This window comes from Deltaproteobacteria bacterium (assembly GCA_016178705.1).
In the GTDB taxonomy this organism is placed as follows: Bacteria; Desulfobacterota; Binatia; order HRBIN30; family JACQVA1; genus JACOST01.
In genome coordinates this window covers 1-113,879 of the sequence record JACOST010000014.1, presented here as the reverse complement: position 1 = coordinate 113,879, position 113,879 = coordinate 1, and the positions used below count along the sequence as shown (strand labels likewise).

112 protein-coding genes (1 of these 112 running past the window's edge) are annotated in these 113,879 nt (G+C 64.3%); 53 read left to right on the top strand and 59 right to left on the bottom strand.

Translation table 11 applies throughout. The features are described from left to right. Positions 1–1,140 carry the 5' portion of a pyrrolo-quinoline quinone gene (locus HYR72_08685; protein MBI1815039.1) on the bottom strand. The gene continues 405 nt to the left of window position 1, outside the view, so only the first 1,140 of its 1,545 coding nucleotides appear in the window; it begins with the start codon at positions 1,138–1,140; its stop codon lies beyond the left edge, outside the window. Positions 1,141–1,358: 218 nt separating this feature from the next. Between HYR72_08685 and HYR72_08680 the strand changes: the two genes are divergently transcribed. Further along, positions 1,359–2,003 (top strand): enoyl-CoA hydratase/isomerase family protein, encoded by a 645-nt coding sequence (locus HYR72_08680; GenBank protein ID MBI1815038.1) that lies wholly within the window; start codon positions 1,359–1,361, stop codon positions 2,001–2,003. A 9-nt stretch (positions 2,004–2,012) separates the two neighbouring features. On the opposite strand, the gene HYR72_08675 is transcribed toward HYR72_08680, so the two are convergent. Continuing rightward, positions 2,013–5,579: a patatin-like phospholipase family protein gene (locus tag HYR72_08675; GenBank protein ID MBI1815037.1), complete on the bottom strand. Its 3,567-nt coding sequence runs from the start codon at positions 5,577–5,579 to the stop codon at positions 2,013–2,015. A gap of 234 nt (positions 5,580–5,813) precedes the next feature. Here HYR72_08675 and HYR72_08670 point away from each other — a divergent pair, with 234 nt between their 5' ends. Further along, entirely contained in the window at positions 5,814–6,329 is a 516-nt protein-coding gene (locus tag HYR72_08670; GenBank protein ID MBI1815036.1) for a dual specificity protein phosphatase family protein, read from the top strand. Between the two features lie 45 nt (positions 6,330–6,374). Here HYR72_08670 and HYR72_08665 read toward each other — a convergent pair whose 3' ends face one another. After that, positions 6,375–7,829, bottom strand: a complete 1,455-nt coding sequence (locus tag HYR72_08665) for a transglutaminase domain-containing protein (protein MBI1815035.1) — start codon at positions 7,827–7,829, stop codon at positions 6,375–6,377. A gap of 86 nt (positions 7,830–7,915) precedes the next feature. Here HYR72_08665 and HYR72_08660 point away from each other — a divergent pair, with 86 nt between their 5' ends. Next, positions 7,916–8,419 (top strand): Mut7-C RNAse domain-containing protein, encoded by a 504-nt coding sequence (locus HYR72_08660; protein MBI1815034.1) that lies wholly within the window; start codon positions 7,916–7,918, stop codon positions 8,417–8,419. A gap of 68 nt (positions 8,420–8,487) precedes the next feature. Here the strand turns inward: HYR72_08660 and HYR72_08655 are convergent, their stop codons facing one another. Genes HYR72_08655 through HYR72_08640 form a run of 4 tightly spaced genes read right to left on the bottom strand, consistent with a single transcriptional unit; the run spans position 8,488 to position 10,090 of the window. After that, a complete protein-coding gene (locus HYR72_08655; protein ID MBI1815033.1) occupies positions 8,488–8,952 on the bottom strand; it encodes a tRNA (cytidine(34)-2'-O)-methyltransferase in 465 nt (154 codons plus the stop codon). Between the two features lie 19 nt (positions 8,953–8,971). Beyond that, positions 8,972–9,433, bottom strand: coding sequence for a DUF1285 domain-containing protein (locus HYR72_08650; protein MBI1815032.1), 462 nt, complete (start codon positions 9,431–9,433; stop codon positions 8,972–8,974). 8 nt (positions 9,434–9,441) lie between these two features. Further along, a complete protein-coding gene (locus HYR72_08645) occupies positions 9,442–9,912 on the bottom strand; it encodes a D-tyrosyl-tRNA(Tyr) deacylase (GenBank protein ID MBI1815031.1) in 471 nt (156 codons plus the stop codon). A 16-nt stretch (positions 9,913–9,928) separates the two neighbouring features. Further along, entirely contained in the window at positions 9,929–10,090 is a 162-nt protein-coding gene (locus HYR72_08640; protein ID MBI1815030.1) for a hypothetical protein, read from the bottom strand. 213 nt (positions 10,091–10,303) lie between these two features. On the opposite strand from HYR72_08640, the gene HYR72_08635 reads away from it, so the two are divergent. The 6 genes from HYR72_08635 to HYR72_08610 all read left to right on the top strand — a co-directional run bounded on the left by HYR72_08635 (position 10,304) and on the right by HYR72_08610 (position 18,086). Continuing rightward, on the top strand, positions 10,304–13,720 hold the full coding sequence (locus tag HYR72_08635) for an AAA family ATPase (protein MBI1815029.1): 3,417 nt from the start codon (positions 10,304–10,306) through the stop codon (positions 13,718–13,720). A 143-nt stretch (positions 13,721–13,863) separates the two neighbouring features. Next, positions 13,864–14,499, top strand: a complete 636-nt coding sequence (locus HYR72_08630; GenBank protein ID MBI1815028.1) for a TetR/AcrR family transcriptional regulator — start codon at positions 13,864–13,866, stop codon at positions 14,497–14,499. 17 nt (positions 14,500–14,516) lie between these two features. Next, on the top strand, positions 14,517–15,518 hold the full coding sequence (locus HYR72_08625) for a hypothetical protein (GenBank protein ID MBI1815027.1): 1,002 nt from the start codon (positions 14,517–14,519) through the stop codon (positions 15,516–15,518). Between the two features lie 16 nt (positions 15,519–15,534). Continuing rightward, complete coding sequence (locus HYR72_08620) at positions 15,535–17,037, top strand: hypothetical protein (protein ID MBI1815026.1); 1,503 nt, start codon at positions 15,535–15,537, stop codon at positions 17,035–17,037. A 1-nt stretch (position 17,038) separates the two neighbouring features. Further along, a complete protein-coding gene (locus HYR72_08615; GenBank protein ID MBI1815025.1) occupies positions 17,039–17,710 on the top strand; it encodes an alpha/beta fold hydrolase in 672 nt (223 codons plus the stop codon). 31 nt (positions 17,711–17,741) lie between these two features. Next, entirely contained in the window at positions 17,742–18,086 is a 345-nt protein-coding gene (locus HYR72_08610; protein ID MBI1815024.1) for a DUF309 domain-containing protein, read from the top strand. Positions 18,087–18,158: 72 nt separating this feature from the next. Here the strand turns inward: HYR72_08610 and HYR72_08605 are convergent, their stop codons facing one another. From HYR72_08605 to HYR72_08585, 5 genes are all read right to left on the bottom strand, one after another. After that, positions 18,159–19,814, bottom strand: a complete 1,656-nt coding sequence (locus HYR72_08605) for a hypothetical protein (GenBank protein ID MBI1815023.1) — start codon at positions 19,812–19,814, stop codon at positions 18,159–18,161. A 204-nt stretch (positions 19,815–20,018) separates the two neighbouring features. After that, on the bottom strand, positions 20,019–21,071 hold the full coding sequence (ychF, locus tag HYR72_08600; protein ID MBI1815022.1) for a redox-regulated ATPase YchF: 1,053 nt from the start codon (positions 21,069–21,071) through the stop codon (positions 20,019–20,021). 30 nt (positions 21,072–21,101) lie between these two features. Then, a complete protein-coding gene (locus HYR72_08595) occupies positions 21,102–21,623 on the bottom strand; it encodes an NUDIX hydrolase (protein ID MBI1815021.1) in 522 nt (173 codons plus the stop codon). 78 nt (positions 21,624–21,701) lie between these two features. Continuing rightward, positions 21,702–22,109: a hypothetical protein gene (locus HYR72_08590; protein ID MBI1815020.1), complete on the bottom strand. Its 408-nt coding sequence runs from the start codon at positions 22,107–22,109 to the stop codon at positions 21,702–21,704. Between the two features lie 11 nt (positions 22,110–22,120). Then, positions 22,121–23,485 (bottom strand): OmpA family protein, encoded by a 1,365-nt coding sequence (locus tag HYR72_08585; protein ID MBI1815019.1) that lies wholly within the window; start codon positions 23,483–23,485, stop codon positions 22,121–22,123. A gap of 155 nt (positions 23,486–23,640) precedes the next feature. On the opposite strand from HYR72_08585, the gene metF reads away from it, so the two are divergent. Continuing rightward, entirely contained in the window at positions 23,641–24,507 is an 867-nt protein-coding gene (gene metF, locus HYR72_08580) for a methylenetetrahydrofolate reductase [NAD(P)H] (protein ID MBI1815018.1), read from the top strand. 6 nt (positions 24,508–24,513) lie between these two features. Beyond that, complete coding sequence (locus HYR72_08575) at positions 24,514–24,759, top strand: hypothetical protein (GenBank protein ID MBI1815017.1); 246 nt, start codon at positions 24,514–24,516, stop codon at positions 24,757–24,759. A 95-nt stretch (positions 24,760–24,854) separates the two neighbouring features. Here the strand turns inward: HYR72_08575 and HYR72_08570 are convergent, their stop codons facing one another. The 6 genes from HYR72_08570 to HYR72_08545 all read right to left on the bottom strand — a co-directional run bounded on the left by HYR72_08570 (position 24,855) and on the right by HYR72_08545 (position 30,739). After that, positions 24,855–25,754: a phosphoadenylyl-sulfate reductase gene (locus tag HYR72_08570; protein MBI1815016.1), complete on the bottom strand. Its 900-nt coding sequence runs from the start codon at positions 25,752–25,754 to the stop codon at positions 24,855–24,857. A gap of 16 nt (positions 25,755–25,770) precedes the next feature. Next, positions 25,771–26,229, bottom strand: a complete 459-nt coding sequence (locus tag HYR72_08565) for a CBS domain-containing protein (protein MBI1815015.1) — start codon at positions 26,227–26,229, stop codon at positions 25,771–25,773. Positions 26,230–26,384: 155 nt separating this feature from the next. Next, positions 26,385–27,560 (bottom strand): methyltransferase, encoded by a 1,176-nt coding sequence (locus HYR72_08560; GenBank protein MBI1815014.1) that lies wholly within the window; start codon positions 27,558–27,560, stop codon positions 26,385–26,387. 9 nt (positions 27,561–27,569) lie between these two features. Beyond that, positions 27,570–28,664 (bottom strand): acyl-CoA/acyl-ACP dehydrogenase, encoded by a 1,095-nt coding sequence (locus HYR72_08555; GenBank protein MBI1815013.1) that lies wholly within the window; start codon positions 28,662–28,664, stop codon positions 27,570–27,572. A 6-nt stretch (positions 28,665–28,670) separates the two neighbouring features. Next, the gene (locus HYR72_08550; GenBank protein ID MBI1815012.1) at positions 28,671–29,549 is read right to left on the bottom strand and encodes a phosphoribosylaminoimidazolesuccinocarboxamide synthase; all 879 of its coding nucleotides are present in this window, start codon (positions 29,547–29,549) and stop codon (positions 28,671–28,673) included. 17 nt (positions 29,550–29,566) lie between these two features. Next, positions 29,567–30,739, bottom strand: coding sequence for an acyl-CoA dehydrogenase family protein (locus HYR72_08545; GenBank protein ID MBI1815011.1), 1,173 nt, complete (start codon positions 30,737–30,739; stop codon positions 29,567–29,569). A gap of 343 nt (positions 30,740–31,082) precedes the next feature. Between HYR72_08545 and HYR72_08540 the strand changes: the two genes are divergently transcribed. The 5 genes from HYR72_08540 (at position 31,083) to HYR72_08520 (ending at position 36,310) form a co-directional block, all read left to right on the top strand. After that, complete coding sequence (locus HYR72_08540) at positions 31,083–32,204, top strand: acyltransferase (GenBank protein MBI1815010.1); 1,122 nt, start codon at positions 31,083–31,085, stop codon at positions 32,202–32,204. Between the two features lie 4 nt (positions 32,205–32,208). Further along, the gene (locus HYR72_08535) at positions 32,209–32,988 is read left to right on the top strand and encodes a histidinol phosphate phosphatase (protein ID MBI1815009.1); all 780 of its coding nucleotides are present in this window, start codon (positions 32,209–32,211) and stop codon (positions 32,986–32,988) included. Further along, positions 32,985–33,872: an LLM class F420-dependent oxidoreductase gene (locus HYR72_08530; GenBank protein MBI1815008.1), complete on the top strand. Its 888-nt coding sequence runs from the start codon at positions 32,985–32,987 to the stop codon at positions 33,870–33,872. The genes HYR72_08535 and HYR72_08530 overlap by 4 nt, the downstream gene beginning before the upstream one ends. Before the next feature lie 731 nt (positions 33,873–34,603). After that, entirely contained in the window at positions 34,604–35,461 is an 858-nt protein-coding gene (locus tag HYR72_08525) for a DUF4215 domain-containing protein (protein MBI1815007.1), read from the top strand. A 192-nt stretch (positions 35,462–35,653) separates the two neighbouring features. Further along, positions 35,654–36,310 (top strand): cytidylate kinase-like family protein, encoded by a 657-nt coding sequence (locus tag HYR72_08520; protein MBI1815006.1) that lies wholly within the window; start codon positions 35,654–35,656, stop codon positions 36,308–36,310. Here the strand turns inward: HYR72_08520 and HYR72_08515 are convergent. The 8 genes from HYR72_08515 to HYR72_08480 all read right to left on the bottom strand — a co-directional run bounded on the left by HYR72_08515 (position 36,291) and on the right by HYR72_08480 (position 42,737). Continuing rightward, a complete protein-coding gene (locus tag HYR72_08515) occupies positions 36,291–37,067 on the bottom strand; it encodes an alpha/beta fold hydrolase (protein MBI1815005.1) in 777 nt (258 codons plus the stop codon). The two genes, HYR72_08520 and HYR72_08515, sit on opposite strands and share 20 nt — an antisense overlap. 177 nt (positions 37,068–37,244) lie before the next feature. Next, positions 37,245–38,120, bottom strand: coding sequence for an aldo/keto reductase (locus HYR72_08510; GenBank protein ID MBI1815004.1), 876 nt, complete (start codon positions 38,118–38,120; stop codon positions 37,245–37,247). Between the two features lie 35 nt (positions 38,121–38,155). Continuing rightward, on the bottom strand, positions 38,156–39,136 hold the full coding sequence (locus tag HYR72_08505) for an LLM class flavin-dependent oxidoreductase (GenBank protein ID MBI1815003.1): 981 nt from the start codon (positions 39,134–39,136) through the stop codon (positions 38,156–38,158). A 57-nt stretch (positions 39,137–39,193) separates the two neighbouring features. Further along, the gene (locus HYR72_08500) at positions 39,194–40,096 is read right to left on the bottom strand and encodes an alpha/beta hydrolase (GenBank protein MBI1815002.1); all 903 of its coding nucleotides are present in this window, start codon (positions 40,094–40,096) and stop codon (positions 39,194–39,196) included. Positions 40,097–40,312: 216 nt separating this feature from the next. Further along, entirely contained in the window at positions 40,313–40,690 is a 378-nt protein-coding gene (locus HYR72_08495) for an XRE family transcriptional regulator (protein MBI1815001.1), read from the bottom strand. After that, entirely contained in the window at positions 40,687–40,977 is a 291-nt protein-coding gene (locus HYR72_08490) for a BrnT family toxin (GenBank protein ID MBI1815000.1), read from the bottom strand. Before HYR72_08490 ends, HYR72_08495 begins: the two co-directional genes overlap by 4 nt. A 529-nt stretch (positions 40,978–41,506) precedes the next feature. Beyond that, the gene (locus HYR72_08485; GenBank protein MBI1814999.1) at positions 41,507–42,007 is read right to left on the bottom strand and encodes a nitroreductase family deazaflavin-dependent oxidoreductase; all 501 of its coding nucleotides are present in this window, start codon (positions 42,005–42,007) and stop codon (positions 41,507–41,509) included. A 160-nt stretch (positions 42,008–42,167) separates the two neighbouring features. Next, positions 42,168–42,737: a hypothetical protein gene (locus HYR72_08480; GenBank protein ID MBI1814998.1), complete on the bottom strand. Its 570-nt coding sequence runs from the start codon at positions 42,735–42,737 to the stop codon at positions 42,168–42,170. A gap of 608 nt (positions 42,738–43,345) precedes the next feature. Between HYR72_08480 and HYR72_08475 the strand changes: the two genes are divergently transcribed. The 4 genes from HYR72_08475 to HYR72_08460 all read left to right on the top strand — a co-directional run bounded on the left by HYR72_08475 (position 43,346) and on the right by HYR72_08460 (position 46,727). After that, a complete protein-coding gene (locus HYR72_08475) occupies positions 43,346–44,527 on the top strand; it encodes an acyl-CoA/acyl-ACP dehydrogenase (protein MBI1814997.1) in 1,182 nt (393 codons plus the stop codon). Between the two features lie 41 nt (positions 44,528–44,568). Next, on the top strand, positions 44,569–44,985 hold the full coding sequence (locus HYR72_08470) for an ester cyclase (GenBank protein MBI1814996.1): 417 nt from the start codon (positions 44,569–44,571) through the stop codon (positions 44,983–44,985). Between the two features lie 177 nt (positions 44,986–45,162). Beyond that, positions 45,163–46,485, top strand: coding sequence for a xylose isomerase (xylA, locus tag HYR72_08465; GenBank protein MBI1814995.1), 1,323 nt, complete (start codon positions 45,163–45,165; stop codon positions 46,483–46,485). 2 nt (positions 46,486–46,487) lie between these two features. After that, on the top strand, positions 46,488–46,727 hold the full coding sequence (locus tag HYR72_08460) for a hypothetical protein (GenBank protein ID MBI1814994.1): 240 nt from the start codon (positions 46,488–46,490) through the stop codon (positions 46,725–46,727). 33 nt (positions 46,728–46,760) lie between these two features. Here HYR72_08460 and HYR72_08455 read toward each other — a convergent pair whose 3' ends face one another. From HYR72_08455 to HYR72_08435, 5 genes are all read right to left on the bottom strand, one after another. Next, entirely contained in the window at positions 46,761–47,168 is a 408-nt protein-coding gene (locus HYR72_08455) for a hypothetical protein (protein MBI1814993.1), read from the bottom strand. A gap of 26 nt (positions 47,169–47,194) precedes the next feature. Further along, positions 47,195–47,776, bottom strand: a complete 582-nt coding sequence (locus tag HYR72_08450; protein MBI1814992.1) for a hypothetical protein — start codon at positions 47,774–47,776, stop codon at positions 47,195–47,197. Continuing rightward, on the bottom strand, positions 47,773–48,006 hold the full coding sequence (locus tag HYR72_08445) for a hypothetical protein (protein MBI1814991.1): 234 nt from the start codon (positions 48,004–48,006) through the stop codon (positions 47,773–47,775). The genes HYR72_08450 and HYR72_08445 overlap by 4 nt, the downstream gene beginning before the upstream one ends. A 78-nt stretch (positions 48,007–48,084) precedes the next feature. Then, on the bottom strand, positions 48,085–51,609 hold the full coding sequence (metH, locus tag HYR72_08440; protein ID MBI1814990.1) for a methionine synthase: 3,525 nt from the start codon (positions 51,607–51,609) through the stop codon (positions 48,085–48,087). Between the two features lie 296 nt (positions 51,610–51,905). Further along, complete coding sequence (locus tag HYR72_08435; GenBank protein MBI1814989.1) at positions 51,906–53,084, bottom strand: cytochrome P450; 1,179 nt, start codon at positions 53,082–53,084, stop codon at positions 51,906–51,908. A 149-nt stretch (positions 53,085–53,233) separates the two neighbouring features. On the opposite strand from HYR72_08435, the gene HYR72_08430 reads away from it, so the two are divergent. Further along, entirely contained in the window at positions 53,234–54,097 is an 864-nt protein-coding gene (locus tag HYR72_08430) for a phytanoyl-CoA dioxygenase family protein (GenBank protein MBI1814988.1), read from the top strand. A gap of 6 nt (positions 54,098–54,103) precedes the next feature. Here the strand turns inward: HYR72_08430 and HYR72_08425 are convergent, their stop codons facing one another. Continuing rightward, entirely contained in the window at positions 54,104–55,519 is a 1,416-nt protein-coding gene (locus tag HYR72_08425) for a 3-oxoacid CoA-transferase subunit A (GenBank protein MBI1814987.1), read from the bottom strand. A gap of 260 nt (positions 55,520–55,779) precedes the next feature. Between HYR72_08425 and HYR72_08420 the strand changes: the two genes are divergently transcribed. From HYR72_08420 to HYR72_08410, 3 genes are all read left to right on the top strand, one after another. Continuing rightward, complete coding sequence (locus HYR72_08420; GenBank protein ID MBI1814986.1) at positions 55,780–56,463, top strand: glutathione S-transferase N-terminal domain-containing protein; 684 nt, start codon at positions 55,780–55,782, stop codon at positions 56,461–56,463. A gap of 248 nt (positions 56,464–56,711) precedes the next feature. Beyond that, a complete protein-coding gene (locus tag HYR72_08415) occupies positions 56,712–59,033 on the top strand; it encodes a DNA topoisomerase IV subunit A (GenBank protein MBI1814985.1) in 2,322 nt (773 codons plus the stop codon). 173 nt (positions 59,034–59,206) lie between these two features. Then, positions 59,207–59,419 carry a hypothetical protein gene (locus HYR72_08410; protein MBI1814984.1) on the top strand — a complete coding sequence of 71 codons (213 nt, stop codon included), beginning with the start codon at positions 59,207–59,209 and terminating at the stop codon, positions 59,417–59,419. A gap of 59 nt (positions 59,420–59,478) precedes the next feature. On the opposite strand, the gene HYR72_08405 is transcribed toward HYR72_08410, so the two are convergent. Then, positions 59,479–59,919, bottom strand: a complete 441-nt coding sequence (locus tag HYR72_08405; protein ID MBI1814983.1) for a hypothetical protein — start codon at positions 59,917–59,919, stop codon at positions 59,479–59,481. Between the two features lie 152 nt (positions 59,920–60,071). Between HYR72_08405 and HYR72_08400 the strand changes: the two genes are divergently transcribed. Beyond that, entirely contained in the window at positions 60,072–60,746 is a 675-nt protein-coding gene (locus HYR72_08400; GenBank protein MBI1814982.1) for a hypothetical protein, read from the top strand. Positions 60,747–60,779: 33 nt separating this feature from the next. Here HYR72_08400 and HYR72_08395 read toward each other — a convergent pair whose 3' ends face one another. Continuing rightward, entirely contained in the window at positions 60,780–61,220 is a 441-nt protein-coding gene (locus tag HYR72_08395; protein MBI1814981.1) for a hypothetical protein, read from the bottom strand. Between the two features lie 103 nt (positions 61,221–61,323). Here HYR72_08395 and HYR72_08390 point away from each other — a divergent pair, with 103 nt between their 5' ends. Then, positions 61,324–63,405, top strand: coding sequence for a hypothetical protein (locus tag HYR72_08390; protein ID MBI1814980.1), 2,082 nt, complete (start codon positions 61,324–61,326; stop codon positions 63,403–63,405). 494 nt (positions 63,406–63,899) lie between these two features. Further along, positions 63,900–65,024, top strand: a complete 1,125-nt coding sequence (locus HYR72_08385; protein ID MBI1814979.1) for a hypothetical protein — start codon at positions 63,900–63,902, stop codon at positions 65,022–65,024. 241 nt (positions 65,025–65,265) lie between these two features. Here HYR72_08385 and HYR72_08380 read toward each other — a convergent pair whose 3' ends face one another. Genes HYR72_08380 through nuoB form a run of 3 tightly spaced genes read right to left on the bottom strand, consistent with a single transcriptional unit; the run spans position 65,266 to position 68,707 of the window. Further along, positions 65,266–66,843: a (2Fe-2S)-binding protein gene (locus HYR72_08380; GenBank protein ID MBI1814978.1), complete on the bottom strand. Its 1,578-nt coding sequence runs from the start codon at positions 66,841–66,843 to the stop codon at positions 65,266–65,268. Further along, positions 66,830–68,155 (bottom strand): NADH-quinone oxidoreductase subunit NuoF, encoded by a 1,326-nt coding sequence (nuoF, locus tag HYR72_08375; protein ID MBI1814977.1) that lies wholly within the window; start codon positions 68,153–68,155, stop codon positions 66,830–66,832. The genes HYR72_08380 and nuoF overlap by 14 nt, the downstream gene beginning before the upstream one ends. 27 nt (positions 68,156–68,182) lie before the next feature. Next, positions 68,183–68,707 (bottom strand): NADH-quinone oxidoreductase subunit NuoB, encoded by a 525-nt coding sequence (gene nuoB, locus HYR72_08370; protein ID MBI1814976.1) that lies wholly within the window; start codon positions 68,705–68,707, stop codon positions 68,183–68,185. 155 nt (positions 68,708–68,862) lie between these two features. Between nuoB and HYR72_08365 the strand changes: the two genes are divergently transcribed. From HYR72_08365 to efp, 4 genes are all read left to right on the top strand, one after another. After that, positions 68,863–69,408 (top strand): hypothetical protein, encoded by a 546-nt coding sequence (locus HYR72_08365; protein ID MBI1814975.1) that lies wholly within the window; start codon positions 68,863–68,865, stop codon positions 69,406–69,408. A 70-nt stretch (positions 69,409–69,478) separates the two neighbouring features. Further along, complete coding sequence (locus HYR72_08360) at positions 69,479–69,802, top strand: cupin domain-containing protein (protein ID MBI1814974.1); 324 nt, start codon at positions 69,479–69,481, stop codon at positions 69,800–69,802. Next, complete coding sequence (locus HYR72_08355; protein MBI1814973.1) at positions 69,799–70,215, top strand: nuclear transport factor 2 family protein; 417 nt, start codon at positions 69,799–69,801, stop codon at positions 70,213–70,215. Before HYR72_08360 ends, HYR72_08355 begins: the two co-directional genes overlap by 4 nt. 112 nt (positions 70,216–70,327) lie before the next feature. Next, positions 70,328–70,891 carry an elongation factor P gene (gene efp, locus HYR72_08350; protein MBI1814972.1) on the top strand — a complete coding sequence of 188 codons (564 nt, stop codon included), beginning with the start codon at positions 70,328–70,330 and terminating at the stop codon, positions 70,889–70,891. 1 nt (position 70,892) lies between these two features. On the opposite strand, the gene lhgO is transcribed toward efp, so the two are convergent. Next, positions 70,893–72,098, bottom strand: coding sequence for an L-2-hydroxyglutarate oxidase (gene lhgO / locus HYR72_08345; GenBank protein ID MBI1814971.1), 1,206 nt, complete (start codon positions 72,096–72,098; stop codon positions 70,893–70,895). Between the two features lie 63 nt (positions 72,099–72,161). Between lhgO and rfbC the strand changes: the two genes are divergently transcribed. Together rfbC and HYR72_08335 are read left to right on the top strand one after the other, a co-directional pair. Continuing rightward, the gene (gene rfbC / locus HYR72_08340; GenBank protein MBI1814970.1) at positions 72,162–72,734 is read left to right on the top strand and encodes a dTDP-4-dehydrorhamnose 3,5-epimerase; all 573 of its coding nucleotides are present in this window, start codon (positions 72,162–72,164) and stop codon (positions 72,732–72,734) included. An 89-nt stretch (positions 72,735–72,823) separates the two neighbouring features. Continuing rightward, on the top strand, positions 72,824–73,924 hold the full coding sequence (locus HYR72_08335) for an SDR family oxidoreductase (protein MBI1814969.1): 1,101 nt from the start codon (positions 72,824–72,826) through the stop codon (positions 73,922–73,924). Here the strand turns inward: HYR72_08335 and HYR72_08330 are convergent, their stop codons facing one another. Beyond that, on the bottom strand, positions 73,925–74,842 hold the full coding sequence (locus HYR72_08330; GenBank protein ID MBI1814968.1) for a formyltetrahydrofolate deformylase: 918 nt from the start codon (positions 74,840–74,842) through the stop codon (positions 73,925–73,927). A gap of 61 nt (positions 74,843–74,903) precedes the next feature. Here HYR72_08330 and HYR72_08325 point away from each other — a divergent pair, with 61 nt between their 5' ends. Then, positions 74,904–76,361 carry a hypothetical protein gene (locus tag HYR72_08325; protein MBI1814967.1) on the top strand — a complete coding sequence of 486 codons (1,458 nt, stop codon included), beginning with the start codon at positions 74,904–74,906 and terminating at the stop codon, positions 76,359–76,361. Positions 76,362–76,445: 84 nt separating this feature from the next. After that, on the top strand, positions 76,446–77,234 hold the full coding sequence (locus tag HYR72_08320; protein ID MBI1814966.1) for a TraR/DksA C4-type zinc finger protein: 789 nt from the start codon (positions 76,446–76,448) through the stop codon (positions 77,232–77,234). Positions 77,235–77,241: 7 nt separating this feature from the next. On the opposite strand, the gene HYR72_08315 is transcribed toward HYR72_08320, so the two are convergent. From HYR72_08315 to HYR72_08305, 3 genes are read right to left on the bottom strand one after another with little or no spacing between them, the layout of a single operon-like run. Next, on the bottom strand, positions 77,242–78,084 hold the full coding sequence (locus HYR72_08315; GenBank protein MBI1814965.1) for a crotonase/enoyl-CoA hydratase family protein: 843 nt from the start codon (positions 78,082–78,084) through the stop codon (positions 77,242–77,244). A 28-nt stretch (positions 78,085–78,112) separates the two neighbouring features. Beyond that, positions 78,113–79,465, bottom strand: coding sequence for a M24 family metallopeptidase (locus HYR72_08310; protein ID MBI1814964.1), 1,353 nt, complete (start codon positions 79,463–79,465; stop codon positions 78,113–78,115). A 17-nt stretch (positions 79,466–79,482) separates the two neighbouring features. After that, entirely contained in the window at positions 79,483–80,220 is a 738-nt protein-coding gene (locus HYR72_08305; protein MBI1814963.1) for a histidine phosphatase family protein, read from the bottom strand. A 183-nt stretch (positions 80,221–80,403) separates the two neighbouring features. Here HYR72_08305 and lysA point away from each other — a divergent pair, with 183 nt between their 5' ends. Then, positions 80,404–81,687, top strand: a complete 1,284-nt coding sequence (lysA, locus tag HYR72_08300; GenBank protein ID MBI1814962.1) for a diaminopimelate decarboxylase — start codon at positions 80,404–80,406, stop codon at positions 81,685–81,687. Positions 81,688–81,692: 5 nt separating this feature from the next. Further along, entirely contained in the window at positions 81,693–82,673 is a 981-nt protein-coding gene (locus HYR72_08295; GenBank protein MBI1814961.1) for an SDR family NAD(P)-dependent oxidoreductase, read from the top strand. Between the two features lie 15 nt (positions 82,674–82,688). Here the strand turns inward: HYR72_08295 and HYR72_08290 are convergent, their stop codons facing one another. Continuing rightward, complete coding sequence (locus tag HYR72_08290; GenBank protein ID MBI1814960.1) at positions 82,689–84,368, bottom strand: glycosyltransferase family 39 protein; 1,680 nt, start codon at positions 84,366–84,368, stop codon at positions 82,689–82,691. A 390-nt stretch (positions 84,369–84,758) separates the two neighbouring features. Between HYR72_08290 and HYR72_08285 the strand changes: the two genes are divergently transcribed. Further along, a complete protein-coding gene (locus tag HYR72_08285; protein MBI1814959.1) occupies positions 84,759–86,657 on the top strand; it encodes a type IIA DNA topoisomerase subunit B in 1,899 nt (632 codons plus the stop codon). A 59-nt stretch (positions 86,658–86,716) separates the two neighbouring features. After that, positions 86,717–88,897: a hypothetical protein gene (locus HYR72_08280; GenBank protein ID MBI1814958.1), complete on the top strand. Its 2,181-nt coding sequence runs from the start codon at positions 86,717–86,719 to the stop codon at positions 88,895–88,897. Here HYR72_08280 and HYR72_08275 read toward each other — a convergent pair. The 4 genes from HYR72_08275 to HYR72_08260 form a co-directional block, all read right to left on the bottom strand. After that, a complete protein-coding gene (locus tag HYR72_08275) occupies positions 88,860–90,248 on the bottom strand; it encodes a M20/M25/M40 family metallo-hydrolase (protein MBI1814957.1) in 1,389 nt (462 codons plus the stop codon). The genes HYR72_08280 and HYR72_08275 overlap by 38 nt on opposite strands. Before the next feature lie 71 nt (positions 90,249–90,319). Next, on the bottom strand, positions 90,320–91,075 hold the full coding sequence (locus HYR72_08270) for a slipin family protein (GenBank protein ID MBI1814956.1): 756 nt from the start codon (positions 91,073–91,075) through the stop codon (positions 90,320–90,322). After that, on the bottom strand, positions 91,072–92,403 hold the full coding sequence (locus tag HYR72_08265) for a nodulation protein NfeD (GenBank protein ID MBI1814955.1): 1,332 nt from the start codon (positions 92,401–92,403) through the stop codon (positions 91,072–91,074). Before HYR72_08265 ends, HYR72_08270 begins: the two co-directional genes overlap by 4 nt. Further along, positions 92,400–93,125, bottom strand: a complete 726-nt coding sequence (locus HYR72_08260) for a uracil-DNA glycosylase (protein MBI1814954.1) — start codon at positions 93,123–93,125, stop codon at positions 92,400–92,402. The genes HYR72_08265 and HYR72_08260 overlap by 4 nt, the downstream gene beginning before the upstream one ends. Before the next feature lie 16 nt (positions 93,126–93,141). Here HYR72_08260 and HYR72_08255 point away from each other — a divergent pair, with 16 nt between their 5' ends. After that, the gene (locus tag HYR72_08255) at positions 93,142–94,086 is read left to right on the top strand and encodes a zinc dependent phospholipase C family protein (GenBank protein MBI1814953.1); all 945 of its coding nucleotides are present in this window, start codon (positions 93,142–93,144) and stop codon (positions 94,084–94,086) included. Positions 94,087–94,092: 6 nt separating this feature from the next. On the opposite strand, the gene coaBC is transcribed toward HYR72_08255, so the two are convergent. Genes coaBC through HYR72_08230 form a run of 5 tightly spaced genes read right to left on the bottom strand, consistent with a single transcriptional unit; the run spans position 94,093 to position 97,597 of the window. Next, complete coding sequence (gene coaBC, locus HYR72_08250; GenBank protein ID MBI1814952.1) at positions 94,093–95,307, bottom strand: bifunctional phosphopantothenoylcysteine decarboxylase/phosphopantothenate--cysteine ligase CoaBC; 1,215 nt, start codon at positions 95,305–95,307, stop codon at positions 94,093–94,095. Continuing rightward, entirely contained in the window at positions 95,294–96,292 is a 999-nt protein-coding gene (locus tag HYR72_08245; GenBank protein MBI1814951.1) for a flippase-like domain-containing protein, read from the bottom strand. Before HYR72_08245 ends, coaBC begins: the two co-directional genes overlap by 14 nt. Further along, on the bottom strand, positions 96,289–96,453 hold the full coding sequence (locus tag HYR72_08240; GenBank protein ID MBI1814950.1) for a hypothetical protein: 165 nt from the start codon (positions 96,451–96,453) through the stop codon (positions 96,289–96,291). The genes HYR72_08245 and HYR72_08240 overlap by 4 nt, the downstream gene beginning before the upstream one ends. Beyond that, positions 96,450–97,214 carry a CDP-alcohol phosphatidyltransferase family protein gene (locus tag HYR72_08235; protein MBI1814949.1) on the bottom strand — a complete coding sequence of 255 codons (765 nt, stop codon included), beginning with the start codon at positions 97,212–97,214 and terminating at the stop codon, positions 96,450–96,452. Before HYR72_08235 ends, HYR72_08240 begins: the two co-directional genes overlap by 4 nt. A gap of 47 nt (positions 97,215–97,261) precedes the next feature. After that, positions 97,262–97,597 carry a YfhL family 4Fe-4S dicluster ferredoxin gene (locus HYR72_08230; GenBank protein MBI1814948.1) on the bottom strand — a complete coding sequence of 112 codons (336 nt, stop codon included), beginning with the start codon at positions 97,595–97,597 and terminating at the stop codon, positions 97,262–97,264. A 112-nt stretch (positions 97,598–97,709) separates the two neighbouring features. Between HYR72_08230 and HYR72_08225 the strand changes: the two genes are divergently transcribed. Next, positions 97,710–98,516: a methyltransferase domain-containing protein gene (locus HYR72_08225; protein MBI1814947.1), complete on the top strand. Its 807-nt coding sequence runs from the start codon at positions 97,710–97,712 to the stop codon at positions 98,514–98,516. Positions 98,517–98,532: 16 nt separating this feature from the next. Here the strand turns inward: HYR72_08225 and HYR72_08220 are convergent, their stop codons facing one another. From HYR72_08220 to HYR72_08195, 6 genes are all read right to left on the bottom strand, one after another. Then, positions 98,533–98,793: a type II toxin-antitoxin system HicB family antitoxin gene (locus tag HYR72_08220; protein MBI1814946.1), complete on the bottom strand. Its 261-nt coding sequence runs from the start codon at positions 98,791–98,793 to the stop codon at positions 98,533–98,535. Next, positions 98,790–98,966 (bottom strand): type II toxin-antitoxin system HicA family toxin, encoded by a 177-nt coding sequence (locus HYR72_08215; GenBank protein MBI1814945.1) that lies wholly within the window; start codon positions 98,964–98,966, stop codon positions 98,790–98,792. The genes HYR72_08220 and HYR72_08215 overlap by 4 nt, the downstream gene beginning before the upstream one ends. A 111-nt stretch (positions 98,967–99,077) precedes the next feature. Next, the gene (locus tag HYR72_08210; protein ID MBI1814944.1) at positions 99,078–99,329 is read right to left on the bottom strand and encodes a hypothetical protein; all 252 of its coding nucleotides are present in this window, start codon (positions 99,327–99,329) and stop codon (positions 99,078–99,080) included. A 62-nt stretch (positions 99,330–99,391) separates the two neighbouring features. Beyond that, the gene (locus HYR72_08205; GenBank protein ID MBI1814943.1) at positions 99,392–99,604 is read right to left on the bottom strand and encodes a hypothetical protein; all 213 of its coding nucleotides are present in this window, start codon (positions 99,602–99,604) and stop codon (positions 99,392–99,394) included. A gap of 54 nt (positions 99,605–99,658) precedes the next feature. After that, positions 99,659–100,732, bottom strand: a complete 1,074-nt coding sequence (locus HYR72_08200; protein MBI1814942.1) for an Mrp/NBP35 family ATP-binding protein — start codon at positions 100,730–100,732, stop codon at positions 99,659–99,661. Continuing rightward, the gene (locus HYR72_08195; GenBank protein ID MBI1814941.1) at positions 100,729–101,079 is read right to left on the bottom strand and encodes a DUF971 domain-containing protein; all 351 of its coding nucleotides are present in this window, start codon (positions 101,077–101,079) and stop codon (positions 100,729–100,731) included. The genes HYR72_08200 and HYR72_08195 overlap by 4 nt, the downstream gene beginning before the upstream one ends. A gap of 404 nt (positions 101,080–101,483) precedes the next feature. Here HYR72_08195 and HYR72_08190 point away from each other — a divergent pair, with 404 nt between their 5' ends. The 4 genes from HYR72_08190 (at position 101,484) to HYR72_08175 (ending at position 104,383) form a co-directional block, all read left to right on the top strand. Continuing rightward, on the top strand, positions 101,484–102,113 hold the full coding sequence (locus tag HYR72_08190) for a DUF47 domain-containing protein (protein ID MBI1814940.1): 630 nt from the start codon (positions 101,484–101,486) through the stop codon (positions 102,111–102,113). Between the two features lie 48 nt (positions 102,114–102,161). Beyond that, positions 102,162–103,151, top strand: a complete 990-nt coding sequence (locus tag HYR72_08185; protein MBI1814939.1) for an inorganic phosphate transporter — start codon at positions 102,162–102,164, stop codon at positions 103,149–103,151. 41 nt (positions 103,152–103,192) lie between these two features. Continuing rightward, positions 103,193–103,963, top strand: a complete 771-nt coding sequence (locus HYR72_08180) for an SDR family oxidoreductase (GenBank protein ID MBI1814938.1) — start codon at positions 103,193–103,195, stop codon at positions 103,961–103,963. Between the two features lie 84 nt (positions 103,964–104,047). Then, a complete protein-coding gene (locus HYR72_08175) occupies positions 104,048–104,383 on the top strand; it encodes an L-rhamnose mutarotase (GenBank protein ID MBI1814937.1) in 336 nt (111 codons plus the stop codon). A 34-nt stretch (positions 104,384–104,417) separates the two neighbouring features. Here HYR72_08175 and HYR72_08170 read toward each other — a convergent pair whose 3' ends face one another. Beyond that, entirely contained in the window at positions 104,418–105,716 is a 1,299-nt protein-coding gene (locus HYR72_08170; protein MBI1814936.1) for an L-fuconate dehydratase, read from the bottom strand. A 72-nt stretch (positions 105,717–105,788) separates the two neighbouring features. Between HYR72_08170 and HYR72_08165 the strand changes: the two genes are divergently transcribed. From HYR72_08165 to HYR72_08130, 8 genes are all read left to right on the top strand, one after another. Continuing rightward, on the top strand, positions 105,789–106,868 hold the full coding sequence (locus HYR72_08165; GenBank protein MBI1814935.1) for a Gfo/Idh/MocA family oxidoreductase: 1,080 nt from the start codon (positions 105,789–105,791) through the stop codon (positions 106,866–106,868). Between the two features lie 6 nt (positions 106,869–106,874). Further along, positions 106,875–107,705 (top strand): amidohydrolase family protein, encoded by an 831-nt coding sequence (locus HYR72_08160; protein MBI1814934.1) that lies wholly within the window; start codon positions 106,875–106,877, stop codon positions 107,703–107,705. 10 nt (positions 107,706–107,715) lie between these two features. After that, positions 107,716–108,171, top strand: a complete 456-nt coding sequence (locus HYR72_08155; GenBank protein ID MBI1814933.1) for a GFA family protein — start codon at positions 107,716–107,718, stop codon at positions 108,169–108,171. Positions 108,172–108,176: 5 nt separating this feature from the next. Next, a complete protein-coding gene (locus HYR72_08150) occupies positions 108,177–109,559 on the top strand; it encodes a sulfatase-like hydrolase/transferase (protein MBI1814932.1) in 1,383 nt (460 codons plus the stop codon). 194 nt (positions 109,560–109,753) lie between these two features. After that, positions 109,754–111,292, top strand: coding sequence for a Ppx/GppA family phosphatase (locus HYR72_08145; GenBank protein MBI1814931.1), 1,539 nt, complete (start codon positions 109,754–109,756; stop codon positions 111,290–111,292). A gap of 18 nt (positions 111,293–111,310) precedes the next feature. After that, the gene (locus tag HYR72_08140; GenBank protein MBI1814930.1) at positions 111,311–112,066 is read left to right on the top strand and encodes a thymidylate kinase; all 756 of its coding nucleotides are present in this window, start codon (positions 111,311–111,313) and stop codon (positions 112,064–112,066) included. Beyond that, positions 112,056–112,808, top strand: a complete 753-nt coding sequence (tmk, locus tag HYR72_08135; protein MBI1814929.1) for a dTMP kinase — start codon at positions 112,056–112,058, stop codon at positions 112,806–112,808. The genes HYR72_08140 and tmk overlap by 11 nt, the downstream gene beginning before the upstream one ends. Before the next feature lie 79 nt (positions 112,809–112,887). After that, positions 112,888–113,879, top strand: a 992-nt coding sequence (locus HYR72_08130) for a CHAD domain-containing protein (protein MBI1814928.1), incomplete at its 3' end; no start/stop codon positions are given.

Genomic DNA, 113,879 nt, shown 5'->3' with positions numbered 1-113,879 from the left:
ACCAACGGCACTCTCCAATGACTGCACGATCTGGCTGTTGTCGAAGGCGTGGAAGTGCCCCATGGTGTCGCGGTCGACCAGGTAGATAGTGCCTTCCTTTCCGCACGCCACCACCAAGTGCGGATGCAACCCAGGTTGATCCGGCAACAGCATCGCACCGCCGGAACCGAAGTCGGCATCGGCGGCGTTGAGGACGTCCTGGTTGTACGGCGTGAAGTAGTCGGCGACCGAAAGGCCACCGCTCGAATTGAGTTTCACCAGGCTGTCGCCGAAGTTGGTGCCGCTGAGCTGGGCGTCGAAAGTGCCGTTGCCGGTCTCAAAATAGATGTTGCCGGCGCTGTCGGCGGCCGGCCCGGCGCCGCTCTGCCAGATGCCGCCGAGACCGCCGTTCGGCGTCGCGTTGTAGACGGCCACTTGCGCGAGCGAGGTGGCATCGTAGCCGATCACCCAACCGTGGTACGGGCCGTTGTCACCGTGCGACGCCCAGGCAAGGTACACGACACCGTTGAGCAACAAGAGCCCGGGGCGCTGATTTTCCCGCAACGCATTGAACGGCACGTCGGTGCCGTCGCTGCCGTCACCGGTGCCCGGCACCGATGCGGTGATCTCAACCGGGCCGCCGAACTTCTCCGCTCCGGTCGTGATGTCGAGGGCGTGCAGCCGCTGCACGTAAGTCAAACGCTCGCGCGTTTTCGCGACGACGTAGAGCGTACCGGTGCCGATGTCGATGACCGGTGTGCCGGTGATGCCGATTTCGGGGATGATGTCGTCGGTGCCCGTGGTGCGATAGGGCACGATCGTGACGCCGCGGCCGAGGAAGCTGACTTTCCACAGCGGCGTCCGATTCGGGCCGCTGGCATCGTCGGCGTCCCATGCGTAGACGCTGTTGTGCTCCGTGGCGACGTACACGGCATTGTGAACGCCCTTTCCCGGAATGGTGACGTTCGAGACGTAGAGCGGCTGCGCATAGACATAGCCGTCAACGGTGTGCAGAAATTTCCTGCCGAACTGCGTCGGGTTGACGTTAGCGGGAGTGAGCGTTGTTTCTTGGTCATTGAGACCCGTGCGCCCGTTGTCGTTGTGGTGAGTGAGGACGTTGACTTGGGCACCGACGCGGCCGGCGCCGAGTGCGACGAGCACCAGCGTCGAAAACGCGAGATGCCTGCGATGAGTTCGCTCAGACCATGCACTCATGCAAACCTCCGACTTACTAGGGCATCGAATACACCACGCCTGATCGACAGAGAAGGGGAAAAAGTGGCCGCACCGGTTGCGTGCCGGATGAATCTACGGGATGACGGTTCTCTGCGACGAAGGAGCAGTGCATGGGGTTGATCGATTTGCGACGGGAAGATTCGGTGTGGGTGCTCACGATGGCTGCGGGCGAGAACCGATTCAATCGTTCGTTTCTTGATGCGTTCAACGCCGCGCTTGACGTGATCGAGCCTTCGAGCGGTCCCGCCGCGCTGGTGACCACTGGCGGTCAGGAAAAGTTCTATTCGAACGGACTCGATCTGGCGTGGTTGTCGGGTGACGGGGCCAGTGAGGGCGGGGCGTTCATCAGCGCGGTGCTCAAGTTCCTCGGCCGGGTGATGGCGTTCCCGCTGCCGACCGTGGCGGCGATCAATGGGCATGCGTTCGCGGCGGGCGGGATGCTGGCGTTCGCGCACGACTTCCGCGTCATGCGCGCCGATCGCGGCTTCATTTGCTTCAACGAGATCGACATCAAATTTCCGCTCGCACCCGGGATGACGGCGCTGATCAAGAGTCGGACGAACATGGCCACCTGCCGCGACATGATTTTCACCGGCGCCCGCATCGGTGGCGCCGATGCGCAGCAGCGCGGCATCGTCGACGACGCGGTGGCGGCGGCCGATGTCCTCCCGCGCGCCATCGCCCGCGCCGCTGCGCTCGCCGACAAGGACCGCGCCACCTACGGCGCGCTCAAACGCGGCATGTACAGAGACGTGTTGGCGTTGCTCGAAGGCGGCGCGCTGGAGTAGCACCCTTCCTTACTTCTCGCGCTTCGCTGACTCGAATAGACGCTTGAAGTGCCGCAAGTCTTCGTCGCGTGGAACCTCAGACGCGTCCGTCGGCATGGTGACCGGCTCGACGCCGTCGAGGGTGAGGCCCTTCGTCGTCAGGAGCTTGCCCAACGCCAAGCGGGCCAGGCCCATCTTGCGCAAGTGATCCTGTACGCGGAAGTAGACGATCTTGCCGGGTTGAGATCGCTGCGCGCTGTCAACGACGGTGAAGCCGAAGGTCAGGCGCAGGGAAGGGCCGGCGGCGCTGTTTGTCGGCGGCCTGCTGGTGTCGCGCGTGGGATCGTCCGGCGGCGCCTGCACCGCCATCTGGAGGAGAAAGATCCGGCGCACCGGCGCTTCGTTCGTTGGTGGTGGGAGATACCGGATCAACTCGATCTCCACCGAGTTCAGCTCAGGAACAACGGCACCCGTGGCCTCTGTGATGACTACCTCTCCGATACCGAGGTCGAGGCGCCGATCGCAGAAGGTCTGGAAGCGCGCGCCATAGGTACTGGCGCACATCGCCCAGGTCGTCCGCAGCATGCCCGACCACGCCCAGTGCTTGAACAGATTCATCCACCCGCGGTTGTCCGGATGCGCGTACTCGCTATCCAGGCAGAGTTCGAGATACGCGTCTTCCATCAGTTGGATCAGCTCGCAGCAGAAGTAGAAGCCGTTGCGCAGTTCGTCGTACGTCGTGGGTAGCCAGAGCTGAATTGGCCGCGCATCGGCACGCGTGAGCACGTCCCACTGCGGGTAGATCTGCGCATCGAGAAATTGCAGCGTGGGATCCTGGCGCAGCCGCTCGATGAGCACATCAAATTTCGCGGTGTGTTTGGTGAACAGCGCGGTGCCAGGCGAACTCGGCGGATACCAATTCTGGTGCAGCGTGACGAAGAGCGCTTCATTGCTCGTCTCCGCCTGGGCGGGCTCGAAGACGGTCGTCGCGATGTGGCACCCGAGCGCGCGATAGCTTTCGAACTGCGACTCGTCGAACCATTGATCGCCGGTGGGCTGATGGGGGAATTCGGGATTGACGCTGGCGTAGTTGAGCACGTCGGTGGGTTCATCGCCGGTCAACGATGCCTTCAGATAGACGAGGGTCCCGCTCGGCTCATCGGGGTAGTGAATTCTGCCGACGGCGCAGTGCCACGAGCTGCGCACCGAATCAGCCTGCTTGCGGAGCGGGGTGACATCGATGCGGATATCGGTGGCGAGATCGGTGCGGCACTTGCGAATCGCATTGCCGAGATCTTCGAACGTGAGATCGCCATCCTGGCCGCCATCGCAGGCGATGATGAAGCGGCAGCGGCGGCGCACTAATTCGTAGATGCCGAGATTTTCGAAATGACCGCCGTCGGACAGGTTGACGAACGCCGACGCTTCATCCGTCAACCCCAGCAGTTCGTCGACCAGGTAGCGCAGGCCGAACCGAGGACCAGCCAACTGCCAGGCGTGCTGATGCGCGGGATTGCCGGCCCACCAGCCGAGCCGCACGTTGAACACCGTCATCAGGAAGGCGAGCGGCGGCGACGAGTGATAGCCCATGTTCGGATTGGCGGCCGCGCCCGAGATCGCGACCGCGGTGCCTAGGGTGAGGTTGCCGCCGGCGTACTTGCCGGTGGCGCGGTAGCCGACATCCTCTGCACCACAGTGCAGCGGCGTGAGCACAAATGACGACGCCTTGCGCTGCTGCCACGCCAGCTGATCGCCAGAGACCAAGTTGAGCGCCGCGTTGATGATCGGATACGGGCCGGGATGCGCGGCCAGCTCGCGCAGCTCGACGTCGTCGTCGCGATCGAATCCCGTGAAGGGCTGCGGGTGGCGGTGCGGGTTCGACGCGCCCAGATAGGCGCGAACGAGGCGGTTGCGATACAGCATGTGGAGCGAAAAATGATTGATGTCGACACGCGCCGATAGGCTCATGGCTGCCCCCGCCAGCACGAACGCAGTGAAGAGGAACCACCAGTTCGTCGTCAGCCACATGAGATCCCAATGGTTCTCCGCGAGCCGAGCCAGGGTAATCGCGTCGGTGACGCTCCAGCGCACCAGCATCACGTGGATGCCCAGCGAGAGTCCGCTGAGCAGGCCAACGATGAACACATAGGGCGCCACCGCGGCGAGCCGTTCGAGCCACGGGTTGTCGTTGCGTGCGCCGGTCTGCGCGCTGTGGCCCGCCAACAGTCCGCCGACAGTCGAGGCCACCCACGCGACGGTGAGACCGGACGTGAGACGCGCCCAATGCACTGCCAACCACGCCAACGCGTACGGGGCGTAGAAGGTCATCGAGCACAGGGCGATCCAGACCAGGGTGTAGATCAGCAGCCAGCCGCCCAGTCGACTCCACCACTCGCGGGCGAGTTCGGCCTGACTCAACCCCATCAGCCCGATGTGCACGATGACGGCGAGGGTAATGGCGCCAACCACAGCGGGTGCGCCCCAGATGAGCGTGCCGAAGTAGCCGAGGTTTGACAGTGGCACCGTCGCGGTGAAGGCGAGCTTGCCGAAGCTGAGGAGGATGACGCCACCGATTGCCCCCGCCAGCGGAGCCGAACCGACGGTCCACCGCCACATTGATCGACGGCCGTCGTCGGCTCGTTTGGTTGTGGGCGTGGCAGCGCGTGCCTGCTGGTCGGCTGCATCGGGGGCTGGTGCCGCGATGCTGCGACTCCCGACGAAGGCCAGAAACGAAAAGAAGGAATACACGCACGCGCCGCCGAGGAGGGCAAAACGCCACGAGCGCGGATAGGCGGCGCCCAACTGCATCCAGGCCAGCGACACGGGCAGGGGCGCGCCGCTGCCGAACCACAGCCCCGCGCAACTAGCTACATACGCCGCGAGCAGAATCGGTAGCACGATCGAGAGCTGAATCGCCGTTTGCGACGCATCGCGCGGGTAGGCGCCGCTCGAACGCGCCACGCCGGCCAAATTTCTGCCGATGAAGAAGCTGGCGATGGCGAGCAAGAGAATCGCGATCAGAGCGGCCGACATGGGGCTTTCGAAGTAGAACCACAGCAGTCCACGCATGGCGGCGCGCGGGAGCAGTAGTGGCACCGCGGTGGCGCCGATCAGGATTGTCAGGTTCAAGAGGAGATTGCGCATGTACGTGGACACCGCCGTCCACGTATCCGCGCCGAACGCCCCGGTGCGCGGGGTGAGATAGTTGCTGTACGCGCGTAGAAACGTCACCTCGCGCGCGCCGTCGGGCTCGGCGACGCTCGCCGCCTTCGGCTCCAACCGACGGTAGACGTTTCGCACGCCGTGTTGATGGTAGATCCAGGCGGTCAACCAACTGCCGATGTATCCACCACCGGACACGGTCGAGAGGTAGTCGATGCGTGGCAACACGGCGAGCTCCGCGAGGCCTTGCAGCACGCCGAGGTTGAATGTGGCGCTGCGAATGCCGCCGCCCGAGAAGGCGAGGCCGACGGGATCTTTCGCGTCGGGCAGCAGTGGCGTTCCGCTGTCCTGCGCGCGCCGCTGGCGCGCGGCCGCAATTGCTTCGCGTTCCTTGTCCCAGACTGTCTTGAAGCTGACCGCAGCGTTGTCGCTCATGGCGCCCTCCGGTGGTGTCGCCTCGGAATGCCGCAGTCGGCCGTGCGAGCAGGTTGCCGTGCCCCTCGATCGGTCAGCCGCGGCCGTGAATCAGATTGTGTGAGGCTCGTACTAGAGGCGAATGGCCGCTGTCAAGAACAATCTAGTCTCGTGGCGCTACGAAGTCCTAAGACCGTCTTGCTCGCGTCGCCGCCACGGCGTTGCGCGCGGGCTGCCGACGAGCTAACCACGTTGATGATGCTCACTCCGTTCTGGCGCTTTGCGGGTCCGGCGGGCCGCAGTGGCGGTCGGCCCAGCCTGTCGCTGATCGTCCCCAATCTCTTCGTCGGTGAGTATCCAACCCCGGACGATGCGCAGTGGCTGCGCGACGAACATGGCGTCACCGCGGTCGTCAACCTGCAGGACGATGCCGACCTGGCGAGCAAGGGTTTGGATATCGAGGAAATGCAACTGGTGTATCGCCAGCATGGTCTCGGCTTTCACCGCGTCGCGATTCCCGACGGGGACATGGAAGTTCTCGCGGCCCGGCTCGACGCCGTGGTGGATCGCCTCGCCCGGCTCGTGCGCGATGGTGAGTGTGTCTACCTGCACTGCAACGCCGGGTTCAATCGCGCGCCGACGGTCGCCATTGCGTATCTGCACGTGCATCGGGCGCTGCCGCTGTCGGCGGCGCGCGATTTGATGAAGGAGCGCCGGCACTGTCTGCCGTACATGACCGTTCTCGAAGCGCGGTATGTGATTGGCAAATGAGGTGGTGACACAGGCTTCCACCCCGTGAGGGCTGGCGGTTGCGTCTCAACCCGAAGCCAGGACGTCGATCCCGAGTCGTCCGATCACCGGGAGAATTTCGAATTGCTCTTCCGGTCCGCCCTGCACGAACTTGATGTGGGTCGGATCGGCGGGAAATTGCCCGAACGTCGGATCGACCGCCACCCACTCGCCCAGCCACACTTCATCCCACGCGTGGTAGTAGAACGCGCCCTCGAGGTAGACGACGCCGGCGGCGACGCGCGTCGGTAAGCCGGCGGCGCGCGCGAGTGCGGCGAACAGCACGGCGTGCTCATTGCAATCACCTTGGCGCTCATCGAGCACCTGCAGCGCGTTGGGAATGCTCACGGTCGGCACTTGCTTCATGTATCCGCCGATCCATTGCAGCAGACGCGACACGGCGTGGGTGGCGTCGGATTCGCCTCGCAGTGCCTCGGTGGCGGCGCTGCGCACGCGCGGATGATCGATTTGCAGCAATGGGGTAGCGGCGAGGTCCGCACGATGGTCGTTGCCGGTGTAGGGCAGGGGATAGGTTCGAGTGGTGTGCAGGTCTTCGCGCGTAATCGTCCAACTGTCGCCGCTGCGGCGCTGGCGGGCATCGTTGGGTACCTGATCGAGATCGATGCCGCGCAAGCGGAAGCGCAGGAAGTCCAGGTCGCGCGGCTTGTCGATCAACGTCGTGACCGGCACCGCGACGGTCTGAATCAAATCGAGGGCGGCCGCCTCACCCCAGCGGCCGTGCAGCGCATCGTTGGCGTCGGTGCGCACCAGCACCAGGCCCAGCGGGCCTTCCTCGCGCAATACGGTGCCGGAGTCGTCGACCCACGCGGTAGTCTTGATGCCGTGAAACTCTTCGCGCACGCGCCACGCTTGTGTGCCGTCCGTGGCTTGCGGCACCACCTCGCGTTGCTCGATGGTCACGTGGGTGATGTCGTTCTTCATCGCGGCGGGATCGAATACCTGCAATTGAAACTCGCGACCCGCGCGCAACTCGTCGGCGGCCACCACATTGCGCAACGTCGCGGATAGATACACGGGACCCTTCAGCGGGATCTGCTGGGTCGACTCATCGCTGCCGGTGGCCATCGTCAAATCGAGTACGTCGCCGGCGACGTTGCCCCGTACGCGCAGCGTGCCGACGCCGCTGCTCAACTCGAAGGTGAATTGCTGCAGCGCGTAGTGCGCATCGGTGCGGCCGCTGATGATCGTGCGCACGGTTTGCGGCTCGTTCATCATCACCAGGCGCAGTAGCGAGTGTTCGTCGAATTGAAAGCCACCGTCGATGGACATCGTGCGTTGCTGCACGTAGCCGATCTTCTGCTCGCCGTGAAAAACGTTCTGCCACTCCTCGCCGGCATGCAACGTCGCCGCGGTGGTGGGTACGGGCTCGGGTGCCGGTACCGCCGTGAAGCGCTCGCGCAGCAGCGCGCCCATGAGCGCGAGCCAAACGACGACGATGCCGACACGAACGACGCGGGCCATCTCAGAACCGATTCGGCCGTGCGCCGCCCAGTGTCGGCCGTGGGCGCTGCCAGCGAACGAACGATGGTGTATGGTGTCGCGGCGTCATGACAGAGATGATGGAGACGGCAGCGCCGGCAGTGAAATTCATCGCCGATCGCATGCTCGGTCGATTGGCGACGTGGTTGCGCGTGCTCGGCATCGATACGGTGTATCGACCCGAGTGGCAGGACAGCGCGCTGCTGCGCGCGGCGCACGCCGAGGGGCGTGTGTTGCTGACACGCGATCGGCGCGTGTGTCGCTTCAGCGAGAAGCCGCCGCTGCTCTTCATCGAGAGCGATCACTTTCGAGCGCAGCTGCAGCAGGTGCTGCACACCTACGCCATCGATCCGTACGCCGGGCTGCTGACGCGCTGCGTGCGCTGCAATCTACCGCTGTGTGGGGTGGCACCGGATGATGTTCGGTCATGCGTGCCGGAGTATGTGCTGGCGACGCAGACGCGCTTCGTTCGGTGCCCGCGCTGTCGCCGCGTGTATTGGGGTGCCACGCACGCCGCCCACATCCGCGCCGAGTTGCAACAACTCGGCTTCCCGCCTCAGGCGCAGTCGTAGCGTTCATTGTCCACCACGGTGGCACGCGACTGGCCCGCCGGCAAGCTGTGAGTTGTTCGGAGAATCTCCTACTCGATCGGCAACCGCCCGAGTTGTCGCAACGCGTCGTACACGACGATCGACACCGCGTTGGAGAGGTTGAGACTGCGCACGTTGGGATTGAAGATCGGGATGGTGAAGGTTGCGTCGCGATGCGCGGCCAATAGCGGCGCCGGCAGGCCGCGCGTCTCGCTGCCGAAGAGCAGGTAAGAACCGGGCGTGTGCCGGGCTGCGAGATAGGAGTGCGCGGCGCGCGCGGAAAACAGCACGAAACGTCCGCTGCCGTGTTCGGCGTGGAAGGCATCCACATCGGGGTAGGTACGGAGATCGACGAACGGCCAATAGTCGAGCCCGGCGCGCTTGAGGTAGCGGTCTTCGAGTGAGAAGCCGAGTGGGCCGACTAGATGCAAACGCAGATTCGTTGCCGCACACAAGCGGGCGATGCTGCCGGTGTTGGGCGGAATCTCCGGCTGCACCAGCACGACGTGCAGCAGCGGATCGGGCCGCGAGGATTCAGACGTGGGCAATGGGGTGTTCGCTGCCGCGGCAGCGGAGCGCGTATCGCCCCGGCGCGACTTCGTCGATGAAGGGCGAGAGTTGGTGGTGCGCGGCGCGCAAGAAGCGCGCGCGTTCGCTGCCGTTCTTGACGGTGCACGACAAGGATTGATCGTCGCCCACCCGCAACGTCGCAGCCGCGAGCGATTCCTCGCTGCCATCGTTCAGTCGGATCGTAAAGCCCTCATCCCGGTTGCCGCCAACGGAGATCACTACGAACGGGGTGTCGTCCACCTCGATGCGCGCGCGTTCGTCGCCCATGACGATCTGATAGCCGCCGTCCGGATGGCGAGTGATGTGGCGGCTGAACAACTCGGCGATGCGTTGGTTGACGATCGGCTCGCCGTCGGAATACCAGCGTCCATCGCGCCCGAACGTGATGCGGGACGATGCGATCGCATAGAAACCCGCGCGCGGCATTGTCCGTCCTAATGCTTCGCCGCAGCGCCGCGATCCGTCTGCGCGCTGTCGAGCCAGATGGTGACCGGTCCGTTGTTCACCAGTGCCACGTCCATGTGCGCGCCGAACCGACCCGTTTCGACGTGAACGCCGTGGTGGCGCATTCGCGCGGCGACCGCTTCGCACAGCGGCGCAGCCCGTTCGGGTTGTGCCGCTGCGCTGAATGATGGGCGGCGGCCTTTGCTGGTGTCGCCATAGAGCGTGAACTGCGAGACCAGCAACACCGCGCCGCCCACGTCGAGCACGGAGCGATCAAATTTTCCGTCAGAATTTTCGAAGATTCGTAAATTGACCACCTTGTCTGCGAGCCAACCGGCGTCGGCTTCAGAATCATCGGTACCCACACCGAGCAGCACCATCAGCCCCGGACCGATCGCCGCGATGCGTCGGCCGTCAACGCTGACGCTGGCTTCGCGCACGCGTTGCACGACCGCGCGCATGAATTCTCGTTAGCGGTCACTCGTCGTCAAGATCCTCGTCGTCGTCATCATCGTCATCTTCGTCATCGTCATCCCAATCGTCACCGTCCGCGTCGTCGTCGTCCTCGTCCAACTCGTCGAGATCGTCTGGGTCCTCATCGTCTTCCTCGCGCCGCTTTGCGTCCAGCCAGTCAGTCATGTCGTCTCCTCCGTGCCGCTGCGGGAATAGGGCCGCGTGGCGAACTCGCCACCACCGCGCGGCGCGAGCACATGAGCCTGAGGCGCCCGCATCCCGGCCGCTTCTAGCCACCGTGATTTTTCAAGTCAATGGCTTCGGAAGCGACAGCCTGCCGGCCGAACGGTGATGGCGCGCTTGACAGCGTCGTGATCGATCTGGGAGATCAGCGGCACCATGCAGTGCCCCCAATGCCAGGCGGAACATGCCGCCGATGCGCGGTTCTGCGAAGCCTGCGGCGGGGCGCTGACCGCGATGTGCCCGAGCTGCGGTCGCGAGTTGAACCCGCAGGCGAGATTCTGTTCGGGCTGTGGCGCCCAAGTCGTAGGCAGTGGGCAGACGGCAGTAGGCAGTTCCGATCCCAACCTGACAACCAACAACCTAACAACGAGCAACCTGCCTTCTGGCGAGCGCCGCCAGCTCACTGTGCTGTTCTGCGATTTGGTCGGCTCGACGGAGCTGAGCGCGCGCCTCGATCCCGAAGAAATGGGTGAGGTCGTTCGCGCCTACTATGAGATGGTCGACGAGGTAGTCAGACGGCTTGACGGGCACATCGCCAAATATCTCGGCGACGGCGTGCTCGTCTACTTCGGCTATCCACAGGCGCACGAGGACGACCCGGTGCGGGCGATCACTGCCGCGTTGGGTATGCTGGTGGACCTCCCGCTCCTGAACGCGCGCGCGCAAGAGCGCGTGCCACAGATGCGCGATCGTCCACTCGCCGTCCGCGTGGGGGTGCATACCGGTCTGGTGGTGGTGAGCGATTTCGGTGCTGGCTCGTCCCGTGAGGAGGGCGCGATCGTCGGTGATACGCCGAACCTGGCCGCGCGACTGCAGGGCGTCGCGGCACCGAACACCGTGGTCATCAGCGACGCGACGCGCCGCCTGGTGACCGGGGTCTTCGTGCTCGAAGACCTGGGACGCCACGAGCTGAAGGGCGTGTCCGAGCCCATGCAGCTCTTCCGCGCGGTACGCACCAGTGGCATGCGCAGTCGTCTCGACCTGGCCAACGCCGGCACGCTGACCCCTTTGGTGGGCCGGCAGCAGCAGGTCGGATTGCTGCTCGATTTGTGGGAGCACGTCCAGGACGGTCGCGGACAGGTCGCGCTCATTTCCGGCGATGCCGGCATGGGCAAGTCGCGGCTGCTGCAGGTGTTGCGCGAGCGGCTCGCCGAGCATGCACACAGCTGGCTCGAATGTCGCTGTTCGCCGTATCATGAGAACTCTGCCCTCTACCCTGTCGTCGAGTTGCTGGAGCAGGGATTGCTCTTCGCGCCCGAGCATTCCGTGGCGGACAAGATCGCTCGGCTGGAAGCGGGTCTCCACTACGGCGGCTTCTCTGTACCCGAGGCGCTGCCGCTGTTTACCTCACTGCTCTCGTTACCGCTGCCGGAAAGCGTGCCGCCGCTGGTACTGAGCCCAGAGGCACTGCGGCGCAAGACACTGGAGGCGCTGGTCACGTGGTTCTTCGCGCTGAGCACGGCGCAGCCGATTGTCCTCGTCGTCGAAGACCTGCATTGGGTCGATCCCTCGACGGTCGAATTGCTGAGCATGCTGGTCGAGCAGGTGCCAACGGTGGCGGCGCTGCTGGTGTTCACCTTCCGCCCGAACTTTCACCCGCCATGGGCGCCGCGCTCGCATCTCTCGCAGCTCACCGTGCCCCGCCTCACACGCACACAGTCCATCAGCATGGCGACCAGCGTGGCGGGCAAGCCGTTGCCGAAGGCGGTGACCGAGCAACTGGTCGCCAAGACCGACGGCGTGCCGCTCTTTGTCGAGGAGCTGACCAAGATGGTGCTGGAGTCGGGTCAACTCGAGGATCGCGGCGAGCGCTTCGAGCTGCGCGGCTCGTTGCCGGCGTTGGCCATTCCGTCCACCTTGCAAGACTCGCTCATGGCGCGGCTCGATCGGCTGGGCCCGAGCAAGGAAGTGGCGCAACTGGGCGCGACCCTCGGCCGCGAGTTCACCTACGAGCTGCTGGCTGCCCTGTCACCCCTCGGTCAGGAATCCCTGGACCAGGCGCTGACGGAACTGGTGCACGCGGAGCTCCTCTATCAGCGTGGAAGCCCACCGCACGCCACCTACACGTTCAAGAACACCCTCATCCAGGAGGCGGCATACTACTCGTTGCTGCGCACCAAGCGGCTGCAGTACCACCGCGGAGTGGCGAAGGCATTGGAGGAGCGCTTTCCGGAGACCGTCGCGGCGCAGCCGGAGCTGCTCGCCTACCACTATGGCGAAGCCGGCATCGCCGCCTCCGCCATCGAGTATTGGCGGCGGGCCGGCGAGCGGGCGACGCTGCGCTCCGCCAATCTCGAGGCGATCAACCACTTCCAACGCGCGCTGCAGATCACGCTCGAGATGCCCGAGAGTCCCGGGCGCGCGCAACGCGAGCTGGAGTTGCAGCTCGCATTGGGCGTACCGCAGCAGGCCGTGAAGGGGATCAGCTCGCCGGAGGCGGGGGCGACCTATGCGCGGGCGCGCGAACTCTGTGAGAGTCTCGGCGAGACGCCGCACATCTTCCCGGTGCTCCATGGTCTGTGGCGCTTCTACCTGGTGCGCGGCGATCTGCGCACGGCCAAGCAAATGGCTGGCTCGCTCTCGCAGCTGGCAGATGCGGTGCACGACCGCGACTTGCAGTTGCAGGCGGCGTGGGCCGAAGGTGGCACGGCGCTCTGGATGGGTGAGTTCACGACAGCGCGGAGTCGCTGTGAGCACGCCATTTCCTTGTACGACTTCGACCGTCACTCGCCCTCCGCGCTCACCTACGGATCGGACCCGGAGACGACGGCCCGGTGTTATCTCGCAATGGCTCTCTGGTTTGTCGGCTATCCGGATCAGGCGGTTGCCCAGATCAACGACGCCGTTGCGTCGGCGCGCCGTAGTGCTCATCAGTTCAGTTTGGCGTGGGCAACCGCTATCGCCGCCGGAATTCATCAGTTCCGCCGCGATCACGAGCTCGCCGGAACGTGGGCCGGGGACGCGGTCGCCCTGTCGACCGAGCAGGGCTTCCCCGTGTGGCTCGGCGTCGGGCTGGTGCTGCGCGCGTGGTCATTGGCCGCACGCGCAGACACGGTTGGCGCCCTGCCCTTGCTGGAGCAGTCCACGTCGACGCTGGCCAGTGCAGGACAGGAGTTGGGCACAACCTGGGTGCTGGCGCTGGCGTCGGAGATTCACACCTCTGCCGGACAAACGGCCCAAGTGCTTCCCCTGCTCACGGGCGCCTTGGCGCTCGCGGAAAAGAACTCCGAGCGCTGGTACGAGGCGGAGCTGTATCGGCTCCAGGGGGAGATTTTGATTGCGGATTGGCGATTGCGGAGTGCGGATTCCCCCTCCGCCAATCCGCAATCAGAAATTCGCGATCCGCGATCGGAAGCGGAAGCATGCTTCCACCGCGCCCTCGACCTCGCGCGCAGGCAGGAGGCGAAGTCCCTCGAGCTGCGCGCCGCCACCAGCCTTGCGCGGCTCTGGCGCAACCGGGGCAAGCGCGCCGAAGCGCGCGACCTCCTCGCGCCAATCTACGCCTGGTTCACCGAAGGCTTCGACACGCGCGACCTCATTGAGGCGAAGACGTTGCTCGATCAATTCTCCTGACGAACACGAGTCACGAACACGACTCACGAACCCGAGCCCGACTCACGCCTCACGCTTCACACCTCACGTCTCGCCACCTTGACACCCTGTGCGCGGATTGCGTAAAAGCCGCTGGGTCAATTGCTCTAATCACTGGATTCATCGTGCGCTCCGCTCTGCAGAAAGCCCGCGAGGCTCCGTCGTCGACGAAGGCGCGCATTCTCTCGGCCGCCGAACAGGTGTTCGCGAGCAAGGGCTTCGAAGGGGCCTCGACGCGTGAGATCGCGGCGCAGGCCGGCGTCAACATCTCCAGCCTGCACTATCACTGGGAGTCGAAGGAGACGCTCTACTTCGCGGTCTTCCAAAACATCTACGACCGCATCGTCGAATTGGTCCGCACCTCGATCCCAGCGCACATCGCGGACCCGGCCGCGAGCCGCACGGTGGTCGATACGGCGATGGGACGGCTGTTCGATTTCTTCGCCGACAATCCCAACATCCCCAAGCTGATGGTGCGCCGGCTGCTCGAGAGCGATGCCTCACAGGTCGAAATCGAACGCGACATCCTCATCCCGTCGTGGAAGGTGTTCGCCAGCCTTCACAACGAAATGGCCGGCCGCAAGATGAAGGACGCGGACTCGCAACTGTTCATGCTGACGATCTATAGTGTCCTCCTGATCTTCCTGCTCGATAGCCGCCAATACACCAGCTTGCTCGGCGGCAGCGTGCGCACGCCGGAGCTGCGCAAGCGCGTGCGCAGCTACCTCATCAATCTGGTCAAGACGCTGGCGTTGCGTTAGTCAACCGCGGAGTCGTCGTGAAAGCGTTCATCACCGCCTCATTTCATCCCGATGGCCTCGCGCGACTGCGCCGGCTCATGGAAGTCGTGCACGAAGACTGGCGCGTCAATCAGAAGATCCACTTCGACGGCAGCAAGTTCGCGGCGCTGATCAAACAGCATCGGGCCGACGTGCTGATCGTCGAGGCTGACCTCGTGCATGATGAAGTGCTCGATGCCTGCGATCTCAAACTGATCGGCTGCTGCCGTGGCGATCCCATTAACATCGGTCTCGATCGGGCGACCGCGAAAGGTATCCCAGTGCTGTTCGCACCCGGTCGGAACGCCGATGCGGTCGCCGATCTCACGCTCGCGCACATGCTCTGCCTGGCGCGCCACGTCTACACCGTCAACACCCTGCTCAAGGGCGGGCAGATGCGCTTCGCCAGCACCAAGGACTATCTCACGGTGTACGGCGACTACGGCGGCTTCGAACTTGGTGGGGTGACGGTCGGCGTCGTCGGCTTCGGGGCGATCGGCCGCGCGGTGACGCGACGCCTGCAAGGGTTTGGTAGCACCATCCTGGTGTACGATCCGTTTGTGTCCGCAGAGAAGATTACGAGCGCCGGGGCGCGGGCGGTGGATCTCGATACGTTGATGAGCGACGCGGACATCGTCACGGTTCATTGCCCGGAGATGCCTGAGACGTTCGGGTTGGTCAGCCGCGCCCGCATCGAGCGGATGAAGCCCGGGGCGCTGTTCCTCAATCTGGCGCGCGCCTCGATCGTCGACGACGATGCGCTCTACGAAGCGGCGCACAGCGGCCGCATCGCCGGCGTCGCGCTCGATGTCTTCCGCGATGAGCCGGTGCAGCCGGACAATCGCTTCGTGCAGTTGCCCAACTGTATCGTCTCACCGCACCTCGGCGGGGCGACGCGCGACGTCATCCGTCATCAAACCGAGATCATCGTCGACGGTATCGAGCGCCACCTGCGCGGCGAACGGCCGGCGCACGTCGCGAATCCCGAGGTACTGCGCTGAGCGCGCACTCCCACTGATGTCCGTCCTGGTAGCGCTCGACGCCGGCACCGGCGGTGGCAAATGCACGGTGTTCGATGGCACCGGGCGCGCGCTCGCGTCGCAGCGCGAGGCGTGGTCGTACGAACTGATTCGTGATCCAGCGATCCCGTTCGTCAAAGGCTTCGCCTTCGAGCCCGCCGCGTTTTGGGCTGCGCTGTGCCGCTGCGTGCAGGCGGCGCTGGCTGCCGCCCACGTTGCTCCGCGCGACGTGGCCGGGGTGGCCTGCACCAGTCAACGCGAAGGCTGCGTATTCCTCGATGCGGCGGGACACGAGATCTATGCTGGCCCCAACCTCGATGCGCGGGGTTTCGCTGAAGGGATGGAGGTACTCGGCACACTCGGCCCCGAGCGGCTACACCAGATCACCGGACACTCGGCGCCGTTCATTTTCCCGATCGCGCGCTACCTGTGGTTTCGCAAACACGACCCACGGCCGGTGGCGCACCTGTTGATGATCAGCGATTGGCTGACCTATCAACTCAGCGGTGTGCTGACCGCGGAGCCGTCGAATGCGACCGAGTCGATGCTGTTCGATCTGCGCGCCCGCGCGTGGTCGAGCGAGATACTCGATCGCTTCGATATTCCCGCGCACATCCTGCCGCCGGTCGTGCTCCCGGGCACGCGGGTGGGCGCGGTGACGGCGGCCGCGGCGGCGCAGAGCGGATTGTTGGCCGGCACGCCGGTTCTGGTTGGTGGCGCCGACACGCAGTGCTCGCTGCTCGGCGCGGGCGCGATCGACGCCGGCGATACCGCGGCGACGCTCGGGACGACGACTCCAGTGCAGAGCGTGGTGGCGGCGCCGCTGTTCGATCCCGCAGCGAATCTGTGGGCCGGCTGTCACGTGGTGCCCGACCGTTGGGTGATCGAGAGCAACACCGGCGACACCGGCGACGCCTATCAATGGTTGCTCGAACTGGTCGCGGGCGATCGCTCGCCGGCCGAACGCTACGCGCTCGGCGAGACGTGGGCAGCGGAGACGCCGGCCATCGAGGCCGCCGCCTTCGTCGGGCCGTCGGTGTTCGATCTCAACAAGATGCGGCCGAACAAGCCGGGCGGGTTGCTGTTTCCCTTCCCTGCGATGCACCTGCGTCCCGACCGCGCTGCGTTGGTGCGCGCGTTCATGGAGAGCGTCGGCTACGCGATTCGGGCCAACCTCGCGCAAATCGAAGCGCTGACGACGACGCGCACGACGGCGCTGTTCCTCAGTGGTGGCCTGTCGCGGAGCCGCGCGCTGATGACGTTGATCCGCGACATCGTCGGCCTGCCGGTGCGCATCGCCACCGAGCCGGAGAGCGCGCCGCTGGGTTGCGCTATCTTGGCCGCCACGGGAATGGGTCTCTATGCCGATTTGCGCGCGGCGGTGGCGGCGATGGTGCACCATCACGACGAAGCGCCCGACTCGGCGCGTGCGGAGCAGTTCGCGATGGGATATGCGAGATGGCGCGAGTTGTACGACGCATTGGACAATATGAGCATCTGACATGAACCTGATTCACGCCGTGTTCGAACCGGAGGGCGATGGCCCGCATCCGACGATCCTTGCGTTGCACGGATGGGGCGCCAACGCACTCGATCTGTTGGGACTGGCGCCGGTGTTGGCGCGCGGCGAGTTTCAAGTGATTTGTCCGCAGGGGCCGATCACTGTGCCGCTCGGTCCGTCGCCGGAGTACGGCCACGGCTACGGATGGTTTCCGATCACGATGGGGGCGCCGCCTGATCCCGGGCAGTTCAGTGCCGCGATCGGATCGCTGCGCACGTTCATCGATGCGGCGCTGACGCGCTATGCGATCGATCGCAAGAAGTTGGTCATGCTGGGCTTCAGTCAGGGTGGGGTAGTGGCGTACGCACTGGCGTTGGCGCAGCCCGAGCGCTTCGCCGGTCTGGCCGCGCTCAGTTCGTGGCTACCGGCCGCTCTCGCGCAGCAGTTCAGCGCCGCAGCGCACGACCGGTTGCCGACGCTGGTGCAGCATGGCACGCGCGACGAACTGATCGACGTCGCGCGCGCCCGCGAGTCGGTGGAAGCATTGCGCGGGTTGCGCGTCCCCGTCACCTATCGGGAGTACGACATGGGCCACGAGATCAACCCGAGCAGTCTGGGCGATCTGGTCGAGTGGTTGCAGGAGAAGGTGCTGTCGCCGATCGTGCGGATCTAGCGCGATCTCATCATTTGGCCCGAAGCGAACGATGGATGATCGACTGCGCGCCGGGGTGACGTTGTTCAACGCCGGCGATTTCTTCGCCGCGCACGAGATCTGGGAGCAACTCTGGAACGACTTGGTCGGTGATGAGCGCGTCGCAGTGCAGGGGCTCATCCAGATTGCGGCGGGCTATCTCAAGGATGAAGCCGGAGTGCCGGCGGGCGCGGTCAAACTGCTAACCCGCGGGCTCGCCCGCTTGCAGATGAGTTTGCCCCGCTCGATGGGCCTCGATCTGACTGCATTCTGCGTGGCGGTCGCGGCCGATTTGGCGCGCATCCGCGGTGCGGCGGGAGCTGCGCTGTCGCCCCCCGTGCTGCGTTACGCAGCCTGAAGCACGTGTTGAAACGCGAAGAGGGGGCAGGAGCCCCCTCTTCGGTGTTGCGTAGTTTGACCGGTTGCCGACTTAGGCCGCGGGGCAGTGGGTCAGCGCGATGTTCACGCCTTGGATCAACTCCTCGACTGTCACGTCCGTGCTGTGGTCGGCATCGAACTGCGGACAATCGCTGAGTGGTGCAACTCCGAGCGCGATGTTCACACCCCGAATCAACTCTTCGACGGTGACCGCGCCGTCATTGCCGCAGTCGCCGACGCAGGTGCCCGTCGTTGGCGTCGTCGGCGTCGTGGTCGGAGCCGTTGTACTCGTCGGCGTCGGCGTCGCGGTGTTGACCGGCTGTTCGACCGGCGCCGCCAGCGACGTGGAAACGATCAAGTCGCCGATGACGTTGTGGAGCGCCGGGAACGCGCTCCCAAACTTGGCGCCGCCGGTACCACCGGTGGGATTCGCCGCGAGCGCGTCGCAGCTAAACGGCGCCCCTTGCTGCGAGGCGAGGCACAGCGTCGGCGGGTCGTTGCCGACCGGACACTCTTGGCCCGGGCCCAAGATAATCCCTTCGCTATTGTTGACATCCAAAACCGACGACGAGGCGAGCCCGGTCGTCAATGGCACCGTTGCGGTTAGCGCGGTGATCGGATCGTCATCCGTGCAGGCGATGCCATCCAAGCCCTTGGCGGGAACGCATTCGCCACCATCGCAGGCGGCGGGATTGCCGGTGCACTTGTCACCGGGGTTGACCCCATGGATGCAGATACTGGTGACTGCTGGATTGGTGATGCACTCGCCACCTACGCAGACTGCAGGATTGTTCGTGCAGTCGGCCTTGTTGGCGCTGCCGCCTTTGCAAACCCTGATCTTCGGCTCCGCGTTGCAGGACCCACCGTCGGGCAGGGTTTGAATGTTGAGCGAATTGAGTAGCAACGCCGAACCCGCTGGCCCGTCACCCGACGTCGTGACTTGCACGGCGCCGTTGCACGCGCCTTCATCGACGTGATCCTCGATTTGCCCGGGGCCGGTGCAGTCGGCACTGGGATCGGAAAAACGGATGTTGTGATCTTGAGTGAGATCAACATCGATCGGTGAGAGGCCATTGACCCCGCAGCCGATTTTTCCAGAGGCTGAATTGCCCGGCCCGTGGATGAACAGACAGGGCCCTTCGTTTTTGCCATCGCAAATGTGTTGGTCGAACGTGCACTGGCGACCGGTCGGGCCGCCGCCGCAGGTCTTGACGGCCTGCCCGCGCACGCACGCGCACAGGTTGCCCGGGGAGCCAACTTTGATCGGTTGGATGTGGACATCATCGGCTTTGATCACGACCGCGTAGTTGCCGTTTGCGTCGGGGTGCGAGCTGGTCGTTAGCACTTGGCTGCCAAGGATGGGAAACGTCAATCCGAGCGCGGCGCCCTGAATGCGCGAGAAGGTCGTGCCGGGGGCGTAAGCGAAAGTCCGGCGAGTTTCGGTGGTGCAGTTCGCCGCGCAACCATCACCGCCGGCGGGTTTGCAGACAATGTCCGCGCCACAGTCCACGCCGTCGGTCACGCTGGCCGGGCAACGCGCCCCGGCGTGATCACCGCTCGGACAAGTGCCGCCGTCGTCGCAGTCCTCGCCGCTGTCGACCACCGCGTCGCCGCACACCGCCCATGCGCCGTGCGGCGCTGCCCAGAGCGCCAGCGTGGCAGCGAGCACCACGCATGGCGTTCTCCATCGAAGGTGACTGACTCTCATACGCTCTCCTCCTTGGCTTCGGAAATCGACATCGATGTTTGCTGTAGTGTGCTGCTGGTGGCGAGATGGCCTCGCACGAGCAACGCGAGAAAGCTAGTCGGCCACCGCCTTGTTTGTCAAGTCAGTTCGCGCCGCCATTCGCTCGGTTTGGCGCTGCCGTTGCCCGAATGGTCGAAGCGGAGGGTCCAAGCGGCCGACCGCGGTTCACACGTTGAAGCGGAAGTGAGTGATGTCGCCGTCGCGGACGACATACTCTTTGCCTTCGAGGCGCAGTTTGCCGGCCTCGCGGCACTTGGCGTCGCTGCCGTGCGTGACAAAGTCGTCGTAGTGGACGACTTCGGCGCGGATGAAGCCGCGCTCGATGTCGCTGTGGATCTTGCCCGCCGCCTTCACGGCGGGGGTACCACGCTTGATCGTCCACGCGCGCACTTCGTCTTCGCCGGCGGTGAGAAAGCTGATCAGGTCGAGCAGCCCGTAGGCGGCGCGAATGAAGCGGTCACGGGCGGGCTCCGTGATGCCGAGATCGGCGAGAAACGGTGCGCGGTCGACTGCGTCGAGCGCGGCGACCTCCATTTCGATCTGGCCGCATAACACGAGCCCGCTGATGCCGTCGCGGGTCAGGACGGTTTGCACGTCGGCGGGCAGCGCGGTGGTGGCATCGGCCTCGCCAACGTTGAGCACCACCAAGAGCGGCGCGCGGCTGAGGAAACCGAACCCGGCGAGCGCGCGCTCCTCCTCAGGCGCCAGGGACACACTGCGCAGCGGTTGTTCGGCCTCCAAGGCCTGCTGGCAGCGCTGCAACAAGTCGTGCTCGCGCTCCTTACCTTTTTCCCTTTTGAGCCGCTCGATCCGTTTCTCGATCACCGCGAGGTCGGCGAGAATCAACTCGCTACGAAAGTTCTCGATGTCGCGCGCGGGCGCCGCAGCGTCGCCGCTGATCGGGTCGGTGAAGCCACGCACGATCTGCACCAGCGCATCGGCGTCACGCATTTGCACGATCGCCGCCGCGTCCAGCGCACTGCCGCCGTTGTCGCCGGTGCCGCCGGGGAAGTCGACAAAAACAATCTCGGCATACGTGGTCTTGCGCGGCGTGAACATCTCACTGAGGCGGTCGATGCGCGGGTCGGGTACCTTGATGGTGCCGAGATTCGGTTTGCCGGGATCGGTGTAGCCGCCGACGGCGGCATGCAATCCCGTCAGCGCGTTGAAGATGGTGGTCTTGCCGGCGCGCGCAAACCCGACGATGCCAACTTTCATGCGTGTGATCCTTGTGCCGCAGCCGGCGAGTTACGCGATGCCGAGATACGCCGCCGCGTGGTGCAGACCGGCGATGCTCTTGGCGTCTTCGATCGCGCCCGCGCGAATCATCGCCAGCGCTTGTTGCATGGAGAAGTGGTCGATCGTGAGCACTTCGTCCGCTTCGAGTTGCTGCGCCACGGGGCTGAGGTTGCGCGCCAGGAGCAGATGGATCTTCTCGTCGCAAAATCCTGGCGCGGTGAAGATCGCCCCGAGGCGAATCAGTTCGCCGGCGTGCAACCCCGCTTCCTCTTGTAGCTCGCGCGCCGCGCAGTGCTCGGGCGATTCGTTGTCGTCGAGTTTACCCGCCGGGATTTCCCAGATGAAGCCGCCGGTGGCGTGACGGTACTGGTGCAACAACGTCACTTCACTGTGCTCGTTCACCGCCACCACTGCGGCGGCGCCGGGATGGCGGACCATTTCAAGATCGAGTGTCATTCCGGTTGGCAGAGTGGCCCGTTCCAGGCGTACGTCGAGAACCAGGCCCTTGAAGATCTGACGAATGACGGACATTGGTGGCGTGGCACGTGAAGCCGGGAGTGGCGGGCGCAAACTGTAGAGAAGGTCTACACGGTGTGCGCCCGCTCCACTTCAGTATTCCCACTGTCCCTTCTTGCCGTAGCGAAAGATCTCGGTCACCTCGGTCGCTTCGATCGCCTGTGGTGCCGTGCTCTCGGCGAGCACGGCATCGTTGCCCCGCTTTTGGTAGCGATACTCGGTGTAGATGATGATCCCGACCGGTGGGGCCTTGGCGTCGGCTTGCGGTTTGACCTTGCAGACATGTTCGCTGCTGTAGCCGACATACTGCCCCTCGACGCCTTGGCCGTTCGGTACCCAGTGGATCTGGCGTTGGTTGTCGCGTTCGCGCACCTCCAACTTGTGCATCCATTCAGCGCAGAACACATCGAACTTCTCCGCCGGCGTGTCCGCGGCGAGGGTCGGGCGTGCCGCTGTCTGCGCCAGCAACACGCTTGCGACCAAAATGGTACCGATCTTCATTGCTACATCCTCTACTCTATTTTCAATTCGACGCGTCGGTTCTGGGCGCGGCCCTCGTCGGTGTCATTGCTTGCAACGGGCTGACTCATGCCTTTGCCTACCACGGTCATTCGGCTGGCCGCGACGCCGAGCTTGACCAGATAGTCGCGCACGGCATTGGCGCGGCGCAGCGACAGTTTCAGATTGTATTCCTCGCTGCCGCTCGAATCGGTGTACCCGATCGCGACGATGGCGATGTCGCGGTTCTCTTTCAACGTAGCGGCGGCCTCCTTCAGCGTCGGTATGGAGTCGGGGCGGATGTCAGCCTTGTTGTAGTCGAAGTTGACTCCGCGCAGGACGATCTTCTTCTTGACTGGTGGCGCTGGCGGTGGCGGCGGCGGTGGTGGCGGCGGCGGCGGCACGACGACCGGCGGCGGTGGCGGCGATGGCGTTTGCCACGATGCCCCGGCGATGAAACGGTACTGGTCGAGGATGCTGCTCAATCCGAAATCGAGCCCACCCTGAATCGCTAAGCCGGTTTGTCCGGGCAGCGTCCAGCGAGCGCCGGAGAACAACTGCATCGGGATGGACCCGTGCAGCTCCTTGACCGTCCCGGTATTGCCGCGGAACTCTTCCAGCCACGCGAAGCGTCCGTACGGCGTGCTGGCCACGGGCGCCTTGAGGGCGGCGGCAAACTCGAACGGCGCTTGGAACGTGGTGTTCGGCCCCTCGAACTGGCGGCGGAACTCGGTACCCTGATTGTCGAACGAATAGCCGGCGGGCTTGTCGAAGAACAAGCCGCCCGCGTTCAACGTCAGCACCCCGTCGTCACCGCTGCGAGTGGTCCACAGCGTGCGATCGAGAATCCCCATGACTTCGTAGGTCTCGCGGCGGCTGAAGGCTGTCGTGCGGTCTTGGATCGCGGGCACATTGTTGTTGCCAATGCCGACCACGATGTCGCCCAACAGGGCAAAGCTGACCGGGGCGCCGTCATCTTCATTTAAGAGACGGTACTTCAGTCCAAAGCGCAGCCCGCCGTTGGTGGTGGTGGAGGACGTGTGGCCCACGGTGGTCCCGCTCGGGCCGCTGACCGGATCGGTTTTGCTGAAGAAGAGGACGGGGATGTGGCTGTAGACCTCGAGATTTTCCAGCAAGCCGGCGGCGAGGCTGAAGTCGACGCGATCGAGATCGCGATCGCCGATGGACGGGTCAGTCTCGATCTCACCGTCACCGTAGACGCCAACGCGGACGTTCCATGACTTCAGCACTTCCGTTGTCGGAACGGTGACCAAGCCAGTCTCGCCGGTCAATGTTGCGCCAGCGAACGCTTGATGCGTAGCGCCAGCCCCGAGCGCTGTGACGACCATCAACACCCCAACCCGCCGCGCCAGGTTCATTGCCGTCCCTCCTTCTTCGTGTCAGGCGGGCGCTTCCGATCGCCGGTTCCGCCTGCGATGACAAGTCGTAGGCAATCTACGTTCCTCGCCCTACGGAATCAAGGCCGCGCGGCCTCTGTTTGCTTGGTAGTGGCGGTGTGCTTTATGTTTGCGCGGTGAAGATTCCTGAACTGTTTGGCCGCAGCGAGCCAGTGTTCTCCTTCGAGTTCTTCCCCCCCAAAACGGCCGCTGGCGAGGAGGCGCTGTTTCGCACCATCGCCGCGCTGCGCGAATTGGAGCCCGCCTTCGTGTCGGTGACCTGCGGCGCCGGCGGCTCGATTCGCGATAAGACGGTCGAGTGGGTGACGCACATCAAGCAGGAAGTCGGCATCGAGGCGATGGCCCATCTCACCTGTGTCGGATCGAGCCGCGCCCAACTCGCGGCCGAACTCGACCAATTGCGCGCCGGCGGCATCGAGAATGTGCTAGCGCTGCGTGGCGACGCGCCGCGCGATCAGCCGGACTTCCGGCGCTCGGCGGACGGCTTTGGTTACGCCGCGGAGCTGGTGGCCTTCATTCGCGAGCGCGACGACCCGTTTGCGCTCGGCGGCGCCTGCTATCCGGAGGGTCACCCCGAGTGCCGCGATCTGGCGCAAGGACTCGAACATCTGGCGCGCAAGGTTGGTGCGGGATTGGAATTCATCATCACCCAGCTATTCTTTGATACGAGGGACTACTTCGCCTTCGTTGAGCGCGCGCGCGCAGGCGGGATCAGCATCCCGATCGTGCCGGGCATCATGCCGATCACCAACGTGGCGCAGATCGAGCGGATGACGGTGATGTGTGGCGCGCGGATCCCGGAGTCGTTGCGCGCTCGGCTGCACGCGGTCGCGGACGATGAGGAGCGGGTGCGCGCCGTGGGCGTCGAGCACGCCTTGGCGCAGTGTCGCGAGCTGCTAGCCGGTGGCGCGCCCGGCATTCACTTCTATACGCTCAATCAGTCGCCAGCGACCCGCACCATTCTCGCCGAGCTGCGGAATTAGCCAACTATGGCGACGATCATCACCTTCACGCCGTTGCAGCCGCCGCGCCGCATGCCGGTCGGGGCCAAAGGGCGGCTGCTGCTCCACATCTGCGAAGACGGCAACGGCCGCAAACACCGCCAGCGTCTGCCGCTTGGCAGCGTCCGCGGGGTGTCCTATCTCGACGCGCTGTGCCTGCACTGCGGCGCGCACATGGTGTGGGTGGATGAGGACCCTCCGCAACTCGCGGACTACGACACGGAACCCCGGTGAATTGCGGAATGCGGATTGGGGATTGCGGAATGCGGATTCGGAGAAGAAGAGTCTGATACTTCAATCCGCAATCGAAAATCCGCATTCCGCAATCGTCAGATTCCCGACCCCTGCTCTTCGTAGCCAGTGTGAATGCCGCACTCGCGAGTGGCGGCATTCTCCCACCACCAGCGTCCCGCGCGTTCGTCTTCGCCCGGCTCGATGGCGCGCGTGCACGGCAAGCAACCGACTGAGGGGAAGCCTTTTGCGTGCAATGCATTGACCGGCACGTTGTGTTTGTCGATGTATGCCCAGACGTCGTCCTTCGACCAGTCGGCAAGCGGGTTGAGTTTCAGCCGGCCGCCGTGGACATCGTCGACCTCGACCTTGCGCACCGCCGTGCGGGTAACCGACTGCGTGGGCCGCAGTCCGGCGATCCAGGCATCGAGATCGCGCATCGCCCGTTGCAGCGGCTCCACTTTGCGCACGCCGCAGCACTTCTGGCGCAACGCCACCGAGTCGTAGAACAAATTGAGCCCGTGCTGCCGCACCATCGCCTCGACCGCCTCCGGCCGCGGGAAGTAGACCTCGACTTCGATCTGGTAGCGGTTGCGCACGCGATCCATGAGCTCGTAGGTCTCTTGGAACATGCGCCCGGTGTCGAGCGTAAACACGCGCGTGGCGGTGGGCCGGAGCTTGTGCATCATGTCGAGGATGACGAGACCCTCGGGCGAGCCAAAACTAGCGGACAACGCGATCCGCGGCGCGAAGGTATCGAGACCCCAGGTCAGAATCTGTTCCGCCGACCAGTCGTCGAACCGACCCGTGTTCACGTCAGTCAAGATGGCATCGGGAATGCGCACGTCGGCGTGCGACTCGGCCTCACGTTGGGCAACTGCGACGGTAGCCACAACCTCTCTTTTGTCTCGTATCCCCGGTTGAGGCAAGAGCGGCGCGACCAGACGAGCGCAAGCGACTAGGGGAGCGGCGCCGGCGACGCGCTCGCGTCGCCTCATCTAGTAGAGCACTGGCTCACTTGTGCTCGCCGGCGGCTCCGAGCTCGGGCGGGACGGTGTAGAGGTATTCGTGCAGAAACTTGATCTCATCGCCCAGGCGCTGCATGTCGACGCGCATCAGATCGCGCACCGACAACATCGACACCAACTTTCCTTGGCGGACCACCGGGAGATGGCGGATGTTTCCCTGATCCATCTTCCGCATCGCGGCGTGACAGTCCTCGTTCTCGTCGGCAACGATCAGCTCGTGCGTCATGACATCACCGACGCGTACAATGGCGGGGTCGAGTCCCTTGGCAACCACGCGGCGGACCACGTCGCGCTCGGAGAACACCCCGACCAGCCGGTCGCCGTCGAGGATGGCGACGATGCCGACGTTGTTGTCGGTCATCTCGCGCACCGCATGCGCCACCGGCGCTGTGCGTTGCACCACGAACAAGAATCCTTCGCGCATGATGTCGTGCAGTGTCGTCATCGGCCCGCTCCTCCCTCGCTTCGAGAGACGCCCCCGACTCACTGATTGTTGCTCAGGGACGTGTTGCTCCAGCCCCGCCCGCACCCAACTTCAATTGGATTGTCCGGCGTCCGGTCGCGCGCGTCAAGGGCTATCGCTGAATCGTTGAATCTAGGCTATCGCCGGATCAAGGTGGCGAGCCATTGCTCGATATGATGACGCGGCGGGTGGGAGAGCGGCAACGGCAAGGTGCGTTGCAATGCCTCGATGACTTCCACCGCGCGGCGCCGCCCGCCGCGCTCGGCGACCAGCAGCACCAGGATCACCTCGCGGACGCGATGGCGACGAAGGTAGGCAACCCAGCGGTGGACTTCGGCGGCATAGGCGGCGAGTCCGGCGTTGAGTGCGAACAGTGCTTGCGCCGCCGCAAGGTCGATCGCCGATCCGCGTTCTAGTACCAACGCGAGTGCACGACCGGGAAAATTACCGAACCAGGGGCGCACGACATCGGCTGCGGTTTCGCGGTCGCGCAAGGCGAGGTGCGACACGGCAAAGAACCGGCCTGCGGGTTGGAGGACTTCAGCGAGGCCTGCGACGATGCGTTTGAGCACGCGCGCACCAGTCGGGCCCCCCGAGTGATACGCTGGACCCCTCCGATACGGTGAAGGGACGAACGGCGGATTGGCCATGACCAGATCGAAACGCTCGCCCGCTACAGGCCCATACAGATCGCCGACTCGCACTTCGATGTTGGTGACGCAGTTGAGGGCCGCGTTGGCTCGCGTCATCGCCGCCGCTCGCGCACTCACATCGACCGCGACGACGTCCCGACAATGGACCGCGACCGACAGAGCTTGCACGCCGGAGCCGGTACACAAGTCGAGCACGCGATTGGCATCGGGACACACCACTGCGTCACGCAACAGCAACGAATCGCTACTCGGCGGATACACCGGATCGCCTGCCGGTAAGCCGAGCGCGCGTGGATCGGGCGAACGGAAACGGAGATCCGAGAGCAGCCACTGATCGCCGATCGGATCGAGCCGGAGTCGCGGCGTGATGCGGCGATGGCGTGTGCGCAGCAGGCCCGCGGCGCGCATCGCGTCTTGTGTGGGTGCATCGAGGACGTGCCCGGGCGATTCGTCGACTTCGAGGAAGAACAGGCGGGTGAGTGTGGCCGCGGCCGACGTGTCGTCGCGCAGCCGCTCGATTGCGGCGGCGTGATTGAGCGGTCCGATATCGTCGGGCACGCGAATGCCGAGCCGCTCGGCGAGTGCATCCGGCGTGTACTTGGCCGCGCGCAGATGAACGGCCAGCTCGCGTAGCAGGACCGACAGCGCGTTGCGTTTCACGGCTACGGCTTACAACTCCCCGAGCAACGCGGCCGCGATGCGTGCGAGTGCCGGCGCCTCGGGCGTGTAGCGGATGGACAACGCTTGCGCGCGCTCGGCGTGCCAGTGCAGCGGGTGTTCGACCACGTAGCCGGCGCCGCCGTGCAGATGATGCGCGCTAAGCGTGAGTCGTTTGCACGCTGGCCCGATGAACGCGGCGGCAGTGTCCAACTCAGTACCCTCTTCTGTGCCGGCTGCGAGTCGCGTGATGGCTTGCCACGCCAAGTTGCGCGCCGCCGTGTAGTCCATGCCGGCATCGGCGATCTGATGCTGCACAGCTTGGAACACGGCGATCTTCTGTCCAAACTGTTCGCGCTCCTTGACGTAGGCGACGGTCATGTCGAGTGCCGCGCTCATGGTGCCGAGCTGCTCGGCGAGGGCGAGTGCTCGCTGTTCGTGCCGCAGCCCACGCAGCGCTGCAGTGCCGTGCCCGGGCGCGCTGAGCCGGCGGAGCACCGGCGTGTTGCGGTAGGCAACGACTCCTTGTGGTGCGCCATCGAAGCTGCGCAGCGGTGTCACGGATTGTGGCTCAACCGCGACGAGCACGAGCGCAAGATCGCCGCCGTCGCGGGCGGCCACGATGTGCCAGTCGGCGTGCGCGGCGTCGGCGACGTACCACTTCTCGCCGTTCACCACGGTGGTGGTGCCGCGCGTCTCGATGCGCGTGGCAAAGTTCGCCGGCTCGCGGCACTGCCGTTCGTCAAGCGCGAGCGTCACCGTCCGCTCGCCGCGCGCCGCGTCGGCGAGTTCCGTGCTGCCGGCATCGAGCTGCGCCAAGGCGCGGGCACCGCGGATGGCCGCGATCACTGCCAGCGGCACCAAGCCACGCGAGCACTCTTCGAGCAGACAACCGAGTTCGATCACACTTTGCCCGCTGCCGCCGCATTCGGTCGGGAGTGCCAGTCCGAACCAGCCGAGCGCCGCGATCGCGCGCCACGTACTCTCGGCGATCCCGCGTGGCGTGCGCGCCCACGCGGTCAGCCGCTCGGGATTGATCTGCTCATCGCAAAAGCGGCGGACCGCCGCCTTCAGCTCGGCCTGCTCGGGTGTCGGTGCGAGACGCATCGGTTGTCAGTATCCCCTCAGCCGTACCAACGCTTCGCGATAGCGCTCGGTTGTTTGGCGCGCGATTGCCGGTGGCAACTCGGGCGCCGGCGGCTGCTTGTTGAAGCCGATTGATTCGAGGTAGTCGCGCACCGGTTGCTTATCGAAGCTCGGTGGTGTGCTGCCCGGACGCCATTGATCGCGCGGCCAGAAACGCGACGAATCGGGTGTGAGCAGTTCGTCGATCAAGATCAGCGAGTCGTCGATCAGTCCCCATTCGAACTTGGTGTCGCAGATGATGAGGCCGCGTTTCTCGGCGTACTCGGCCGCGGCGCGGTAGACTTTCAGCGACAGTTCGCGCACCTGCTCGGCGCGACTGCGGCCGACGATTTCGGCGGCCTGATCGAAACTGATGTTCTCGTCGTGCTGCCCGCGCGGCGCCTTGGTCGACGGAGTGAAGATCGGCTCGGGCAGTTTGTCCGCTTCACGCAATCCCCCCGGTAGCTGCACGCCACATACCGCACCGTCGCGCTGGTAGTCCTTCCAACCGGTTCCGGCCAAGTAGCCGCGCACGATGGTCTCGATCTTGAGCGGCTCGGCCTTGCGACACACGACCGTTCGCCCTTCGATCGGCGCGCGTTCGGCAGCATCGCGAACGTAGGGGCTCACGTCGGTCGACACGACGTGGTTGGGAACGAGATCCTTCATTCGCGCGAACCAGAGCAGCGACAGCTCAGTGAGGATGCGGCCCTTCTCCGGAATCGGCGTGGGCAACACGACATCGAACGCAGACAAACGATCGCTGGCAACCAGCAAGAGGTACTGCCCGGCATCATAGATGTCGCGCACCTTGCCGCGAAACAACAACGGCAATGACGTGAGACGCGATTCGAAAAGCGTGTCCATACGTTCCCGGAGATCGGCTACTTGCGCGGCAGACCGTAGCCCATCAACGCGATGATGGTGCGCTGCACTTCGTTCGTGCCGCCGCCGAATGCCAGCAACGGAGCGGTGCGGTAGAGCCACTGCAAGCGGCCATGCAGCGGCGAGCACGGTTCTTCAGGATGGAGTTGGCCCGCCAAGCCCAGGATCTCGCTGCCGGTATCGGCCACGCGTTGCGACAACTCGCTGACGAAAATCTTCGCCATCGACGACTCCGCGGCGGGGACCCGCCCCTCGTCCAGTGCCCACGCGGTTTCGAGGCCGAGCATGCGCGCGGCTTCGATGTCGACAGCCAAGCGTGCGAGCCGTTCGCGCACCCACGGATCTTCGCGCAGCGGCCGGCCGTCGATGTTCGTCTCGCGCACATGGGCGACCAATTCGCGGAAGTAACGGCGAGTCATCGCCACCGAGCCGATGCTGAGTCGTTCAAAGTTGAGCGCCATGGCCGCGTAGTAGAAGCCCATGCCGCGCTCGCCGATCAAGTAGTCGCGCGGCACGCGCACATTGTCGAGGAACAGCGCGTTGGTACGCAACCCCGGCCACACTGTTATGCCTTGCACCGTGACGCCTGGGGCGTCCATCGGTACGATCATCATCGAGATGCCCTTGTGCTTGGGCGCGTCGGGTTCAGTTCGTACGGCGAGCCAGTTGTGCGTCGCCATATGCGCGTGGGTGTTCCACATCTTGTGGCCGTTGATGACCCACTCGTCCCCATCGAGGACGGCGCGCGTGCGCAGCGCCGCGAGGTCGGTGCCGGCCTCCGATTCGGAGTAGCCCAGCGCGAACTCGATCTCGGCGTTCTTGATGCGCGGGAGCCAATGCTGCCTCTGCGCTTCGGTGCCGATGCGCATGATCGTTGGCGCCACCGACGTGACCGTCAGCGGCAGCATCGGTGCGCCCGCACCCTCGAGTTCATCGACGAAGATCCACTGCTCGATCGCCGAGCGACCGAGCCCGCCGTATTCCTTCGGCCACGGCAACCCCCACCAACCGCGATCGCGCAGCTTGAGAATGAATTCCTTCGCCAGCGGCCCGTGCCCTTCGTTCCCCGACTCGCGCGACTCATCGAGCATCACCGCAGTGAGATGCTCTTTGATGAACGCGCGCACTTCGTCGCGCCAGGCGAGTTGCTCGGGAGTGAAATCGTAACGCATCGTCGCGTTCAATTAGTCCGGCGTGGCAATGGGTGCAAGGCCGCAGTGGTCCCTCCTCTGAGCATGACCCGAGGTTTAGGAGGGTCCGGGCGGAGGCTCAGACTCACGACTCACCAATCCCGAGTCACGACAACAGGGTCTGTCCTCGGTTGACACCGATCGCATCACGGGGTTACGGTAACTCCGCGCTTGTGATGCTTAGGGGGAGCTGACCGCTTTGCTCGAACCGTTCGTAGCGGTGGCGCGTTTCTCGCACGCACCACGCACTAGTTGCCTACCAACCGTTGACGGATCCTCGCCGTGCCGGCGAGGGGCGACCAGCCTCAACTAGCCAGCTGCCGCCATGGCCATGGGCGCGGCCGAGCGCATCGTCTGGCCCGACACGGTGAAGGGGTTATCGATCCTGTGGATCGTTTATTTCCACGCCTTTCGGAGTTTCGCCGATAGTCGCTACCCGTGGCCGCTCGATGATGGATTCGTTGCGCAAGTCTGCGAGCAGACCCACAGCGCCGGGTTAGGCTGCATCGCTCGCGCCGCCTTCTTTGGCTTCTCCTCACTCGGCTTTCACGCGGTCGGCGTGTTCATTGTCCTGAGCGGCTTCGCGCTCGCTTTCTCCGTTACCCGCCGCAACACACCGATCGCTTGGCGCGGCTGGTACCGCAGCCGCCTGCTCCGTCTGTTCCCGCTCTACTGGACCGCGCATCTCATCTATCTGGTGTCGCCATCGCAAGTGCACATCGAGGCGATCGACTATCGCTTCATCCTCAGCTTCCTCGGCGATCGCGTCGTGCCGCTCACCACGATCTTCTACTACGCCAACGCCGCGTGGTGGTACTTCGGATTGCTGCTGGAACTCTATCTCGTATTCCCCCTGCTCCATATGCTGCGCGAGCGGCTGGGCACGCGCTGGTTCCTCGTCGCCAGCGCGGCGATCACGATGGTGAGTCGCTACCTCATCCTGATCGTGTGGCCATCGGAATACAGCGGTGCGTTCCTACTCGGCGCGCTGTTCACGTGCCGGCTCTTCGAGTTCACCGTCGGCATCGTGTTGGGCGCGGCCTACGCGCGGGCGCGCGTCGCCACCGAAGCGCGCCTACTCTCGCCAATGGCCGCGCTGGCGGGGATCGTTCTCTACACCGCTGGACTGTACGCGAACGACGGACTGCTCCTCTACGTGTTCGCGGACGGTCTGATCGGCTGCGGCCTGTTGCTCATCATGGCCAATGTGGCGAAGTGGTTGGAACGTATCCCCTTGATTCAGTCGCCGCTCGCGCGCGTCGGCTTCTATTCGTACGGCCTGTATCTGCTGCACCAGCCGTACATGATCTGGCTGGGTCACTCGATGCAGGGCCGTGAGTTACCGACTTTCGTTGTTATCGCGATCGTCGCCACCGCCGTGCTTGCGTTGCTGTCGATGGCCATCGAGCGCAGCGTCAACACCGCCGTCGCTCGTGTGTTAGGGTAGCACCATGGACAAACGATTGGAGATCGCGATTGCCGCCGCGCGCGCCGCCGGCGAGATCGCGTTGAAATATTTCCGTACGGCGCTCACGGTCGAACGGAAGGCCGACCACTCACCGGTAACGGTCGCCGACCGCGAATGCGAACGACGCATCGTCGAGGTCCTCACCAAGGCGTTCCCTGACTACGGTGTGGTCGGCGAAGAATTCGGCACGCGCGAGGGCGCGGGCGCGCGTTGGATCGTCGATCCGATCGACGGCACCAAGAGCTTCATCCGCGGCATTCCCTATTTCGCTACGCTTATCGGGCTTGAAGAGGAAGGCGAGATCATCCTCGGAGTGATCTACGCGCCGGCGATTGACGACCTACTGTATGCGCAGAAGGGCCACGGCGCTTTCGACAAGTCTGGACCCATCCACGTCTCCGACCGCGCCACCCTGCGCGAGTCGATGATCGTGTTCGGCGGCCTCAACGTCTTGCGACGGGCCGGTTATTGGCCGGCGTTCGAGCAACTCGTCGAACGCAGCGGACGCCAGCGCGGCTATGGCGACTATTTCGGCCACACCTTCGTCGCGCGCGGCCAAGCCGAAGCGATGATCGAGATCGATCTCAAACCGTGGGACATGGCCGCGCTGAAGATCATCATCGAAGAAGCCGGCGGCCGCTTCACCGACTTCGCCGGGGTGCCGTCGATCTATACCGGCACCGCGCTCGCCACCAACGGCCGTGTCCACGACGAGATCCTCGATCTCGTGCGACATCAACCCAACTTGGGAGGGCGACGGTGAAGATCGGCATTTTTCTTCCGACATTCGGCGCCGGCAACCGGCCCGAATTCTTGCGCGCGCTCGCCGAAACGGCGGAGCAGGTCGGCGCCGCCAGTCTGTGGGCACCTGAACACGTCGTGCTCGTCGATGCCTACGAGTCGCAGTATCCCTACTCCGACGATGGGCGCTTTCCGCTCGATCCCTCCGCTGGCGGACTCGGTGATCCGTTCACCGTGCTGAGCTTTCTCGCCGCGGTCACCAAGACCGTGCGACTCGGCACCGGCATCTGCCTCGTGCCGCAGCGAAACCCCGTGTACACGGCGAAGATGGTCGCCGGGCTCGATGTGCTGTCGAACGGCCGCGTCGACTTCGGCGTCGGCATCGGTTGGCTCAAAGAAGAGTTCGATGCGTTGGAGATGCCGTTCGAGCGGCGCGCGCAGCGGACGCGCGCGTATCTCGAAATCATGCGCCGTCTGTGGACGCAGGACGAGGCGAGTTACGCCGATGAGTTTTACACGCTACCACCGGTGCACATGGCGCCGAAGCCCGTGCAGCAGCCGCATCCGCCGATCATCTTCGGCGGCGAAAGCGATCCCGCGCTACGCCGCGTCACCGACATCGGCCAAGGCTGGTTCGGTTGGAACCTCACGCCGGAAATGACCACCGAGCGATTGGCGGCCCTCGACCGCCTGCTCAATCGCCGGGGTCGTTCACGCACAGACGTGTCGATCACGATCTCGCCGTACACACAGCCCGCGCGCGGCCTCGATTCGATGAAACGCTACCGCGACCTCGGCGTCGACGAAGTGGTGCACCTCTTGCCGATCTCCGAGACACCCGATCAGGTCCGCTCCGCCGTCGAGTGGTTGGGAGAGCACATCATCGCGCCGTCCGCGCGGCTGTGAGCATCCTTCCGCCGACAAGATTTACCGCTTGCCACCGTGCCTATACGCGCTCAGAATCAGCGTCAAGGAGTGCGTTCATGGGTCGAAGATGGTTCCAACTGACACTGGCCTTGTCTGTCGCGCTGTTCAGCACTGCGCAAGTGGCGCGGGGTGTGACGTGCGTAGGCAAGCCGGACGGTACGACCTGCGATGCGGGCACAGATTCGCCCCACGCCCTGATTTGCTTAGGCGGCACGTGCGGTCCCTGCGCGGCGGATTTGAGTGCGTCGCCGCGGTACGTGGACAACGGCGATGGGACGATCACCGACCGGCAGACCTGTCTCGTCTGGGAGAAGAAAGACAACGCCGGGGGCATCCACGACCTGAACAACAACTATCAGTGGAGCAGCACAGGCACGGCCATGGATGGGAGCGCCTTTACCGTGCTCCTCGCCGGACTGAACAGCGCCGCGTTTGCGGGACACCAGGATTGGCGGCTGCCCGCATCAGCCGGCAACGGCTCTACGGGACAGCCGGCGGAGATCGAGAGCATCGTGGATTTGACCGTACCAGGCTGCGCGGTGTGGGCGGATCTTGTCCCGTGCGTGCCGGCGGCGTTCAACACCAACTGCGGCACGACCGGTGGAATGCCTGATAGTAGCGGCAACGCCGGCTGTACGATCGATGGCGCCGGCGTTACGCAAGAGTGTAGTTGCGGTCCGCCACTGCACGACTGGGCCGCCTCCACTGTCATCGGATCGCCGAGCGCGGCATGGCTCGAGTGCTACAACGTCGGTATCCTGAGCGCGCCGAGCAAGACCGACTACAACCTCGCTCGCGCGGTTCGAGGCGGGTTCCTGTCGCCCTTGTGTGGCAACGGGACGGTCGACCCGGGTGAACAATGCGATGACAGCAATACAACGAGCGGCGATGGCTGCTCCGCGACGTGCCAGAGTGAACTGAGTCCCGGCGGCGGGCTGGCGAAGAACGACTGCGTCAGCGAGTGGCTGCTCGAGCCGGTGCCAACTGTCGATCGGTTTGGGCGGCCGAAACATTCCCTCGACTGTGTCGACGACGATCCGCTGTGCGACTTTGGTGCGGCGATGGGTGATGGCGTGTGTACCTTCCATGTTGCGCTCTGCCTCAATGCGGACGAGCACCGGCTCGCTTGCACGGCAACGGACGTGGAGCGGATCAAACTGCTGCTGCCGAATGAGATCAAACCGCGCGATGCCGTCGACACGGGCAACCGTGATGCGTTTGAGGGTGCGTCGAGCGGCCTCGGTGGCTTGATCCGCGGCTCGTGCATCAACGGCGGGCCGATGCACGGACAGTTCTGCGCGGCGCCGAGCGACTGCGATTCCACACCCGGCAGTGGCAACGGACGCTGTAGCGGACGATTCGTTGGCTTCAGCCCACCACTCACGACCGCAAACTCGTGCACGAGCTTTGCCGCCGTTCAAGTGCCAGTCAGAAATGCGGCCGGCCGCCTTCTGCCTGGGCATAAGGTGATTGTGGTGTCGGCATCACCCTCGAAAGATCCGGTCAGCCTCCGACCGCGGCCGGCCGACATCGATGTTCTCACGCTGACGTGCAAGCCGAAACCGTAGGGAGACTCAACGCGGGTGCGTATGGCTCGGGAGATTCGCATTCTGCGTCCCGCATGAGCGGTGCAAGCATTCCCGCGGCCTGTCGGGCCCCGAGATCGTCGCTCTAACAGATGGCGGGCCACTCCATCATTGCATCGCCGGAACTCGTCTGACATTTTGACGGCGTAGCTGACGGAAGCAGGGGAGTATGGGATGAGTTTTCGAGTCGTCTGTATCTCGCGCGCAATCGCCGCCGGAGGTGAGACCATCGGCGAGACGGTCGCGCAGCGGTTGGCCTTTCGCTACATCGATGAGCAGATCATCACGCGCGCGGCGCATCACGCGCAGGTCGATCCCAAACTGGTTGCTGCCGCCGAACATCGCCGGCCGTTGTTGCAACGGTTACTGGATAAGCTGGCCGCGGCGCAGGAGTTGGCCGGTCCGGTGACGCTGGCGACCGGCATACCGCTCGAAGTTTTCGCCGCGCCCGAGCCGACCGGCTATCACGCCACCGATGACGACATGCGCGTGCTCATCCGCGCCGCCATCCATGAAGTGGCGAGCGCCGGCAACGCGGTGATCGTCGCCCACGCCGCATCGCTCGCGCTCGCCGGGACCGCAGGCGTGCTGCGCGTACTGGTGACCGCATCACCCGCGACTCGCGCCCAGCGCTTGGCGGCGGCGCAAACCATCAGCGCCGCAGACGCCACCACCGCCATCGCCGCATCCGATCGCGAGCGGCGCGACTACTTTCAGCGCTTTTACAGTGTCAAGGACGAGTTGCCGACACACTACGACATCGTCATCAACACCGACGTGCTCACCCCCGAGCATGCGTGCAATGTGATCGTCACGGCAGCGCAGAGCTAAGCACCGCGCGAGCGAGGAAACTCGCGACCGCCTCGTTGAACGCGGCGGGCTGCTCGATGTTGGGTGCATGGCCGGCGTCATCGATGAGCACCTTAGTCGCGGTCGGAATCTTGGCCGCCATGTAATCCATCCCGGCGAGAAACGGTTTGTCGTTGGCGCCCGCGAGCAGCAGCGTCGGTACGGCGATGTGCGGCAGCGCTTCGATCACGGCGGCGTCGCGCTGCGCCAACATGCCGCGCGCGGCGTGGGCGAGACCTTGGGCCGAGTGGTGTTTCGCAACGCGCACCTCGGAGCTATTTCCGAGCGCGGCGAGCCCCTGCGCTTCAAAGCGCGCGGCGTAACTTTCGGCCAGACGATTCCACTGCGCCCGCCCGTCGTCCTTCTTGTACCCGGGTCCGGTGTCGAACAGCATCAGCGCCCGAACGCGATCGCGATGGGCCAGATGGAACGCCAACGACATGAAGCCGCCGAGCGACAGCCCACCGACGATGGCTTCGGCGACACCGCAGGTGTCGAGGATCGCGGTCATGTCGGCTACGGTCGCGGCGTGCGAATAGGCACCGGCGTCGTCCGGGCTGTCGGACTCGCCGTGGCCGCGCATGTCCCAACAAATCATTCGGTAGCGATCGGCGAACGCGTCGACTTGCCGATCCCACATCCGCAGCGTCGCCGTGTAGCCGTGAGTCAGTAGGATCGCTGGACCCGCGCCGCGGTCCTCGTAGTAGATGCGGACGCCGTTGCGGTCGACGTAGGGCATACTATTCGAAGTCGGAAGAGAACAGCCAACCACCGAGGCACAGAGGGCACCGAGATGGCACACCGAGAGAACTTTTCCGAGTGGCGGATACCGACCGGTCGTTTCCGTTGAACTGCGGTATCACTTGGTTTCTCAGTGTCCGACCTCTGTGATCTCGGTGCCTCGGTGGTGAGGACTCTAAATCGAATCCGATACGCCACGGACGAAGAGCGGCTCCATCGCATAGCGGGCGACGTCGGCTTCGAGCGCGGCGCGGGCTGGTGTCTCGCTCTTTTCCACGGCCGCGTCCAAGATGTGGCGCAAGATGGTGGCGTCGCTCGATGTGTTGAGGAATAGCCCGGGGCGACTGAGCACAAAGTGCACCCCGCGGCGGATGGCGTCGGGGTCTCTGAGCGGCTCATACCAACTGAATCGGCGGGCAGTGTCGTCTTGCCAGCGCCGCCGCGCCACCGACTTGATCGTTTGGACGGCGACGCCGCGCTCGCGGCAGATCGACATCAATGCTTCGAAGTCCGCCGCGTATTCCGCTTCGTTCATCATGGTGAAGTGGTACGGCAGCAGCACCGAGTCGAAGGCGAACCGTTCGAGGCTGCGCCGATGCATGGCGGCGACGCGCGTGCCGTGGCCGGTGACGCCGATGAAACGCACCAGCCCCTGCTCGCGCGCTTCGATCAGCGCTTCGAGCGCGCCGCCGGGGCCCATCGCCGTCGTCCACTCGGACTCGTCGACCAAGTTGTGAAGCTGGATCATGTCGACGCGCTGGACGCGCAGACGTTCGAGCGAGCGGCGTAGACTGTCGCGCGCACCTGCGTACGTGCGGTCGCCCGTCTTAGTGGCGAGAAAGAAGCGGTCGCGATGCTGCTCCATCCACCGCCCGACGCGGAGCTCCGACTCGCCGTACGACGCGGCGGTGTCGATGTGGTTGATGCCGTACTCAAGCAGGATCGCAAGAATCTGATCGGCCTTCTCTTGTTTCATGCCGCCAAGCGCGGCCGCACCGAAGATCACGCGCGTGCTGCCATGGCCGGTGTGTCCGAACGGCATCGCTTCCATTGCACCCTCCTTGCTGAGATGCTCGCTATCGCGTGTCACACGTGCGGCATTACTTCTTCCGCCACGCGCTTCAGCCCCAACTCGCCGAGGGCACCCGAAAAGATCACTTGCGAGACGTCCCATTCACGCTGCCGACGCTTGAGCTCCTTGATGCACTCCTCGGGTGTGCCGAGCAGCGCCATCGGCGATTGCAGCAGCCCTTCGGGGGTTGTGCCGAACATCGGCGCCATGCCTTCGGCCATCGATTTGGTCGCGGCGGCCGAGTCGGTGACGATGGCGGTGAAGAGAACGTTGCTGATGCGGATCTTGGCGCCGTCGCGGCCGTGCTGCTTCGCCTCGTTGCGGACGAACTGCACCTTTGCGCGGAACGCATCGTTCGTGAGCTTCTGCACATTCTCCATCTTGATGTACCCGGGTTTCCCGGCGTCGGAAATGATGTTGATGATGTCGGCATGCTTGGCGGCCAGGCGCAGCAAGCCTTTGCCGCCGCCGCCCAGGAGAATCGGCGGATGTGGCTTCTGCACCGGTTTGGGGAAGAGAATCGCATCCTTCAAGTGGTAGAACTCGCCCGCGAACGTCGTCTCTTCCTTGGTCCACAGCGATCGGATGACGGTCAGCGCTTCATCGAGCATGCGCAAACGGGTGGTGATGTCCGGGAACTGGATGCCGGTCATCTTAAACTCGCGCTCGGTCCACCCGGTGCCGAGGCCGGCGAACAGGCGACCGCCGCTGAGGCGATCGAGCGAGTTCAGACTCTGCGCGGTGATCACGGGATGGCGGAAGAGATTGCACAACACGAGATGGCCGACCTGAATTTTCTTCGTCGCGGCGGCCATCACCGCCACCATCACCATCGGATCATAAGAGAGATGATGGGGATCGAACTGCCGCTCGGGACCTTCGGCGACAATGTGGTCGGGCATCATGATCGCATGAAAGCCAAGCCCTTCGGCGGTTTGAGCGATGTCGTGGAGCTGTGGGAATTCAACGTTGCCGACTTGCAGTCCGTATTCCATGTCTGATCTCCCTTCGGTCGGTTGGCTGATGGCTGGTGGCTGATGGCGTATGGCTGATCAGCGGAGTTTCATACGCAAGAACTCACATCCGGTTGCGAGCGCGGCGTCGGCTTCCGTGCACGGCAACTGCACGAATGCGTGCGGCATGGCCTCGTACTCGTGCAGCACTGACTCGCGGCCGAGTCCTTTCAACTTGGCGTGCAATGCGCGCGAATCGCCGAGCAACGGGTCCCACGTGCCGCACAACAGACACGCGGGAGGAAAGTGACGCAGGTCGGCGTGGATCGGGCTGACGCGCGCATCGTCGGTCGACGCGCCACCGGTGAGATACGCGGCGAGCATCATGTCCATCGAGCGCTTGGGAAGGACCGGGTCTTCCTCCGGTGCCCACTTGTCGTAGTCGCGCCGCGACGCCAACAGATCGAACGCGCCATAGATCAATAATGCCGCGCGAAATTGGATGTCGTCGCGGAGATCGTTGATGACCGCGGCGGACAGATTGCCACCCGCTGAATCGCCGCCGATGGCGAGGAGAGCGGGATCGCCGCCGAAGGTCTTGACGTTTGCTCGCGTCCACCGCGCCGCAGCGACGCAGTCGTCGAGCGGCGTCGGGAACGGATGCTCCGGCGCGAGGCGGTAGTCGACGTTGACCACCACGACGCCGGCGCCTGCGCACAACTGCCGCGCCAGCTTGCGGTGCGTCGCCGGGCTGCCGATCGACCAGCCGCCGCCGTGCAAGTAGATCACCACGGGGAACGGTGGCGTACCCGGTGGCACGATGATGTCGGCGCGTACGGCGCCACCGATCTCGACGCCCGCTTCGACTCCCGCGACGGAAGGCGGGTTCGCGTTGATGAAGTCAGCCGACACCTCCATCGTGGCGCGCATCTCGACGATCGATTGCGCCGGCGGCATCGACCGCATCATGTCGAACAACCCGGTGAGTTCGGCGCGTGGCATGGCAGGCTCCTATCGCGAGTTCACCGTACAGAGAGCACAGAACACCAGCCAACGGAAGACGGGAACGCCCTATCACGCGATACCGGTTGTCGCGTTCTCCCTACCTGTCGATCATTTGCGTCGTCTGGCCGTGAGGCTGCGCGAAATTCATCAAGGTGGCCGCACGCGAATGCGCAAACACCGGCTGCTACTGTGGAGATTAATCAGTGACGGTGTTCAGCGGCGGGTCGGTCGCCGGCTCCTGCGCGGCAACGCCTTGTTGGCCGGCCCGCCCGCCGCTCCCGGCTGGCTTCCCGTCAGGATGATTTTCTTGTCATCAAAGGACGCCACCAGCTCAAGCTGCCCACCGAGGGCGCCAACGTACCGGCGGAGCGTGGACACGAGACAATCCTCGAAGTCCTCTCGACCCTCGAGCCGAGAGACGTCCGACTGGTCCATTGCCGAGTCGGCGGCAACGTCGATCTGCGTCTTTCCGACTGCCTCACGGACCGCGCGGATCGTGAGGTGTACTCCTCTCTGAGCCCGAAGACCGCGTCCCAGGATTCGAACAGGCTCCAAGACGGAAACATTTCGGCGTTTGGCTGCGGTGCTCATCTTCGACCTCCGCTGTCATAGACGGTGCGCTCCGTGGCAGTGGCGGACCTTGCGCTGATGATCCGATCGCGGGCGCCACGCTCGACGTGCACCACGTAGAGCAGACGCTCGCGCAGCGAGGTTCCTATCACCACCATGCTGCCCATTCCTGATCCGTCGTCGAGATACACCGCCATGGGATCCGCGAAAACCGTGGCGGCTTCCGGAAAGGATATGCCGTGCTTCGCGAGGTTCGACTCAGCCTTGGCGGAGTCCCACTCGAAGTCCCCTTCCACCACCGTCGGCATCGCACCTCAAGTATGGTCTATGACCCATAAGGGGGTCAAGCGCGTCCGTCCGGTTACCAGGCAGCGCTCGTACATGACGAGTCTCGCCGCTACATCGGCATCAGCGGGCGGTTCCGAGATCAACCGATATTCGCTCACTGCCGCTTCTTGGCCAGACGGTCGAGGACTTCGTATGCCGAGTGAGCACGTGTCGGATCGCGGCAGAATTCAGCAAATCGTTCCTCCGCGACCCGCGGTGGCTTTCCGGAACTGGGAGATCTCCGGGTTTCTCGGCAATACGATCCCAGAGCGCCTGCAGGTAGCGCACCTGCTCGGCCTTGGTAAGTTCCGCGAACCCCGGTGGCTCAGCGATCGCTGTGTGCGCCATGCTTCTCACCTCGTTGCGAGAATGCCGCAAGCACGATGCGGCTGCCAACGGGAAGGCTGCGTCGCGGGCATGACCGGCTGGCGTGCTCCATCGGTTGCTGCGGAGATGGAACGCTCGTTCCCCCCTCACGCGAGCCACGCAACGCAACCGGCGCGCGCTCACTTATTGGCGGACGTGGATCACGACCACTGGCCGGCGGCGGACCCACCAGCGGAGAAATGGAACCCACAGCGGTCGCAGGATCGTGCGGTGAATCGCATTGAGAAGGTGGGTCGGGAACGGAACAAAGAAGGGATGGGCTGACACCAGCTCCTGCCGCACGAGCACCGCCTCGATGATATCCGCCCGGCCGTCCATCGTCTGGCCCTCGCAGGTAATACGAACCTCCGGATGACTCTGAATGTTACGCATCCAGTTCGAGCGCCACCCGTAGGTGGAGATGACCAGCACGCGGTTGTCGAACCGCTCGCAAGGAAGCAGCACTTCCCGAGGGAGTCCGGTCTTGCGGCCCTTCGTCGTCAGCAACACCCAGCCTGGCGCGCGCTCGATGTAGTTTCGGAACAATCGGACCAGTAGCGCTTGCGGGTGGCGAACGATGAGGCGCGGTATGAAGTGCAGACGTTCGGCAAACGGTCGAACTCTTGGATTGGCCTGTTCCGACATGTGGCTGCTCCGCGTCTCCAACGCTCTGCATCAGCGGCGCGCGTCTCCTTGCGCGTCCGCTGCATGCAGGGGTTAGCGGTGCCCGGGGTCAGGCCTGGGGCGCGGTCTTGGGATAGGTTTTGGTGGCGTTCCCCTCACGGGCATGTCTTCCTCCTCTGCACTAGGGCTGTTCGAGTTCAGCCTGAAGAATCACGTTCAGCCGATCTTGCACTCTCTCTTGAAGGCCATCAGTTGACAGCAGGTCAGTCTGCAGCAACTGCACTTCGTCGCCCAGACGCTTGCGGAAGGTCGCAAACATCTCTGTGAAGTCCTTGACGGGAAAGGAAGGGCTGATCCGCATTCGGTATCGGAACGTTTCCAAGTCCGTCCGCAAAGATGCAAAGCGCCGCTGAATGCCAGTGTGGTCCTTGAGCTTTGCCGGAACTCCAAGCGCAGCGTGAACAATGGACAGCACGGCCGCGATCCCCGCGGCTGCTACCCAAAAGTTCTTGTAGTACTCCTGGTTCCACAGGCTCCAGCCCGCCACCGCTGAACCCGAGGCGGTAAGGGCTACCAACACTTTCGTAACGTCATCTACCCTTTGCCACCATGTCACCAGCCTCGCCGCCATCAGCTCCTCGAAATACGCCGTGTAATAGGTTTCGAAAGCACCCAACCACAGTTCGTCTCGCGATTGCCGCTCGGCTGCTATCGGTCCCACCGGTTCCTTCGTTGGCTGATCCATCCCCATGCACCCCTGCTCCGAGTTGCGCTAACTACATTTCGACGTCCGAACCGACTACCGAAACGAGGCAACCGGTGCTTGGTTTGCTGCCGCGGTCCGTTGCCGCTCACCGCGACGGTTCTTCTTGCGGCGCCCTTGCTTGCCGTTGCGCATCTCGCGTACTGCCCTCGGTTGCATAAGAAGCGTGCGCCGCTTGCTATCGCCGCACACTTTTCAAGTGGAGCCCTGAGCCCGACAGGACCATTGCCATGATCCACGAAACGCCGTCAAGTGCGGCCAGCAGCAGGGAGTGGGCATTTTGCAAACAACCAGATCAACCCATCGTGTCATTCTGAGCCGGGCGAAGAATCTCTCTTCGCGTTGCGCGGGTCCGGAGAGATCCTTCGCGGAGTTTATCCTGAGCGAAGTCGAAGGGCTCAGGATGACAATTTTCTGCACGTCTCAAAACCGACCCGCCACCCAGCAGCACCGCATCTCTCTCTTAGCGGGTCAGCGAGTTCGACAGATGCTCGGGCGGCTTTGGATCAATTCATCTCGGCATCTCGGATCACTTACCAGCACGTCCTTTCCGCATCGTTGTCTCTGATCGCCGCTCCGACTACGATGCCGGTCGCATGCAAGCATTGCTGAACGCGGAGCAGCAGGCGTTGGTCACGTTGGCGCGGCGGCTGGCGGCGCGGTGCGCCGAACGCGCGGCGCGGCACGACCGCGACGCATCGTTTCCGTTCGACGACTTCGCCGATCTCCACCGCGAAGGTTATCTCGCGCTGACGATTCCAACCGCGCTCGGCGGGCGGGGCATTTCGATCCACGATTTCTGTCTGGTGCAGGAGCAGCTCGCCTGCGGCAGCGGCGCAACTGCCCTTGGGGCGAACATGCATCTCTACAACCTCGGTGGCGGGTTGCGGTTGTTTCGCGAGCCCTTTCGGCAACGCGTCGTCGACAGCGTCGTGCGGGAAGGCGCGGTGATCGCCAGCAGCATTTCGGAGCCGAGTGCCAGCTTGGGATCGCCGCTAGTGACCGCGCGCAAAGTCGCTGGGGGCTACCGTGTCAGCGGCCGAAAGTATTTCTGCACCCTCGCGCCGATTCTGCGCTACTTCCTATTCAATGCACGGCTCGAAGGATTTTCGCAGCCAGGATTGTCCGGCACGGTGACGCTTGCCGCCGAGCGCGGCATCGCGGGCATGGAGATCATCGAAACCTGGGACGCGATGGGGATGCGTGCCACCGGTAGTCACGACATCCAGTTCACCGATGCATTCATTGCCGACGAGTGTCTGATCGGTGACGAAGGCGCCGGCGTCGAAGGCGGGTTGCAGAGCCTGCCCTGGTACGCGTTGGGGATCGCGTCGGTCTACATCGGCATCGCTGGAGCGGCGTTCGACTTCGTCGTCGACTACGTGAAGCAGCGCACACTGCATCCGTTACCGGCAACCATCGCCAGCCTGCCGGGCATTCAATTCACCGTGGCGGAGATGCACATCAAGCTCGAAGCCGCGCGCGCGTTCATTTTCAAGACCGCGTACGAACTCGCGCATGGCGCCGATTTCGGCGATCAACTGCTGCCGAAGGTGACCGCGCCGCAGTACTTCGCCACCACCACCGCGCTCGACGTGGTCACGATGGCGATGCAAGCGATGGGCGGGCCGAGCATCTTTCGTCGCTATCCGATCGAGCGGCTCTATCGCGACGTGCGCGCCGGTACCTTGCATCCGTACACCCACTCCTGGCTGCTCGAAATGATCGGCAAACTGGCGCTCGGCATCCCGCTCGATGTGCAGCCACGTTGGGTGTGAGCGGCCGCGCTCGAACATCGTGCAGTGAAACGGAGGACGAGATGACGCCAATGGAAGAGCGAGAACGCCGCGAACAGCTCGTGCGGCGCCACATGGAAGCCGAGAACGTGCATGACTACGCGGCCACGATCGCGACGTTCTCCCATCCGCGCTACGAGATCATCGCGACCGATCGGACCTACGATGGTCTCGCGGAGGTGCAGGCCTACTTCCGCGAAAGTCGCACCGCATTTCCTGACCAGCGCAATGAGCTGATCGCGCTGCGGCATGCCGAGGACGCGGTGATCGTGGAGTTCTGGCTGCTCGGCACGCACAAGGGTCCGCTGCTTGGGATCGAGCCCACCGGGCGATCGTTTCGTTGCCGCATGACGGCGTTCTTTATCTTCGACGCGACCGGCTTGATCTGCGAGCGCGTCTACTTCGATTCCGCCACCATCCTCCGGCAACTGACGTCGTGAGTGGGTCCTTGCTCCGCATCAGGAAATGCTTCAACGCAAAGTCGCAAGGACGCGAAGACGCAAAGCCAGGATGCCGCGAAGGGAGTTCACTTCCCCCCTTGCGTCCTGGCGACCTTGCGTCGAGTTCTTTTCTTCGGATTGAAGCCAACCGAGCCGCGTAGTACGAGACCGGCCGTCATGACGGAACCATTTTTCCCGCGCATCGACGCCATCCGCTTTGAAGGCACGCAGAGCGTGAACCCGCTCGCCTTCCGCTACTACGATCGCGACCGCGTGGTGTTGGGCAAGCGGATGGAGGACCATCTCCGTTTCGCGGTGTGCTACTGGCACACGTTCTGTTGGGCGGGTGCCGATATGTTTGGCGCCGACGTTTTCGACCGCCCATGGTTCGGCGCGGGCGAGCCGATGATACTGGCGGAGCGCAAGACCGAGGTCGCCTTCGAATTCTTCGCCAAGCTCGGTGCGCCGTTCTTCACGTTTCACGACCGCGATGCCGCCCCGGAAGGCGCGACGTTACGCGAGAGCAATGCCAATCTCGATCGGATGGTCGAGCGCATCGAGGTCGCGATGCAACGCACCGGCGTCAAGTTGCTGTGGGGCACGGCCAACTTGTTCAGTCATCCGCGCTACGCCGCCGGTGCCGCCACCAACCCGGACCCTGATGTCTTTGCCTACGCGGCCGCGCAGGTGAAGCAAGCGCTCGACGTCACGCATCGACTCGGCGGCGCGAATTACGTGCTGTGGGGCGGGCGCGAGGGCTACGACACGCTGCTCAATACCGACCTGCGCCGCGAAAGCGAGCAGCTCGGCCGCTTCATGCAACTGGTCGTCGAGCACAAGCATCGGATTGGTTTCACCGGGACGATTCTCATCGAGCCCAAACCGATGGAGCCGACGAAGCACCAGTACGACCACGACGCCGCGGCCGTGCACGCCTTCTTGCGCAAGTTCGGACTCGAGCGCGAGATCAAGCTCAACATCGAGGTCAATCACGCGACGTTGGCTGGTCATAGCTTTCAACACGAGCTGGCCTATGCGGCCGCCAACGACCTGCTCGGCAGCGTCGATATCAACCGCGGCGATCCGCAGCTCGGCTGGGATACCGATCAGTTTCCCAACAGCGCCGACGACATCACGCTCGCTCTGTACACGATCCTCCAGGCCGGCGGTTTGACGACCGGTGGGTTCAACTTCGACGCCAAACTGCGGCGACAGAGTCTCGATCCCGAGGATCTCTTCCACGCCCACATCGGCGGCATCGACACGGTAGCCCGCAGTCTCCTGCGCGTCGCGCGGCTGATCGAGGACGGTAACCTCGCCGACTTCGTCAAGGAGCGTTACGCGCGCTGGGACGATGCGCTCGGGCGAGACATCCTAGCCGGCAAGAAGAGTCTCGCCGATCTATCCAAGCATGTGATCGAAAACCGCGTCGAGCCCCAGCCCCGATCGGGACGACAGGAGATGCTAGAGAATTTGGTGAACCGGGTAGCGGAGGAGTGAGCATGCCGCCGACAACTGCAAGGAAGAAGCGTTTCGTCGTTTGCGTTCGCAATACTGGCTACGCGGCGTCTCTGGAGTTGCGCAAGATCTACCGCGCTCTCCCGGATGCCAACGCCGCGATGCACGGTCTGGTTCGTGTGATCGACGAATCCGGCGAAGACTACCTCTACCCCGACAAGTTCTTCATGCCGCTCGACCTTCCGCAAATTGTCGAGACGGCCTTACGTCGCGTTGCGAGTTGAACTCTGCCGGAGCGATAGGCCGATCGGGTCGCGCTACGCAGCGACCCGCCGCCGGAGCAGCGGGTAGTGATACGCCGAGGCGAACAGACATAGGAGAATCGCCTGCAGCGCCCAAGTGGGAATCATTCGCCACGCGGGGAGCACGCCGGACATTACGGCGACAATCTCGGTTGCAGCCAAGCCGTAGATCACGAACACCGTCAGCGCAGCCACGAATGCTCGCTCGACGGGACGCTGGTAGGCCCAGACGAGCAATGCCGTCCACGCCGCCATCAGCGACGCACCGTATCCCATCGCAAATCGGTACGGCCCGCCGAAATCCTCGAAGCCCCACAGCAGTCGCGCCATGGGTGGAAAGAGCATCGGAATGACGGCCAATGCGTCCGTCACCGCGCCGGCGAGAAATGCTGCGCGAAGGAGCTGTGCTTGTCGATCGTTCATGTGCTTCTCTTTCCTCAAGGACGCGCTCACTCGCTCGGTCCGTACCGCACTCGATAGGGAGCCAAGCGATCCTCAATTCCCCACTCGGCGGACCAATGCTCAAGAAACCGCCAATCGAGCGGATCGTTCGCGATCCGTCGCGCTTCGAAAATGCCGTCGATGTCGTCGAGATCCCGGCGGCGCTGAGCCAATAGCTTGTAGATGATCGACGCTTCCGGTCGAGCCAATCGAACGCTGACATCCAGCGCGGTCGCGTGGCGGGCCGTCGCAACGACGGCTTGTTCAAATTGCGTCTTAGCGATGAAGACGTCGATACGCACTGGCGAGTCGCCGGACGTGTAGAACACCGCGACGTCCGGCAGCGAGTCGGTTTCATCGGCGGGCCCGATTTGCTTGTGCTGCTCGACTCCCAGCGCCTTCAACGCGGCGGACAATCGTTCCCAGTTATCCTCGACCACGACGACCACGTCGATGTCCGTGGTCGCGCGGACCCTGCCCCACGCGAGAACCGGCAATGCGCCGATGAACGCATGGGCGATTTTTTCCTCCGAGAGGGTGTTAGCAATGGCAGCGAAGGCGCTGCGCAAATCCAGCGTGGGACTGGTCACGGGCCTTTCGATTTGTTGTGGTACCGGTTGCGCCACAACTGAATCGGCGCAACCTCGTCCGGGCGGCGGCGATCCGCACCAAATGAGGCGGCAAACTCGCTCAATGCCAGGCCGAGCACGATGTTCTCTTCGGGCGAGCGCCGCGCGCAGGCTCGAATCGCGTCTTGGTTCAGCTCTTCCTCGGCTTGCTGGATCAGACGAAAGTGGTCGCGCTCTTTGGTCGATACCATCGTGCGCTCACCATACCGCAACGGCTAGGCACTCCCAAGCGCTCGCTCTGCCGCCCGCCGGGACCTTCACCCTTCGGATCAGGGGGCCGCAGCGCCCGCTTGCTCCTCGTCGTCGAGTTGTCGCTCCAAGCGTTCGGTATCGTCGGGGGTGAGCGAGAAATACTTCGCGTCGGGGTGATGGAACACCAGCGCGCTGACGGAACCTTCCGGGTCCATCATGTAGCCTTCGGTTAGCTCGACGCCAATGGACTTGGTGACTTCGAGCAGGCGGAATAACTGTTCTTGATCTTCCAGCCGCGGACAGGCGGGATAGCCGAACGACACGCGAATGCCGCGGTACTTCACTTTGAACAAATCCTTGGTCGTCGTCCCCGGTGCGTCGGCGAATCCCCACATCTCGCGGATCTTCTGGTGCAGCAGCTCGGCGAACGCTTCCGCGCCTTCGAGTGCGAGGATCTGCAGAATGTGCGAGCGCAGGTACTGCCCCGCATTCTTCCACTCTTCGGCGAGCTGGCGCACGCCGGGGCCGACGGTCGTCGTGAGCAGGCCGACATAGTCGGGCCGATCGCCACGCGGCAGCGTGTAGTCGGCTAGGCAGAGACCTTCGTTCACCGTCTGACGGCCGAAGTGAAACGATTCGATCACGTCCTTGCCGTCGGGCGAGAGGATGTGCAGCGTTTCATCCTCGGATGCGGCGCGGAAAAATTTGAACACCGCGTTCGCAGTGATGTCGGGGCGCGGCAACATGATCGCTTCGACCGCGTCGACTTGTTCGATCAGCTCGCGAGCCTTGGCGTCGCCGCGTGCGAGCGCGTCTTCGATCTTGCCTTTGAAGCCGAGGTGGCGGGTGTAGAGCATCACCGGGTTGATGAAGCGGAAGATTTCATCAAGGTCGTAGTTGTGAATGACGTGGAGTTTGAGATCCGGGGGCGTCGGGATGTCGTGATCGCGGCGCACGTTCGCCTTTGGCGCGACCGCCGGCGCCACGCCCTCGGCGCGCTTGCCAATCTCAACTTCGATCTGGGTCGTATCCCGCGCCAGCTTGGCGACGAGTTCTTCGCGCCGCGTCGGTTCCATCAGCCGATTGGCCAGGTCGAGTCCCGTCATCGCGTCGTTGGCGTAGGCGACGAGTCCGTCGTACTGCGGTGCAATCTTCAATCGGGTGAAGCGATTCGACAGCGCGGCGCCGCCCACCAGAATCGGGCAACTGATGCCCGCGACCTTCAGATCCTGCGCGGTGATCACCATCATCTGCGCCGACTTCACCAGCAGTCCTGAGAGACCGATCGCGTCGGGCCGATGTTCTTTGTAGGCCCGGACGAGTTCTTCCGGCGGCACCTTGATACCGAGGTTGACAATCTCGAAGCCGTTGTTGCCGAGGATGATGTCGACCAGGTTCTTGCCGATGTCGTGGACGTCGCCCTTCACCGTTGCGAGCACGATCTTGCCCTTGCTCGACGTCTCGCTCTTCTGCATGTGCGGTTCGAGGTGGGACACTGCCGCCTTCATCGCTTCGGCCGACTGCAACACCTCGGCGACGATCATCTCGTTGGCGCCGAACAGTCGGCCGACTTCGTCCATGCCGGCCATCAGCGGTCCGTTGATGATTTCGAGCGGACGATGCGTTTTCAATTTTTCGTCGAGGTCAGCGTACAGCCCGTCCTTCGAGCCTTCGAGGATGTAGAGAGCGATGCGCTCGTCGAGCGGTAGATCGCGGCGCTGCTCGACGGTTTGCTTCGGTGCCTTGGTGCGAAAGTGCGCGCTGAAGGCCGCGATCGGATCGTCGCCGCGCCACCAGATCAGATCCTCGGCGAGGCGCCGCTCTTCTTCTGGAATTGACGGATAGCGTTCGAGCTTCTCCGAGTTGACGATCGCCAGATCGAGCCCGGCCTGCACGCAGTGGTAGAGGAAGACCGAGTTGAGCACCTCGCGGCCGGCGGTCGGCAGCCCGAACGATACGTTCGACACCCCGAGGATAGTCTTGGTGTCGGGCAGGTGTTGCGTGATCAGGCGAATGCCTTCGATCGTTTCGACGCCCGAGCCGATGTAGTTCTTGTCGCCGGTGCCGACCGGGAAGACTAGCGCGTCGAAGATGATGTCTTCCGCGGGCACGCCGTATTTCTTGGTGAGCAGATCATACGAGCGTTGCGCGATGGCCAGTTTGCGCTCGCGCGTGATCGCTTGTGCCTGCTGTTTGTCGTCGTCGATGCAGCCGACCACGAGCGCGGCGCCGTAGGTGCGCGCCAGCGGGACGACGCGCTGGAAGCGCTCTTCGCCGTCTTCGAGGTTGATCGAGTTGATCAGCGACTTGCCCTGCGTCCGCTTGAGCGCCTCTTCGATCACGTTGGCGTCGGTGGAGTCGATCATCAGCGGGACCTTGACCTTCTTCACCTCCATTTCGAGAAACGCGGTCACGTCGGCGACTTCAACGCGGTCAGGGTCCTGCAAACACACATCGAGGATGTGCGCGCCTTTGCGCACCTGTTGGCGGCCGACCTCCGACGCCTCTTCGACTTTGCCGTCGGCGATGAGCTGCTTGAACTTGCGGCTGCCGAGCACGTTGGTGCGCTCGCCGACGATCACCGGGCGGGTGTCTTGATCGATGACAAGGGTGTCGATGCCCGACACGACACAACGCTTCACCGTGACTGGTTTGCGTGGCGGATACTTCGCGACAACCTGTGCGATCATGCGGATGTGTTCGGCGGTCGTGCCGCAACAGCCGCCGATGACGTTGATCCAGCCCTCGGCGCAGAAGCGTTCGATCTTCTTCGCCAGCATCGGCGGCAGCTCGTTGTAGTTTCCATCCTCGTCGGGCAAGCCGGCGTTGGGGAAGCACACGATCGGAAAGCGCGAGATCTCCGCCAGCGTGCGCAGATGATCGGTCATGAAGTCAGGCCCGGTGGCGCAGTTCATGCCGATGCCGAACAGGTCGCGATGCTCAACCGAGACATAGAGCGACTCGATCGGTTGACCCGCCAGCATCGTGCCCATGGTTTCGATCGAGACCGTGAGCACGACGGGCAGCGTGCGGCCGGCTTTGGCGAAGACCTCGTCGATGCCGAGCAGCGACGCCTTGACGTTGAGGGTATCCTGCTGGGTTTCGAGGAACAGCACGTCGGCGCCGCCATCGAGCAAACCCGCAGCTTGCTCCGCGTAGGCCGCGCGGACGCCTTCGAAGTTGATGCCGCCGGTCACCGAGATGGTCTTCGTGCCGGGCCCCATCGAGCCGACCACGAAGCGCGGCCGATCGGCCGTCGACGCCGCGTCCGCAACTTCCCGCGCGATGCGCGTGGCCGCGTAGTTGATCTCGTAGGCCTTGTCATGCAACCCGTACTCGGCGAGGACGATGCGCGTCCCCCCAAACGTATCGGTCTCGATCAAGTCGGCGCCGGCGTCGATGTAGCTCTGATGCATGCGCCGAATGGCATCGGGGCGCGTCAGTACGAGATTCTCGTTGCAGCCTTCAAGCGCCGGCCCGCCAAAGTCGTCGGCGGTGAGGTCCATCGCCTGGATGGCGGTACCTGTGGCGCCATCGAGCACGAGGATGCGCTCGGCCAGCGCGGCACGGAGCAGGGAAGTGCGGTCGATCGGTGCTGCCATAGACCCATACCTGTAGCCTGTCGGCGCGCGGAATTCCAAGCCTGAATGGCAGGGTGTTTCAACGCGCGTCAACGACCGCGGCGGCACGCATCGGCCTCGCACAAGTAGGGCCCCTCGATACGCCGCCCTTCGATACGAAGCCTTCGGCTTCTACTCAGGGCGGCTACTCGGGGAGACGGATGGTTTTTTCACAGTCTCCCAAAATCCGTTTGCCCGAGTGTGAGCGGAGCGAACGTATCGAGGGCCTTTCTCGTGCAAACTCCCCCAGGTCGCAGCGCGTCGTAGCCCGCGCCGCGTTAGAAGCGCATCGGTACGCTGGCAAAGCCGTGGACGTTGCTCATGTGGACGCGTTCGAGACGCGACTCGTCGATCTCGTACTCCGGGATGCGGCGGTGAAGCTCTTCAAGCGAGACCCGGCTCTCGAGGCGCGCGAGCGATGCGCCCAGGCAGTGGTGCAGGCCGTAGCCGAACGCAATCTGCGTCGGCACCTTGCGAGTGATGTCGAACGCATCGGCGTCGGTATACTCTCGTTCGTCGCGAGTCGCGGAACCAATCAACAGCAACACGCGCGCATCACGCGGCATTGTCTGGCCGTGCACGGTGACGTCGCGCAGGAGTGTGCGCATCGTATACTGCGCCGGCGTCCAATAGCGGAGGATCTCTTCCACTGCGTCGGGAATCCGTTCGAAGTCGCGCACCAGGTCGGCGCGCGCGTCGGGATGGCGGGCGAGCAGCACGACCGCGTTGCCGAGCAGCTTGGTCACCGTTTCGTTGCCGGCGCCGCTCAGCAAGCCGCAGAACGCCACGATCTCGAAGTCGGTGAGGCGCACCTTTTCGCCGTCGTCGTCTTCCACTTCCGCGTCGATCAGCAGACTCGTCATGTCGTCGCGCGGCTGCTTCCGCCGCTCGGCGACGAGTCCTGCGAAGTACTGCACCAACTGCGCATTGGCGGCCAGCGCCGAGTCGGGAAACTCAGGTCGATCGGGCTCGCGGTGCAGCGCCGTGTCGGTTAGTTCGCGCACCAAATCGCGATCGCTCGGTGGCACGCCGACCATGGTGCTGATGATCTCGATCGGCAAGCGCGCGGCGAAGTCGCGGATGAAGTCGCACGAGCCCTGTTCGAGTATGCGATCGATGTAGCCGGTCGCCAGGGCGCGCGCCGTCGGTTCGAGAGCCGCCATACGCCGCGGCGTGAAGGCATGGCTGACGAGCTTGCGCAGTCGGGTGTGGCGCGGCGGATCCATGAACAGGATGATCGGGAACTGTTCGATCATCTCGGGCTTGATTTCGAGCACCGTACCCTTCGCCGAGCTGTAGGCGTCGTGATCGAGGATGGCGGTGAGGACATCATCGTAGCGCGACAGCGCGTAGAAGTTCAGCGCATCGTTGCGATACACGGGCGCGTGATCGCGCAGCCAGCGGTAAATTGGATACGGGTTCTCGTGAAAGTCGTAGGAAAATGGATTCAGGTCCATGGGTCCTCGCGGTACCGTGGTAGGCTGCCCACCCGGGCCAGTCAATAGCTGATCGTCGAGAGAGCATTTCCTCTTTCGCTCTCATTGGTTCCTCACTATGGTTGGGGCGAGCGGTCGCCATGCTGTTGATCTGACCAGGAGGAACGCAGATGCCCATTCCCCGCTTCGCTGCCACTGCTAGCCCCGCTGAAGTTGCCGCCGCGCTCAAGGACGAGGGCGGTGCGATCGTTGAGCGGGTCGTGCCGCCCACTCTACTCGATCGGGCACGGGCTGAAGTTCAGCCGTACGTTGACGCGACGCCGACGGGCTCCGACGACTTCGCCGGCCGGCGCACGCGCCGCACCGGCGGACTGATCGCGCGATCCGCAACCTGCCGCGAGTTGATCATGCATCCACTCGTGCTCGACACGGTCGGCACGCTGCTGCAACACGCGACGACCTTCCAGCTCCATTTGACGCAGGTGATCGCCATCGGCCCCAATGAGCCGGGGCAGCAGATCCATCGCGATCAGTGGGCGTTCGACTTCTTCCCGTTCCCGTCCGGCTACGAAGTGCAGTGCAACACGATCTGGGCGATGACGGATTTTACCGCTGCCAATGGTGCGACGCGGCTGGTGCCCGGCAGTCACCGTCTAGCCGACCGCCTCACGTTCACCCACGAGCAGTGCGAGGCGGCGGAGATGCCGGCGGGATCGGTGCTGTTCTACACCGGCGCGCTCTATCACGGTGGTGGTGCCAACACCTCCACCACGACGCGCTACGGACTCAACATCACGTATGCGGTTAGTTGGCTGCGCCAAGAAGAAAACCAGTACCTATCGGTACCCGCCGAGATCGCGCGCACGCTGCCGGAACCGCTGCTGCGCCTGATGGGATATGCCCGCGGCGCTTACGCGCTTGGCTACGTCGACGACCTCCGCGATCCGCTCGATGTGCTCCTCGGTCGTAAGCGCGAAGCCGAACTCGGCGACCTCGCCGCGGCGGCGTCGCGCGTACGCGAGCTCGGTACCTGATTGCTGCTAGCCGAACTGCATCTCGCGCACGTCGCTGGCGACGCGTAGCGGTGCGGCGGTGGCGGCCTTCACGTCGTCGATGGTCAGACCGGGTGCGAACTCGCGCAAGAGGAACCCGTCGGCACCGACGTCGATCCACGCCAGGTCGGTGATCACCGACTTAACGCAGCCGAGCCCGGTGGCGGGATAGCTCAACGTCTCGACGAGCTTCGACCGGCCGTTGCGCTCGCAGTGGTAGCAGATCGCGATGATCCGCCCGCCGCCGGCCGCGAGATCCATGGCGCCGCCGATGCCGCCGCTACCGCGCGGCGTGCTCCAATTTGCAAGGTCGCCATTTTGAGCCACCTCGAACGCGCCCAGGATGATCGTCGACACGCGCCCGCTGCGCGCCATCGCAAACGAAGTCGTCGAGTCGAAGTACGCGGTGCCGGCGAGCGGCGTCACCAGTTGTCCGCTCGCGTTGTAGAGATCGATGTCCTCTTCGCCCTCGGCCGGGAATCCGCCATAGGCGAGAATCCCGTTCTCGGAGTGCAGCGTGACGTTGCGCTCGGCGATGTAGTTCGACACCAACGTCGGCAAACCGATGCCGAGATTGACGTACTCACCTTCGCGCAGCAGCGCGGCGGCCTTCATCGCCATCAAATCGGCGGGCAATCCGGCGGGGCCGCCGTCACGCAGGGCGCGTCCGTCCATGTCGTTGACACGACCGACGGCCAGCAGAATCTGACGGAGCACGCCGATGTCGAGATGCGTGGTCGTCTTGACGATGCGATCGACGAAGATTCCCGGCGTGATCACGGCTTCCGGATCGATGGCGCCGAGCGGGACGATCTCCTTCACCTCGGCGATCGTCGTCCGTCCTCCCGTCGCGAACGCCGGACCGAAGTTGCGCATGCCGCGACGGTAGGTGAGGTTGCCCGCCGCGTCGGCTTGGTACGCCTGCAGCAATGCGAAGTCGGCCGTGAGCGCGCGCTCGAACAGGTAGCGCTTGCCGTTGAAGACGCGCTCTTCCTTGCCGTCGGCCATCTTGGTGCCGACGCCGGTAGGAGTGAAAAATCCCGCTAGCCCGGCGCCGCCGGCGCGCACACGCTCGGCGAGTGTGCCTTGCGGCACCATTTCGAGTTCGATCTCGCCGGCCTTCACCATTTCGCTGATCGCCGTCGGCATCGACGGCGAGCCGACGTAGCTACAAATCAGTTTTCGGATCTGTTTCTTGTCGGCGAGGATGTTGAGCGAAGTCGGACCGCCCGCCGGCGTGTTGCAGATGACAGTCAGATCCTTCACGCCGCGTTCGGCAAGCGCGAGGAGGCAATCAGTCGGCCACGCCTGCGGCGGCCCAAAGCTGTGGACCAAGATCGATGCGCCGTCGCCGATGTCAGCGACGGCTTCGTGCGCGGAGTCGCAGATGTGTTTCCTGGCCATGGCCGCTCCGCATTCCATGTTGATCGCCGCTTGGCAAGCCTCGACGCGCGATCGGCAGCGAACGGTCCGTCATACCGGCGAACGCCGGTATCCAGGGTGGGGCGCGGGGCGGAGGCCTGGATTCCGGCGTTCGCTGGTATGACGAAGGGGAGGTCGCCCGACTCGTGTCGCTGCATCGCGGTGGCCGATGGTCTGGCGATATGCAATATGCAATCAGCCATCAGCGCGCGAAGCGCGGCGCGCCGCGAAAGGAGTCCGCAATGATCGATCTCTATACCGCCCCGACGCCGAACGGTTGGAAGGCGTCGATCACTCTCGAAGAGCTGCAGATCCCGTACGAGGTCCACGTGGTCAATCTCATGGCCGGCGATCAGAAGAAGCCGGACTATCTCGCGCTCAACCCGAACGGCCGCATCCCCACCATCGTCGATCGCGACGAGGGCAACTTCGCGGTGTTCGAGTCGGGCGCGATCATGATCTATCTCGCCGAGAAGGCCGGCCGTCTGCTGCCGAGCGATCGCCAGGGCCGCTCGCGCGTGATTCAGTGGGTGATGTTTCAGATGGGCGGCATCGGTCCGATGATGGGCCAAGCCAACGTGTTCTTTCGCTACTTCCCGGAGAAGATCCAGCCCGCCATCGATCGCTATCAGCACGAGTGCCGGCGTCTGTTCGAAGTGCTCAACACGCGGCTGGCGGACTACCAATGGCTCGCGGGCGACTACTCGATCGCCGACATCGCCAACTGGTCGTGGGTGCGCACCTACAAATGGTCCGGCGTCAACATTGAGGGCCTCGATCATCTTTCTCGATGGATGGATGAGATGAAGGCGCGCCCCGCCTGCCAGAAGGGCGTCGAGGTCCCGTTCAAAATTCCGAACCTCGAGAGTGACACCAAGGGCGCCGACGAGTTCGCGAAGGGCGCGCGCACGATGCTGCAGCGATAGAAGGATTGCTTTGCCAGAGTCCGCCATCCCGCGCCTCGACGCGCGGCGCGGGCTTCCGTATACTCCGCGCCGTGGAGTGGGGGAGTGGTGGACCGTACGGCAAGACCCATCGACAGTCGTCATTCCGTTCCCTGTAGGGGCGACGCATGCGTCGCCCGCCAGCCTACGTGGGCGCCGCGGAGAAGACGGAGGGCAAAGCAAGCATCGCCCCCACGAGACCCGGAAGAGACCCGGAATAGGATTCGGACGTGAAGAAAGCCGCAACCGCTGAAGCCATTCGTTCTGTCGATCTGCGCAGCGCCGCCGAGGAGCGTTACCTCGCCTACGCGCTGAGCGTGATCACCTCGCGCGCGCTGCCGGACGTGTGCGACGGACTCAAGCCGGTGCAGCGCCGGATTCTGTACGCGATGTATCAGAACCTGCGGCTCACCGCCGGGACGCGGCCGCGCAAGTCGGCGGCGGTCGTCGGCGAAGTGCTGGGGAAATATCATCCGCACGGCGACCTGGCGGCGTACGAAGCGATGGTGCGTCTCGCGCAACCGTTCGCGCTGCGCTACCCGCTGGTTCACGGCGAAGGCAACTTCGGCTCGATCGACGGCGACAATGCCGCCGCGATGCGCTACACCGAGGCCCGCCTCACCGCGATTGCCGAAGAGTTGCTGCGCGACATTCGGCACGAGACCGTCGACTTCCGCGAAAACTACGACGCGACGCTGCGCGAACCCGTGGTCTTGCCGGCGGCGATTCCGAACCTGCTGATCAATGGCAGCACCGGTATCGCGGTTGGGATGGCGACCAACATTCCGCCGCACAATCTCACCGAAGTGATCGACGCGCTCATCGCGTTGATTCACGACGGCGACCTCGACAGCAAGGGGCTGTGCAAGTTCATCAAAGGGCCGGACTTCCCGACTGGCGGTGAGATCCTCAACTCGCGAAAGGAACTGCGGGCGATTTATGAAAGCGGGCAAGGCTCGGTGCGCCTGCGCGGTGAGTACACAATCGACGCCGACAAGCGCCGCCGCCGCGTGCTGGTGACGTCGATCCCGTACACGGCGAACAAGGCGCGCATCGTCGAGGAGATCGCCGAACACATCATCGCGCGCCGGCTGCCGCTGGCTACCGATGTGCGCGATGAGTCGACCGACGACGTGCGGATCGTCATCGAACTGAAGCCCGACGCCTCGGTCGAAGCGGCGATGGCGTACATCTATAAGCACACCAGCTTGCAGATCAATTTCAATGTCAACCTCACGGCGCTGGTGCCGACCGCGACGCCGGGGGTAGGGCAGCCGGCGCGACTCAATCTCCACCAGATGTGTCGCCACTTCCTCGACTTCCGTCTCGACGTGGTGACGCGTCGTCTGGAACACGAACTGCGCGAGTTGCAAGCGCGGCTGCACATCCTCGCCGGTTTTTTGAAATTGTTCGCCAACCTCGATCGCGCCATCAAGATCATCCGCCAATCCGCCTCGCGCCAGGATGCGTCGAAGCAGTTGCAGCGGGAGTTCAAGCTCGACGAGATCCAGGCTGACGCGGTGCTCGAGACGCGCCTGTATCAACTGGCGCGCCTGGAGATCGACAAGATCCGCGAGGAACAGCGCGAGAAGAAGAAGCGGGCGGACGAGATCGAGAGCTTGCTCAAGAGCAAGAAGGCGCGTTGGCATCTGGTTGAGAGCGAACTGAAAACGGTGGGCGAACAGTACGGTGACAAACGCCGTACCGCGCTGAGCACGGCCGAGGAGCTGGTCTACGACGCGGAGGCGTACGTCGTCCACGAAGATGCCACGGTGGTAGTGACGCGCGACGGTTGGATCAAGCGACTCGGCGAGGTGAAAGATCCGTCGTCGACACGTGTGCGCGAAGGCGATGTGGCGAAATGGATCGTGCGCGGCAACACGCGCGACAGCCTCGCCCTGTTTTCGAACTTCGGCGTCGCGTTTGTGATGAAGGTCGCCAACGTGCCGGCGACCACCGGCTACGGCGAGCCGGTGCAGTCGCTGCTCAACTTCAAGGACGGTGAGCGCGTGGTCAGCGCCGCGTTGATTCCAGGCACCAACGGCGACGCCAAGCCGAGCGCGTCTCCGCGCTGGTTGGTTGCAACGGCCGGGGGCATGGGATTCTTCTGTCGCCCCGATTTCAGCGAGACGACCAAGAGTGGTCGGCGCCTGGCGCGAGTGAAGGAAGGCGACGAAGTGTTGGTCGTTGCTCCGGCGATTGGCAAGACGATCACCGCCGCCACCGCCGACGGCAAGGTGCTGGTGTTTCCCGCCGAGGAACTTGCCGAACTCTCCGGCCCCGGCCGTGGCGTCATCTTGATGCGCCTCGACAAAGGCGACCGCGTCATCGGCGCGATCTGTCATCGTCCCGACGATAAAGTGATTGCGATTGACGAAGATGGCAGCGAGCGCGCCTTCCATCTCCCCGAGCCCGCGCACCGTGCCCAGAAGGGGCGCAAAGCGATCAAGCGAATGAAACCGATCGAGTTGCGCATGGAGGCGCGCGCGATCGAACCCACGCCGCCCGAAGGCTCCGCCGCCCCGGTGCAGCCGGACCTGTTCAAACGCTAGCCGTTGGGAGAATTCGGATGTCCGATGTCGGCAGGCGACACGAGGGACCTATGAGACGCATCTTGTTGAGTGTGCCGCTCCTAACGATTGGCTTAGGACACTTGAGATTGGCGTCGGCAGACAATTGCGGGGTTTCACTTGAGCACCTACAAAGTGCAATTGGATCCGTTCTGATGATGGCGCATGAGGCCGGTGGCATTGTAGAGAAGGATCAACAACCTGAGATGGCGAGGCGTTTGGCGAAGTACTACACCGACGCGAAAGTTTCACTGACTAACGCGAAGGCCGACTGTGCAGATGACCCAAAGGCGACCGACACGATTCATGCCCTTGAGCGTGACATGGACAAGATCAGCGCCACGCTGAATGTGGAGCTTCCTCGGTGAACACATCATCCCTCGTTGCGGGAGTTGGGCCGGAAGAGGTTCGGTAGACCTCTACAGTATCAGCGCCAAGGCTCAGGCGATGGCGGCGGCTTGAGATCCCAGCGGCTCGCGGCTCCGCCACCGCTGGCCATGCCGCTCATCGCCACGCGCAGTGCCGCGCGGCCGTCGGGCAGCTTCGTCGGACCGACGACGGTGAACGCGAGATCGAGTACGTGACCTTTGAACTTGGCTGCAAATGTGGCGTCGATCGGATGACCGTATACGAGGATCTGATGCTCGCGGTGATCGTCCGGATCGGCGAGATTGAGCCACGTGCCGTCAGTGGCCGTCCCGACGTCGAGTACGTACGCAGTGAGGTGAAGTTGGCCAGCCGGCATCGCCTCGCCGATGGTGACGCGCCGGAGGCTGCGAAATCCTGAGTCGACCGGCGGCGGAGCCGGGGTGCGACATGCACTCACCAACGCCACGACGACGATCATTCCCCACCACCGTTTGTGCATCGGTTGCTTCATGAGCCGGAAGCAGATGACACGCGGACGTTGTTTGAGCAAGCGGCGTCCGGTTGTTGATCCCGTTGACATCCATCACGCCGTTGCCGCAGAGTTGCGCGCTGCTACCGCAGAGTGCGGTGCTACACATCGAGGGAGGGGACATGCTCTACTTGCACGAGACGCACGAGATCATTGGCGGCAAAATGGGAGAGTTCGAGGCCGCGCTGCGCGAGCAGTGGCAGCCTGCGGTCGAGCGCAGCGGTCTCGGCTGCCTGCGCTGGTTTTGGCATCACACTCACGGCACCGGACCGAGCTATCACGCGATCACGTTGACGGAGATCGCCGACTGGAAAGCGTGGGGAGAATTGGTCGATGCCCGTGCCAAGTCCGACGGGTTTGCAAGATGGAACCGCGAGGTCTGGCGGTCGCGCCGCGAGGTGACGAGCAAGCTGTTGCAGCCGGCGTCGTGGTCGCCGCCGCTGCCTGTGCCCTCCGCACCTGACGCACCGGTTACCCTCTACCTGCACGATACGGGTTGGCCGTATAGCGGCAGACTCGACGACTACGTTCACGCGCTGGGCACGATTTACTATCCGCAGGTGAAGCACTCGCAGATGATCACGGTCGAAGCGTGCTGGACGACGTGCTGGGGCAGCGGCCGTTTTCACGAAGTCGTGCTGCTGCAGAAGATCCACAACTGGGAGGCGTTTTCGCATCTGCTCACCGACGGTGAACGTCTATCCCGTCCGGGCGACTGGATGCAGGAAGGCCTCAAGTATCGCGACCGCTGGGAGAGCAAGCTGCTGCGCACTGCGAGCTGGTCGCCGATGAAGTAAGGCGGGCAGCGATCGCTCGTCGCGCCGGTCCGATCAGTGATGGTGCGCTTGCAAGTCGGTCCTCGCCTGGGTTGCAATCTGGGTGATGGAGCGCTCGGCCTGGCGTGCTTGGGCGAGAATTCGGTTGATCCGATTGTCTTGGGTCCGTAGCGACAGTTCGTGCATGTCGTCGATCTGGTCACGAGCGTTCTTGCTGTGCTGTTGGATCTTCGTGATTGCCTCCGCGGCGCGCGCATCAATGGCGGTCAACGCGGCCGCTATGGCGCCGGAGTCTTTTTCGGCGTCCTCGGCAATCGGCCGCAGTGCCCGGTGGTATGCGCCAACCTCGCGGGACATAATCTTGGCGAACTCGCGCACCACCTGATCGGAGTTCACGCCTTCATTGGCGCGCCAGGCACGAGGGCGAACCGCCCAGCCCGCCGCCACCAGACCCGCCCCGACCAGCACAAGTACCAGCCATGCACCCCGACGCATGGCGCTCCACTACACCGGGATCGGTTGCGATGACAACCCATCGCACTTGCCCCAACTATTGTACTTGCCGAACCGCGCCCGCTCCGGATAAGCAAGTTGAAAGATGCAGCTCCGCTCCAACACCCTTCGCGGGTCGCAGGTATGCGCGGCATGGGTACTCGTATGCTGCCTGGGTCGCACGCCGAGTTCCGCCGCGACTGCTAGCTGCGACGTCACGCAGGTGACCGCCGCAATCTTCGACTCAACCGTTGGCTTGTGCGATCTCAACGGCGACGGTGTCGTCAGCGCGGCCGATCTTACCGAAGCGATCATCCTCATGCCGTCGGCTACGCCAACGAAATCATCGTCGCCAACCGTCACGGCCACGCCGACGAAGGCGGTGTGCCCATCCGGTGCTGAGTTGATGATCGAGATCGACAATCGAACTGGAAGCTCACCGATCTCGGTCGTGATCACCGGCGAGCGGCTGAGCGAAGAGTGCGCGGCGGGGACGCTCGACACGTTTTACAGTCAGACGCTCGACTGCAAGGGGGTGGGTGTCGTGTCCTGCGCCCAATTCAGCGGGCTCGCTCCCGGCCGCTGGCGGCACTCCATCAGTGTCATCGCGCCCGGCAGCGGACAGCTTCAGCATCAGGCTTCGCTGCTGACCGGCGGCTCGACACCCAATCGCCTGCGCTTCACCGGATTCGCAAGCGTGTTCTCAGTCACCACCACCGCGAATGCCGGCAACGGCTCGCTGCGCAAAACGCTGCAGGACGTCGCGCTAGCGGCACCGCCGGCGCTCATCCGGTTTGATCCCGCCGTGTTTCCCGCCGGCGTTCCGACGACGATCGCGCTCGATTTCGCGCTGCCGACGTTGACTGCGAGTGACGTCACGGTGGACGGCACTGACGCGGCCGGCGACGTGGGCAATCGCATCGTCGATGCCGGCGGCCTGCCGATCGGCGTGCTCGCCATCAGCGGCGCGCGCAATCACATCATCGGCATGCGGCTGCGCAATGCCGGCGGCAATGAACGCGACGTGCTCAACATCGCCGGTCCGGACGCCGATGGTAACGTCGTGGAGCGCACCATCATCGAGCAGGCGGCCTCGGCCGACGGCATTGGCGTCGACCAACAGGCGGGTAAGGACTTCGGCGACGCGGCAACTGTCATTCGCGATTGCGAAGTGCTCGGCGCCGCCGACAAAGGGATCAAAGTTACCACGGGCGCGCATGCGCGAATCGAGCGCTCTTGGGTGCACGACAACGCGAATGGCGGCATCCAGGCCACGCTCGGCGGCCACGTGCAAGCGTGGCACAACCTCGTCGAGCGGAACCGTGGCAGCACGGCGCAAAACGGGTTGTCGGTGAACGCCGACGACGATGACACGATGTCGACAGGCTTCTCGGAGCTGGTGACGTGGGGCAACATCTCGCGCGGCAACGGCGCCAACGGCATCTCCGTGCGCGCCTTCTCGATCGCCGACCTCCATGACGACTATCTCGCCACCAACCTCAGCTCGGGCCTGCGCGTGTTCAACGACGTGGGGCCGCCGGCGAGCGCGGTGGTCACGGGCACAAGCGCGGTTTGTAACGCCGTCGATGGTGCGGTGGTGGCCAATACCTCGACGGCCGACTTCGGCGGCGGTCCGCTCGGCAGCCTTGGCAATAACGCGTTTACGCAAAACAACCTGCCGGCGGGTGGGGCCAATCTGCGTAACGCCAGCGTCCTAGCGGTGAGTGCCATCAACAACCAGTGGGAACACTGCGGGCGGGAAGCCGAGTGTGACAACGTTCTCATCGCGGCGGACGATCTCAGCGATCATGGCGCGCAGACTACGTTCATGCCCGCGCAAGCGCAGCGTGCGTTGCAACCGGTCCTCACTTCGACCGCCTCCACCAAAGGTGTTCAGGGCGAACTGCTGCGCATCTTCGGCTCCGGCTTCAACGTCATCGACGGGCACTTCAGCGAGAAGGACAACCAATGCGCCGACGTCATCGGGCGCAATCGCTGCGTGCCGCTGCGTGGCAACTGCGTGCAGATCAACGGCGTGCCGGCGCCAGTGGAAGCAGTGACCCCGACGATGCTGGTGGTGCGCTGGCCGTTCACTTGCGTCGCTCCCGTCGATCTCGTCGTGCGGATTGATCAGGGCGCAACCGCTGCAACGAGCAACACGCTCAGCGTCTGTACGAACGGTGAGTAGCATCACGGATGACATCGAGCCGATCGGCGCAGAACGGCCTCCACCCTAACCCTCCTCCGTTCGCGAAATTGCTCACGGAGGAGGGGACCGGAAGGCGGGGCGATGCGCGAAAGGTTCCCTCCGCTGCGGCATCACCCGCCGCGGAGGAGGGCCAGGGTGGAGGCTCCGAGTCACGAGTCACGAGTCACGAGTCGCGAGTCACGGCATCAGGAGTTTCTCTCGATTGACAGCGATCGCGTCACGGGGTTACGGTAATTCCATGTTTGTGATGCTTCGGGGGGCGACGGCTTCGCTCGAATCCTTCGCAGAGGTGGCGCTTCTCGCACGCACTCACCACGCACTACTGCGGGAATGACAGACAGCAATCCTAGTCCGATCCGGTGGGGACAGGCCTCCGTGCCTGTCCGGCGGTCCGCAGGACCGCCGGGATCAGCGCGGCAATCAAAAACCAGCAGTGAAGTAGCGCAGTCCAAGAAGAGGAGAGGGGAACGACCATGAGAACATGGACATCGTCCACCATCATCGCGGTATTGCTGTGGGCCGGCACGGCCACGGCGCAGCCCCTGCCGGCCACCAGCCTCAACACCTGCCAGAGCACGGTGCGCACCGCGGCCAAGACCTACGTGGCGAACTACGTCAACGCCGTCGGCACCTGTTTGCAAGCCGTGGCGGCCAAGGTGGTCAAGGACAATGCGCCGCTTACCTCCGCAGTGGCCTCAACCTGCGTGCTCCAGTTTCGCAATATCTCCGACACACGCGCGCTCGGCCGCAGCCTGGGAGAAAAGCTGACCGCGACGATCGACAGGAAGTGCGAGCCGGGCATGCTCTACGTGACTCACACGCTCGCCGATGTGCTCGGCCCCGGGGCCGGGGTGCCGCAGCCGCTCAACGCGGAGAACATCAACAGTTGGTGTGCCAACTTCGGCGGCGATGGATCGATCGACAGCGTGGCCGAATGGATCGACTGTGTGCGGAACGCTCACACCTGCGCCGCGCACGCCGCGATTGCGACGCAATATCCGCGGGCACTCGAATGGCTCGCCCTGGTGAAGCCGGCGATGCAGGCGCTGGTGCCGCCGGCCACCGATCCGAACAAGATCACCGACGCGGTTGCGGGATTGACGGCGCTCGATGCGGCGATGGAAGGGGGCGCTGACGACAACAGGCCCACCCTGCAATGTGGCGGCAGTTGTGGTGACGGTCTGAAGAACGGCAGCGACCAGTGCGACGGCGGCGATCTGGGCGGCGCGACCTGCGTCAGCCTGGGCTTCAGCGGCGGCACACTGGCCTGCAGCGGGAGCTGTGTACTCGACACCTCCAGCTGCGTGGCGGAATGTGGTACCTGCGGCAACAGCGTCCGCGAGGGTTTTGAATCGTGCGACGGTGCGGACCTCGGCGGGGCGAGCTGCGAGAGCTTGGGGTTTGTCAGCGGCACGTTGAGCTGCACGACCGGGTGTGGCTTTGACGTCTCCAACTGCCATGCGGCGGCCTTCCCGGCGACGGGGCAGGTCACCTCGTACGGCACTGGCTCTGACGGCGACGTTCGGGCCGGGAGGACTCCGTCGTACACCGATAACGGCGACGGTACGATCACCGACAACAACACCGGGGTGATGTGACGCGGAGCGCGAAGCCTGGTTACAGCTTTCCGAGAAGTCGTTGATGAACGCGTGGGACAACGAAGCGGACGATGTCTTCAATGAGCTGCTCTCGAAATGACGTCGTGCTGCTCCCGATTCCGTTCTCAGACTTGACTAGCCGCCCGACCCCCTGTGGTCCCCCTTGGTAAGGGGGACGAGGATCGGATCGGTTCCCTCTCCTTACCAAGGAGAGGGCCAGGGTGAGGTTGCGGCGCGCTCGCTACGCGCTGAGTTCGGCGCCGTGCAAGCCGATGGTTGCGTAGTCGAGAGCGGAGAACGCTGGGACCTTTGCGGCGATGTCGGCAAAGACCGACTGAGCCGACGCGTACAAGTCGGCGCCAGCGGCGCGGCGGAGCAGGTGCGACAGCAGCTCCCACCCTTCTTGCACTTCGGCGGGCGGGATGAACGCTTGACGGGCGAGTTGGATGCGCCGGGCGCGGTTGGTGAACGTGCCGGTGGTCTCGACGAAGGTTGCGATCGGTAGCAGCACGTCGGCGGCTTCGGCGGTGGCGTGGCCGTCGGTGTCCATCACCGCGATGAAGTCGACCTTTTCGGCAACGCGCTCTAGCCACGTTTCACCCTGCGAGCGCGCGAGGTCGGTGCGCCACAACACCAGGGCCTTCAACTCGCCGGCTTCGGCGGCGCGCACGATCTCGCTGGCGTCGAGTGACAACCCGAGCGCGCGCAAGCCGTTGGTGTTGGGATTTTTGTCGGCGTCGATGAGGAAGTCGTCGTGAAACGCGTCGGCCGGCGACCACGACAGGCCGGCGAGCTTGCTGCCGGGGAACGCGTCGCGGAACAGCCGTGTGAATAGATACGCTTCTTCATTCGAGGCGTGCGCCGAGATCAACGCGCCGATGCGATCGGCGCCGGCGCCGTCACGAATCTCCTGCAAGTGGCGGATGACGCGGGCTTGCGCGTCTTCCGCCGGCGCGGTGGTCCATTGCTCGTGCTCGCGTAGCATCGGACGCAGCAAGCGGCGCTCGCTGTGCAGCGACTTGTAGCTGGCGCGACCTTCGTCGCAGATCCAATACTTGTTCACCGCGTCGTTTTCACGCGGACGGAAGCGGTACACCTGCCCGCGGCGATGGTGCACGTCGATGTTACAGCCGGTTGCGCAGGTGATGCACAGCGACGGCGTGTGGTCGAGGTACCAAACTCGTGCTTGGAAACGGAAGTCCTTGTTCGTCAGCGCGCCGACCGGACAGATATCGACGACGTTGCCGGAGTACGGATTGTCGAGCCGGCTGCCGGGAAACAGATCGATTTGACAGTGATCACCGCGCTCGAAAACGCCGAGCTCGCTGGTCTTGGTGACCTCGTCGACAAAGCGCACGCAGCGCGTGCAGAGAATGCAGCGCTCCTGGTCGAGCATCACTAGCGGCCCGATGTCGATCGCCTTGCCTTTGTGAACCTTCTCTTCGACCGGCACGCGACTGTGCTGCAGATCGTAGTCCATGTAGTAGTCTTGCAGCTTGCACTCGCCGGCCTGATCGCAGATGGGGCAATCGATCGGGTGATTGAGCAGCAGAAATTCGAGCACCGATGCGCGCACGCTCTTCACGCGTTCGTTCTGCGTGCGTACCACCATGCCTTCGGTCGCCCGCGTGTTGCACGCGATCTGCAGCTTCGGCATCTTCTCGATCTCGACCAAACACATGCGGCAATTGCCCGCGATGGTGAGGCCGGGGTGGTAGCAGTAGTGCGGAATTTCGATGCCGGCTTGCTCGGCGGCTTGGATGAGGTTCATGCCGTCGGCAACGGTGACTTGCTTGCCGTCGATCTCAAGTGTGGGCATGGAGTCTCTCTCCCTCACCCCTTGGAGTAGGGTCGGAGTGAGGGCTGCGCTTTAGCGGGCAGCCGCCCAGCCGCAGATGCTCCTCGAACTCGCCGCGGAACTTGCTGACAAAACTTTTCACCGGCATGGCCGCGGCGTCGGCGAGCACGCAGACGGTGTTGCCCATCATGTTGTCGGCGATCTGGAGCAGCAACTCGACGTCCTTCGAATCGGCGCCGCCGTCTTCGAGATGACTGAGCAAACGGTGCAGCCAACCGGTACCTTCGCGGCACGGCGTACACTGGCCGCATGATTCGTGATGGTAGAAGCGCGCGATGATTTGCAGCGCGCGCACCATGCAGGTGTCTTCATCCATCACGATGATCCCGCACGAGCCGAGCAGCGATCCCGCCTTGGCCACCGAGTCGAAGTCCATCGGTGTGTCGAGTTGATCGGGCATGAACAGCGGCACCGACGAACCGCCCGGAATCACCGCCTTGAGTTGCTTGCCGCCGAGGATTCCGCCGGCGTGCTCGTAGATGATCTCGCGCAGCGGCGTGCCCATCGGCAACTCGTACACGCCCGGCCGGTTGACGTGACCGCTCACGCAGTACAGCTTCGGCCCCGGTCCTTTTTCGGGACCGATGGCTTTGAACCACTTGGCACCCCGGTTGAGGATCGGCACCACGCAGGCGAGCGTCTCGACGTTGTTGACGATGGTCGGGCAGCCGAAGACGCCATACGTGGCAGGGAAGGGCGGCTTGACGCGCGGATAAGCGCGCTTGCCTTCGAGCGACTCGATCAGTCCGGTTTCTTCGCCGCAGATGTACGCACCGGCGCCCCGATGGACGTGAATGTCGAGATCGTAGCCGCTGCCAAAAATGTTCTTGCCGAGATAACCGCACGCGTAAGCTTCGGCACGGGCTTCTTCGAGCCGTTTGGCGCCTAGCACCATTTCGCCGCGGATGTAGATGTAGGCGGTGTGGCAGCCGATCGCGTAGGCGGCGATCATCATGCCTTCGAGCAGGAGATGCGGATTCTGTTCGAGGATCTGGCGGTCCTTGAACGTCCCGGGCTCGCTCTCGTCGGCGTTGCACAGCAGGTAGGTCGGTTTGGTGGACCCCTTCGGAAGAAAACCCCACTTCACGCCGGTGGGGAAGCCGGCGCCGCCACGGCCACGCAAACCGGAGTCTTTCACTTCTTCGGTCACCTGCGTCGGCTGCATTTCGGTGACGGCCTTGCGCGCGGCGCGATAGCCGCCGTCGGCTTCGTAAACGTCGATGCGCCGCAGGTTGGGCACGTCCTCGTGACGGAGGAGAATCTTTTCGGTCATGATCGATGCGAATGGGAGCGAACGGCGTCAGTGGGCTTCGACAACATCGCCGATGAGCTTTTGCTTCGAGCGTTGGATCTTGCGTTGCAACGCCATGAGCGCGTCGAGCACCGCCTCGGGTCGTGGCGGACAGCCGGGCACGTAGACATCGACGGGGATCACGCGATCGATACCCGGTAGAGTCGAGTAGTTGTCGTAAAAGCCGCCGGTCGACGCGCAGGCGCCGAATGACATTACCCACTTCGGTTCCGCCATCTGCTCGTACACGCGTTTGAGGATCGGCGCTTGCCGGACGGTGACGGTGCCAATGACCATCAACAAATCCGCCTGGCGCGGCGTGAAACGTGGCAGCAGCGCGCCGAAGCGATCGATGTCGTACGGCGACATCGACAGCGACATGTATTCCATCGCGCAGCACGCGGTGGCGAACGGGTAGGGGAACAGCGACCACTTGCGCGCCCATCCGACGGCCTTGTCGACCGAGGTGAGCACGACGCTATCGTGCAACAACGCTTCTTCGCCTTGGCCAACCGGCTGGATTCGTTTTGCCATCGTGACTCCGGAATCTCGTGGGTCGGTTCGGACCTTACCATGTAGTGCCGGGGAGTCAACGCGCGGGCGCTTGCTAATGACTGAGCGCGCGTTGCTTATGGTCCAGGCTCTTCCGGCAGTGGGTGATCCGCGATATGCGATCGACGGCAATGCATATGCAATCGACGACAACCGACTTCATCAACCTGTGGCTGCACGTGATCAGCCTGGCGGCGTACTTCGGAACAACGCTGGCGATCGTCATGATGGTGCTGCCGCTGGCGCGCGCGGAAGCCGATCCGGCGGCGCGCCGGCGCCTGTTGTTCCGCGTATTGCGCATCTACAACCCGCTGGTCATCGCCGTGCTCGGCGTGGTGCTGATGACCGGTGCGTTCAATCTTACCAACTACAAGGCGGCGCTGCGCGCCGAGTTCTTCGTCGAGCTCGGGCACTTGCTCGCGTGGAAGCTCGGCTTGGCCTTCGTCCTGATCATCATCGCGACCTACAGCGTTTTCGGGCTGGGGCACCGGTTGGTGCGCTTCGAACAGTGGGACGAGCCGGTCGACGTCGCGAAAGAATCGGGCATCATCCGCCGCTTGTCCGCCACGCTGATCGTGGCGCTGGTGCTGACCGCGATCATCACCTTGCTCGGGTTGGAACTCACCCACCCCGGCGCGCGTATGCCGCAAACGCCGCCACCGGTATCGCACACGAGCGCGTGAGCACCGCACGGTTCGGCAGGCCCGCTTCCCGGTTTGGCTGGTCCGCGCGCCCGATGATAGAGAGCCAACCATGAACGTCTTCAAAAATGCGCGCGAGCATCTCAAGTTCGCGCCCGAGAAGATGCAGAAGGCCAACCTGTTCGACACGGCGCGGATGTTCTGTGACGTGTACGGCTTCGAGCCGGGGCAAGCGCAGACCGCGCACGCGCATGCCGGGAGCGACAAGGTCTACTACGTCATCGAGGGAGTCGGGCGGTTTCGCGTCGACGACGAAGAACGCGAAGTGGGCCCGGGCTGCGCGGTGTTCGCACCCGCGGGCGCGAGTCATGCCGTGAGCAACCCCGGACCGGCGCGGCTGGCGGTGTTGGTGTTCATGGCACCGAAACCGTCGTGAGCGATACCGAACACATCGACGCGGCCAATCGGCGATTCTACGCCGCGTTCGAGAGTCTCGACGTGGCGCAGATGGAGACAGCCTGGCTGCGCGAGGGCCACATCTCGTGCGTCCATCCCGGCTGGGCTCCCCTGTTCGGTTGGGGTCCGGTGATGCAGAGCTGGCAGCAGCTCTTCGCGCATACATTGATGATGCGATTCACGCTCAGCAACGTCAATATTCATGTCAGCGGCGACGTGGCGTGGGTGCAACTCACCGAGACCATCGAGAGCCAGCACGGACAAGGGTCGGGCGCGGGCGTGATCCAGGCCACCAACATCTTCGAGCGCCGCGGCGACACGTGGTATCTCGTCCACCATCATGGATCACCGATCGTCCACCCCGAAGAGGGGGAGGCGAGCCGGTTGCAGTAGCGCGTGATCGGTTGCCTCCGACGCCGTTGCGGCGGTGTCGGCCGGATGCTAAGACCCCCGCGCACAATCGCCTTACACCACGCGATCTCGACCAAACGGAGGCTACGGTTCCATGCTCATCCCTGCCACCCAACTACGTGTTGGCATGATCATCAGTTACAATAAGGATCTGTATCGCATCATGAAGGTCGTCCATGTCACGCCCGGCAATTGGCGCGGCATGGTCCAGACCAAGATGCGAAGCATCCGGTCGGGCACGCAGACCGAGAACCGTTTCCGCTCGGAAGACAAGGTCGACCGCGTCACCTTCGAGCAGCACGAGATGGAATTCCTCTATCACGACGACGACCAGTACCACTTCATGAATACGGCGAACTACGAGCAGATCGCGATGAGCGCGGATGACCTCGGCGACGCGGCCAGCTACCTCACGGCCAACATGAAGCTGCAAGTCGATTTCTATGAAGAGAAGCCGATCGGTGTTTCGTTGCCGAAGACGGTCGATCTGAAAATCACCGACACCGCGCCCGGATTGAAGACCGCGACGGTGACGAACGTCCTCAAGCCCGCTACCACCGAGACCGGCCTGATCGTGCCGGTGCCCAACTTCTTCGATGTCGGCGACATCATTCGGGTCGATACCGATACCGGCGAATACCTGTCGCGCGCGAAGTAACTCACCACGCGAACGATTTGCCAGCGCGTTCGGCGATCGCTTCGCCGATCATCAGCGACGCAGTCGCCGCAGGCGATGGGGCGTTGAGCACGTGGATCGCGCCGTCGCCTTCTTGAATCGAAAAGTCATCGACGAGCGCCCCATTGGAAGTGAGCGCCTGCGCGCGTACGCCGCTGCCGCCGGGCGTGAGGTCATCATCCCGTAACTCAGGCAGCAAGCGTTGCAGCGCGCGAACGAACGCCCCTTTGCTAAACGATCGGTACATTTCCCCGAGCCCCGTCTTCCAGTACTTCGATGCCAGGCGGATGAAGCCGGGGAACGTGAGCGACTCCCACGCGTCGCGCGCGTCGAAATCGGTCTTACGGTAGCCTTCGCGCTTCAAGCTCAGCACCGCGTTCGGGCCGGCTTCGACGCCGCCGTGGACCATGCGGGTGAAGTGCACACCGAGAAACGGAAAGGCGGGATCAGGCACGGGATAGATCAGCGCCTTCACCAGGCTCTCGCGTTCGGGGCGCAGCGCATAGTACTCACCGCGAAACGGCACGATCTTCACCGGCGGCGCGAAGCCTGCCAGGCGCGCGATGCGGTCCGAGTGCAGCCCGGCGCAGTTGATGAGGTTGCGCGTGCGCACCGTGCCGGCCGCGGTCTCGATCACCCAACCACCGGCCTCGCGCACGATGCGCGTGACGGCTGCGTTCGTGCGGATTTCGCCTCCGCGTGCGAGGATCAGCTCCGCATAGCAACGGGCCACCACGCCGTAGTCGACGATGCCGGTCGCCGGCACGCGCAGCGCTCGCAATCCGGCGGCGTGCGGCTCGATCTCGCGCAGGCGTTCCGGCCCGATCAGCTCGGCTTCGACGCCGTTGGCGACGCCGCGCCGCTGCAGCTCTTCGAGACGCGGCACCTCGGCCGCCTCGGTGGCAACGACCACTTTGCCGCAGATGGTGTGCGGGAGGTTGTGCTGTTGGCAGAATTCGATCATGCGCCGCGCGCCGGCGACGGTCATCTGCGCTTTCATCGACCCTGGTTTGTAGTACAGGCCGGAATGGATCACGCCGCTATTGTGACCGGTCTGATGCCGCGCGACCTCGGCTTCCTTCTCGAGCACCAAGGGCTGCACACGCGGATAGCGCTCGCCGATCGCCATAGCGGTCGATAGGCCGACGATGCCGCCGCCGATCACGATCACGTCTGCTCCCGCTGCCATCCTGCGTCCCCTTGTGCGCTGCGCTCCGGTTGTGCTGAATACTCAGCTCGATGGGAGATCGCAATGCGAGTTGAAGCGAGCCGACTGGCAGGCGTGCAGGTCATCACCGCGAAGAGCTACGCCGACGAGCGCGGGTTCCTGCTGCAGTCGTGGGTGAAACAGGACCTCGATGCGGTCGGCATCCCCAGCGAGTTCAAACAAGCGATTCAAACCCACTCCAAGCGCGGCGTGGTGCGCGGCCTGCATTTTCAATGGGACCCGCCGATGGGCAAGCTCGTTCGTTGCATTCACGGGGTGATCATCGACGTCGTCGTCGATGTGCGGCACGGATCACCGACCCTCGGCGATCATGCGGCCGTGGAACTCTCGGATCGCAATCATCAGGTCATCTGGGTGCCGCCCGGCTTTGCCCATGGGACGCTCGCGCTCACCGACGATGCGATCGTTCTCTACGAGTGCACCAGCGAACATGGCCCAGGCCGTGAAGGGGGCATCCGCTGGAACGACCCAGCGCTCGCAATCGCCTGGCCGCTGCCGACGGGCACGCGCGCGATCGTGTCGGAGAAAGACCAGCAGGCACCGGCGTTCGCGGAATGGCTGCAGGATCCGCGTTCGCAGCACTTCCGCTTCGCTTGATTCGGCTGCGAATCAACTTTCGGTTGCAAGACGGCCCGTCCGCACCTTAGAATCGGCGTTATGTTGCTTTCCATCTTGAGGCGACGCGCGTGAGCAAGATTCTGGTTGTCGGCGGGGCCGGCTACGTCGGGTCGATCCTGACTCGCGAGTTGCTGGATCGCGGCTACGCCGTCCGCGTCGCCGATCGGTTGTACTTTGGTGACGCGGCACTGCGGGACGTACGCGACCGCATCGATTTGGTTATTGCCGACATGCGCGCGCTGCCGTCGGAGGTGTTCCGCGACATCGACGGCGTGGTGAATGTAGCCGGCCTCTCCAACGATCCCACCGCCGAATACAACCCGGCGGCCAACAAAGAGATGAACACGGTGGCGACGGTGCGGCTGGCCGAGCAGTGTCGCGCCGCCGGAGTGCGCCGCTACGTGTTCGCGTCGTCCTGCTCGATCTACGACCTCGGCGTCAGCGACGACGGCAAGGACGTGGTGCTCGACGAGACCGCCGACGTGCGACCGCGCGCCGCGTACGCGACCTCGAAATTCGAAGCCGAGCAGCTCCTGCTGGCGATGGCGGGGCCGGACTTTTGCCCGGTGATCCTGCGCAAGGGCACGATCTTCGGCTTCTCGCCGCGGATGCGCTACGACCTGGTGGTCAACACCTTCGTCAAAGACGCGCTATCGCGCGGCGCGATCACGATTTACTGCGGTGGCGAGATGTGGCGCCCGCTGCTCGACGTGCGCGACGCCGCACGCGCCTACATCGCCAGCTTGGAAGCGGACGAGGAACTCGTGCGCGGACAGATCTTCAATGTCGCGTTTCAAAACGTGCGCATTTCTGAACTAGCGCTGCGCGTTCGTACCGCGCTGCGCACAATGGGGATCAACGTGGACATCGTGCCCGACTATGCCTACCGCGGCGTGCGCAGCTATCGCGTGTCGTCGCGGAAGATCGAGCAAGTGCTCGGCTTCCACGCCAAGGTCGACATCGAAGAAGCTGTCCGCGAGATGGTCACCGGCATTCGTCAGTACCACTACGACGACTTCGACAACCCGCGCTACTACAACATCCGCTGGGTGCAGTTCCTCGAAGAGGCCGAGCGCACCGTCGCCGTCACCGGTTCGGTGTTTGGCGCTCCCCCCGCGCCGCCGGTGCGCCCGCGCGTCGTCGCCGGTGGGCGCACCGAAGAGCGGTGATCACTCCGCCACCGGCAAGTGCCCGGGGCGAAAAATTACTTTCTTGTCCTTTACCACCAATTGATCGTTGAGGAAGAGCTGCACCGCCTGTGACAGCACCGCGCCTTCCAGCGCCTTGCCGCGCGCCTTGACCTCGTCGAGCGTGTCTTCGCCGACGCGGATGTGAAACACGTCCTGCAAGATGACCGGCCCCTGATCGAGTTGCTCGGTGACGAAGTGTGCAGTGCAGCCTGACACGCGCACGCCTTCCTCCCACGCCTGCTTGTACGCGTTGGCGCCGGGATGGTACGGCAACAACGACGGATGGATGTTGATCACCCGGCTGGGATAGCGCGCCACGAAGTTGGGCGTCAGGATCTGCATGTAGCGCGCGAGCACCACCAGGTCGGCGTGGTGGTCGCGCAACTGGTCGAGCATGAACTGCTCGTGGACGGCCTTGTCGGTCGACGGGTGCCACAGAAACGGCAGCCCATGTTGCTCAGCGAGTGGCCGCAGCCCTTCGTGATTCGACAGGACGATGACGAATTCACCGTTGATCAAACCCGCCGTGCGGTCGGCGATCAACTTTTCCAGGCAGTGCGGTTCCTTGCTGACCAGAATCGCGACCCGCTTGCGCGCCTTGTCGCCGCGCAGGCGGATGGTGACTTCCATGTGCGTCTCGTCGCCGATCCGCTTGAGGCCGAGGATCAACTCGTCGAGCGAGAGCGCGAGGTCGGAGAGATCCACGACCATGGTCATGATGAACAAGCCTTCGACGACGCGCTGTTCGATGTCTTCGATGTTGACGCCGCTGCCGGCTAGATAGGTCGACACGCGTGCGACGACACCCTTCTGGTCTTTCCCGATCACCGAGATGACTGCGAGGTTTTTCGCCATGGCCGGTAGATTAGGAACAACGCAGCGTGCGGTCAATCGCACCGGTGGGCGTCTCCTTCGGCTCGTTTGCTGATCGTTGGTGCCCCCGCTAGAGCACGCCGTAGTGAGCGCCGACAGGACAGCCGCGAGCGACACGAACAACCTGCCAGCAACGGGCGTGTGGGACGGTTTCGCGTATGCGGCGCTCGTGGGGCTCGTCTTCTTCATCTACCGCGCCAGCTTCGCGGCATTCTTCATTAACGAAGACTTCACGTGGCTGCTCCGTTGCAAACTGCAACCTGGGCGGGGGCTGTGGACCCTGCTGACCAGCGACGTCATCCTCGACGGTGCCGGCACCTCGTGGCGTCCTTTGCTCCAGCTCGCGTTCGGGATCGAGTATCTGGTGTGGGGGGTAGACTCGGTCTGGTATCACCTGATCAGCGTCGCGTGGCACGCCCTCGCAGCGTGCGCCCTGTATACGCTGAGCGCCCAAATCACCGACCGCTTCCGCGCGCTGATGACGGCGATGGTGTTCGCCGCGCATCCGATTCAGACCGAATCGGCGACGTGGGTGTGCGCAGCCGGCGGACCGATGTCGGGCGCGCTGGTTTTGTTCGCGCTGTGGGCCTCGGTGCGCTGGCGCCAGCGGCGCGGCCGGCTCATCTTCGTCCTGGGGCCGTTCGCACTCGCGTTGGGCGGACTGGAGAGCGCGGCGGTCTTGCCGGCATTGATTCTGACGCGCGAGGTGTTTTCCGATCGCCCGGCGTTGTTCGAGCGTCGCAGCCTTCGACTCTACGGTGGGTTGGCCGGCGTCTTCCTGGGCTTCGGGCTCTTGCGACACTTGGTGATATCGGCGCCGATCACGCTTGGACAGATGGGGGTCGATCCCGGTGTGCCGCTTGAGGCATTGGCGCTGACGAATCTCCTCGCACGTAAGCTCGGCAATACCAGCTCACTGATGTTGAACCTGCCGGCCGATCTGGGATGGCTGGCGCTGCCCGCGGCGGCAGCACTCACGCTGGTTGCCATTTGGCTATGGTGGCGCGGTGCGCCGATCGCCCTGTGGGGGCTGCTGTGGATCGGCATGGGTGTGGCGCCATTTGCGCTTCGGATGTTTGGAGGCGGGCCACGCCACCTGTATCTGGCGGTTGCCGGATTTGGGTTGGTGTTTGCTGAGTTAGTTGCGCAACTGTATCGCATCCTACAGCGGCGCAGCCCGCGATTCGCGGCGCTCTGCGTGAGCGCGCTGCTGGGCACCTACCTATGGAGCGGGCAGCGGGCGGTTGACCGCGAAGAGACCGAGTGGGTGGCGCGTGGTGCGCTCCATCGCGAGGTCGTGGAGAGTTTGCTGCAGGTGCTCCCCGACCCCGAGCCCGGTCGCCCGCTGGCGTTCTACGGCCTCGGTGATCTGCGCGGCCGCGGCGTGTTCGTCTACGGATTCGAAGACGCGGTTCGGCTGTACTACGACGACCCGTCGATGCGCGTGGAGGTCCACCGCATGGGTGAACCAGTCGAATCGGCGTATCGTCTCTTTTACCATCCTGACCGCGGGTTCGAGTTGTTCGATCGCAAGCGCCGCTGAACGCGGTCGCGCGTTCTCTTCATGCTTCCCACTTGCCTGCGGTTGGTGCCATACTGTGCTTGCGCCCAAGGCAGGAGGATCGCCATGCGCAAGAAGGATCGCGACGCACTGTACCAAACGTTGCAGTATCACCGTCGCCTGCTGCTCAAGGAAGTCGCCGTCACGGAAACCGATCTGCACGCGCTCGAGGGGACGCGCGATAGCGAGTTGGAGGAAGCGGCACAGGAAGAGGTGACGATGCGCTTGCTCGACCGTCTCGACCGCCGCGCTAAGGTCGAGGTCGAGGAGATCGATCGGGCGCTCGCCCGCATGGCCGCCGGCACCTACGGTTTCTGCATCCGCTGTGAAGAAGTCATCGCCCCGGCGCGACTGCAGGCGCTGCCGGCTACATCCTACTGCATCGCCTGCGCCAATGCGGCCGAGCGCGGCATGCTCACCGCCGCAATTGAGGAACCGGTCGTGGGTGACACACCGCCGCGCGCGACGTTGCCACCGGAATACGCCCTGCTGAGTGATCGCGAGCTCCAGACCACCGTGCGCGAACAGCTGCTCGCCGACGGCCGCCTCGATTTCGACGAATTGCGCATCGTCTGTCGCCATGGGGTGGTGTACGTCGAGGGCGAGGTACCGAGCAACGCCGAGCATCAAATTTTGCTGCACACGCTCAACGACGTGATGGGACTGACTGCCGTCGTCGATCACGTGCGCGTTGAACAGGCTCCCTGGCAGCGCGAGGATCGCACGCGCGAGGAACCGACGCCGCTGCCACGCGCGCGGTGGCAGGATCAGCCCGCGACTGAAGACGTGACTGAGGCGATCGAGGACGGCTCCGACTTCGACGCGCCCAGCAAACCGCTACCGGATACCGAGTAGCAGCGGCTCATCGCTTGCGACTGGCGTAGTCGCCGAACGGGTCGTCGCGTTCGGCCACCGCGGCCTTGAAGCCTTCCTTCATTGCCAACTCGCGCCACGCCACACCTTCAGGAGTGTGCCGAGCGATCCCGTCGAAGATCGTGCCGATGATCTGCGAGCTGCGCAGCCCCATGTTTTCGTACGCCTGGTTCACCAGTAGCTTCATCATGATGAGCTGATTGATGGGCAACAGCGCCATGCGCTGCGCGAGCGCGCTGACTTCCGCCGCCAACTGCGCCGGCGGCACGGCCTTGTAGATGAGGCCGATCTGTTCCGCCTTGGCGCCGTCAACCGGATCGCCGGTGAGCAGCAGGCGCTTGGCTTGCTCCATGCCGAGGCGATACGCCCACAGCGCTGAGGTCGGCGAGCCCCAGACGCGCGCGGGTGGATACCCGATCTGCGCGTCGGTGGCGGCGACGATCAGGTCTGAACACAGCGCGAGATCGGTGCCGCCACCGACGCACCACCCGTGTACTTGTGCGATCACCGGTTTGCGGCTGTGCCACAGACTCATGAAGCGGCGCACGTTGTCGGACATGCCGACGAAATCGCGCACGGGGTCCCAGCTCTGGCGCGCGTCACTCTCGTGCTCCACGCGCGTCCCCCAGTCGAGATCGTAGCCGGCGCAAAACGCCCGGCCGGCGCCGTGCAACACGATGACATGGACCGCCGCATTGTCGTTCGCGACCTGCACTGCCTTTTCCAATTCAATCGGCAACTCGCGATTGATGGCGTTGAGGCGCTCGGGCCGGTTGAGGGTAATCGTGGCGATGCGATCGTCGGTGGTGAGTGTCAGCGTCGTGAAGTCCATCCGCAGAATCCTCCGTTGTTGTCGGCGCTCAATCGTTCGGCGGCGTGAGCAATGCGAGGCCGCCGAAGCCGACTTCGCCGACATCGCCAGCCGAGAGCGTGAGGCGGTTGCCGTTGTCGAGCAACACGGTGACGTGGAACGCGAGCGCCTGCAAGTCGCGCTCTTGTAGCGGCCGGTCGGCGAGGGTGTCGGCCGGATCGTAGGGATCAAACGGCCGTTCGGAGCAGGTGAACGTCCCGACTTCGCGGGCGGTGTAGCCGACCGGGTGCGCGGTTAACTCGACGCTGAGGTGCTGCTGCTGCGCCCACGCCGCCGCGTCGGCAGCAACCTGACGGCCGGTCGCTCCGACACGAAACAGGGGGGTGAGGCTGGCCCGCACTTGCGTCATCGTACTGAAGGCGCGGCGAACGTCGGCAGGCACCTCGCGTTCCCAGCTGCCGCGCACGTACGCCGTGCGCTGGGTCGTGGCGGCGACGCCGGCGTAGCGTAAGTTCAACTCGATGTGGACGAGATCGCCGGCGACAATCGTCGTGTCGGTGTTCGGTCCCGCCCACGGCCACGCCAGATGCGGGCGATCGGCGAGTTGGATGATCGACACCTGCGGCGCGGAAGGAAGTTCGAGTTGCGCGTCGCGAATGGCGGCCGCCAGGCGGCTCGACAGCTCGGTGGCGGTGGTCCGACCCGCGTTGAGTGTGGCGTTGGCGAGTTCGCGATCGGCGATCTCGGCGGCGCAGCGTGCGGCCTGCTTGGCGAGTTCGACTTCGTCTGGCGTGCGGTCGGCCCGCACCGCGATCACTGCGTTCTCAGCCGAGCGAAACGTCCCCGCGTACTCACGTCCCACCAACCACGCGGCGAACTGGCGGGTTCCCGTCGCGATGCCGTCGGCCAGCGCGATGCGCGCCGAATAGTCGATACCGATACGGCGCGGGTGAAAGCGCGCGAGCACATCTTCCACCGCCGAGGGTGTGAGCGGCGATACTTGTTCAAACAGTCCGGACGCCGTCAGTTGAGCGACAACCGCGGGTGCGGTACCGAAGCCGAAGGCGCGCGGCGCCGGCCCGCCGCTATCGAGGAGCAAGACGGCTTTGTCGCCGGGCTCGGTGAAGCCAAAGCTGTCGAGCATCGGGTCGCGTTGGTAGTCGCGCTCGATCAGCAGCCACCCGTCGAGCTCGGCCCGTTGCAACGCCGGCTGCACCAGCCGCCGCACTTTGTCGCCGACCGCGCTGCGGCGGAACTGCCATTCCGCATGCTCGTCCGGTAGCCATGCACATGGCCGATGGTCGCTGCCACGGCGGCTCGCGCTGTGCGAGAACAGGCCATCGCTGCAGCCGATACACTGCCACAGCAGCACGGCGATGGTGGCGCATTGGCCGAGAGTCATTCGCCTGCGAGCGTGGCTCACGAATCGGACTCGCGATCGTCGGCGCGGCGACCGAACTGCTGCAGTGACCACACGTATCCTTGATCGTTGATGGCGCGCAGCCCGATCACACTGTATGCGGCCAGCGGGGTTTCGAAGCGAATCCACTCCCAGGGCACCGACGCGATACCGAGCATGTGGGTGAGCAACACGCCGTTGGTGCCGCCGTGCGCGACCACGCCGACGCGCAACGTTTGCGCCCGCGCGGGGGAGTGCCACACCGCGAACTCGTCGGCGTGCTGCGGCCGCACGTTGTAGTGCGCCAGGACCGACTCGAAGGCGGCGGTGACGCGCGCGTGAAACTCGCGGAACGGCTCGCCGCCGGGAAAGCCGTCCCAGTGCTCACGCAGCGAGCGCCGCGCCGCGGCGGCGAAGTAGGCGTCCACTTCGGCTTGCGACGCCGATGACAACATGGGGACGCGAATCTCAGCGAGCCCTGCGACCACAGTGGCGTCGAGCTGCTGTGCGGCGCCGATGATTGCCGCCGTCTCGCGGGCCCGCGCCAGCGGACTGCAGTACAAGGCATTGAGCGGCATCGTGGTGAGGTGCGCGGCCACATCCGCGGCTTGCCGGCGACCTAGCGCGGTGAGCGGCGGATCGCCGCTGGTGTCCCGTGCCCAATCCCAATCGGGCTCGGCGTGGCGCACGAGCACTAGCTCGAGTGGGAGATTGGCGCGCCCGCGCCGCTCTCGCTCTTCCAAACTTGTGCTCGCCATCGTTCCTCTCCTACCTGCCGCGGCGGGCGATCATACGAGATGAAGCGGCAGAAGCAAGTTGGGTAAGTTTGCTGATTTGGGCCGCAGTCGAACGCGAGCGTCCACGAGTGTGCACTGTCGGCTCTGACGATCGGCTTGCACCACCACAGAGGGATTGTTACGAGACGCACCAACGGAGGAGCGATGCCGGAATCGTTTTGCGAGAGTGTCGATCTGCAGGCGATTGCGCAGCGGGTTGGTACACCGTTCTTTATCACCAGCGCCGACGTGTTGCGGCGGCGGATTGCGGACGTGCAGCGGCTGACAGATCATCCGCACCTGCAGGCGCGCTACGCCATGAAAGCGTGTTCGACGCGGCGCGTGCTCGAAGAGATCTCCACGCAAGGCCTGTGGATCGATGCGGTGTCAGGCAACGAAGTGTTGCGCGCCCGCGCGGCGGGCTTCCGGATGGGCACGCAGCCGCCCACCGTCCTCTTCACCGCCGATGTGTTCCGCGACAATGCCCTCGCGGTCGTCGTCGAGCACCGCATCCTCCCCAACATCGGCTCGCCAGCGATGATCGACGAACTTCAGAGCGCGGGATATCGGGGCCCGATTGGCGTGCGCCTCAATCCCGGCTTTGGCCACGGGCACGTGAGCGCGGTCGACACTGGCGGTCCGAGCTCGAAGCACGGCATTTGGCACGACGATGCCGATGGCGTTCGCCGCGCCGCGGAGCAGGCCGGCAATCCGATTGTACTGTTGCACGCGCATGTCGGTAGTGGACCGACGATCGACGAGTTCACCGCCAACATGGCCAAGCTGGCGCACTTCTTCGTCGAGCGGGTCGGCGACTATCCGGCGCTCGAAGCGGTGGGCCTCGGCGGTGGGTTGCCGCATCCGTATCACCCGGACGTGCCGCCGCTCGATCTCAATCCGCTCGCGCGCGGTCTGCGCGACGCGCAGGCGCGCGTGAGCGCGGCCGCCGGACGGCCGTTGCGGTTGGAGATCGAGCCCGGTCGCTACGTCGTGGCGCCGAGCACCGCGTTGGTGGCACGCGTCACCGACGTGAAGTCAACGCGTCCGAACGACAAGGGTCCTGGCCACACCTTCGCGATGGTCGACGCCGGGTTCGTCGATCTGATTCGTCCGGCGATGTACGGCTCGTATCATCACATCACCATTCACGGCGCCGAATCGAAGGCGCCGCGCCCGCCGGTCGTGGTGGCGGGGCCGCTGTGCGAATCGGGCGACGTGTTCACCCGTGGTGCCGACGAACTGCTCCAACCGCGCGATCTGCCGCCGCCGAAGCGGGGCGATCTTTTGATTCTGCACGATGCCGGTGCGTACGGCGTGGCGATGAGTTCGAACTACGTCTCCATCGGTCGCGCCCCGCAAGTCTGGCTAGAGGATGGGCAACCCTATCTGATGTCGCGCCGCGAGACAGTGGAAGAGATCACGCGTCGCGAGTGCTTCGAGCGGTTGTAGAGATCATGAGTCGTGACACCGCTCTCGTAACTGGAGGGAACTCAGGCATCGGCTTCGAGTGTGCGCGGCAGCTTGCCCGTGAAGGGTGGCACGTCGTCGTCGCGAGTCGAAACCGCGAAGCGTCGGTCGAGGCGGTACGGCGGATCAATGCCGAAAGTGGCGACGGCGCCGCGTTCGAGATGGGCCTCGACCTCGGTTCGCTCGCGTCCGTGCGCCAATTCGCTCATGCGATCGAGGCACAGAACGTCCCGCTGCGGGCGCTGGTCTGCAACGCAGGTCTGCAGATGCACACCGGGCCGCAGCTCTCGACCGACGGATATGAACTCACATTCGCCGTCAATCATCTCGGGCACTTCTTGCTTACCAATCTGCTCCTCGCTCGCCTGCTGCGGAATCAGTCTGGGCGCATCGTGATCGTTGCGTCCGGCGTGCATGATCCAAAGCTCAGAACCGGCATGCCGAAGGCTGCGGTCGCAGAGTTCGACACGCTCGCTGTCACCGGCGGCCCGCGTGCGGGCGAATTCGATGGCCGCCTCGCATACGTGAACAGCAAACTCTGCAACCTGTGGTTCACTTACGAACTCGTCCGACGGATCGCGGCCGCCGGTTTGTCGAATGCGGAGCACCGGCTCACCGTCAACGCCTTCGACCCCGGCCTGGTGCCGGGCTCCGGTCTGGCGCGCGACTACCCGCCCGCTCTGCGCTTCATCTGGGATCGGATTCTGCCCGGCGTGGCGCGTCTGCTCTCGCCGCTGGTCTCCACCATCAACCCGGCGCCGAAATCCGGCGCAGCGCTCGCGAAGCTGGTGCTTGACCCGGCGCTCGAACGGACGTCGGGAAAGTATTTCCCGTCGCACGCACGCTGGCACGACGCGCCGTCGTCAGATGCGTCGTACGACCTCGATCGTGCGCGCGCGCTCTGGGACGAGAGCGTCAAGATGACGCGGCTGGCGCCAGAGGATTCACCACTCATCCGAAAAGAGTGAGCCATTTCGCGTTGGCTATCGGTCGACTCGAAGAAGGACCACATGGGCCACGTCGGAGTTGTTGACGATGCCGTCGCCCGCGGCGAGTTCTGCGACCGGTTGAACCAAGCGCGTGCGCAACTCCAGCAACTCTGACTCGGTCGCGATGAGGTAGAAAGAGGACCGAGCCGACAGCTCAGCGAGCGACGCGTGATGGATGTGCCGTCGCGCGTGGTAGACGATCTGCCGAATCACTGGCCCGTAGAAGTATACCGGGCCATCGACCCGCGCGACTTCGCCGGCAAATGATTTCAGCGACAAGTGCGCGGTGCTTTCGCTTCCCAGGGCCGCTTCGGTGATCGCCTGGATGCCGGCTGCGGCGAGCAAACAGACCGCAACCGCCCACGCGGCTTGCCGTCGCCAAGTCATCCTAACCGAAAAGATGGAGGCCGCCGCCAAAACGGCGAGCAGCACCACCGCCAGCGCCGACCGACGCGACCACCACTCCCACAGCATGGCGGCCCTCGTGTGATCCGAAACCGACATCCCGACCCAATCGGCTGCCGACCATGCGCGCAGCAGCACCACGCCGACGATGGCGACGATCACCGCGATGCTCAGCGAGACCAGCGCGATCCGAACCACTGGTGCGCGCGGTTGCGCGCTCTTTTCGTTCCACAGCAGAGTTCCAAGAAACAGGGCAAGCGGAGGAACGAGTGGTGCGACGTAGTACGAATGCCGACTCGCGGCCGCGGAGAAGAAGGCCAGCCCCGCGCCCGCCCAGATCAGGCCGAGCTTGCCGTTGGTGCTCCATGCCGTTCGCCAGCCGCGAACGGCGACCAGTCCCAATATCGACCACGGCATCACACCGCCGATCAGATTGATCGTTGGCTTCAGCAGATGCTCGATCCCCCGCTTCACCGGCGGGCCATCTATTCCGCCGACCAGATGGTTGAGGTTCTGCTGCAAGAGGTTCACCGAAACAAAACTCTGACCGAGCGCCAGAGTCGCAAACACGTGCCAACTGAAGGCGAGGACGACGAAGCCGATGATGCCTTCCGGCGTCGCGAGTCGCAGCGGGCCTTTGCGAGCGCCGAGTAGCAGCGCCACTGTTCCACACGCCACAACGCCAAGCCCCGCGCCCGCCTTCGCCAGCACCGCGAGCGCGGCCAACAGCCAGAACGCGTTGCGATGCCGGCGCGCCGCGTTGGGCGCGAGGCTGATTGCGGCCGCAAAGAAAGCGCCGGTCGCGCAGGCGACGAGGACCATGTCGGCGCGGCCGACGCGCGCCCGCGCCACCATCATCGGCGCGGTGAGCACGATGAGCGCGGCGAGGAACGCAGGCCCGGCCCCCACCAACCGCCGGCCGGCCAGGAAAACCGTCATCACCGTCAATGCGGCCGCCACAACCGAGGGCAGGCGAACCGTGGTCTCGCTCACGCCGCCGATGCGGGCGACGCCGGCGGCGAGCCAGAAAAACAGCGGAGGTTTTTCCGGGACCATCTCGTCGTTGAAAAACGGCAGGAGCCAATGATCGTTCTCCGCCATTTCCCACACCACGCCCGCGTCCAAGGCTTCGTCATCTCCATAGATGTCGGGCAACCCCAGCCGAAAGCCATACGCCGACGCGGCGACGATGAACAAGCTCAGCGCGACGACGAGGGGTCGGCGATCGAGAACGCCGGCGAATCGGTCTAACGCTTGATTGAGAGACATTGGGCAATCGAGTGCTCAGGCCGCGGCGCGCTGTCGTCGAGAGGTTCGACTGACCTTGCTCCCAGTATTGCCTCGATGCAACGAGGGCAATACGATCGGCGCCAAACCATTCGTCAATTGCGTCGATCTAGCGGGCGACCTCGTCGGCTCGCTGCGCGGGCCACGGGACCTCTCGACCAACAAAGCATACCTGAAGGCTGCAATCCTCCAGGGGGAGGTCGAGCCTCCCGGCGAGCCGTTCGGCTTGTACAGTGCGGCTCGGCAGGAGCCTCGCCCTCGCAGTTTTACATCAGCCGATCGGCAAACCCGATCGTGAGACCCCACGCTGATGCCGCCCCTGTGATCTGTGCGCTGCTGTGGTAGAAACTCCGCAGTGGGGATGGGTGGCTGATGAAGCAGAAGTACACCGCAAAAGACATCACAGTTCTCGAAGGCCTCGAACCGGTGCGCAAGCGGCCGGGGATGTATATCGGCGGCACCGACGTCACCGGGCTGCATCATTTGCTCTGGGAGCTGGTCGACAACGCCGTCGACGAGGCGATGAACGGGCACTGCGACAAGATCGTCGTCACGTTGCACAAAGACGGTAAGACGATGACCGTCAGCGACAACGGCCGCGGCATCCCGGTCGACATGCATCCGAAGTACAAACGCTCGGCGTTGGAGCTGATCCTCACCACGTTGCACGCCGGGGGCAAGTTCGAGAACCAGAACTACTTCCACTCGGGCGGCTTGCACGGCGTCGGCGCGTCGGTGGTGACCGCCCTCGCCTCTCCGCTCGTCGCCAACGTCAAGCGTGACGGCTATCACTGGGAGCAGACCTTTGCCGCCGGCAAGGCGACCGGCAAGATGAAGCGTGGCGCCCCCGCACGCGGGAGTGGCACCAGCATCACGTTCACGCCCGACGCATCGATCTTTCCCAAGACGACATTCAGTCCTGCACTGATTCGCGAACGCCTCGAAGCCCGCTCGTATCTGCACCGTGGCCTCACGCTGGAGTTCGACAACCACGTCGACAAGCAGAGCGAGACCTTTCGCCACGAGCGCGGCATCGCCGAGTACATCGAGAAGCTGATCGCCGATGGCGGCCACAAACAAGTCGCGGAGCCGTTCGACGTCGAGCGCAAAGACGGCTTCGTCATCGAGTGTGCGGTGGCGTGGACCGAAGCGACCGAGGAGCGCATCCTCTCTTTCGTCAATGGCATCCCGACCTCCTCAGGCGGTACGCACGAGAACGGGTTGAGAAACGGATTGACCAAAGCCGTCCGCAACTATCTCGCGGTGCAGAACCTGACGCCCAAGGGGTTGACCATCGCCGCTGAGGACGTGCGCGAGGGCGTGGTCGCGGTGCTCTCAATCTACATTCAGGAACCGCAGTTTCAGGGACAAACCAAGGAGCGGCTCAACAACTCCGAGGTGACGGCGCCGATCGACAATCTCATCCGCACTGCCCTCGAAAATCATCTGCTGCAGAACCGAACGCCCGCCAACGCGATCGCCTCGCGCGTTATCCTCGCGGCCCGCGCGCGCAGCGCTTCACGCGCGGCGGTGGAGAGCGTGCAGCGCAAGACCGCGATCTCGCACCGACTCAACTTGCCCGGCAAACTCGCCGACTGCAGCTCGACCGATCCGGCTGAGAGCGAACTGTTCATCGTCGAGGGCGACTCCGCCGGCGGCTCCGCCAAGCAAGGTCGCGCCCGTGAGTTCCAAGCCATCCTGCCGCTTCGCGGCAAGGTGCTCAACACCGAGCAAGCCTCCACCAGCAAGGTGCTCAACAACAAGGAGTTGAGCGACTTGGTCTCCGCCCTCGGCTGCGGCGCGGGCAAAAGCTTCGACCGGTCGAAGCTGCGCTACCACAAGATCTGCCTGTTGATGGACGCCGACTCGGACGGTCATCACATTTGCACCTTGCTGCTCACCTTCTTCTACCGCCATATGCCGGAGCTGATTCGCGGTGGCTTCGTCTTCATCGCCCAGCCGCCGCTCTATCGCATCGACATCGGCAAGGAGACCAAGTGGGCGCTCGACGACGCGGAGCGCGACCGCGTTCTCGCAGCCGCGAACGGCAAGTCGGCCACCGTCCAACGCTTCAAGGGCTTGGGTGAGATGAACCCGTCGACGCTGAAAGAGACCACGCTCGATCCGGCGCGGCGCGCGCTCCTGCGCGTTGGCATCGCCGATGACGCGGCCACCGAGCAGACGATTCAGACGCTGATGGGGAAGGAGGTCGAGCCGCGTTTCCGCTTCATCATGGAACGGGCCCCGAAAGTGGACACCCTCGACGTGTAGCGCGCCGGCCCTAGTGTTCGGCTTGACAATCGGCCATGCGGCGCGCTCTGTGTACCATCATGCGCCCTCCGCCCGATGGCGAGCCCGCGCACGGCTCCGATCACGGTGCCAGCGGCGAGTTCACCGATGTTGCCGAGACCCTCGATACCGTAGCGGAGGAAGCCGTCCATCTGTTCGCTTGCGACGCCACATGCGTCTTCGTGTGGGATCACGTGCGCGAGGAATTGCGGCCCGGGTCGGCGCGTGGACTCAGTGCCGGCGCGCAGCGAGCCTTCAAGCGCTCCACATTGGCGCGCGGTTCGTCGCGCGAAGTGGACGGACTGCTCCAGAATCCCGCGCCGATCGTCACGCTGGAGGGCGCCGCGCTCATCCCGGGTTGCGCGCTGTGGGCGGGCTGGCACTCAGTCCACGCGGTGCCGTTGCGGTTGCGATACTCCGGGCGACTCCACGGCCTGGCCTGTCTCTTCTATCGAGCGCCAACGCCAGCCGCACAACTTCACAACCGAGCAGCACTGGAGCCCTGGGGGGTGATGGCCGCGACCGCCATCGCGCTCGCCCAACTGGCCGAGTACGAGCGGGCGGCGGCGCTCAGCGCGGTCACCTTGGCCGATCGCCTGGGTGAGTCGGCACGGTCCAGCGAGCTGCACGAAGTCCTCGCCCGCCTCGCGCAGCGTGCGCTCGCCGGTATACCCGCACGCGCCTGCGGCGTGATCCTGCGCGATCCGACCACGGCGCGCTTGCGCTTGGCGGCGGTTGCAGGCGTCTCCAACGATTTCATCGCCATCGTTACCCAGAAGGCCTACCCCGATCACCTGCCGCGCAACTTTCCACCCGAGGGCCATTTCACGCTCGAACCGACCGTGCTGGCCGAGTGGTTTCCGATCGACCTCGTCGCCGATCGGGTCGGCCGACTCCTGGTGATGCCGGTGCGCGTGCAGACTCAGGTCGTCGGTGCGCTCGCTGCCATCACGGATCATCCCGAGACCGCCTTCACCGCCGCCCAGATTGATCGAACGCGTCAGTACGCGGAGCAAGTCGGTGTTGCGGTGGAAGCGGCGCGGCTGTTCGAGCGCACCCGGATTCTGCTCGATCTCGCCGCGGTGCCGCCGCACCCGTTTGAACGTGACGCGTACCTCGAGGCGGTAGCGCGGCGCGCGCGTCTCGCCCTGGGCGCGACGGTGTGTACGGTGTGGTTGAGCGATCGCGCGGGACGGCGTCTCGAATTGGCTGCGCGGGCGATCGACGATCACCTTCGCCCGCGCGCGGGAACGGCGCGGCCGCCGTTGGTGCCGGTGCGCGCGTTCGCCCCGTGGGACGCTGCGCCACATGCGAGCGGTCCTGCGGTCGTCGCGCACACATTGCCGAGCGAATCACCGCTCGCGGTGTGGGCCGGCAGCGGGCCCGCGCTGCTCGCCTCACTGCAGGCGGGCGATCGCGTGCAAGGCGTCATCGTGGTCAGCGGGGCGGGCACCGCACACCACGACGCGCGGACGCTCGCCAGCATCGCGGACGTGACCGCGCTGCGCCTGGAACAGGCACAACTACACCGAGACGCCGCTCAACACGAACGCGAGCTCGCCAGCCACCGCGAACGCGAACGCATCGCCCGTGATCTGCACGACACGGTGCTCCAGACCCTGGTCGGCATCAGCATGCAAGTGGGCGCGCTCCAGCGGCGTGGGCAGCCGGTGGGGAACACGGACCTCGCCGCGCTGCAGACGGCATTGCGCGAACAGCTCCTCGCGATGCAGGGATTCGTCGCGCGACTGCGCCACCACGACGCTTCGGCGGTGGACCTGTTGGCGGAAGTTCAAGCGCTTGCCCACGAAGTGACGCGCCGCGGTCAGCGCGTCAGCGTCACGGGTGGCGCGCTGGAAGCCATCCCGGCAACCATTGCGCACGAACTGGTGTTTCTCATCCGCGAAGTGTTGGCTAGCGCGCAGCAGCGCCAGTCTCCCGCCGATGTCGCGGTGCACCTTAGCATCCGCGACGGGCACCTGTGCGCCCGTCTGCACTTCGACTCGCGGCGGAGCACGCGGCGCGAGGCGTGGCTGCCGGCGGTATTGCGCGACCGGCTCGCCCTGCTCGGCGGCCACGTGCGAGTGACGGTACAACCACGACGCGGCACGACGGTATCCCTCCGCGTACCCTATCGCGAGCTAGCCGCGACTGCGCGCGAGCAGCCAGCGACCGTCCCCACCGTCACGGCTCGCAGAGCGTCGTCAGCACGTCGTACGTAACCTGAATGCCGAGTCGGAGATTGTCGAGGCTGAGCCGTTCGTCGACGCCGTGGATCCGGGCGATCATGTCGGTGTTGCCCAGCAGCGGTTGGTAGCCGTAGCACGGGATGCCGACGGCGCGGAACGCTTTGCAGTCACTACCGCCGGTGAGCATCCCCGGCACGGTCACACTGGCGGGTAAACGTTTGGCCAACGATTGCTCGACGGCGGCGAAGAACGGCGTGTCGGGTGGGCTCGGAGGCTGCAACTCGGGCAACTCGCGCAGCGGGCGAATGGTTACGCGCGGATCGTCGATCACGCGCTGCAACTCCGCGAGGAACTCCTCGGGCGACTGATCGGGCAGCAAGCGCACGTCGATGTCGGCCTCCGCCGCGCGCGGGATGACGTTGTGTTTCACGCCGGCACGCAGGCCGGTGAGCGCAATCGTGTTGCGCACCAAGCCGTTGGTGACGCGGTTCTTGGTGATGCGTCCGCGCGCCAGGCTGCCGATCACCGGAGAATCGAGATTGCGGAGCAGAAACCCGCCGCCGAGAAACATCGCTCCGCCGAGCCGATCGAACCCGTCGCGAACCGACGGCACCAGGTGAATCGGCGTCTCCCATGCCGCAATCCGCGCCAGCGCGGCAATCAACACATTGATCGCCCCATCGGGCGTGGGAGCGGAACCGTGGCCACCTTCACCGGTCGCGTCGAGTGTTAGCCACAGCGAATTCTTCTCCGTGGTCGCAATCGAATTGACGGGATGATCCGCGAGAATCCCTTCGACACTGGCGCCACCTTCGTTCCACACGGCCGCGGCGCGTACCAGATCGGGGTGCCGCTCGACCATGAAGCGCGCACCGGCTTCTCCACCCACCTCTTCGTCCGCCACAGCCAGGAACACCAGATCGCGGGTGCACGGCCGCTGTTCCTGATGGCGGGCAAGCAGCGCGAAGAGTTGCACGACCCCGTGGCTCTTGTCGTCGATGCTCCCTCGCCCATAGACGAAGCCGTCGCGAATCTCGCCGCTGAACGGCGGGAACGACCAGTTCGCCACCTCCACCGGCACGACGTCCATGTGATGCAGCAGCACGAGCGGTTCGGCCCGTCCGCTACCAGGAAGGCGTGCGAGCAGATTGGCGCGATTGTCGGCGCTCGGGTAGAGCGTCGACCCCACGCCGTGCTGTGTCAGAGTTTGTTCGAGCAGACGCGCCGCCGGCAGCTCATTGCCTGGCGGATTGGTGGTGTCGATTTGCACGTAGCGGGAGAGCAGCTGGGCCGCCTCGTTGGTCAACGCGTCCCAGTCGGGCTCGGCCGCCGCCGGCCTCGCCGTGAGAAAGAGCATCGTCAGCACGAACCATCGTGTCTGCATCGTGGCCGGTGCTTACCAGACTCGATCGCTGGGCCGCAATGTAAGGTCGAGATTTGCGGCGTCTGCCGATGTTAGGTCTTCTTCTCATTCAGCGCGAAGAACGGCGCGAACAAATCGACCGGGACCGGGAAGATCGTCGTCGAATTGTTCTCCGACGCCACTTCGGTGAGCGTTTGCAGGAAGCGCAGTTGCAGCGCCACCGGATGCTGGCTGATGATGTGTGAGGCATCGGCGAGTTTTTGCGCGGCTTGGAACTCACCTTCGGCGTTGATGACCTTGGCGCGGCGCTCGCGTTCGGTTTCGGCTTGGCGAGCCATGGCGCGCTGCATCTCCTGAGGCAGATCGATGTGCTTCACCTCGACCGTGACGACCTTGATGCCCCACGGGTCGGCCTGTTGATCGAGGATCTCTTGGATCCGCGCGTTGAGCTTGTCGCGCTCGGCCAGCAACTCGTCCAGTTCGGCCTGGCCGCAGACGCTGCGCAGCGTCGTCTGCGCCAGCTGCGAGGTGGCGAACAAGTAGTCGACGACTTCGACCACCGCGCGGTTGGGATCGACGACACGAAAGTAGAGCACGGCGCTGACTTTCACCGACACGTTGTCCTTGGTGATGACATCCTGCGGCGGGACGTCCATCGTGATGGTCCGCAGATCGACCCGTTGCATGCGCTCGATCACCGGCAGCACGTAGATGATGCCGGGGCCACGATGGTCGACCAAGCGCCCCAGCCGAAAGATCACTCCGCGCTCGTACTCTTTGAGAATCTTGATGCCGCTGAGCACCAAGCCGGCAACCACCACCACAACTGTCGCGAACGGACCGATCATCTCTTGCCTCCTTCACGCCCGCTGAGAGCTGGTCGCAGCGCACGCACAACGATCTTCAGCCCCTCAATCGCCACCACTTGCACCTGCGCGCCGACATCGAGCGGGTCATCGGCGGCTTCGGCTACCGCATTCCAGTACTCGCCATGGACGAACACTTTACCCGCGGGTGCCAGCCGCTGTCGCACTTCGCCGACTTCGCCGATCATGCCCTCCTGCCCCAACGACGGTTTGCGCCGTTGCGAGTGCACCACGAGGTATCCCACCCAGAGCGTAAAGCTGCCGAGCGTCGCCGCCGCGGCCGCGATGATACCGCGATCGACCGCGAGGTCCGAGTCGGCGGTGTCGAACAGCAACAGCGACCCGATCACGAATGCGATGAGCCCGCCAACGCCCACCACTCCGAAGCTGGGCAGAAACAATTCCGCGACCAGCATCGCCACACCGAGTAGGATCAACGCCAAGCCGCTATAGTTGATCGGCAGCACCTGCAACGCCGTCAACCCGAGCACGAGACAAATCGCGCCGGCGATGCCCGGGAAGAAAACACCCGGATGCGTAAACTCGACGTACAGTCCGAGCAGCCCCGCCATCATCAGCAGGTAGGCGACGTTGGGATTGGCGATGATGTTGAGCAGCGTCTGCTTCAGGCGCATCTGTTTGCGCGCGACGGTCGCGTCCGCCAGCGCCAGCTTCAGCTTCGTGTTGTTGGCGTCGACTTCGCGGCCGTCGGCTTGGCGCAGGAGATCGGGAATATCGATCGCCACCAAATCGATCACGCCGAGCTTGAGCGCCTCCTGGGCGGTAATCGAGACGCTTTCGCGCACCGCCTTCTCGGCCCACTCGACATTGCGGCCGCGCTGTTGTGCGATCGACTTGCTGAGCGACGCGGTGAAGTTCTCCGCCTTCTCGCGCATGTCGCCGGCAATGTCTTCCCCCTGGCCGCCGACTGGATGCGCCGCGCCGATGTTCGTACCGGGCGCCATCGCGGCCAGGTTGGCGGCCATGGTGACGAAGACGCCGGCTGAGGTCGCGCCAGCACCGCTCGGCGCCACGTAGACGATCACCGGTACCGGCGAGCCGAGGAGATCCTTGACGATCGCTTTGCTCGAATCGAGCAAACCACCGGGCGTGTCGAGCTGAATGATGAGCGCCTGCGCCCCGTCGCGGTGCGCTTCGTCGATGGCCTCGCGGATGAAGTCCGCCGTGGCCGGATTGATCCCGGCGTCGATCTCGATCAGGTTGACGTGGTGCTCCGCCGCGCCCGCCGTCGCACTCAGCAGAACCAGCAGCAGAGCGACCCGCGCCAAGACCCGCGTATGGATTTTCACGGCCGTCTCCCCAACTCCTGCAGCACCATCTTGATGTCTTCCCACACCAACTTCTTGTCGGCGGGATTGCGCAGCAAGTATGCCGGGTGCAACGTCGGCATCAGCTTGATGCCGTGATAGTCAAACCACCGGCCGCGCATGCGGGTGATCGGGGTGCTGTCGCGCAGCAATGTTTGCGCGGCGAACTTGCCGAGGGCGACAATCACGCGCGGCTTGATGGCTTCGATCTGTCGAATCAGGAACGGCTCGCAGGCTGCGATCTCGTCCGCTTCGGGATTGCGATTCTCCGGCGGGCGACACTTCACCACGTTGGCGATGTAGACATCGGCGCGCTGCAGCTTCATGCCCTTAGTGATGATCTCGGTGAGCAGCTGCCCAGCGCGACCGACAAAGGGCTCGCCTTGCAAGTCTTCGTCCCGCCCCGGGCCTTCACCGACGAACATCAGCTCGGCAGCGGGATTGCCGACACCGAAGACGATATGCGTGCGCCCTTTGCACAGTTTGCAGCGCTGGCAGTCGCCGAGCTCGGCGCGCACGTCGTCGAGCGACGCCACGCCGGTTGCGGAGGGCTCGTGCACCGTTGGCACCGCCGGCCGCGGCGGCGTCGCGCGCGCCGTCACTCGCGGAAAGCCTGCCACCCCGTCATCGCGCGCGTCTTCGACGTGTGCCCGCACACTCGCTAGGAGCGCGCGCAACTCAGCTTGAGGGGTCTCATCCGCCATAGTACGATCCAGTCACATGATGCTGCTGTGCTTGGGGCTGATCGCCGTCGTGTTGCTGGTGCCTGTGGACGCGCTGGCGTGGGGACCGATTACGCACTTGGCACACGGATCGGCGGTCTTGCAAACCCTTAACACCGCCCCGGCGGCGCTTCAAGATTTACTCGCACGCCACCAGTTGGAGTACCTCTACGGCTGCATCGGCGCCGACATCACGCAGGCGAAGAAGTACACCCGCGCGCTGGCGGCGCATTGCCACTCGTGGGTGGTGGGCTGGCAGGTGCGCGCGGCCGCGCGCAGCAATGCCGAGCGCGCCTTCGCCTACGGCTATCTCTCGCATCTCGCCGCCGACGTCTACTCGCACAATCACTACGTCCCCACCCAACTCATCGTCAGCTATCCGGCCCGCACACTGCGTCATGTGTACTGGGAGACTCGCTTCGATTCCTTGCAGGACGCGGCGCTGCGCGAAGTGATCCAAGACCTGCGTCACCGGCGCTTTACCGCCTGTGACGCACTGGTGGAACGGGCGGTGGCCCGCACGCTGTTCTCGTTTCGGACCAACAAGCGGATTTTCGATTCGGTGCTGGCCTGGCAGGGATTCGAGCAGTGGCATCGCGTCGTGCTTGTGCTCGATGCGATGTCGCGCTTTCCACTGCCGCCCGAGATCGTTCCGCTCTACAACGACCTCTGTCGGACCAGCATCGTCGACCTGCTCAGCCGCGGCAAGCGGTCCGCATCGCAGGCCGGCGATCCAACCGGGCACGAGGCGTTGAGTCAGGCGCTGACGATCCGGCGCACGTTGCGCTTGTTACTGCGGCGTGGGCAGATTCCACCGGCGTTGCAACGCGAGGTCGACGCCTTGGCACTAAGTCCGGGCACGCTGGAGTCGCCGTTATCGCTCTCGGCGCTCACTCGCCCCCGGCGGGTCGTTGCCCAAGCCAGCGGTCGCGACCCTCACTGAAGACGATCAGGCGCTGGCGGTCTGCGGCGTCCGCACGCGTGCGCTGATACGGTCGAGAATGCGATCGGCAACGTCGTCTTTCGACATCAGCGGCAGCTCCTCAATTGCAGCGGCGCTGACGATTGTGACCGCGTTAGTGTCGACACTGAAACCAGCGTCGGGCCGAGACACATCGTTGGCGACGATGAAGTCGAGCTGTTTCTCGCGCAGTTTGCGCTGCGCGTTGGCGAGCATGGCTTCGGTCTCGGCCGCAAACCCAACGACGATGCGGCTACCCTTGCGCGGCGCGATGTCGCCGAGGATGTCGGTCGTGCGTTCCAGTTCGAGCGACAAGCCGCCCGCCGCCTTCTTGAGCTTCTGCGGTGCGACGCGCGCCGGGCGGTAGTCGGCGACCGCGGCGGTCATCAACACAATCGAGCTGTGGTCGAACTCCGCGCCCACCGCGCGGTGCATCTCCTCGGCGCTGTCAACGTCGACGCGGCGCACGCCGCACGGCGTCGGCAGACTCGTCGGTCCGGCAACCAGCACCACCTCGGCACCGCGCCGCCACGCGGCTGCCGCCAATGCAAAGCCCATCTTGCCGGTCGAGCGATTGGAGATGAATCGGACCGGATCGATTGCTTCGCGATTGGGTCCGGCGCTCACCAGCACCCGTTGCCCGGCGAGGTCGGGTGTGGTGAGCGCGCGCGCGACTTCGGCGACGATGATCTCGGGATCGGCGAGGCGCCCCTGTCCTTCATACCCGCACGCGAGGAAGCCGGCGCTCGGTTCGATGATGCGGTAGCCGTGCGTGCGCAGCCGCGCGAGGTTCTCCTGCACGATTGGGTTCTCGTACATGTGGACATTCATCGCCGGCGCGATCAGCACCGGTGCGCGGGCGGCCAACAGCACGGTGGTGAGCAAGTCGTCGCCGATGCCGTGCGCCAGCTTGCCGATGATGTTCGCCGTGGCCGGGGCGATGACGACGGCCTCGGCGGTATCGGCGAGGCGGATGTGGCCGATCTCCGACTCTTGCGTGAGATCGAAGGTGTCGGTGGAGACCGGATTGCCGGACAATGTTTGCAGCGTCAACGGCGTGATGAACTCGCACGCGTTGCGGGTCATCGCCACGCGCACAGTGGCGCCGGCTGTCGTCAACAGGCGAACGATCTCGGCGGCTTTGTAGCAGGCGATCCCACCACTCACCCCGAGCAGAACGCTGCGCCCTTCAAGCCGCGGCACCTTCGACCTCCGACACGTTCTCCACTTCTCGCAACGACAAATTTTCGCTCCACAGCGAATATAGCCCGGCGCCCACACTGGCGACAAACTGCGCGATGTGGAGGACGATCGAGTACGCGATGGCTTGGCTCTCCGAGACGCCGAAGATCGCCAGCGCCAGCACGCAACCCAACTGCAGCGCGCCTACATAACCGGGAGCCGACGGCGCCGCGACCGCGATGGCGACCATCACCGTCACGGTCATCGCCCCCACGATCACCGGCACGTGCAGATCAAAGGCCCAGAAGCCCAGCGCCCACACCAGCGCGATCACCATCCACAAGTAGAGCGACCACGCGAACGCCAGCAAGAACGTCGACGGCCGGTCGAGTACTTCGAGCGCGGTGATGAAGCCCTCGAGAAAGTGATCGATCGCGTCGCGCGGGCCGGCAGGCACTATGCGGAGGATGGTGCGCGCGAGCGCCAACATCCGTTGCTCTTGCCACCGCACCAACGCGACCCCGCCGCCGATCAACAGGGCCAGTACGGTCAACCGCACGCCCCACTGCTGCACCTGCGCGGAGACCGGAACCAACAGCGCCGACACACCGAAGAGGAAGACGACGGTGAACATGTCGAAGATGCGTTCGAGGACAATGGTTGCCAAGATCCCGCTGAGCGGAACGCGTTGGCGGCGACTCACTAGCACCGGACGAATCACTTCGCCGATGCGCAGCGGCAGTACCATGTTGGCCATGAACCCGATATTGACCGCGGCGATCAGCAGCCGCATGGGCGGCACGCCGACCGGCCGCAGAAACAGCCGCCAGCGTTGCGCGCGGATGTACAGCGTCCACACCGTGACCGCGAACATCGGGGCAACGTAGATGTAGTGCGCACTGGCCATCGCGCGCAGCGCTTCGTTCCAGTTGACGTTCTGCACCGCGAAGCCCAGGAACACGAGCGACAGCGCCACGCTCAAGACGATGCGAATCGTTCGATTCATGCAGCGCTTCCACGGGCACGCACCAGGCCCCATGCAAACCCGATTGCTCCGGCACCCATCATGACCAATCCGTACCACACCGCCGGGCTTTCCAACACCAACCCAGCGCCCAGCATGAAGACGAAGAAGCCGCCGACGCGCCAGCCTTTGCCGTCGCTCATGCGGGCGGCCCGTCGAGTTGGTGCATGATGTGGGTGAGCCGCTGCACCGCCGTCACATTCGACAACACCGCCAACAGTAGCACCACCGTGGCGAGGATCATGTGCGGTTGCCAGCCGAGTGGATGGCCGAGCGCGTGTTCGATCAGCGCGCCGAAGATCGAGCCGAGTCCGAGAATCACGTAGCGTTCGGGCCGCTGCAACAAGCCAACGTGACAAGTCGCGCCGAGCGCCTCGCCACGCGCGCGCGCGTAGCTGGTGATCAGCCCACCGATCAACGCCCACAACGCCGCCCACAGCACCCACGAGTCGCGGAAGTAGACGGCAATGCCGAGATACGCGAGCGCATCGGTGTAGCGGTCGATGATCGAGTCCATGAACGCGCCGCGCGTGCTACCCGAGTTGGTGCGCCGCGCCACTCGCCCATCGAGGATGTCTAGGCTGCCCGCACAGATGAGCAGAAATCCGCTGTCGAAGATCAGGCCCTCGGCGTACGTGATGCCGACGAGCACGCCGATGCCGAGTTGTATCCACGACAACCACGCCGGCCGCACGCCCCAGCGCACGCAGGCCTCTTCGAACGGGCGCAGGTTCTCGAAGTGCCAGGCGCGAATGGCGGCACCCAACAAGAGCGAGCCGCCGGCGCGACTGGTATCAGGGCGTCGACGCACGAACGTAAAGATGCTGACGAGCGCGCCGCCGGCAACCAGCACCAACAGCACCGCCGCAAACGCGGCGCGAGAAGTGGGGGTCAGAGGTTCCACGGATGAGTCGATTGGTTGAATCGGCGGCGGGTTGCCGCCGCGCCTGGTTACGCTGTTCGGAAGCGCGACGGAAACGGATCGCCGAGCGGTTTGTCGGGATGGAGCCGGCGTGCGCGCTCGATTAACACGGCTTCGGTTTCGGGAATGTTGGGATCGGGCACGCAGCAGTCCACCGGACACACCGCGGCGCATTGCTCTTCGGCGAAGAAGCCGACGCACTCGGTGCACTTGTCGGGCACGATGTAATAGATGTCGTCGTTGATCGCCGGGTGGGTGTCGCCGTTCAGCGCCCACCGCGCCCCGCCTTCGTAGATCGCGGTGTTCGGGCACTCAGGCTCGCACGCGCCGCAGTTGATGCATTCTTCGGTGATCAGCGTGGACATGAAACGCGGCCTCCGCAAAGGTCGCGGGACGACTAGCACAGGGCCACCGAGCAGACAACAAAGTGCACCTCAGCTTCTCTTGCTCCGCGCAATGCGATACGCGCACAGTGTCATGGCCCATTCGATCAACACCGACCCGTCATATCTTCGCAATGTGCAGTACCGCGACAGCCGCAACCTTGATGCCCGGATCGCGCTGCACGACCGCTTCAGCATCAACCCGTACCCATGGCACCGCTGGCTATTCGATCAGCTCGCGTTGCCGCCGGCGAGTCGCGTGCTGGACGTTGGTTGCGGCGCCGGCACGATGTGGGTGAAGAATCGCGATCGACTGGATCCGACATGGGAGTTGACGCTGTCGGACTTCTCGTCCGGCATGCTCAACGCGGCGCGCCAAGGACTCGCTGGCGGCAACCTCACGGTTCGCTTCGAACAAGTCGACGCGCAGTCGATCCCACATGCCGACGACTCCTTCGACGTCGTAATCGCGAATCACATGCTGTACCACGTCCCCGATCGCGACCCCGCGATTGCGGAGATCCATCGCGTGCTACGAGCGGGCGGACGATTGTACGCCGCCACCAACGGCCACGCGCATCTGCGCGAACTCGATCAACTTGCCGCCCCGTTCGCGCCGGCGACCGAGATGATCGACAGCGCGACCCGTTTCGGACTGGAGACCGGGCTCGCGCAACTCCAGCGCCGCTTCGGCGACGTCCGCGCGCTGCGCTACGAGGATGGGTTGGTCGTCACTGATGCGGAACCACTCATCGCGTATATCCGATCGATGTCTGCAACCGCGACAATCTCAAAGGAAGCGCTCGGCAAACTGCGCGCGCACATCGACCACGAGATCGCAATGCGCGGGGCCGTTCGCATCACGAAGGACTCGGGTTTGTTCGTGGCGATGAAGAGCTAGTCGCCTCGACGCGCGACTATGCTGCTACCTCGACCGTTGCGTAGAAGTTGACTTGCTTCGCAGTGCGTCGTGGCCTCACCGCTCGCTGTCTCGGAAGTGGAACTCTGATTCCATCCTCGCGCAGCCCGCGCAGGTGCAGTTCGATGGCCCCCTCGATTCGCCGCAGCGCTGCATCGATGGTTTTCCCGGTCGCGACGCAGCCAGGTAGATCCGGAACGGAGGCGCCCCAATCGCTATCTACGTCCTTGTCGATCCGCACTAGATACTGTCGCTTCATGATTTCTTCCCTCGCGCTAGGCCTGCCTGTCGCATGACCGAAACCAGCGTTCCCTTCGGCATGTCGTCTCCCGGATGCCCGCTGATGGTGACCCGCCCGTGCTTCTGGGAGTGTTTGTACTGGCGATGGCTGCCCTCAGTAACAACCTTCCGCCATCCATCTTGCTCGACCATCCGGACTACGTCTCGGACCTTCACGGAAACGGAATATCACTTCCTACGCCATGCCCGCCACAGAACCTAAACGCACCCGCCGTCCCCCGCCCATGCCGCGAGGTGCAACGTTTACCGGGGCGTCGGTATGGGACGTTTACTGTCCCACATCTCCTTCTCAATCCTATTGGTAGCTTCCATCGCCTTGTTCCCCAGGCACAACTTCTGTTCGGGTGTGGCTGTAGACGGATCGGTGATGCCACATTGACGGGCGGCCCACCGAACGATTTCCTTGGGATCGTTGGGCGGCGAACTCTCATCGCCGATGGCCGAGGTTGCGAAGATCAACGCGGACAACGCCACCACAGCTTTCGTGGAACTCATTCGGCACCTCCTCTGTTTGACTCGACATCAACCTCGAGAGCGATCAGGTTCATCGCCCCTGCTCAAGATTCACCCTTCTGTCTTGCCTGACGACACGCTTCGTTCAATTGTTCGCGTATCAAGCGCCTGTCCAGTTCGGTACGAGCTTCCTTTAGGCCTTCCTTGTACAGCGCCCGTTCGATTCTGTACCAGTCTTCAAACTTGCCGCTCGCAGCATACTCAAAGGCTCGCCGACGGATCAGTTCCAACCGTTCAGGTTTTTTCAACGTCTTCAAGCAAAGTACCTCGCAAAAAAACGCGCGCTTCGGAGCCCTCCATGCAAACGCCAACTACCCAATGATCCGCGGCGCTGCGGCTTCGGCGCGGCCCGCCTCGACGGCATCGAGGACTTGGCTGGCGATGTGGAGGAACGTCTTGCTCGCGGCATGCTGCGGCTGCGCGATGACGATCGGCGTGCCGGCGTCGCCGCCTTCGCGAATTGCCGGGATCAGCGGAATCGCCCCGAGCAGCGGTACGCCGAAGCGTTCGGCGATGCGGCTGCCGCCGCCGGTTCCGAACACGTCTTCGCGACGACCGCACTTGTCGCACTGGTAGTAACTCATGTTCTCGACCACACCGAGCACCGGCGTGTTGACCTGTTGGAACATCGCGATGCCGCGCTCGACATCGAGCAGCGCGACATCTTGCGGTGTGGTGACGATCACCCCGCCGGCGAGCGGCACCTGCTGCACCAGCGTGAGCTGCGCATCGCCGGTGCCGGGCGGCATGTCGACGACCAGGATGTCGAGTTCACCCCACTCGACATCCTTGAGAAACTGTCGCACCAGTCCCATCACCATCGGCCCGCGCCAGATCACCGGCGAGCTATCGTCGAGGAAGAAGCCCATCGACATCACCCGCAGGCCGAACTTCTCGATCGGGAAGATGCGCTTGTTCTCACCCATGCGCGGCCGGCCCGAGATGCCGAGCATCAGCGGCATGCTGGGACCGTACACGTCGGAGTCGAGTAACCCGACACGGCGGCCGCAGTGCTGAAGCGCGAGGGCGAGATTGGCGGCGACAGTCGATTTGCCGACGCCGCCCTTCGTGCTCGACACCGCGATGATGTCGCGCACGCCGGGGATCGGTCCGAGCTCGCCGTACGGGCTCTGCGTCTGTTGCGATGGTTGCTGGACGCGCACCTCGACGGCAGTGATCCCTTCGAGCGCACCAACGGCGCGGCGAATGTCGGCGATGGTCGCTTGCAAGATCGGCGGCGCCAGCGCGGCGGGCGCCAGATGAATCGTCACCGCGCCGTTCTGCGAGTCGACGCCCTGCACCATGCCGAGGCCAACGATATTGTCGCGCTGACCGGTGGGGCGAATCTCTGTCAATCGCTCGCGGATGTCGTCGATCGTTGTCATGATGCCGCGCCTTCACTGACGGGTCGCTCGGGACGACACTCCGCACACGGGCAGAGTTCGCGCAGCGTGCGATAGCTGTAGATGCCGGCGTCGTGACCGTCGCTCCATTGAATGCTGATCGCGTAGCGCCCGACCACGCCGATTTGGGATGGATACAACTCGGTGCCACCTGCACCGACCACGGGCAGAGTGCGCGGCGGCCGTTCGCGGCAGGTCGCGCACGGGCAATGCTGGCGCAGGTAGTGATTGGTGAACTCGGAGCGATGGCCATCGCTCCACAGAATCTCGATTGCGCTTTTGCCGATGCGGCGAATATCGGTGGGGATCGCGGTGGTGCTCTGAGTCATTCCGACGACGACCCTAACCAGTCGGTGTGCGGAAAGCAACGCAGGTTCATCGTCGGTAGTGTCTCAGTTTGAGCGCAACGAAAGTTGTCATTGGTAGGAACGAGCGAGGAAGCACTCCCGGTTCCCTGTAGGGGCGACGCATGCGTCGCCCGCGAATTGACGTGTCCACCGCGGAGAAACACGGAGGGCGATGCATGCATCGCCCCTACGCTTCAGAAAAGATCGCCTATCGCTGACATTTGCGAGACACGACGCTAGAAGATGGGCCGCAGTGCCAATTTCAAACTGAGACACTACTTCATCGTCATGAAGTCGCGTTGCGTCCACTGGCTGCAACGGGTCGATCGAGTCGGGATCACGGCCCCTGTCTTTACTTGTGCGGTCCGCCTGACTATACGGCCATCATGTTCGCCAGACTGTTCCCCAGCGAAGGCAAGGGCTTCTTCGACTTCTTCGAGCAGCACGCCGCGAAGACGCTGGAAGGGGCAAAATTGTTGCACACGATGCTGACGACTCCCGGCGACGCGGCCTCGCAGGCTCGCCGCATCAAAGAGGTCGAGCACGAAGGCGATGTCATCACGCACAAGGCCGTTGAGACGTTGCACAAGACCTTCGTGACGCCGATCGATCGCGGCGACATCCATCGCCTGATCACCCGGCTGGACGATATTCTCGATCTCATCGAAGCCACCGCCGAACGGGTGTGGCTCTATAAACTCACCGAGGTGGATCCGGACGCCGTGCAGATCGCCGAAGTGTTGGTGCAGGCGGTCACGCAGGTCAATCGCGCGATGACCGGCTTGCGCAATCTCAAGGACCGCGACGGCCTCATCAAGATTTGTATGGAGATCAATCGCTTCGAAAACGAGGGCGACACGCTCCTGCGCAGCGCACTGGGGCGCCTCTTCAACGGCACCAAGGACCCGGTCACCATCATCAAACTCAAAGAGCTGTACGACTTCCTGGAAGACGCCGTGGATCGCTGCGAGGACGTGGCCAACATTCTCGAAGGCGTCGCGCTCGAATACGCGTAAGTCGCGCCTGGGTTTCACCAGCGTTACGTACTCTCCGTGGGTGGTGGGATGGGTTTGGTTATCTTCCTCGTCGTCGTGGCGCTGGGCTTCGACTTCATGAACGGCTTTCACGACGCCGCCAACTCGGTGGCGACGGTGGTGTCGACTCGCGTGCTCACGCCGCGCCAGGCGGTGGCGTGGGCCGCGTTCTTCAACTTTGTGGCGGCGTTTGGCTTCGGCGTGGCAGTGGCGGCCACGGTCGGCAAGGGCATCATCGATCCCGCGGCAGCGACGCCCACTGTTGTGTTCGCCGGTTTGGCGGCGGCGATCGCGTGGGATGTCATCACCTGGTTGTACGCGCTGCCGACCAGTTCGTCGCACGCGTTGATCGCCGGCTTCGCCGGTGCCGCCGTCGCCGCGGTTGGGCCGCAAGCGGTGATCGTGTCCGGCGTGTTGAAAATCGTACTCTTCATCTTCATTTCGCCTGTCGTCGGACTGCTGATCGGCGTGACGATGATGACGCTGACGCTGATCTTCGTGCGGCATTCGACGCCGGCTGTTGTCGACAGCTTGTTCCGCCGGCTGCAACTGGTGTCGGCAGCGCTCTACAGTCTCGGCCACGGGACCAACGACGCGCAGAAGACCATGGGCATCATTTCGGTCCTGCTGTTCTCGGCCGGCTATCTCGGCAAGACCTTCTACGTGCCGTTCTGGGTGGTGCTGTTGTGCCATGCGGCGATCGCGCTCGGCACGATGTTCGGCGGCTGGCGCATCGTCAAGACGATGGGGATGCGCATTACGAAGCTGCAACCGATCGGTGGCTTCTGCGCCGAGACCGCGGGCGCGATCACGCTCATCGGCGCGGCGATGGCAGGGATTCCGGTGAGCACCACCCACACTATTACCGGCGCGATCGTCGGCGTCGGGGCGAGCCGCCGTTTGTCGGCCGTGCGCTGGGGTGTGGCGCGCACCGTCGTGTGGGCGTGGATATTGACCGTGCCGTGTACCGCCGCGATCGCGATGATGATCGTCGAGTTGTTACGAATGATCGGGCTCTGATTCTCGCTGGGCGCGCCTACGCGACGCGCGAGGAATGTCGGATGTTTCGCTTGGACAGCAAGATCGCCGTGGTGACCGGTGCCGGTTCCGGCATCGGGCGCGCGATCGCAATCACGTTCGCGAAGCAAGGCGCTCGGGTCTTTGTTCTCGACCGTGAGATGTCGGCGGCCGCGGCAACGGTCGAGCAGATTCGCGCGGCCGGCGGTGCGGCCGACGTGATCCTCTGCGACGTGACCGGCGCGGCATCGGTGATCGCGGCGTTCGACCAGATCGATGCCGCCGCCGGTCGACTCGACATCTTGGTCAACAACGCCGGCATCGCCCACATCGGCACGGTGGCGACCACGACTGAAGCGGACTTCGATCGCATCTACGCCGTCAACGTCAAGGGCGTATTTCTGTGCTCGCAAGCCGGAGTCACGCGCATGTTGCGCAGCGGTGGCGGCGTCATCTTGAATTTGGCGTCGATTGCTTCGCTGATCGGGCTGCCCGACCGCTTCGCCTATTCGATGAGCAAGGGGGCGGTGCTGACGATGACCCGCTCGGTCGCGGTCGACTATATCAAGCAGGGCATTCGCTGTAACTGCATCTGCCCCGCGCGTGTCCACACGCCGTTCGTCGACGGCTACCTGCGCGACACCTATCCCGGGCGCGAGGCGGAGATGTTCCGCCAGCTATCCGAGTATCAGCCGATCGGTCGCATGGGCACGCCGGAGGAAGTTGCCGCGCTGGCGCTATACCTGTGCTCCGACGAAGCGTCGTTCATCACCGGCCAAGCCTATCCGATCGACGGCGGTGTACTGCTAGTCTAACCAAGGTCTGTGGTTTGTGGTTTCTGGTTCATGGTTGGGGCGGAAACCACAAACCACAGACCACAAACCAGGGACCATGAACCCATGAAACGCTACGCTCGCACGCTCAACTTGAAGGACGATCCCAGTATCATCGCCCGCTACATCGAGTATCACCGTAGCGTTTGGCCCGAGGTGGAACGCGGACTCCGCGCGATCGGCATCGAGCGCATGCTGATCTGGCGCCTCGGCCGGCGGCTCTTCATGCTGATGGAGACGGTCGATGACTTCGATCCCGAGCGCGACTTCGCCCGCTACATGGAGAGCGACCCGCGCATCCGCGAGTGGCAAGCGCTGATGGAGACGTTCCAGGAGCCGGTGTTCGACGCCAAGCCGGGTGAGTGGTGGGCGGATATGGATCTGGTGTATGCGCTGATTTGATCGGTCCGATCAGTCCGATCGGTCGGATGCTCCACTACCCCCACGCCGCCCCACCCGGAAAATCGAACTCGGCCAGCGATGCCGCGTGCATCTCGATGCTGAAGCCCGGCGCAGTCGGTGGCCGGTAACGCCCGTTGCGCACGACCACCGGCGCGACGAAGTGTTCGTGCAGGTGATCGGCGAACTCGATGGCGCGGTTCTCCAAGCTTCCACTCACGCAAATGTAGTCGATCAGCGAGACGTGCTGGCCGTACTCGCACAGGCCGAGTCCGCCCGCGTGCGGGCAGACCGGCACGCCGAACTTGGCGGCGAGCAGCAACACGGCCATCACTTCGCTGAGGCCGCCGAGGCGGCAGTTGTCGAATTGGCAGAAATCGATCGCGTGCGCTTGCAGGAGCTGTTTGAACATCACGCGGTTCGGGCAATGCTCGCCGGTGGCGACGCCAATCGGTGTGATCGCGCGCCGGATCGCTGCGTGACCCAGAATGTCGTCGGGGCTCGTCGGCTCCTCGATCCACAACGGACGGAATCGCGCGAGCGGTCGCATGTAGTCGATCGCCTCGCCGACATCCCACGCCTGATTGGCGTCGAGCATCAGCCACGCGTTCGGCCCGATCTCCTCGCGCACCAGCGCGCAGCGACGGACGTTCTCATCGGTGTCGCGTCCGACTTTGATTTTGAAACGGGTCCAGCCCGCGGCGAGTGCCTCGCGACAGAGCGTGCGAACTTTGTCGTCGGGGTAGCCCATCCAGCCCGCGGAGGTGATGTACGCCGGGTAGCCGTCGCGCCGCATTTCCGCTTCACGCGCGCCGCGCGTAGCTGCCTGAGAGCGGAGAATGGCGAGCGCGTCGTCGCGGGTAAGCGCGTCGCTGAGGTAGCGAAAATCGATGCAGGCGACGAATTGCTCCGGGGTCATGTCAGCGACGACCTTCCACACCGGCTTGCCTTCGACCTTCGCCCACAGATCCCACACGGCGTTGACGATCGCCGCGGTGGCGAGATGGATCGCACCCTTCTCCGGACCGATCCAGCGCAGTTGGCTTTCGCCGGTGAGGCGGCGCCAGAAGTTGGCCATGTCGGCGATGATGGATTCGAGCGTCTGCCCCACCACCAGTGGCGCCAACGCCTTGATAGCAGCCACGCATACTTCGGTGCCGCGCCCGATGGTGAACGTGAGCCCGTGCCCTTGCAGCGCGTCGGGGTGATCGGTGGTGAGCACGACGTAGGCAGCGGAGTAGTCGGGATCGGTGTGCACGGCATCGGACCCGGCGAGCGTGCGTGAAGTCGGCGTGCGGATGTCGCGGGGGTGAAGTGCGGTGATGGTGTGCGGCATGGTTCTCCCTCCGGGCGGCTGGTATAGCATGCGCACGTTGAGAGCGAAGATGGTCGACGTTGCCGCCGGTTCATGATGGACGCTGTCAGTCGATTCACCGACTTGCGCCAACGCTGGCCGCTGCCGACCGCACCGCGGCCGATTGTCATCATCGGTGCCGGCAGCATCGTGCGTGATGCGCACCTGCCGGTCTACCAACGGCTCGGCTTCCCGGTCGCGGGCATCTTCGATGTAAACCCGGCGGCGAGTCGCGAGCGGGCGGAGACCTTCGGCATCCCGCGCGTGTTCGATTCGCTCGACGCGGCGCTCGCAACGCCGGACGCGGTGTTCGACGTGGCCGCGCCGCCGGGTGAAATTGCGGGCATCCTGAATCACATGCCAGCCAGCGCGGCGGTGTTGATTCAAAAGCCGATGGGGCGCGACCTCGCTGATGCGCGTCGCATCCGCGAGATCTGTCGTGGCCGCCAACTCACCGCGGCGATCAATTTTCAACTCCGCTTCGCGCCCAACATGCTAGCGCTGCGCGACGCGTTGCAGCGCGAGCTGCTCGGCGACGTCACCGACATCGAAGTGCGACTGAACTTGCATACACCATGGGGCTACTGGGCGTTCTTGAAGGGCGTACCGCGGCTCGAGGTGCTGGTGCACTCGGTCCACTACATCGATCTCATTCGCGCGCTGATTGGTGAACCGCACGGCGTCTACTGCCGCGGGGTACGTCATCCGGATCTCGCCGAATACCCCGACGTCCGCACGAGCATCATTCTCGACTACGGCGATCTGATCCGCTGCAGCCTGACCCTCAACCACACGCACACGTTCGGGACGCGGTACGGAATGTCGCAGCTCAAGATCGAGGGCACGCGCGGTGCCGCGATTGCCAGGATGGGCGTGAACCTCAACTATCCACACGGCGAGCCCGATGCACTGGAGATCACGACCGGCAGCGACGACTGGGCCAACGTGCCGCTGCGCGGTTCGTGGTTTCTCGAAGCGTTCGAGGGACCGATGGCGAATCTGCAGCGCGTCGTGGCCGGCGAGGACGCGACATTGATGTCGAGCGTTGAGGACGCGTTCCATACGATGGCAATCGTCGAAGCCTGCTACGAGTCGAGCGCGCACGGTGCGACGCCGATCCTGTCGGGAGAGTGAGCAGCAGTGCACATCGATGCTCATCAACACTTCTGGCAGTACCGGCGCGCGACGCACGGGTGGATCACTGATGCGATGGCGCCGCTCAAGCGTGACTTCCTGCCCGAGCATTTGGCGCCGCTGCTCGCCGCGGCGGACTTCGACGGCTGCGTGGCTGTCCAAGCGCAGCAGGACGTCGCCGAAACCGAATGGCTGCTGCAACTAGCCGACGCGCATCCGTTCATTCGCGGCGTCGTCGGCTGGGTCGATCTGTGTGCGCCCACCGTCACCGATGCGCTGCATCGCTGTGCCGCCCATTCAAAGCTGCGCGGCGTCCGCCACGTCGTGCAGGACGAGCCTGACGATCAGTTTGTGCTGCGCGCTGACTTCCAGCGTGGCATTGCGGCGCTCGCGTCGTTCGGTCTGACCTACGATGTCCTCGTCTACGCGCGCCAGTTGCCCGCCGCGATCGAATTGGTACGACGGTTCCCGCAACAACGCTTCGTCCTCGATCATATCGGCAAGCCGGAGATCGGCGCGCGCCGCATTGATGACTGGCGACGCGACATCGTCGCGCTGGCCGCGTCCGGCGACGTGTACTGCAAGCTCTCCGGGATGGTCACCGAAACGGACTGGCACAGTTGGAAACCGGCCCACTTCACCGTGTATCTCGACGCCGCGCTCGAAGCCTTCGGTCCGCAGCGGCTGCTGATCGGCTCCGATTGGCCGGTCTGCTTGCTTGCCGGCACCTATGCCGATGTCGTCGCCATCGTCACCGACTATATTGCGCGCCTTGCGCCCGGCGAGCAGCGAGCGATCCTCGGGGAAACAGCCGTGCATTGCTACGGGCTCGCGTGAGGTGAACCCAATGGAAGGACGATGTTTGTGTGGGGCCGTCGCGTTTGAGATCCACGGTCCCGCGACGGCGATCGAGTTGTGTCACTGCGTGCGCTGTCGCGCGGCCTCCGGGTCCGCGTTTGCCGCGACCTTCTGGGTGAAGGCCACCGATTTCGCGTGGCTGCGGGGGCTGGAACTAGTCGCTGTGTTTGACCTCCCGGTGCGCGAGAAGCCGCCGGCATATCGCCAATGCTTCTGCCGTGTATGCGGCTCGCCACTGCCGATCGCGCGTGACGGCGCCCAGTTCGTCGAGATTCCCGCCGGGCTCATCGCGGGCGATTGTGGCTCCCGACTGATCGATCAGATCCACGTCAACCAGAAGGCGCCGTGGTGGAATCTCGATCACTCGCTGCCGAGCTACGATGCCGGTCCGCCGCGCGACGTGCGCATGCAAATGCTGCGGGCGCTCAAGCTCGATCGCAAGTGAACTCGATGCCGAATCGTCCCAACATCCTCTTCATCCTCGCCGATGACATGGGGTACGGCGACTTCGGTTGCTTCAACGACGGCGTGTCGCAAACGCCGACGCTCGATCATCTCGTCAGCGAGGGCGTCTGCCTGACGCAACACTACTCGGCCTCGCCGGTATGCGCGCCGGCGCGGGCGTCGCTGCTGACCGGACGCTATCCGCATCGCACCGGTGTCATCGACACGCTGGAGATGCGCGGGCTCGATCGCCTCGCGCTGCGCGAACGCACGGTTGCCGACCTGCTCAAGCGCGCGGGCTACATCACTGGTCTGGTGGGCAAGTGGCACAACGGCTCGCTCGATCCGCGCTATCACCCGAATCAGCGCGGCTTCGACGAGTTCGCGGGTTTCTCCGGCGGCTGGTCGCCGTACTTCGACTGGCGGTTGGATCGCAACGGAGCCATCGCGCGCAGCGACGGGACGTATCTCACCGACGTCCTCACCGAGGAGGCCGAGCAGTTCATTCACCGCCATCGCAGCGAGCCCTTCTTCCTCTACCTCGCCTACAATGCGCCGCACTTCCCGTTTCAATCGCGCGACGACGATCTCGCGCCGTTTCGTGACGCGGACCGCTTCACCCCCGCGGTCAGTCACATCTTCGGCATGATTCGCGGCATGGATCGCGGCATCGCGCGGGTACTCGACGCGCTCGATCACGAAGGGCTTGCCGACAACACGCTGGTGCTCTTCTCCAGCGACAACGGGCCGCAGTTCGGCGGCAAAGGCGACATGTGTACCGACCGATTCAACTGCGGATTCAGAGGCGCCAAGCTCCTGGTGTACGAGGGCGGCATCCGCCTGCCGATGGTGTTGCGATGGCCTGCCGGTTTCGCTGGCCGGCGACAGATCGACGAAATGGTTCACTTCACCGACTGGTTGCCGACGCTGCTCGACGTCGCCGGCGCGGCGCCGCCGCACGATGTGCAACTCGACGGCGTGAATGTCCTGCCCATGCTGCAAGGCGAGCGGGGCAAAGTGTGCACCACGCGCTTCTGGCAATGGAACCGCTACACCCCTGTCGGCGAGTGTAACGCGGCGATGCGCGACGGCCGCTGGAAACTCGTTCGTCCCGCGATCACTGAGGCGATGGCACTCGCCAGCAGTGATCTCAAGATGGACATCGACGCGAAGTACCATCCCGACGACCATACCGACATCATGCGGACACCCGAACCAGCACGCGAGCTGTCTCCACCGCCGGCGCCGCAACTGTTCGATCTCGTCACCGATCCGTTCGAGCGGAATGATCTCGCCCCGTTCGAACACGCGCGAGTCACTCGCATGCAAAGCCAGCTTGCGGCCTGGTTCGAGGAGGTCGAGACCGAGCGCCGAAGCATTTCGAGCTAGTCGACGCGAATTGTTCATGTGCTGGTAATCGAACCGAAACGTTTCCGTGGCAGGGTGGTTCGCGTACTGACGCGTTGACCGAGGCTGGTCAACGGCGCGGCAGTACCCTTCGGTTCGCACCCCGCTCGAAGATCGCATCGGGTGTGCTATCGTGTGAACCGAAGTGGGGTGGTGGTGTGGTAGATGGGATCGGAATGCGCATTGCTGCAATCGACGTTGGGAGCAATTCCATCCACATGGTGATTGCCCAAGTAGAATCCGACGGACGCTTCCGCGTACTCGATCGTGCCAAGGAAATGGTGCGGTTGGGTCGCGGCAGTCTGCGTAGTGGGCGGCTGTCGGCTGAGGCGATGAATGCCGGCCTGCGCACGCTCTCGGCGTTTCGGACGCTGGGCGAGCGCCAAGGCGTCGAGCGGTTCAAGGCCGTGGCCACCAGCGCGGTCCGCGAGACGCGCAATGGCGGCGATTTCATCCAGCGCGTGTACGACGACGTGGGCCTGCGCGTCAAAGTAATCCCCGGACGCGAGGAGGCGCGCTTGATCTATCTCGGTGTGCGTCACGCCATTGATTTGCACGGCGCCGAGACGCTGATCGTCGACGCCGGTGGCGGCAGCGTCGAACTCGTTGTGGTTGAGGACGACCGGCCAACCGGACTGCACAGCCTCAAGATCGGTGTGGCGCGCCTCAGTGAGGAGTTCGTCGGTGATGACGCGCTCGGTGCACAGGGGGTCGCTCAGATTGAGGCGCACTTGCACCAGCACCTCGATCCGATTCTTGCGCCACTCGCGAAGCGCGACATCCGCCGCGTGGTCGCGACATCGGGGACGCTCTTGAACGTGATCACCATCGCCGCGTTCCAGCGCGGTGAGCCGCCCGACGGCCACCTCAACAATTGCGTGGCGACGGCGGAGGAGATCGCCCACGTCCGCCGGCTGGTGACCAAGGCCGACCGTGCCGAACGCCTGCGGATCAAGGGCTTGGATGCGAAGCGGAGTGACATCATCGTCGCCGGTGCCTGCTTGGCCGACCACATTTTGCGCCAACTCGACGCGAAGGAAATGGTGGCCTGTACCTGGGCGTTGCGAGAGGGGTTGCTGCTCGACTTCATCGCCAAGCATCGCAAAGGGATCGAGGAGATCGAACGCTTCGCCGATGTGCGGCGCCGCAGCGTGGCGCGCTTCGTCCGCCACTTGGGAGGAACGGAGCAGCACGGGCAGCAGGTCGCTCGCATCGCGCTGCGTCTGTTTGATCAACTGAGCAGCGCGCTCGGTCTCGAGCCGGCCGCGCGCGAATGGCTCGAGTTTGCCGCACTGCTGCACGATGTCGGGCATCACATCGGCCATGAGAACCACCATCGGCACTCCTACTATCTGATCACGAATGGTGACTTGCTCGGCTTTCAGCGCGACGAGTTGGAACTCATCGCCTTGGTGGCGCGCTATCACCAGAAGGGCGCACCCAAGGGGTCGGACGATGCGTTTGCCGAGTTGCCCAGCGCTGAGCGCCGTACGGTGCGCGCGTTGAGCGCCATCTTGCGCGTGGCCGACGGTTTGGATCGCAGCCACTACGGCGTGGTGCGCGATGTGACGATGACCCAACGCTCAGACCGCTGGCTCTTGCAGCTCCAGACCGACGGCGACGATGCAGAGCTGGAAATTTGGGAAGCCCGCCGCCGTGCCGAGCCGCTTGAGAAACTGCTGGACACTGCAGTGGACTTTCGTGTCATCCCGTAAGCCGCGAGTCGTGCGTTCATGTTGACCGAACCGCATCTGTATCCGGGTAAACTCATCATCGTCGAAGGTATCGACGGCTCCGGCAAGTCGACCCAGATCGCGCTGCTGCACCGCTGGCTGGTCGCGCAGGGCCACAAGGTGTTCTTTACCGAATGGAACTCGTCGATCCTGGTGCGACGCTCGATGAAGCGCGGCAAGAAGAAGGATCTGCTCACGCCGACGACGTTCAGTCTTCTTCACGCGGTCGATTTCGCCGACCGCTTGACCTACAAGATCGTTCCCCCGCTGAAAGCTGGAATGATCGTGTTGGCGGATCGCTATGTGTACACGGCGTTCGCGCGTGATGTCGCGCGTGGCGTCCATCCGGAGTGGGTACGCGCCGTCTACAGCTTCGCTCCGCGGCCGGACCTGGCGCTGTACTTTCGCGTCCCGATCGACGTGGCGCTTGATCGCATCCTGAGCGGCCGCGCCAAACTGAAGTATCACGAGGCCGGGATGGACGTGGGGTTGAGTCGTGACCCGGTGGAGAGTTTCCAGTTGTTCCAAAGCCGCGTGCTCAAGAGCTACGATGCGCTGGTGGCGGAGTTCGGACTCAAAGTGGTCGACGCGCGGGGCGACATCAATAGCCAGCAGGCGCTCGTTCGCCGGCTGGCCCGTCGTGCAATCCGCGACTACCGCGGGACGGTTGCCGAGGTCGCTGCCGCGCCCGTCGAGCGAGTCGTGAGCGACAGCGGAGGCGCCAGCGAAAGCGGAGGGATCGGGGATGCACGGTGAAGATAAGGCCTTCTACGGGCATGGCCTGCCGTATCTGAAAATCGGTTCGCTGCGCGGCAGCCTGATTGTGATCGAGGGAACCGACGGGGTTGGCCGCTCGACCCAGATCGAGCAGCTCACGCCGTGGTTGGAAGTGCAAGGCCACGGCGTGACCAACACCGGGTGGACCCGGTCTCCGTTGCTCTCCGAGACCATCAACGAAGCGAAGGCTGGTCACGAGCTGACCGTGACTACGTTCAGCTTGCTCTACGCCGCCGACTTCGCCGATCGCTTGGAGAATGAAATCATTCCCGCGCTCCGTGCCGGGTTCATCGTTGTCGCGGACCGCTATATGTACACGGCCTTTGCGCGCAATGCGGTCATGCGCGCCGATCCGAAGTGGACCCGCGAACTCTTCGGGTGCGCGCTCGTGCCCGATCTGGTTTTGTATCTCAAGATCGACGCCGATCATTTGATTCCACGCGTGCTCGAAGGCAAGGGTATGGACTACTGGGAGTCCGGCATGCACCTGGCGTTGGGCAGTGACATCTTCGACTCGTTCCGCCACTACCAGACCCGACTGATTCGCGAGTACAATCGGCTGGCGCAGGAATTCCAGTTCGTCACCATTGACGCGCGCCGGCCGATTGAGACGATTCAGGCCGACCTGCGGCGCCACATCTCTTCCTACCTCAACCGCAGCAAACGACCGCCCGCCGATCCCGCCTCGTTGGCGGAGAGCAAGTTGGCGGTCGACGAATAACGGTCGAGCGGCCGCGCCTCGCGAGAGGACATCGAGGCTTCCGGTGAGTAAGGGCGCGATAGCTCGTGAACAAGCTAACTTGGCAGCGCCAACACTTCCGCCGGCGGGAGCCGCGCTCGGCGATGCTCTGCGCCAGATCGTCGCACTCCAATCGCAGCGGTTGCGGCAACACGATTCAGGCACGCGGCGCGGTGAAGACCCCGAGGCGCTCCACAGCATGCGCGTCGCGGTGCGTCGCCTGCGAGCCGCGGTGCGGATCTTCGCGGTCGCTATCCCGATACGACAGCGGGAGGCTTTCCGACGTGAGTTGCACTGGCTCGGCGAGAGCTTGGGTGGCGTACGCGATCTCGACGTGCAACTGGTGGCCTTGAGAACCTACCGCGCTAGCCTCTCACCTGCTCAACGTGGCGGGCTCGCATGGTTGGAGCCGCACGTGCGTCGCGAACGAACTCGCCGTCGCGGAGCGATGCTGGTCGCCCTCGACTCGCGCCGATACGCCATCCTACTGACGCGCCTGGAACGATTTGCGACGGGACCCCGCGGACCCGCGCAGCCCGCTGCCGCGCACGATCTGCTAGCGACCGCCGGCCGCCGCATCCTCGGGCGTGGCGCAAAGCGGCTGCTCCAACGCGGCAACGCCATTGCCGCGGGTGATCACGACGTCACGCCCGAGGACCTGCACGCGCTTCGTATCCGTGCTAAGCGGGTGCGCTACTTGCTCGAATTCCTCCGTGAGTTGACCGGCAAACCGGGCCGCCGCTTGGTCAAGCGACTGATCCGGCTGCAAGACCTCCTCGGTGCACATCAGGATGCCGTGGTAGCAACCGCGTTCCTGCACCAGGCGACCAGCGCCGCGCCGATGGAATCCGCCGGGTTGCTTGCGCTGGGCGCGTATACTGAGCACCAGCGGCAGCGCGCCGCCAACGCACGCACGGAATTCCGCCGCGCGTGGTGCCGCTTCGCGCGCAAGCGCACGCTGGAGGATCTGCGGGCGTTGCTTCGTCGACTCAAGGCGCTATCACGCGCGAACCCAGCGCCGCCTGCAATGCCGAGCGCCGATGCCGCCGCACT

Bases quoted from the DNA above. Each gene is read 5' to 3' on its own strand.
- HYR72_08675 (MBI1815037.1), bottom strand. From the start codon at position 5,579: ATGAGCGACAACGCTGCGGTCAGCTTCAAGACAGTCTGGGACAAGGAA.
- HYR72_08670 (MBI1815036.1), top strand. From the start codon at position 5,814: ATGATGCTCACTCCGTTCTGGCGCTTTGCGGGTCCGGCGGGCCGCAGT.
- HYR72_08665 (MBI1815035.1), bottom strand. From the start codon at position 7,829: ATGGCCCGCGTCGTTCGTGTCGGCATCGTCGTCGTTTGGCTCGCGCTC.
- HYR72_08660 (MBI1815034.1), top strand. From the start codon at position 7,916: ATGACAGAGATGATGGAGACGGCAGCGCCGGCAGTGAAATTCATCGCC.
- HYR72_08650 (MBI1815032.1), bottom strand. From the start codon at position 9,433: ATGCCGCGCGCGGGTTTCTATGCGATCGCATCGTCCCGCATCACGTTC.
- HYR72_08645 (MBI1815031.1), bottom strand. From the start codon at position 9,912: ATGCGCGCGGTCGTGCAACGCGTGCGCGAAGCCAGCGTCAGCGTTGAC.
- HYR72_08640 (MBI1815030.1), bottom strand. From the start codon at position 10,090: ATGACTGACTGGCTGGACGCAAAGCGGCGCGAGGAAGACGATGAGGAC.
- HYR72_08635 (MBI1815029.1), top strand. From the start codon at position 10,304: ATGCAGTGCCCCCAATGCCAGGCGGAACATGCCGCCGATGCGCGGTTC.
- HYR72_08620 (MBI1815026.1), top strand. From the start codon at position 15,535: ATGTCCGTCCTGGTAGCGCTCGACGCCGGCACCGGCGGTGGCAAATGC.
- HYR72_08615 (MBI1815025.1), top strand. From the start codon at position 17,039: ATGAACCTGATTCACGCCGTGTTCGAACCGGAGGGCGATGGCCCGCAT.
- HYR72_08610 (MBI1815024.1), top strand. From the start codon at position 17,742: ATGGATGATCGACTGCGCGCCGGGGTGACGTTGTTCAACGCCGGCGAT.
- HYR72_08605 (MBI1815023.1), bottom strand. From the start codon at position 19,814: ATGAGAGTCAGTCACCTTCGATGGAGAACGCCATGCGTGGTGCTCGCT.
- ychF (MBI1815022.1), bottom strand. From the start codon at position 21,071: ATGAAAGTTGGCATCGTCGGGTTTGCGCGCGCCGGCAAGACCACCATC.
- HYR72_08595 (MBI1815021.1), bottom strand. From the start codon at position 21,623: ATGTCCGTCATTCGTCAGATCTTCAAGGGCCTGGTTCTCGACGTACGC.
- HYR72_08590 (MBI1815020.1), bottom strand. From the start codon at position 22,109: ATGAAGATCGGTACCATTTTGGTCGCAAGCGTGTTGCTGGCGCAGACA.
- HYR72_08585 (MBI1815019.1), bottom strand. From the start codon at position 23,485: ATGAACCTGGCGCGGCGGGTTGGGGTGTTGATGGTCGTCACAGCGCTC.
- HYR72_08575 (MBI1815017.1), top strand. From the start codon at position 24,514: ATGGCGACGATCATCACCTTCACGCCGTTGCAGCCGCCGCGCCGCATG.
- HYR72_08570 (MBI1815016.1), bottom strand. From the start codon at position 25,754: ATGAGGCGACGCGAGCGCGTCGCCGGCGCCGCTCCCCTAGTCGCTTGC.
- HYR72_08565 (MBI1815015.1), bottom strand. From the start codon at position 26,229: ATGACGACACTGCACGACATCATGCGCGAAGGATTCTTGTTCGTGGTG.
- HYR72_08555 (MBI1815013.1), bottom strand. From the start codon at position 28,664: ATGCGTCTCGCACCGACACCCGAGCAGGCCGAGCTGAAGGCGGCGGTC.
- HYR72_08550 (MBI1815012.1), bottom strand. From the start codon at position 29,549: ATGGACACGCTTTTCGAATCGCGTCTCACGTCATTGCCGTTGTTGTTT.
- HYR72_08545 (MBI1815011.1), bottom strand. From the start codon at position 30,739: ATGCGTTACGATTTCACTCCCGAGCAACTCGCCTGGCGCGACGAAGTG.
- HYR72_08540 (MBI1815010.1), top strand. From the start codon at position 31,083: ATGGCCATGGGCGCGGCCGAGCGCATCGTCTGGCCCGACACGGTGAAG.
- HYR72_08535 (MBI1815009.1), top strand. From the start codon at position 32,209: ATGGACAAACGATTGGAGATCGCGATTGCCGCCGCGCGCGCCGCCGGC.
- HYR72_08520 (MBI1815006.1), top strand. From the start codon at position 35,654: ATGAGTTTTCGAGTCGTCTGTATCTCGCGCGCAATCGCCGCCGGAGGT.
- HYR72_08515 (MBI1815005.1), bottom strand. From the start codon at position 37,067: ATGCCCTACGTCGACCGCAACGGCGTCCGCATCTACTACGAGGACCGC.
- HYR72_08510 (MBI1815004.1), bottom strand. From the start codon at position 38,120: ATGGAAGCGATGCCGTTCGGACACACCGGCCATGGCAGCACGCGCGTG.
- HYR72_08505 (MBI1815003.1), bottom strand. From the start codon at position 39,136: ATGGAATACGGACTGCAAGTCGGCAACGTTGAATTCCCACAGCTCCAC.
- HYR72_08500 (MBI1815002.1), bottom strand. From the start codon at position 40,096: ATGCCACGCGCCGAACTCACCGGGTTGTTCGACATGATGCGGTCGATG.
- HYR72_08495 (MBI1815001.1), bottom strand. From the start codon at position 40,690: ATGAGCACCGCAGCCAAACGCCGAAATGTTTCCGTCTTGGAGCCTGTT.
- HYR72_08490 (MBI1815000.1), bottom strand. From the start codon at position 40,977: ATGCCGACGGTGGTGGAAGGGGACTTCGAGTGGGACTCCGCCAAGGCT.
- HYR72_08485 (MBI1814999.1), bottom strand. From the start codon at position 42,007: ATGTCGGAACAGGCCAATCCAAGAGTTCGACCGTTTGCCGAACGTCTG.
- HYR72_08480 (MBI1814998.1), bottom strand. From the start codon at position 42,737: ATGGGGATGGATCAGCCAACGAAGGAACCGGTGGGACCGATAGCAGCC.
- HYR72_08475 (MBI1814997.1), top strand. From the start codon at position 43,346: ATGCAAGCATTGCTGAACGCGGAGCAGCAGGCGTTGGTCACGTTGGCG.
- HYR72_08470 (MBI1814996.1), top strand. From the start codon at position 44,569: ATGACGCCAATGGAAGAGCGAGAACGCCGCGAACAGCTCGTGCGGCGC.
- xylA (MBI1814995.1), top strand. From the start codon at position 45,163: ATGACGGAACCATTTTTCCCGCGCATCGACGCCATCCGCTTTGAAGGC.
- HYR72_08460 (MBI1814994.1), top strand. From the start codon at position 46,488: ATGCCGCCGACAACTGCAAGGAAGAAGCGTTTCGTCGTTTGCGTTCGC.
- HYR72_08455 (MBI1814993.1), bottom strand. From the start codon at position 47,168: ATGAACGATCGACAAGCACAGCTCCTTCGCGCAGCATTTCTCGCCGGC.
- HYR72_08445 (MBI1814991.1), bottom strand. From the start codon at position 48,006: ATGGTATCGACCAAAGAGCGCGACCACTTTCGTCTGATCCAGCAAGCC.
- metH (MBI1814990.1), bottom strand. From the start codon at position 51,609: ATGGCAGCACCGATCGACCGCACTTCCCTGCTCCGTGCCGCGCTGGCC.
- HYR72_08435 (MBI1814989.1), bottom strand. From the start codon at position 53,084: ATGGACCTGAATCCATTTTCCTACGACTTTCACGAGAACCCGTATCCA.
- HYR72_08430 (MBI1814988.1), top strand. From the start codon at position 53,234: ATGCCCATTCCCCGCTTCGCTGCCACTGCTAGCCCCGCTGAAGTTGCC.
- HYR72_08425 (MBI1814987.1), bottom strand. From the start codon at position 55,519: ATGGCCAGGAAACACATCTGCGACTCCGCGCACGAAGCCGTCGCTGAC.
- HYR72_08420 (MBI1814986.1), top strand. From the start codon at position 55,780: ATGATCGATCTCTATACCGCCCCGACGCCGAACGGTTGGAAGGCGTCG.
- HYR72_08410 (MBI1814984.1), top strand. From the start codon at position 59,207: ATGATGGCGCATGAGGCCGGTGGCATTGTAGAGAAGGATCAACAACCT.
- HYR72_08405 (MBI1814983.1), bottom strand. From the start codon at position 59,919: ATGCACAAACGGTGGTGGGGAATGATCGTCGTCGTGGCGTTGGTGAGT.
- HYR72_08400 (MBI1814982.1), top strand. From the start codon at position 60,072: ATGCTCTACTTGCACGAGACGCACGAGATCATTGGCGGCAAAATGGGA.
- HYR72_08395 (MBI1814981.1), bottom strand. From the start codon at position 61,220: ATGCGTCGGGGTGCATGGCTGGTACTTGTGCTGGTCGGGGCGGGTCTG.
- HYR72_08390 (MBI1814980.1), top strand. From the start codon at position 61,324: ATGCAGCTCCGCTCCAACACCCTTCGCGGGTCGCAGGTATGCGCGGCA.
- HYR72_08385 (MBI1814979.1), top strand. From the start codon at position 63,900: ATGAGAACATGGACATCGTCCACCATCATCGCGGTATTGCTGTGGGCC.
- HYR72_08380 (MBI1814978.1), bottom strand. From the start codon at position 66,843: ATGCCCACACTTGAGATCGACGGCAAGCAAGTCACCGTTGCCGACGGC.
- nuoF (MBI1814977.1), bottom strand. From the start codon at position 68,155: ATGACCGAAAAGATTCTCCTCCGTCACGAGGACGTGCCCAACCTGCGG.
- nuoB (MBI1814976.1), bottom strand. From the start codon at position 68,707: ATGGCAAAACGAATCCAGCCGGTTGGCCAAGGCGAAGAAGCGTTGTTG.
- HYR72_08365 (MBI1814975.1), top strand. From the start codon at position 68,863: ATGCAATCGACGACAACCGACTTCATCAACCTGTGGCTGCACGTGATC.
- HYR72_08360 (MBI1814974.1), top strand. From the start codon at position 69,479: ATGAACGTCTTCAAAAATGCGCGCGAGCATCTCAAGTTCGCGCCCGAG.
- efp (MBI1814972.1), top strand. From the start codon at position 70,328: ATGCTCATCCCTGCCACCCAACTACGTGTTGGCATGATCATCAGTTAC.
- lhgO (MBI1814971.1), bottom strand. From the start codon at position 72,098: ATGGCAGCGGGAGCAGACGTGATCGTGATCGGCGGCGGCATCGTCGGC.
- rfbC (MBI1814970.1), top strand. From the start codon at position 72,162: ATGCGAGTTGAAGCGAGCCGACTGGCAGGCGTGCAGGTCATCACCGCG.
- HYR72_08320 (MBI1814966.1), top strand. From the start codon at position 76,446: ATGCGCAAGAAGGATCGCGACGCACTGTACCAAACGTTGCAGTATCAC.
- HYR72_08315 (MBI1814965.1), bottom strand. From the start codon at position 78,084: ATGGACTTCACGACGCTGACACTCACCACCGACGATCGCATCGCCACG.
- HYR72_08310 (MBI1814964.1), bottom strand. From the start codon at position 79,465: ATGACTCTCGGCCAATGCGCCACCATCGCCGTGCTGCTGTGGCAGTGT.
- HYR72_08305 (MBI1814963.1), bottom strand. From the start codon at position 80,220: ATGGCGAGCACAAGTTTGGAAGAGCGAGAGCGGCGCGGGCGCGCCAAT.
- lysA (MBI1814962.1), top strand. From the start codon at position 80,404: ATGCCGGAATCGTTTTGCGAGAGTGTCGATCTGCAGGCGATTGCGCAG.
- HYR72_08295 (MBI1814961.1), top strand. From the start codon at position 81,693: ATGAGTCGTGACACCGCTCTCGTAACTGGAGGGAACTCAGGCATCGGC.
- HYR72_08290 (MBI1814960.1), bottom strand. From the start codon at position 84,368: ATGTCTCTCAATCAAGCGTTAGACCGATTCGCCGGCGTTCTCGATCGC.
- HYR72_08285 (MBI1814959.1), top strand. From the start codon at position 84,759: ATGAAGCAGAAGTACACCGCAAAAGACATCACAGTTCTCGAAGGCCTC.
- HYR72_08280 (MBI1814958.1), top strand. From the start codon at position 86,717: ATGCGCCCTCCGCCCGATGGCGAGCCCGCGCACGGCTCCGATCACGGT.
- HYR72_08275 (MBI1814957.1), bottom strand. From the start codon at position 90,248: ATGCAGACACGATGGTTCGTGCTGACGATGCTCTTTCTCACGGCGAGG.
- HYR72_08270 (MBI1814956.1), bottom strand. From the start codon at position 91,075: ATGATCGGTCCGTTCGCGACAGTTGTGGTGGTGGTTGCCGGCTTGGTG.
- HYR72_08260 (MBI1814954.1), bottom strand. From the start codon at position 93,125: ATGGCGGATGAGACCCCTCAAGCTGAGTTGCGCGCGCTCCTAGCGAGT.
- HYR72_08255 (MBI1814953.1), top strand. From the start codon at position 93,142: ATGATGCTGCTGTGCTTGGGGCTGATCGCCGTCGTGTTGCTGGTGCCT.
- HYR72_08245 (MBI1814951.1), bottom strand. From the start codon at position 96,292: ATGAATCGAACGATTCGCATCGTCTTGAGCGTGGCGCTGTCGCTCGTG.
- HYR72_08240 (MBI1814950.1), bottom strand. From the start codon at position 96,453: ATGAGCGACGGCAAAGGCTGGCGCGTCGGCGGCTTCTTCGTCTTCATG.
- HYR72_08230 (MBI1814948.1), bottom strand. From the start codon at position 97,597: ATGTCCACGCTGATCACCGAAGAATGCATCAACTGCGGCGCGTGCGAG.
- HYR72_08225 (MBI1814947.1), top strand. From the start codon at position 97,710: ATGGCCCATTCGATCAACACCGACCCGTCATATCTTCGCAATGTGCAG.
- HYR72_08220 (MBI1814946.1), bottom strand. From the start codon at position 98,793: ATGAAGCGACAGTATCTAGTGCGGATCGACAAGGACGTAGATAGCGAT.
- HYR72_08215 (MBI1814945.1), bottom strand. From the start codon at position 98,966: ATGGTCGAGCAAGATGGATGGCGGAAGGTTGTTACTGAGGGCAGCCAT.
- HYR72_08210 (MBI1814944.1), bottom strand. From the start codon at position 99,329: ATGAGTTCCACGAAAGCTGTGGTGGCGTTGTCCGCGTTGATCTTCGCA.
- HYR72_08200 (MBI1814942.1), bottom strand. From the start codon at position 100,732: ATGACAACGATCGACGACATCCGCGAGCGATTGACAGAGATTCGCCCC.
- HYR72_08195 (MBI1814941.1), bottom strand. From the start codon at position 101,079: ATGACTCAGAGCACCACCGCGATCCCCACCGATATTCGCCGCATCGGC.
- HYR72_08190 (MBI1814940.1), top strand. From the start codon at position 101,484: ATGTTCGCCAGACTGTTCCCCAGCGAAGGCAAGGGCTTCTTCGACTTC.
- HYR72_08185 (MBI1814939.1), top strand. From the start codon at position 102,162: ATGGGTTTGGTTATCTTCCTCGTCGTCGTGGCGCTGGGCTTCGACTTC.
- HYR72_08180 (MBI1814938.1), top strand. From the start codon at position 103,193: ATGTTTCGCTTGGACAGCAAGATCGCCGTGGTGACCGGTGCCGGTTCC.
- HYR72_08175 (MBI1814937.1), top strand. From the start codon at position 104,048: ATGAAACGCTACGCTCGCACGCTCAACTTGAAGGACGATCCCAGTATC.
- HYR72_08170 (MBI1814936.1), bottom strand. From the start codon at position 105,716: ATGCCGCACACCATCACCGCACTTCACCCCCGCGACATCCGCACGCCG.
- HYR72_08165 (MBI1814935.1), top strand. From the start codon at position 105,789: ATGATGGACGCTGTCAGTCGATTCACCGACTTGCGCCAACGCTGGCCG.
- HYR72_08155 (MBI1814933.1), top strand. From the start codon at position 107,716: ATGGAAGGACGATGTTTGTGTGGGGCCGTCGCGTTTGAGATCCACGGT.
- HYR72_08150 (MBI1814932.1), top strand. From the start codon at position 108,177: ATGCCGAATCGTCCCAACATCCTCTTCATCCTCGCCGATGACATGGGG.
- HYR72_08145 (MBI1814931.1), top strand. From the start codon at position 109,754: ATGCGCATTGCTGCAATCGACGTTGGGAGCAATTCCATCCACATGGTG.
- HYR72_08140 (MBI1814930.1), top strand. From the start codon at position 111,311: ATGTTGACCGAACCGCATCTGTATCCGGGTAAACTCATCATCGTCGAA.
- tmk (MBI1814929.1), top strand. From the start codon at position 112,056: ATGCACGGTGAAGATAAGGCCTTCTACGGGCATGGCCTGCCGTATCTG.